Source organism: Nitrososphaera sp., assembly GCA_039938515.1.
Lineage (GTDB): Archaea > Thermoproteota > Nitrososphaeria > Nitrososphaerales > Nitrososphaeraceae > Nitrososphaera.
Map to the genome: position 1 here is coordinate 115,343 of JBDUUL010000024.1, position 115,343 is coordinate 230,685.

A 115,343-nucleotide genomic window follows, 5' to 3' on the forward strand; every position below is an offset into this window, starting at 1 on the left:
AACCATCGTCATAGGGCAGAAGGATTTTACCTCGCTTTCCAGTAATGTAGACGAATCAACTCTCGGTGCTGTACAGGGCGTTGCTTTTGATAAGGATGGCAACCTGTGGGTGGCCGACCAGAGTAACAACAGGGTCTTGGAGTTCAAGCAGCCGTTCTCAAATGGCATGGCGGCAAGCCTAGTTCTGGGCCATTCGGACTTTACGACGCAGGCACCAACCAGCAATCCGACTGCATCAAGCCTTTCAGCGCCGCAAGGCTTGACTTTTGATTCAAATGGCAACCTGTGGGTGGCCGACAGGGGATTCTTTAGGGTGCTGGAATTCAGGCCGCCATTTTCGACCGGGCAGGCAGCGAGCACAGTAATCGGCGCAGACAATTTTACATGGAGTACCGGCCAGCGGACTCAAACCTCCCTCGGCAGTCCCGTCGCCGTCACCTTTGATTCAAAGGGTGCGTTGTGGGTCACCGAGTCCACGGGAAGGGTGCTTGAATTCCTGCCTCCGTTTAACAACGGCGAGGCAGCCAGCATCGTAATCGGCAAGCGGGACTTTACCCAGACCTTCCAGAGCAGCCCGAACTTTACTTTCCTGCAGAATCCAAACAGTGCTGCTTTTGATTCTTCCGCAAACCTCTGGGTTGCGGCGACGGATTCGATCTACGGTTTCCAGCCTCCGTTTACCAACGGGCAGAATGCGAGCGTGTCGATTTCCTGCCCCGTCGCAAAGCTTCCGTCCGGCACCTGTGCAGCGCCTGTTAGTTCGTCTAGCCTGGTGTTTGACTCTCACGGCAACCTGTGGGCGGCGGGCCACTCTCAGGGCACCGGCGTAGACCTCACCCAGCCGTGCTGCGTGATTACGCTGCCGCCATACTCGGAGGGCAGGGTGCTTGAATACTCGTCGGTTTCTGTCCCGGAGTTTCCCGCGTCTTCAGTTGGAATCGTTGCCCTCGCTTCATTTGCCGGCGCCGCAATTGTGCTACGGCGGTTCTACGCAAGTAGTCCGTCAAAAGGACACGCATAGCAAGATATTTGCAAGGCTAACGCCTCCCACCCTGCTGTTTGAACTGAGGGGTCAAATGCATTGCACAAGCCATTTCCGGCTAAACCTTTGTCCACTTCTTGTGGTAAAAGTACAATATCATGATGACTGCAGGCACGATCGATTCGATGATGACGATTATCACGGTGGTGTACGGTCCCCAGAACGTCCATGGCCCGGATTGTACGCTCCCGGGAATCTCGATGTTCATGCCGTAGAATGAGCTCAGCACCGTCACAGGTATCGTAAGCGTAAACAGTATTGTCAGTATTCCGAGGATCTTGTTTGATTTCTCGGTTCCGGCGACATACACGGTGTCATTGTAGATTTCAACAGCCGCCTTTGAGGCGTCGAGTTCCTCGAGCACCTTGTCAATGTGGTCGCGGACGTCGGAATAATACGGCGCAAGTATTTCACCGTCAGAAAACCTCTTTGCGTCGGATGTCACGTCGACAATGACTCGCCGCAGCGGGATTACAAGCCGAGTCATCGTGGCAATCGTGACCCGCAGGGAAGTGATATTCTTGCGCGGGTCTGCTCTGCCATCAACGACCGCGTCTTCGACGCCGGCGAGCTCCCGTTCGAAATACTGCATGTTTGAGAGCAGCTTGTCGACCATGCCATCGATTATTCTGTGCAGCAGAAAGCCCGGCGACCTTCGCCCCATTTCGTGCAAGGTAGATTCATCACCTTTGCTGTATGACTGCCTCAATGTACCCAGCAGTTCCAGCGGTGAATTGTGAACTGTAACGAGGAAATCCTGTCCTATAAAGACGCATAGCTGGTCCACCTTGACTTGTTTACTGCTGTCATTCCCGTTTGGCCCGGCAAAAGGAAAGCGCAGTATGATAAAGGAGTGGTCGGGGTAGGAGTCAATCTTGGATACCTGGACGTTTGAGAAGCAGTCCTCGATATTTAACTGGTGGAAGGGGTATACTTGCGCAAGCTTCTCGAGTTCGTCTCGAGTGGGCTTTTCCATGTCAATCCACGTGAACCGGCCAAAATCAATGTTCGACATTGACACAGACAAGTGCTGTCCGGGTTGGCGCTGTGGCAAGTAATAACTGCTTCTGGCCCTTGACCTATTTCCTCCTGTTGAGCCTGTTGAGACCGCGCTATTCCGCGGTTAAACATTGGCGGGCAGGATTCGCATGGCCCCATCCCGCAGTCTTTGGAATTTGCTCTCGATTGCCCGGATCGTTGCAAGGGGTTAAATCAACAATTAGCGGAGATTGAAAGTATCCTTCACCTCCTTGCCTTTAGTAGCACAAAAGCCGCTATCGCGCCCATCAGCCCGCCAAATACCAAGAGCACCTGCATAGGAAATGACCCGTTTGGTTGCGGGGCCGCATCTTTCAGACTTACGTCAAAGACCTGGGCTCCCTGCAAGTCCTGCACCGAGGCATACCCCGCAATCTGGATCTGGGCATTTGGCTGAGGGGTGATCAGCCGCAAAGTAACCGGAATGTCGTTCACGGTTACATTGACTGTCGACTGCTGATCCCCGGGGCAGCCCTGCTTCAGGCTGCACTGCCCGAGCGAATAGACGGAGATCACCTTTGCAGAACCGGTGTTGACGTCTGAGGACAGGCCTGCGGCGCTTACCTGGCTCTTTGTGGGGTCGAACAGCGAGTCCCACTTGTTGAGGTCCATCCTCCCAATGTCGCCAAAGTCAAGCACTGGCGAGTACAGGAGCTGCCGGGCGCTTTCAGAAGAAGCGATCTTGGCAAGGGCCTGCGGATGCCTAAATCCCAGAGCCTGCGCCGGCGAGTTGATGTCTACTTTTGTCCCGTTCTGAAGCGTGACATAGACTGGCTCACTTATCTGCAGGCCCCTCCAGTCTGCATCCACTACAAAATGCGAACTGGGCATCGTCGAATTGCCGCCGATTATTACTTTTGAAAAACTGGGCACAAGGTCAACCTTCACAGCAACCTCTACCCGGTCTTCCGCACCCTTTACTGTCGCGGTGTACTGCAGGCTGAGGCCGTTGACCTGCATTCCGCTCGCAATCCTGTTCAGGTTTCTGTTCATGGCAGAAATGACTCCGCTGACCGCGCTAGGGTTTTCCGTCCCGTTCAGGTAAAAGGAGTAACGCTCGGTTGCGCCGGCAAATTCATTTGCAAGCGTGCTACCGGGCGGATAGTCTACCTCCAAGAACTTGTAGCCCGTAAACTTGCCTTGTCCCCTGTCAAACTCCGGTACAATTATTGCAGAGATCTGCGCAGCGTTTGCCTCAAGCGGCAGCTGGAGTACAATTATCGCCGCTGCCATGACAAACAAGAGTGCTCTGGTGCATACTGCACTGACAGTTCGTTTCACGCACTGGTTTTCAGAGTCAAAATATTATCGATTGCTCACCTTGAGGGCTTGCGTGAAAAGCGCCCTGCAAGAACACCCTTGAAGGGAGCAAGCCTTATCTTTATTCTTGATACACTATTCACTGGTGGGTGGTATGAGCTGATGCTCTCGTCGCTTGATCCCAACATTCTGAGCCCGTTCCAGCTGTTGGAGCCATCGATGTCCGACACGAGCAGCCTGCTCGTCAGCGCCGTCTCGATATTCCTAGCATGCATGATATCCTGGCGGTTTTTCAGATCTTACAGGTTTTCCGGGTTCGGCTACCTTCTTGGGCTGCCAGTTGGATTTGCCCTTCTGGCGCTATCATACGGTGCGCAGCACATGAGTCTGGTCATGCAGGCCAACCCGACCCTGCACCCGTCGTTCTATTGGGGCCAGATTGTGCTCCAGTCAGAGGGCTTTGCGCTGATAGCAGTCTCGTACCAGTTCAAGAACTTTGAGCCCGGACATCCGCCGCGTCAGAGATGGCGTCAGGATGGACCTCGCCCTCGTGCCCGGCTATCAGGAGTTTCCCTGTCGGTGCTGCCGGCGGCAATGATTGCGCTGCCGCTTGTGATCCCGATTTCTCTGTTTGCGGCAACCCCTTACTTTAATTACTCCAAGATTGCTGACGTGGGCTTTTGCATGACAATCTTCAACCTCGCGGTGATCGTCTATATATGTCGGAGCGCGCTGGTCTCGCTTGTCCGCGCGGGAAACCTCAAGCTCCTCTACATCCCCGCCGCGTATGCGCTGTTCTTTCTCGAGCAGTATTCGCTCACGGTTACCTACTTTGACAACAGCCTGATTGCGCTTGCAGGTTCAATGGCAGCCAGGATTCTCGCGTTGGCTGTGTTCGTCTACGCAACAGTCAGCATCGGGAAGTACAGAAGGAGGCAGGAGATTGAAGCAAGAGAAAAGGCATAAGCTCCAGTTATACCGCGACATTCTCTCGGCGGTAGAGGAAGACAGCATCGGAAGTGGGGCCGCGCTTCCGACGCACATACAACATCATTCCCGCCTATCGTATGACAAGATGACGAGACACTTTGACGAGCTGGAGGAAATAGGCATGATTCGGCGCGAGGCAAAAGGCCTCCTGACGATAACAGACAAGGGCAAGCAGTTTGTCCGGCAGTATGACGAGCTGGTGCTTCTGATAGAAAGCGCAGGCCTTTAACGAGGCACTTGTTTTTGCGATTCCCTGCCCCATGGAAAAGTGGGATTGGATAAATAAAAGAGCCTATTGCTATACAGTGATGTTCGGACGCAAGAAGAAGACGGGACCAGCATCCGAGGCAATTCCATCAGAAGAGGACAAATTTGAACTTGAAGCAAATAATGTCGATGTGGAAAAGCTCGTTTCTGAAATTGAAAAGTTCCTTGCAAAGTCCGACGACCCCTTTGACTTTAACACGTACAAAATACACAGGTTTCCCGAGAAAAAGTTAACACTATTCGAAATTGACTATGGTCCTAGGAGGCCAACGACAAAATTCCTCGTCGTACTGGAAGGGGACAACACTCACCTGCGAGTTCTGAACCGCCCGCCAGACAATTCCGTTGAATACTTGCTTGCAATACAATTTCTTTCCCCGCTCATGGCATCGATATTTTTGCCCAAGGCTTTAAACGCCAAGAAATTCTACGGTAAGCTCTGGCAAACAATTGAGAATGCCATCAGCTAGCTTTCTAAACGGGGACGAGCTGCGCTCACAATAATTTGGGAACCAATGACAAGCTGTCAAGAACCCCAGAGAGCTCTGACCTCACCAAAAATTGAACTCGCTTTGTGCACTATTATTAGAACATTCTGCCGATTCAATATATGAATTCGGCCTTCATATTCTGTCATGGCAACTGAACACGACCCGATACTGATGGCAAGACAGAAGGCCAAGAGGAGCATAATAGCAAACTCAATCGGACTGTGCGCTGGAGTCCTGATCACAATTTTGACATTGCTTTCACCGTCGCCTATATTTCTTGTAGCATGGGGCGCGATTATCTTTTGCCCGATTTCTGCAGTCAGGAGTTACTCGCGATATAGAAAGCTCGGTGGCCTGCTCCAATCTGGAACATCTACAGACTCGCGGCCCGCCTAACGAAAAGCCGCGGCGCTAGCTGGAATACTGGTCCTCACCGCCAAGAGATTCAAGGTATGCCGCATGGCATTCCTTGCACTGGCCCCCGACAAAACTTGAATCATCCTTTTCCTGTTTGCACGTATTGCATCTTTTCAAAGTAAATGGCTCGCATGCCTGTGGCAAATTAAGTATTTCGCAGCTAGCCTGCTCTGGCGGTGTTGCCATCCGAAGATGCGTCATGATCTGCTTCAAAGTGCGACGCGATGTGGCTGGCAAGGTCCGCAGCAAGCATCGGCTTTGTCAGAAAGCAGTGGCTCTTCAGGCTCGGCAGAGCCATCCGGGATTCCTGAGGGTGGATTTCAAATGCCGACAGAAAGCATACTTGCAGTTCCGGGTTTTTCTTCCAGAGCCTCCGCGCAAGCTCAAAGCCGCTCAGCTCCGGCATCCTTACGTCGAGCACCGCCACGTCGTATTTGCCGGGGTCGATCTCCAGCGCTTCCGCTGGCCGGTCAAAAGCCGTGACGCTGCAGCCGTGGTTTTCGAGGCCGCGCTTTAGCGTATAGATTATGTCCTTGTCATCGTCAACGAGCAGAACGTCGAATCCTGACGATAACCCGTGGGGTGGCAAGGTCAATTCACAGCTGCAAATGATGTATTTCAGCTTTAAGGCACTTTGTTAATTGACATCGGACAGAGAAGATTGTTTTCCGTCTACCAATAGTCCCCTGTTCGATGGTTGTACCAGTTTTTCGGCAAAAGTCAAATACGTTATTGCCCTTTTGTTAAATTGTATTGGCCAATGTTGGAATTCGGGCAGTAAGAAAGACGCGTCTTGCAAGCGTTATTCTCATTTCATCTCTGCTTGCAGTCTCGATTCTGCTTGCAGCTCCTGCAATTCCCAAGTCGTACGCGCATGCTTTCATCCTAAAAAGTACTCCGGCTGACGGTTCTTCGCTTTCGTCCCCGCCAAGCTCGGTTGACGTTTACTTTAGCGACCCCGTCGAGGTCAAGTACAGCCAGGTAAAGGTAATCGACTCGTCGGGCAAGCAGGTTGACAACGGCGATGTAAAGTACCTCAACAGCGACCAGACGATTCTCACCGTCGGCCTGCCTGCAGGCCTCAAAAACGGCGTATACACCGTTTCTACCAAGGTTCTTGATGCGACCGACGGCCACGTGACAGAGAACGCATTTGTCTTTGGAGTGGGACAGGCGCCCCCCGGCGCACACGGTCCAAGCTCGGCGCCATCTGCCCAGCTTCAGATCCCAGAGGCGGCCGCCCGGTTTCCCGCGCTCGTAGGGCAGGTGTTGGTTGTCGGAATCGCGTTTGCAGCCCTCTGGCTGTGGAGGCCCGTCTCGAAGATTGCCTGGCTGGGTACAGGCTTTTCCCAGACAAAGGCAAGGATTGATGCACGCGTAGCCAAGTTAATGCTCATTGGAGCAATAATCCTGATCGCGTCCGGCATCGGAATGATAGCTGTCCAGGCAAACTCTATCGGCGCAAGCATCCCCGACGCCATCCTTACCAAGTTTGGCAACGTCTGGATAACAAGGATGGTCCAGTCCGGCATACTCTTAGCCATCACCGTCGGCGTCTACAACAGATCTAGAAAAAGAGGCCTTGCAGTCGACGAAGGCACTCGCCCCCTTCTGCCGCGAACCGAACTTGCCGCGATGCTTGTAATCGGCATTGCCATCCTCGCGACGACGACTATGATAAGTCACGCCGCGTCGACAAGCCAGGCCCTGGCAATCGGCCTCGACTTTATCCACAACGTCGTGGCGTCCGTCTGGATTGGCGGGATAATCTATCTGGCGCTAATCGTCGTGCCGGCAATGAAAGAGCGTGCGCGGAGCGCCGACGGCAATGAGAGACAGGCTATCGCTTCGACCCTTTCCATCATTATCCCGCGCTTCTCAATTGTAGTAATGGCGCTTCTTGGGGGCATACTTATCACCGGGCCCCTGCTACTTTACACGCTTGAGCCGAGCCTTGACCTGACGCTTTCTTCGCTTTACGGCAAGGCGCTGATTGCAAAGCTGATACTCGCAGGCGGCATGGCAGCTGTTGGAGGGTACAACCAGAGAGTCATTCACAGGGAGGCCCTTGGAGAAACGATGGTCTCTGTGGGCGCGAACGGCCGGTCCTTTGAGGAGACTGGCAGTACTTCGCGCGGACGAGGAGGATCATCCGCGGGTGGACTGCCTGACCCCAAGGGCAGACATCCTCCGAAAAGAATCGGCAGGAGCCCCGATTTGGGCAAGACCCTTTCCAAGTTCGGACGTAGCACAATGATAGAGAGTGGCCTTGGAATCGGCCTTTTGATCGCAGTCGCGGTGCTTGTCAACACCGGGACCCCTCAGAGCGAGTTCCAGGGTGTTTTGCAGCAAAACCAGAATACAAACGCAACTGCAGCGCTCCCGCCCCAGCCGTTTGTCCAGACCCAGTTTGTCGAAAACCAGTCCCGGGTGGTGCTTGCCATATCTCCGTTTCTTCCGGGCAACAACAACTTTACGGTCTCTTTTCTTGACAAGGACAGAAATCCAATCGACATGAGCTCGGCCCAGCTCAGGTACACGCAGGTCGACAAAGGCATCGGGCCGATAACCGTAAATGCCCAGAGGGTTTCGACGGGCGTGTTTTCTGCAAAGGCGGCCTTTGGAATAGGCGGGCACTGGACAATGCGCGTCGAGGGAGTCCCTGCTGCCGCAAACGCGCTCAGCATTGTTGGATCTTATGACCTGTATGTCAAGCCCGATCCGAAATCACTGACGATAAACATTCAGGAGTACAGGATGCCGGACAACTCGAGCCTGCCGCTTTACCCTGTCTACGACGCCGGCAGAAATGCTATCTGGGTCGGCGATACGGCGCTTGGATCCGGTCAGCTCTGGAAGTTTGACGTTGCAACGGGCAACTTTACGTCGTTCAAGATTCCCGGAATAAATCTTGCAACCATATTGGCGATGGACTCGCAGAACAGGGTATGGTTCATTGACCCGCTCACCAGGTCGCTTGGGGTATACGACCCGGCAAACGACAAGAGCCAGCTTTACGCGGTAAACGATAACGGCACGCTGTCAGGACTTGCTGCAGATGACAGCCGCCACTCCGTCTGGGTGGTTGCGTCTACCACAAACCACATTCTCCAGTTTGATACCCAGTCTCAAAAATTCGTCAGGAGTGTGGGCCTTCCGGCTCCCGGGTCCAACCCATTTAGCATAATTTCGGACAAGTCGACGGGCCTCCTCTGGGTAGCAGACGAGGCTCTCGGCAAGATAGCCAGGATTGATCCGTCAAAGAACTATAACGTGACAGAGTTTGCTCCAAACGGTGGACCGCTGAGCGTTCCCACTGCAATGATTATGGACCCGGACACCGGAATCCTGTACATCTCTGAACACGAGGGTCACGCCGTCGACGCGTTCAATCCACTGCTTCACTCATTTACAAGATATCCGCTGGACCAGGATCCGCAGTCCCTGCCATTCGGGATGGCATTTGACAGCAACCACCTGCTATGGGTTGCCCAGCACACCCTCAACAAAATCCTGGTTCTAGATCCCCGCACGGGAGTGTTCAACGAGCAGGACATACCGCTCGGAGCGACACAGACCCAGTGGATTGTGGCAGACTCTGAGGGCAGGGTATGGCTCTCGGAGCAGAGGGCCGCTGCCTTTGGCATGGTGACGTCCACTGCCAACCCCGCGTACTCGCCAAGCACGGCTACCAACCAGACGGCGGCCGCTGGCCAGAACGGCATATTGCATCTGGGAATCGGGTACACGCAGCTTGCAGGCCCTGCCATGATAGCCGGGCTTGTCGCGGTCGCAGCGCTTTACGCGAAAAGCGTCATGACGCTTGGCCAAAGCGTCCGACAGGCGCGGGACATGGATCCGACTGCGGGATCGAAAAGCCGCATGGCATGAGCCTGCGGGTCAACCAAACCGATCGCAGTAGCTCGAAATTTTTCTCTGCCGCATAATTGCGGTTAGCTGCGCAGGAGTCGCCATGTTCAGGCAGCAGGTTCGCTCGAACAGCATTGCATCTGTAGGCTACGACCCGAGGTCAAAGACCCTCGAGGTTGAATTTGGCGACGGCAGGGGAGTCTTTAGATATTACAACGTCCCCCAGAACACCTTCTATGGCCTGATGGGCGCCTCGTCAAAGAGTCTCTACTTTGACTACCACATCCAGAGAAGGTATGCGTTCATGAAGTATTCTTGATTGTTGGTGTTCTAGCTTGCGATCATGACCGTGTGGGCGATATTGTTGATTGCAATTGCCGCGCTCTTGCCAGGAAGGCCCCATTGCCAGAACACCTTCCAATGAGAGTCGCCGTCCTTCACAGGGGCAATATTGGGGAAGCAATGCATCATGCCCCCTTCAAAGTACGCAGGGCACTCAAACGTGATGCCAGGATAGTAGGTTCCAGGATAGGGCGTCGCGAGGCCAACTTGAAAAAAGTTTGCATTGCTTGATGGGAAGTTCGTTGCAAGGTTGTTCACGGCGATTACCCCGACGTTAAACGCCGGATTTTCTATTTGAGGAGTGGAAAATACGCTGTATTCTTGCCAGCTGGTCGAGTTGTCAAAGCGGTAGTCCCAGTGGACTTTTTTTCCTCCGTCGGTCGACCAGTACATTGCGAGTGAGACCTTGGTGTGATTGCCAAGCTCAAATGCCGTCTCTGTCTCGTGCATTGTAGCCTGCCAAGGAAAGGCTGAACACGCGGCGTTCTGGTCGCGGGTCTCCCATGCACGTGCGACAAGATAGCGGACTCCGCCTGGGGCGACAACTATGTCTGCTCGGTAGCCATAATCTAGCCCGTCTTTGCAGCAGTTCGGAGACTGGGCTCCCATTCCCGCGACTAGCAGACCCTGTTGGTTTTTGTCCGCAGAACCCATGTCGATCGTCACTTCCAGGCGGCTAGTGTGAAAGTAGGAAGCAGTATTGTATGCGCCCAGGTAGTAAACCGGTGAGGGGGCGCCGGAGAGCAAATTCGCGTGCCCGTAGGTTTCATTGATTCCCCGCGGCAGCATGTCAACTGGCCCATAAACTCCGAAATGCCAGTTTGAGAGGGCAAACGCCATCAAAGTCGCGACGTACAGCCCGAGAAGCGCAAGCTCCCGGTTTGACAGCATGCGTGGACCTGATGATGTTGACGAGAACCTCTTCGCCAAGTTCCGGCCGATCACATGCCCTGCCAGCGAAAATGCTATTGCAACAGCGAGTCCGACCATAAGCTGAAGGAGGCTGAGGGATATGCTGTTTGCCTCGGTAATCGCAGCCCAGTTTCTGAATAGCAAGAAAAGAGTCGCCTGAACACAAAGTGATAGCGCCAGTAGTCTTTGCCGACTCGCATTGAAAAACAATGAAAGCGCAATTCCGGTTGGAATATACGCCGTAGCCATCGAGGCAGCAAACAGAAAGAGGGTAAATGGGATCTCTGAAGGTACATTTTGAAGCAGGGCCTGACTGAAGGTTGCGGTGAAAAAAGGCACCGTGGCAAAGAGCAGGAGCGAATACCTCGGCATAGTATCATACTCGTATTTTGTTCCAGGGTACAGGCTGCGGCGAATGCCGCCAACCGATATCCCTGAGCCCACTCCCGATGCTAGCAATGCGAATAGCCGGAGTTCTCCCAGCTTGTCAGGACCCGTATAGTAGCAGCCGCGCTCGTCGCACAGCTGGTACAAGAGCAGCACAAGGAGGCCGACGGCGGCAATACTTGCGGCTGCATATGATGGGAAATGCTTTCTCGGCGAGTTAAACCCTATTAACGCGCCAAGAGCCACTTCTGCAATCACAAAAAAGGGTAGGCGTGAGCCCGAGAGAACGAAAAATGTAGAGGAGTCGCCGTGCGCGTAGTAGTAAAAAGTCACGAGTTCAAACGTCCAAGGGGCTATGGCCACTAGGGCGACAAGGGCTATCGAAAGAACGTTCATTCAGTCGACCCTTGAAGGTTCGCCGTAATCAATACTATAACGGGAAGGGGCAGCGAGGTATAACAAACGTTCGGACTGAATAATAAGACGTCAATTGTCGGTTTCCAAGCCTCATGCCTGTTCGTTACTTGTACCAATTCGCTTAAATTGCTTGGACTGCATTTCATTAATGCCCTAAGGCCAATGCAATCAGACAGGAGACACTTTTCTCAGCCCCGCGATAACAAGCTTCAGGACGCGGCATACAAGAAATGGCTCCTGGGCATTATCGCCGCCGTAACTGTCTCCTCCTTCATAATACTTGCTTCCCCACACCTCTTTCATACGTCGACGATTTACCACTTTATCCTCCACCTCGCAAGCATCACCATCGCGGTCTTTATCAGCACTATATCGTTCGTTTCTTACAGAAATTCTGGCAGCCAGCGAGTGCTGCTCACTGCGCTAAGCTTTGTCGCACTTTCCGTTGTGGAGCTGTTGATGCTCCTAAACGCCGCAGAGGTGATTGGTGACGTTACCATCCCGGTCGTCGACATTGACGTTTCGCATGTTTTTCTATTCGGCATGCTGGCGCTGTTTGGCCTGGGAGTCCTGAAGGTGAACAAGTGATTGACTTTGGATTACAATAAGCAGGTCAGAGATGCGGCGCAGGAATTCGATGACACCAAGAGCGTGCTGCTTGGCATAATCGGCGAGAACCCGGGAATCTGGTACAGAGAAATTATGAGGATGACTGGGATGTCAAACGGAACGCTTGCGCATCACCTGCGAGTCCTGGAAGAGGCCGGCCGCATCAAGGTGCAGAGGCTTGACCATCTGGGCAAGACGAGGTATTTTTCGGTCGCAGTATCTGACGAGGAGACTGGGATTATCGGTTGCGCCAAAAACTCCACGGCAAAGGAGATGATGCTGCTCATGCTTGACAGCGAGTTCTGCACCTTCAACGAACTTGTAGAAGGCGTGGGAAAGTCGCCCTCGACTGTATCTTGGCATTTGAAAAGGCTTGTCGGCGCAAATGTTGTCCGCGTGCGAAATGGCGAGATCTCGCTTTACTCCCTTGCAGACCGCAGCAGGGTGCTCGACGTTCTTTCAAAGTACAAGGAAAGCCTTCTTGACGCAGCCGCCAACAACTATGCAGACCTTATTGACGAGTTATAGCTTGTCATCCTGCATTTACATCAATATCGCTAGCTGATCAGGCAGCAAGAACGACGCGCATCGGTCCGATGCAGTCTCAATAAAATGCTGTTTAGTTTCTCGATTCCTGTTTGGGGATGTGTAGGTACTACAACATACAATTGTATTAGTTCCGTCTTGCGGGAAAATGGACTCAGACAAGGCAATTGAGCGCAAAGCGCCTCCAAAGTACTGACCCGCGTGACAACGACCCGGTAAAGACGGCACTTGACAGGGCACTGACCCAGATGTTAAACCCGCAGGCAAAGGCCACCGTCCTTTTGCACTTTGAGATCAAGCACAAGATATCGATGGGAAGCAACACGCCGCTGACTAGAAACGAGGCAGAGGCCGCACTCCGCGACTTTTTCGGATCGGGCTATTCCATTTTGATGGATGCCTTTGAGAAGAATCTTGACGCGTTGATGCAGCAGTCGAAAAATAATTCTATGGCCTGAAGAGCCTCAGAACGCACAAGTAACTACGATGCAAGATTGATTACCCATTCGACGTTTGTACTACAAGAGATTTAAGCGGCCGAGACTCAATTTAATCATGCGAAAAAGCGCCGCAGCTTCGCTGATTCTTGCTGCAGCCGTATCATTTGGGCTGATTTTTTCGTCAAAGGCAGCCTATGCTCACAACTTTGGAGGAGACGAGAGTGCTGGCTATCTTGCCAAGGTCCAGGAGGTTCCGGTCGAGGCTCATGCCATACTGACAGATGCTAACAACAAGGACCTTCTCAGCTACCACCTTGACAAGATAGGCGAATACTGGACCGCCAACGATACCAAGGAAATGAACGAGCGCAATGCAAACCTTGCCAAGAACATTCCCGGGACCATCCAGGCAATAAAAGACGCGGCAAACAAGACAAATCCTGACATTGCAAATATCACGCAGCTTGTTAGCAAACTTGACAGCTACATGGCCGAGTCAGTACCCGTGAGGCTTGACCAGCCGCAGCTGCAAAACCTCACTGTAAACGCCATTGCAATCAAGGATGTACTAGGTGAAGTAATGGAAGGCTACGGTGATGCGACCAACGGTACAAGCAAAATAGTTGACCAGGCTCCATATCAAAATGCCAAGGGGCTTGCTACTGCTGCCCAGTCAATGTGGAACACCCTGAAGGCAAAGACACCTTCCAACGTATCTTCAACGACAATCTCAAACCTGGACAACGCGTTTTCAAACCTTACCCAGTCAATCGCCCAGAACGCCTCTGACGACACGATAGTTTCAATCGCAAACCACACAATAGCGTCAAACTTTGCAACAGCCTACAAGACCCAGGTCGTTCCAGAATTCCCAATGCCTCTCACCATAACTGCCGCATCACTGGCAGGCGTGATCGTATTCGCAAGGTACGTCCTTAGAGGCAGAGCTATAAACGGGGGCAAGGGCTGAGCAAAAGTCATGAATCCGCAAAGCGGGAATCTTAAATCCTCCTTCCTTTTCGTTGGCCTTGTCGCCCTGTTGGGCGCTGCGATATTATCGTCCAGTTTTTCATTCAGGCCAGCATCTGCACACGTCAGCAAGACTTTTGGCAACCTTACCGTTGAGCTTGGCTGGAACAACGAGCCTGCAATTGCCGGCCAATTGAACGCGGCGCAGCTGACGATATTTACTGGCAGTTCCAGCAAGCCCCAGCCTGTGCTAAATGCAGTGAGCAACCTTGATGCAACGCTGCAGTACGGCACGGTCACAAAGAAACTTGACTTTTTGCCGAGCGGCACAACTGACGGGCAGTACCTGGCCACGATACTTCCAACAAGGGAGGGCAGTTACTCGGTGCACTTCAAGGGAACGGTCAACAACCAGAACATTGACACGACGATAAACCTTGACGACGTAGCCAGCTCGTCAACGATAGAGTTTCCCCCTGTGTCGTCCGGCTCCACAGGCATATCCACCGGAAGCGGCAACGCGACAGGAGTGAGCTCCGCCGTTTTATCGCAGCTTGGCGGAATCATTTCTCAGCTGACAAATGACGTTGATGCGGCCAAAAAGAGTGCCGACCAGGCGGCTCAGAACTCGGCTGCCGCGCAGCAGAGCGTAAGCGATGCCAAGGCCGCGGCCGACCGCGCCTACATGGTCGGGATTACCGGCATAGGAGTCGGTGCTGCGGGAATCGTAATAGCTGTCATTGCGCTGAACAGACGTGAGTCAAAACTGATTCAGCGCTAAGTACTCCCCGCGCTCTTTCTTTTTTATCAGAATAATTGCACCCCGAGTCTTCGGAATATCGATCGCGTCCGGTGCATTCGCCGAATGAACCAAAACTGCTATTATCTTTAAAGTCTGACATTCTGTTTGTAGCCTGCAAGGGCTGCTTATTCATTTGGGCCCGAAAACCAGCCAAGGCGAGTAGGGCTCATTTACCTTACGCCAAGCGCAAGGTTTGCCATGACAAATATCAGCACAATCTGCGCGGCGCCTTGGGTGCCTGCCAGCTTGACGTTTCGCATTCCGAGGCGGATTATCTTGTCCCTGTTAGGTTCCTTCTTCCGAAGCTCCAGGAAAATTATCGCCTCGGTGGGTAGCAGGATCCCAAAGCCCTGCACCGTGAGGATGGAGACGAGGACGATCGCTGCAATTATCGCCCACGAGGGCGACGCGAACATGCCGAGATGGCCGGCCATCGTGACGCCGGACGTTATCGCCGCCGTGGCAAGCGCGGGCATCAGAAAGAGCATGACTGGGACCAGGCGCTTTAGCACCATTGTCCTTGCCACCGGGTCCAGCCCCTTCAGAACGCGGCTCATTACCAGACCCATGAACAGGTCGATGCCGGTCCAGGTTCCGCCGGTTAGCACATGCACATAGTTCAGTGCCAGCATGCTTCCAAGGCCCAGTGCGACTCCGAGCCCGACAAGCGGTACTCCCAGCGTCAGCGCCGCGTAAGGCGTGAATATCTTTTGCTGTCCGGCCTCGATCACTTGCCGTACTTTTCAGGCTCACTGACTATTAATGTTAAATCATCTAGCCGAACGTGAAGGTGTAGATCTGAAAGCCCGCGCCCGAAATGTCAAGCTCGACTGTATGGGTGCCGTAGCTGTCGTTTGTCACCACATTGTACAGCCGCTGCCTGTCAATTCCAAACGAGTTGTCAGCTGCGCTTACGTCGGAGCCCCTCGAGTGGCTGTCGACCGGCTTGCCGTCCTGCATCACCACGACCTTTCCGGTACCGCCGGCCACGATGTTGACGGCCTTGGCAGTGTAGGTGAGCACTATCTTGCCGGTGCCGTTTGCAAGCTGCATGTTGTCATTGTTGTTCTTCCACTGCCCCGCAAGGTACACGGAATTAGGAAGGATTTCTCCGGAGGCTGGAAGCGAGTATGTCACGGTCTGTCCTCCCTGAAAGCCCTGCGGGTTTCCAAGCGGTTCGCGGGCAAAGCCGTAGCCCAGGTATATTTCCGGCGTCGATACCTGTTCAAAGTTCACAGATGTAGCGTTTGGATTGCTGATGGACTTGTCTATCTGCACGTTAGAATCCATGAGCGCGGCTCTCTCGGTTAGAAGCGACTGGATCTGCTGCTCTGTCTCCGAGTAGCCGCCTTCGCCAATGTGGTCGGAGCGTATGTAGCCTTCTGTGTCTATTAGGTAGTGCCGCGGCCAATAGTTGTTGTTAAACGCATTCCACGTCGCGTGGTTGCTGTCAAGCACCACAGGATACTTTATTCCAAACTTGTCCACCGCTGCGTGGACATTGTTGTAGTCCTTTTCAAAGTCAAACTCGGGCGAATGGACACCTACAATGACAAGGCCGTCGTTGTGGTACTTGTCGTACCAGGCGTTAAGGTACGGTATCGTGCGGATGCAGTTTATGCAGCTGTAGGTCCAAAAATCGACAAGCACGACCTTGCCCCTCAAGCTTGACAGCGTGAGATTGTTCCCGCTGTTGATGTATCCGGTAATTCCTGCAAGCTCGGGCGCCTTCCGGAACTGTGACTTGTCGATAAGGACGAGCGGGCGCGTGGCAGTGGCGTTGCTTTTTGGGGCTGAGGAGTTTACGGGAACGGCGGGCGAATTTGCGGTCTGATTGCCGGCAGCCACCGGCTTTGAAGTGGAGTTTTGCACAATAACTGCCGGGACATAGTTGGTGCCTGATGCCCCGGCCGAGCTGCTCTTGTTAAGTGCAGGGCTGTTGAAGTAGATTGCAAACCCGGCAATTAGCGCAACCACGCCAATACCAACGGCCAGCGCGCTGAGGTTTTCGGTGTTCAACTAGCTTCCCCTCTCTAGGTTTATGACGTCGTTTGCAAGCGGAAAGTTGCCAAGAACGCTAAGCTCGTTTGTAAACACCAAGATTCCAAGTACGATGAGAATTCCGCCCATTATCGGGTTGAAGTATTTCAGGTGCTTTACCATTTTTCGGATAATGCCTGTCGCCTGCGAAAAGAACGCGCCTGTCACGAGGAAGGGTATCCCAAGTCCGAGCGAGTAGGCTAGGAGCGAGTTGTACGCGGCGCCCGGTGACGTAGCTGCCAGCGTAAGCGTGCTACCAAGTATTGGGCCTACGCACGGAGTCCAACCGGATGCAAAAGCTGCGCCAAACACAAATGACGTGAGATACGTGGTCTTGAACCGGGGAAGCGTAGTCATCCTGCGCTCAAAGTTGAGGATTCTGATCCTCGTTGAAAGTATGAGGTAGGCGCCAAACGCAATGATAACCACCCCGCCAATGGCCTGCAGGGTGCTCTGAAATCCAGTGCCGACGTTTGACAAAAAGCTATTGAGAATTACGCCCAAAACCGCAAACACGAGCGAGAAGCCCAGCACAAAGTACACGGTATTTAGGAAAATGTTGAGGCGGGTTGACCGCTTGATGGATATCGACGGCTTGCCGGTGGCAGTTTCGGTTCCTGCCCTCGACTTGTTTATGCCGCCTGAGGACCCCGTGTCGGTATTCTGGCCGTCGGACTGGACCTCGGATAACGTCGTGCCGGAAAGATAAGAGACAAACGCAGGGATTATCGGCAGTATGCACGGCGAGAAGAACGAGCCTGCGCCAGCAAGGGCAGACACCAGGATGCTTGTCTCTACCAAGTTAGAAAAGCTGGCCCTTTTTTGCTTTAATACTTTTTTCCAGATCTATGCCAGATTTCAGTTGCTGTAATGAGTGCTCGATTGCCTGTGTCTCAGTGTGCGGCGTGGATGGAGCTGCCGTCGGCCTCTTTTTGCATCGTTTCGGCACCCGTCCCCTTGGACAGCAACCCGGCATGCTTTGCGGCAAGTGCACCAAGGAACATGGCCACTAGCAGCATAACAATGACGCCGGACGGCGCCCAGTTAAGCGGATATGAGAGGATAATGCCCCCGACTGTGGCCGACAAGCCCAGCGAGATTGAAAGCAGCATCGTGTTTCTAAAACCCCGCCCGACCGTTATGCTGGTAATGTTTGGCAGGACAATGAGGGCCGATATCAGCAGTATGCCGACAAGCTTCATTGTGACAATAACTGTCACGGCTGCAAGTATTATGAAAAGATAGGTCAGCCTTTCCACCGGCACGCCGTTGACCTTTGCCTGCTCCTCGTCGAATGTAAAGTGTAGAAGCGGCTTTCGCAGCGCTACAAGGATTCCTATCACGATGCTGGACATTACAATGATTGTGGCGAGATCAGCGTAGCTGGTCAATAGGACGCTTCCAAACAAAAAGCTGTAAAGGTCGATTGTAAACCCGTGTGCGGCGCTGACCAGAATCACCCCGAGCCCGAGGCCGGACGCAAACATGAGGGCGATGGCAGAGTCGCCCGAAATCTTGGTGCTCTTGCGAAGCCGGGTCACTCCAATCGCAGAAACCACAGAGACTATCGTTGCTGTCCAAACAGGGTACACGTTTAGCACGTATCCTATAGCTATCCCTGTAAATGCCGTGTGGGACAGTGCGTCTCCGAACAGTGAATACCTTTTTAGGACCAGATACAGCCCAAGCATCGAGCAGCAGACTGCAGCTACCGCGCCGGTGACGATCGCCCTCTGCATGAACCCGTAGCCGAGAAAATCGAAAATCATTTTGGCTAATTTCCGTGGTGGTGCATGTGCATCTGCATCGCTGACTCGGAGTAGTTCTTCAATGCCTCGTCGTTTGAGAAGAATTCGTCCTTTCCTCCGTGGAAGAAGAGGTCCCTGTTCATGCATGCAACCTTGGTCGCATGGTCGGAAATGGCAGTCAGGTCGTGGGACGCCCAGATTATCGTGACTTTTTTTTCCTTGTTTATGTCGCGTATAACGCTGTAAAACTTGTTCTGCACCTCCATGTCAACCCCGGTGACAGGCTCGTCAAGAATCATCAGGACCGGCTCTTTTACCAGGGCCTTGGCAATGAAGGTGCGCTGCTGTTGGCCGCCGGAAAGCTCGTATATCCTCCGGGAGGCAAGCGATTCCAGTCCGACGATCTGCAGTGCCATGGCAACCTTGTCCCTGTCACTGCTGGTGCTGTCAAATATCCTGTTCCAGCTGCTGCCGGATTTTCGCAAGAGCGCTTCGCCCTTGCGCAATTTTTTTGCCGGCACGAGCCCCAGGGCCACGATGTCGGCGACGGTAGCCGGAAAGTTGGGCTCAAAGCTGACCCGCTGCGGCACATAACCGACCATCGGCAGCAGCGTCGAGTACTCTTTCCGGGCGTCATAGCCGAACAGCTTTATCTTTCCCGAATAGTTTTGCAGGCCCAGAATTGCCCTGAAAAGCGTGGTCTTGCCGGCGCCGTTGGGTCCGACTACCCCCAGAAGGTCCCCTTGCTGGACGCTGAAGCTGATGTTTCGGATGGCAAATGCCCCGTTCAGGCTTACTGATACGTTCTCGACATCAAGCGCGCTTGCTGTCATCTCGACGCCTTCCTTGGCCCATACTTGATTTGCTGCAAGTGACCGGGAATGGTTATTCCCCTCCTGCAAAATGACAACAGGGAATAATGATAATTGTGCAAGTAGGTGCTAGTAGAATTCTTACAAGGCGCGCTGGCAGCTGTGACAATCATAAATGAAGCCGCTCCTGCCGCCAAAATCTCTTTCTCACAGAATATAGGGGCTATTAATGATAAATACTTTTGTTAATAATGTATATGCCTGTCAATATAAGGAAGTTAATAACACCTGTTTCTCGCTTCAAGCGGGGGTTGTGCTCCGGCAGTCGTTATTAACTTTAAATAAAGTATTTAATAACAAATCTATGTGCCCATTGTAAGCGTCTCTCTGAACGAGGAGATAATCAAGGAGATGGACAGGCTGCAGCAGGAGCTTGGTTTCACCGGCAAGTCGGAACTCATGCGCGCAGGAATCAGGCAGCTTGCTGCCGAAGAAAAAGACAGGCAGGGTCTGTCCGGACACATCTATGCGCTTCTTCTCGCAGTGCACGATGAAAAATCCGACTACGAGGTCACGGAGATGGGCCACGATTATGACAAGCTGATAGGGACTCACATTCACAACAAGATTGACAGGAACCGGTGCCTTGAGATATTCCTGCTCGAAGGCCAGGCGCGTGAAATCACGGAAATGGTCAAAAAGTTTAGGGCAAACAAAAAGATGTACCAGGTCAAGCTGGTCGCGCTATAGCGTGACTTTGAGAAGCGCGCTGATGCCGGCAAGTTCCGCAAAGTGCACACCTATAAAGTAGGGCAGCAGCGGTTCCGAGTAAAGCGGCGCCATTGCAAAGTAGCCGTAGATGGCTATTGCGTTATGCAGCACAAGCATGCCAGCGAAGAACATCAGACCGAGCGTGTAGACGGCCCGGGTGTTCTTGTAAATCCTTCCATACAGCGTAAGGAGCACCGCAAGGACTGCCACGTTTACCAGGCTGACGGCGGTACTGATGTCCATCATCATCGACATTGGTGTTGTGCAGCTGGATTGCTATTACCTTGAACTTATTTACTTTTTTCCAGATCTGTTCCCGATTCGGGCATCGATTTTGCTCCGGACCTCCTGGAACGCCTCGATGTTTGCCTCAAGGTAATTCGAGATAAAGTACAGGACGCCGTATTTTTCGCCCTGGCGCGTAACCATGTTGTTCTTCTCAAGCACGTTAATGTGGTGCTGCACAGCCTTGTAGTCTACTCCCATCGCCTCCGCGAGCTGGTTCATGTTGTAAGGCCTTTCGGAGAGGAGGTCGATTATGCGCATCCGGTTTTCGCCCCCGCGCGAACCGGCAAACAAGAACCAGAGCAGTCGCTTGGCGCTGGGATCTGGCATGATAGAGTATGCAGGAGCTATATTTTTTGGTCAGGATTTAAACTTGGGGTATCGAATCACGGTAATTGCATAAAAAACAGATAAACCCAAGTCGCAAAAAAGCAGCGCATACCTTATATCCTCGCAGGGGGTCTTAATAACAAGCAAAAGTTTTGCGGCGGATCTGTCAAGTAGACACTTTTCACATCTTCCGGGGCTTTTGTATTGCAACAATAGAAAAACAGAACGTGAAGTAAATGGCAAAAACATTTGAAGAATTAGGATTGAGCGCAGACTTGACAAGAGCGCTCAAGGAAAATGGATACGAGGCGCCGTTCCCTATACAAGAGGCAGCGATACCCGTTGTTTTAGAGGGTAAAGATGTCGTAGGGCAGGCGCACACAGGAACGGGCAAGACGGCAGCATTTGGACTGCCAATTCTAGCCCGAGTAAAGCCGGGCGGGCCTATTCAGGCACTGGTTCTCACTCCTACAAGAGAACTCGCAGTGCAGGTAACCGCAGAGATTTCCCGGCTTGCGAGGTACACGGGAATAAAGTCAGTCTCCATATACGGGGGCCAGAGCATCAACCTGCAAAATGACAGGCTGAGACGCGGCGCGCAGATAATTGTCGCCACCCCTGGAAGGCTTATCGACCACATAAAGCAGGGCTCGATAATCCTGGACGATGTCAAGTTCGTGGTGCTTGACGAGGCTGACAGGATGCTGGATATGGGCTTCATTGACGACATCAAGTTCATTCTGTTCTATGTCAATGAGCACAGGCAGACGTGCCTCTTCTCTGCGACCATGCCTCCGGAAATACTGAGGCTGGCAGAGGAGTACATGAAAAAGGACATTGCGCACGTCAGGCTCAACGAGGAGGAGGTGGCGCTGGACACCATTGACCAGTCGTACCTTGTAGTCGACGAGCGGGAAAAGTACAAGCACCTTTGCGACTTTATCAAGCAAAACCAGGACCAGAAGGCACAGACCATTGTCTTTGCCGCGACAAAGCAGCGGGCAGACAGGCTTGCATACAAGCTGAGGCAGGACGGCTACCGGGCCACACCAATCCACGGGGACCTTTCACAGAAGCAGCGCGATACTGCGATGCACAAGTTCCGCAGTGCAAGGGAGGACATTCTCGTAGCGACAGACATTGCCGCAAGGGGCATTGACGTGCCGGCAGTAGGCCACGTGATAAACTACGATGTCCCAGACGACCCCAACGTGTATTTTCACCGCATCGGAAGGACTGCAAGGGCCGGAGCTGAAGGTAGGGCCATCTCGCTGGTTTCACAGGATAGGGTCGGAGACTTTGAGCGCATTCTAGCGCAGACAAAACTTCCCATCAGAAAGCTCAATGACGAGCTGGGTATCGCCATGCCGGTGCCAAGCTCACGCCCGCGAAGACCCTCATACGGAGGGTACAGGAGGGGTGGCGGCTACGGCGGAGGCGGTTATGGCGGGCGCTCAAGTTCGGGATATGGCGGCTCTCGCAGGAGTTACGGAGAGGGGAGCGGATCCAGCTCCCGAGGATACGGCGGGGGTGGCGGCCGACGCAGCTATGGCAGGAGAGGCGGAAGTGGCGGCTACGGCGGTAGGAGCCGGAGCAGCGACAGCTATCGGTCCAACTAGCCCATAGCATCAACTGCCGCTTTTTGTGGCGGCGGGCGTTCGTTTTTATAAAGCCCGCCAGCTTTTTCTGCTCAATGTCTTTTGGCGTCGACACGCTTGGCGGCCTTTCCGAAAAACTAAAGCTGCTGGTCGGCGATACCCAGGGGCTTTACGAGTCGTTTATCGACGCCACACAGCTTTTCAAGCAGGGCAAGATGGGCGAGCGAGAGTACTTTGCCAAGATAGGCGAGTTTCTCGTAGCCAGCTCTGCAATGAACTTTCTTGCAGTCAGAGTAATCCTGGAGCTCAAGGGCGCGCTTGACAAGGGCACCTCGATGAAAAGCCCAACGGGGGGCTCTGTGCAGGGCTCTCCGCAGCAATCCGGATTCGGGCTTGGAGGATTTGTAGGCGCAGGGGGCATGGCGGGGCCAAAAGCCGATGTGGTAATGCCGCAGCCCCAGAGCGAGCCGGTTTTCACGCCGGCCGACGTTGATTTGCGTGGCTCGGGCAGGGGTTCTGCAGCCCAGCCGGCAAAAAACTGCATAGCCTGCGGCGCCGCCATTCCACAGCGCGCCAAGTTCTGCAGCAAGTGCGGCCATTCGCAGTAGCAGTTCACCCTGACGGGCCGGTTTGACAAGAAATAATATCATCCTGCGCAACACGTAGCATTATGGTCAAGGTCTTCAACGGCAGGGCGGCGACGGAGGAATACATGTCCACGCATTCTCTGACTTTTTCCACGCCGGAAATGACGCTGCGCAAGTTCGCCCTCTGGCTCGGGGAGCAGGTAAGCCAGCAGGGCGGTACAAGAGAGCCGGTTCCAAGGCTCATGATGTACATCGAGGAGAAGGCTGACCGCAGCAACCCTGCCGACTTTTCACCCTTAGTCGACGACTCGTTCAGGCCCACCGGCGCGGTCACCGACATGTACAGGGGGCTTGATGCGCAATCAGGGAGCTCGGACAGCACGTCGCCTCCGAGGCTTGTGCCCCTTGACAGGGAGACTCTGGAGCCGGAGGTCAGGTACTGCATAAACTGCGGCAGCCAGCTAAAGCCGGGCGCCAAGTTTTGCGTAAAGTGTGGCAGCTCGCAAACTGACAGTCGCTAGGTGGCGCTATTTTTGCCCCCGGGCTGGCGCGCCCTTCCCTCGCGTTCCTTTTGCAGTATGTAACACTCGTTGCAGACTGATTCTGAAAAAATAAAATTAAGCGAATAGAATCGCACACGGCTGCAGACCTTGCACGCCCGCATGAAAACTGTACAGGCTGCAGCACCGATAAATACTGACTGCCGGCTACCGTAGGACAGGATGGCGGCAGCCGCGAGGATTGTCATAACCGGCACTCCGGGTGTCGGCAAGCACACCGCTGCACGGCTGGTGTCAAAGACCCTGGGTGCAGAGCTTGTCGACATTAACAAGATTGCGCTTTCAGAGGGTCTGATTGCCCATGGTTCGAGTGAGGGAAAGGGAATCGAGGTGGACAGGCCGAAGCTGTCAAGGCGGATTTCCCAGTTGCTCGCAGATAATCCCCGCGGCAAGATTGTCGTCGGCCACGTTGCGCCATACGTTGTCAAAAGATCGGATGCTGACGTTGTAGTGGTGCTGCGGAGGTCGCCTTACGACCTGCTTGAGACATTGCAAAAACGCGGTTATTCCGAGGAAAAGGCCCGGGAAAACGTAGCTAGCGAAATCCTCGGAGTGGTGCTGTTTGACTCGATCAAGTCTTTTGGCAGGCGAAGGGTCACCGAAATCGACACGACAGGAAGAACGCCCCGCCAGACTGCCGGAGAGATCGTTTCAGCGGCAGGCAATATTTCGAAACGGACAGGCAGAGGCAATGCGCAGGCTTCGGTCGACTGGCTGTCAGTAGTTGCTGAAAAAGGAGACGTCAGAAGATTTTTTGACCACAGCCCGCTGTGACCGGGTTATTGCATAGCCGGTCAATTTGCACCCGCCAGTGCAATAAAGCCTGCAAATGGAAATCAACGGATTGGCAACAAAAACAAGAAGTAGTGACGCAGCAGGCAATGGCCCGGCGCGGGAGGAAGACGGGTGATTCCCCTGTCAGGGATTGAGGACGTCCTTGTAAACGCGGTTGAGAAGGTCAGCAAGAGCGTAGTAAACATAGCGAGCGTCAGGATGCTTCACGACCAGATTTTCCGGGTATTCCCGGTCGAAGGCGTGGGCTCCGGCGTGGTAATTGACGAAAAGGGGTTCATCCTGACAAACAACCACGTGATTGACGACGCAGAAAGGCTCAAGGTCACGCTCCAGGACGGCAGGGTGCTCAGGGGAAGGGTCGTGGGCTCGGACGAGACCACAGACCTTGCAGTGATAAAGGTCGAGGCCGAACAGCCGCTTCCGCCAGCCCCGCTTGGAAACTCGGATGAGCTCAAGCCGGGACAGCTGGTGATCGCTATCGGCAACCCCTTCGGCCTCGCAGGGGGCCCGGCAGTAAGCGCGGGGATTGTCAGCTCCGTCAAGCGCAGCATCCAGACACGCGGAGGAGTGCTCGACCTGATACAGACAGACGCGGCAATTAACCCGGGCAACTCTGGCGGGCCGCTTGTCAACACCCGGGGCGAGATAGTGGCCATCAACACGGCGAACATGCCTTATGCACAGGGAATCGGCTTTGCAGTTCCTGTAAACACTGCGAAGGAAATCCTCGGCGAGCTGGTTGAAAAGGGCAAGGTCATAAGGCCGTGGATAGGGATAGCGTCGGTAAAGCTCAACCCCAAGCTGGCCAGATACTACGGCCTGCCGGCGACGGACGGGGCGCTTGTAGCAAGCGTCGAGCCTTACAGTCCCGCTGACGACGCAGGCGTGCGGAGGGGCGACATCATTGAGGAAATCGACGGCGCCAAGGTCTCTGATCCGTCCGAAATAGTTGGCATTGTGCGCAAGAAAAAGGTCGACGAGAGGCTGAAGCTGACGGTCAACCGGTACGGCAAGGTGCTCGAGCTGCCTGTCCAGGTGGACAGGCGCCCCTGATTTTTTTGGGGGAGGTGCCAAGTTCTTGGGTCTGACTGCAAAAGGCTTTTCAACTCGAACTGCGAATATCATGCCAGTGGTTGTAGCTTCTGATTTTTCCATCGACGACGTAGTCAAGGAGCTTGACAAGGAAAACGCCCGCATAATCATTTCAAAGGACATAAGAAAATACAGCAAGCCCGTAACGGTAATCGTCGGCCTGCAGGACAGGCCCGACATTAAGGAAATCACCAAGGACATGAAGACAAAGATCGGGACAGGCGGCACGTTCAAGGACGGCCAGATAATACTGCAGGGCGATCATCGCGAGGCCGCAAAGAGCCTGCTTTTGAAGAGAGGCTACGTTGAACAGGCCATCGAGGTAATGTAGGCTACGCCTCAACTTTTGACGGTAGCAATTCCATTACCTGCTCAGAGGAGTGCTACTTTACAACTTATATGCTCATAGTGGCACTATGGCTTTGATACTGGCAGGCTAAACACAAGTGGTAATAGAGCCCGAGGTTTCTAGCAGCGGCGATAAAGGGGATCGGCAGGATAACCCGGCCGACTCCAAGCAGTCCGACGGCCGCAAGCCCGAGGACGCCGTGGTCAGCGCGGGCAAGTCAACTCAACTGCTTCTAGAGCCAGTCGAGGACTCGGAGTCAAAAGGCACTGCCAGTGTGGCCGATTTTCACAACAACGACACCAGGGTGCTGTCGCTTCTCAACGAGTACGGCTCCAACTATTCATTCAAGGGCATTATGCGCAAGCTGGACATCCACCAGCAGAGCCTCTCGCGCGTCCTTCACAGGCTTGAGGAAATGGGCCTGGTTGAAAAGTCCGAAGGCGGTTACAGGCTGAGCCGGGGTGGCGAGTCGGTCGCCGCATCGCGCGCGTTTGCACGCAAGCAGCAGTCCGCGGGAGTCCGGGCCCCAGGTAGAGGGGACTATATCCAGCTGTTGCAATCCTTTATCCCAGTCTCCGGAGTCAAGGCGCTTGAAATCGCGCAGAGCCTCGCCGGCAGGTGGTTCAAGAACCTGCGCTGGGTCGGGATGGTTTCCGGACCGACGGGGTACACGCTGCAGTGGGCAAGCGAGGACGGGGCATTCCAGGTAAACCTGACAATAGTCTCCGACTATATCATTATAGAAACAAACGCCGGCACGGAGAGGGAAAAGGCAGGCGCGATGCTCGGCTCGTACGCCATCTACGAGCAGATTGTCCGGCTTTTGCAGAGCAGGGTTGGAGGGGAACCCCAGCTCGGATTCCGGGCAGCCGGTCCCTTCAAGGCAGTCGACCGGAACAACTAGCCGTGGCTCATTTCAAGGACGGCCCTGAACCGGACCTTGTTTGAAATCATGCTCTGGTATGCCTCTTCCGCGTCGTCAAGGGAATAGGTTTCCACCATGGGCTTGATGCCGGCATGCACGCTAAAGTTAAGCGCATCTTCCGAGTCCTTTGCGTCTCCTGCAGGCCACCCGACGATCGATCTCCTGCCGGAGATAAGAAAGATTGGCGAGACTTGTATCGGTTCCATCGAGGCGGCAGGGATCACCACCTTGCCGTTCTTGCCAAGGCCCCCAAGCACAGATGTAATAGCCTTGCTGTTTGGAGCAGTTGCGAAAATTATCTTGGCCCCGCCCATCCTGTTAAGTTCAGCGGCCGCGTCAACCCTGTCAGAATCGATATAGTCGTTCGCGCCCAGCTGCATCGCTAGGCTTTTCTTGTCCTGACCGCGGGAGACTGCCACCGTCCTAAAGCCCATCTTGCTTGCATACTGGACCGCCATGTGGCCGACTCCGCCAATGCCGTGGACTGCTACTATGTCCCCGGCCTTTGCGCCGCTGTGCCTCAGCGCGTTGTATGACGTGATGCCAGCGCACATGATAGGCGCCGCGAAAACCGGGTCGATTTCCTCCGGCGCCCGTGCGACTGCGTTTGAAGGGGCAATGACGTACTGGGCATAGCCGCCGTGCCCCGTGATGCCGGTAATCTTGGCGTTATCGCAGAGGAAAAAGTCGCCCTCCCTGCACGAATCGCAGACGGAGCAGTGGCCGCCGTGCCAGCCGACGCCTACGCGCTCGCCTGCCTTCCAAGCGATGACCCTGTTGCCGGTTCGCTCCACCGTGCCTATGATTTCGTGGCCCGGCGTGAGCGGCAAATTTAGGCCAGGCCAGTGGCCTTCCTTGACTGCGGCATCGCCATGACAAATGCCGCAGGCCAGAACTTTAACCAGAACCTCATGCTCTGCGGGTTCAGGAATAGGAACGTCGACTATCTCAAACCGGCTTCCCGGACTCGTGACGCGGGCGGCTTTCATGGTAGATGCAACCATCCGGCTGAGAAAAGACTTTGAGCTATAATTAGGCATCCCCTGCAGACTTGCCGGCGCAAGACCTCGTTCAAGAACCTGCATGCGTCAAAAACATTGTCATTATGAAATGAACTTGTGGCGGGATGTACTGAAATATAGGTCAGGCAGAGAACGGTCAGAGTCAAGGTAATTGCCAGCGCTCCCGGGTTATTCACTTCTCTACTCTCTGGGAGACATGCTGCGGCCGATTTTCGAGCCAATAGTGCACAACCCCTTTTTCGTGCAGTATGGCCTTCTCGGCCTGTTTCTAAACGGCCTGTTTTCGTCCGTCGTGCCCATCCCGACCGAGTTTACCACGACTGCGCTCCTTCTGGCCGGCGAGGACAGGCTGAATATTTTCATAGTCCTTGCGATAAGTTCCATTGCGGGCGGTTTTCTGGCCTACTTTTTGGGCCGTACCGGCAGCATGGCCTTTCGGGCCTTTCACGCAAAACCCAAGGCTTCTACCGAGGAAAGGTCGTATGCGTTTCTAAAGAAGTACGGCTGGGTTGCCATTTTCATCTCGCCCTGGATCCCTGTCTTTGGCGACGTCGTTCCCATTATTGCTGGCACAAAGAACTACGAGTTTGGGCGGTTTGCCGTTGCCATGTGCGTTGGCAAGGCAGTCAAGGTTCTGGCCATAGTTTATTTCAGTTCGCTCCTCGTCCCGCTCCTGTTCAGCCAAGTCTGAGCCTGTGACCGCGTACCGCGGTAACCGGTCAATTAATCCCCGCCACGTGTATGCTAGATCACATGACTACGATAGTAGGGATAAAAACCGGACAGGGCGTTGTCCTTGGCTCCGACAAGCGCGCAAGCAAGGGCTTTTTCATTGGATCCAAGATAACGCAGAAAATAGCCAAAATTGACGACACACTGGCAATCGCAATCGCTGGACAGCTATCCGATGCAGAATACCTGATCAAGGTGGCCAAGGCAGAGCGCAAGCTCACCGAGCTTCGGAGGGGCTTTCCGCTCACGGTCAAGGAATCCGGCCGGCTGATTGCGAACCTGGCGTACTCGGGACTCAAGAACTACCAGCCGTACTTTGTTGAGCTTCTTGTGGCGGGGGTGGACGAAACAGGCGGCCACATCTTTGCTGCGGACATGTCCGGAGCGGTAACAAGCGAGGACTTTGCGTCTTCCGGCTCCGGCTCGCCGATAGCATACGGGGTGCTTGAGAGCATCTACCGCAAGGAAATGACAAACGATGAGGCAAAGGAGATGGCAGTCAGGGCGGTCTCGGCTGCGATGGAGCGCGACCCGGGTTCGGGTAACGGGATAGACGTCCTTGTCATACCCAACCTTGTAACGGTCGCTGCGAGAGGCGGCTCCGCGGAGGTTGAGCGCAGGTAAATGTCAGAATCAGCAGGAGGCTCTTACGGGGCTAACAGGTACCCGTACTTTTACGGCCCGGAGGGCAGGCTTGTACTGGTAGATTCGGCGCTTGAAGCCGTGCGTAGGGGATCGACTACAATCGGCATCAAGACCCCTTCGTTTGCGCTGATAGCAAGCCACATCAAGCCGATACGACCGCTGGTTGAGCCCACGGAAAAGATATTCCAAATTGACAGCCATGCCGGCGCTACCGGATCAGGATACATCGGAGACATTCTGCAGCTGATAGACGAACTGAGGCTCGAAGCCCAGAAGCACAGGCTCAGCTTTGAGAGCCCTGCCGATATCGGCACCCTTGCAAAGCACCTTGGAACATTCCTGCACAACTATACCATCTACGCGGTAAGGCCCCAGGCGGCATCGGTGATAATCGCGGGATTTGACCAGCTGGGCGTGCACCTGTACCAGGTCGACCCGAGCGGGACCTACTTCAGGGGATCCGGGTTTGCAATCGGACAGTCAGCTGACACTGCGCTTGACGTGATCCAGCGGGAGTACAGCCAGGACATGTCAGTGGAAAAGGCGGTAGAACTGAGCAGCAAGGCGATAGGGCAGGCGCTTGGAGAAAAGCCGGTCATAGACATAGGAGTGGTCAGCGCAAAGGACGGCAGGTTTTCAAAGGTTCAGCAGCCCTTGGTAAAGTCATGAGGCTGCAGGCCCCTCCCCTATTCTTTCTTGGCTGAGGACACCTGAGTTGTTGCCTTGAGGGCAGGGCTCTTCCACTTGTTTGCCCACTGCGCAAGCTGCTTGATAATTACCTCGAGTTCGCGCGCCTGAACCGTCATGCTGTACTCGACCCTAGGCGGGACCTCCGGGTAAATCTTTTTTGTGACAAGGCCCTCCCGTTCGAGCTCAAGAAGCCTTTCTGAAAGAACGGTGCTGCTAATTCCCGGAAGCGACCTTTTCAGTTCGTTGAAACGGATCACCTGTCTCGTGCTCAGATTCTTTAGGATATGAAGCGACCACCTTCGGCCGAGGGCTTCCCACACGCCCACTATAGCGCAGCCGGCCGCAGCGTTCTTGTTCTCGCCGACAGAAGGTTCTGAAGTCATACCTGGTTGGTATTCCTTACTTGCTAATAAATTATCCTGCCCGGCGGACCTCCTTGGCCGCAATTTCAGGCCTTGGCAGCGGTGCGGCGGCCTTCCTGAAAGAGGACGAGACCAGGGTGACTGACACTGCAAGCGCGGCAATCGCGAGCATGAATGTCGCGGGATATCCAAACTGTGACGCTGTCTCACCGCCGGCGATAGACCCGCTGACAAGACCAAGTCCGGTTACTGCCTGGTTTATACCAAATATTTTTCCCGCCTTGCCCGAAGGCACCATCTGCATCAGCGAGGACGTTGTCGTGATGCTCCATATGCTAAACGCGACGTCCACAGAGACAAACGCGACGAGCGTGAGGTCAAAAATAAGGTTTGGGTTTCCGATTGCAAACAATGCCCCCACTATCGCGACCGCGGTTCCGGCCGTGCGCGGGATATAGGCGAGTTTTGCCATCTTTTGCTCGCCTCCCGCGGCCGCTACTATCCTGCTGTTAAACGGCAGAAACAGCACCTTTGAGACCGTGAGGACGGTATAGGCGAGAAACACCTGCGAGTCGGATATCCCGTTTGCTTTCAGGTACGGCGTATACGGGGTGTAAAACAGGTTGCCTGAAAGAAAAAAGAAGCCGACGCCGGCAAAGAAAAGAAGCTGCTTCTTGTTCACTGGATTTGAGAGAAAATCGTTATGCAAAGGCTTGTGGCGTCCTGCCGCGTCCTTGCCGGAGCTCCAGAAGGCCGAGGTAATCGAGCTCAACAGCGCGCTGCTAGTTAGAGCTGTGTTTCGAATGCTCCTGAGAGTGCTCTGCAGCATGCCGGCGCGGGCCTGCGCAGAGGATGCTGCCCTTTGCCTGAGCTCAGCCCTCTCCCTTTTGAAAACGGGATAGACGATTGCTGCCGCGCTTGCCGACATCAGGCTGCATGCCAGCGCATAAGAGTGCACGTCGTTTGAATAGGCCAGCCACAAAAAGCCGACCACCATCCCGATGACTATTCCGCCGTTGCTGATAAGAGACGTCCAGCTGAAAGTGTCGCTCCAGTCCTCCCTTCTCGACCTCTGCATTATCAGAAGGTTGGTGGCCGGCCCGCCGCCAGCAGTAAGAAAACCAAGCAGTGTCCACAGGGCAGTAACGGAGGAGATATCCGACACGAAATATGTGATTATTGAAATAGATAATGTGGAGAGTGCCGAAATCATGACTGCGGTGGCGCGCCATCCAAATGAGTCAATAAGCTTGCCCCAGACAAAAGAGCCAATCGTGTTTGCGATGCCGGTGAGAAAAGCCGCGAGAGCGACCTCGATTACCGAACCTCCCAGCTGGAGGAGGTAAAGAGGGACGTACAGTCCAAAGCCGTTGCCACAGGCATTGAGGGGGATGAGGTACCAGGCCCAGCCGTGCTGCCTGGGAGATTGCCGTATGAGAGAAAGAGGGGAGACCGCCAAGTAAGATTCTACTTGAGCAATGTTCTATAGACGCAACTATAAAACAATCATGAAATACAAATCTGACATACATCTACATATTCTGCAGCGGACGATTGGGATACTCGGTCTCCTCGTTTCTTCGAATTGGCTTCGTTAAAGCGTGCATGTCATTCTCAGCCTACAGATACTGCTCGAATCATAGCGCCTCACCAAAACACTTTAATTGGTTCTTTCAAAAAATCCCATGTCCGCGCCCGGGTAGTATAGAGATTTCTGGTGCCTTTACAATAACTACCAGGATCGTACATTCCGGTCCAGTATGGGGGACTGTCACTCCTCCGACCCGGGTTCGAATCCCGGCCCGGGCGCTTTCCATTTTCAGGTTGTAAATTTCAAATGATGTTCAACCTTTTTGCACACTCTAGATGGTAATACCGCCTACGCCCGCTGCCATTAGCCAAGATGGGGTCGTCCTCTTCAAACTGCTTGCCGCATTGTCTGCACGTACCATTCTGGTGAATCTTGATAAATCTCCGGATTGAAGTGCTGGCATTGCTTGAAGAAGGTATGATTCTCGTACTGCAGCCCATTGAAAATGTAATCGCAGAATTGATCTATTAAGCTTCGATTAACCTTGTTATCTGAGTGTAAATTTCTCTAGAGCGAGACTATGGAGAAAATCATTTTTCTACAGTATCGCTCGGCAGCAGATCCTGATACTGCCTGACCAGCGACTCACAATAGGACTAGAGAATCAAGAAAAATCAAATGAGGTGGAATAAATAGAACTCCTACCTCATTTGGTCGAGCACGTTTTCTCTGATCTTTTGTCGTGCCGCGCGACGCTGCACGCGAAGCGATGTCGCAAGAGCCGCCCCGCCCAGGATTACGCTTTCGAGTGCCAGGCTCGGTTCTGCTCCGAAAGCTCCCGCAGCGGTCACTGCTAGGGCGCCGGCCGACAGACCCCATGCAACCAGTTTTGTATTCATATCTTTACTGGTGTCGTCATGATATATAAACTAGGGCTAATCTCTGCAACTAGTGCTAACCCTGCTGGACATTTTGAAGATCTAGTGAACTGCAATCAAGAGTATGATTCCCAAAACAAGGCCATATACTGCATGGCCACCGATACTGGCCAGTGCAGGCCCTTTACCAAGTGGATGTTTCCAGGGGTGAAGACCCGTGATGGGCTTGTGAATTGGCGCAAGCGTAAGTGTCCACAAGAACAGACCGTAAAGCACTCCCAGAATCAAGATCGGAATCGAAAGTAATTGCGGAATAAAGGCGATAGAGATTAGCAAAGCCAGCCCTCCGAGGCCTCCGTTTGCAAAGTGAAGAAAAAAGATCCCGGCAAAGTGAAGCCTGTTTGGATCCAGCCTGAAAAACCTGTAGGCCAGTACCTGATTTTCATGCCATTCAAATACGCCTGCAATACCCCAGCGCTTCCAGAAGTAAATCTCAATAAGGGTCATTGCCGCGGTTGCGGCAAGGCCTGCCGAAACACCGGCAAGTATCACGAGCGCGTCTATCATCAGGATAAAAGGATCTCAAAGTATTATTATAGGTTAGTCACTATTATGTCTGGTTAGCACGAGTGCATATATACTGGTATAGCGAATGAAATGTCGCCTACATGGTTTACGTCAGGAGCAAGAGAGTGAAGGGGATAGATTATGCCTATCTGGTCAAAAGCGAATGGGACGCCGCCTCCAAGTCACCCAGGCAGCAGACTATCAAGTATCTTGGCCGTTCGGCCGACGTCGAGCTTGAGGATATTCCGCCGCAATATCGCGAGGATCCCAAAATTCTGTCTTTTCTCTCCGAGCACAGCCCGAAGGATCTCAAGAAAAAGAGGGCGCTGGTGGAAAGGCTTCGTGACAGGCTTTACGACTCTTTGGCATCAGGCAGCGTAGACGGTGCCTGCAGGCTTTACGATGAGTCAAAGGATGTTCTCTCACTGGAGGGCTTTTATGATAAAATTCTAAGGCCGGTCATGCACGACATCGGAGTCAAATGGGAGACAAAACAGATTGACGTTGCAACGGAACACGTCTGTACCAACACCGCGTACGGGCTAGTCGCAATCATTGAAGACAGAATCGCAAAGAAACAGAATCTTGAAAAGGTCCTGATGTGTTCGCCGGATGGAGAAATGCACGCCCTGGGCGCCTCGGTCATTAGTTCTGTTCTAAAAAGCAAGGGGTACAGGGTCTTCAACGCTGCTCCGTCAGCCCCCGCAGACCAGGTCGTCGGCTATATTGGAGATTTGGAGCCTGACCTTATCATGGTCTCTGTCACGCTGCCTGAAAACCTCAGGGCAGCCGAACGGCTAGTCCGCAGGATAGAATCAAAGTCCCGCGCAAAGATTGTCGTTGGAGGTTTGGCCCTTGCTTCTGGCAAGGGCAGTTTCGGCAGCGCGACTGTGCTGCGTCCGCAAGAAAATTCCCTCGAAGATGTCCTGCGGCTGGTCAGGTCTCTGACGCGGTAATGACCGAGGATAGGAATCCAATTTTTCACGCCATTAATTGCCCGCGCTCTTGATAGGCAGGCTGAACGCAAAGTATGCGCCGCCGTTAGCATTTTTTGCCCAAATCCTTCCGCCGTGCGCCTCGATTATCTTCTTTGAAATGTAGAGCCCGAGGCCGGTGCCGTTTTCCGACTTGCTCGCAAATTTTTCAAAAAGCCTGGGCTCTATTTCCGGATCAATGCCCGGGCCGGTATCCTGCACCGTAACGACGGCCTGGCCTCCTGACTTCTCGTGCTGGATAAAGACTTCGCCTCCATTTGAACGCGTAAACTTTACCGCGTTGTCGACCAGGTTGAATACGATCTGCATGATTCTATCCCTGTCCGCCTCCACGATTAACGGCCTGCCCCCGCTCTCGAAAAGAATCCGGGCATCCTGCCTGCGAGTTACGCTGTCCTTGATAACGCTTGATATAATCTCCGTTAGGTCGACCTGCGTCTTGTTCAGAGAAAGAGTCGAGCTCTCGATTCTTGAAACATCGAGTATGTCAGATGTCAGACGCTCAAGCCTTGCTGCGTTTCGAGCGATAAGCTCCACATCGGACCTGCTCACCCTGACCCCGTCATTGCTCGATGCTTCCTGGGCAAGAAGTTCCGCGAGCACCAGCAGGGGTTGGACCGGCGTTTTTAGCTCGTGAGCCGCGATGTTGATAAACTCTTTTTGCAGCCTGTCGTTTGCCTCCAGCTGCTCGTTGGTATTGCGGACTTCCTCCGAAAGCTCCGACTCCCGCCAGAGCGCTTCAAAGAACGAGGCGTATGACTTTACCATCGGTTCGGCGTCTGAGTAAATTGCCGTGCCCACAGCCTCCAGGAAATCGTCCACTGAATCGTTCTTCAGGTTGATAACAAGGCTCTGCTTCCTGTCGGTCAGCACAAGCGTGGTTTCAAATTCCGATGCCTGCTCGACCTGCTTTACCTGCAATTTAGTGTCGGTCCGCCCCGCTGCGGCGTCTTCGTTACCCCTGCTCCGCTTGTTTTGCGTCTTCAGGAAAGGCGACGCGTCGAACGGCGTCAGTATTCTTACAGACACAGCCCGCTCGTGAGCCGCTCTTTTCAGGATGTCAATCGCGCCCATCTTTTCCTCCCTCTTGTATGAGCGCTCTGTCGGCAGCATGAAGAGGATCTCGTGTTTTGCGTTTGCAATGAGCTCAAGGAGTGTCCTCCGGATTATGCTCGACCGGTTGATTATCTCGGTTCTTTTTGGCTTTATGGAGTCTCTGATTTCACTTATGCGGTCGGCGGCGTCGACGCCCTGTATCCACAGCTCTTCGAAAAGTGCGTTAAAGTGGGTGACATACTGCGCGTCGTTGCTTGCAAGGACGCTCGGGTTACCCTGACCAGGATCCAGCTTTGAAACCGTAATGCTGCAGTCCTTGTCTGTAACGCTAAAGTTGAGTGGGGTCGACTTTATGTGCCTGACCTCGACACCTAGTTTCACAAACTCGTCGACGACTTCAATGTCGCACTCTTCAATTGTGCCGATCCACCTGATTCCCGTGTGCATGCCGTTCTTTTGCTCGTCCAAAACAAGCCGAATGGAATCAAGTGCGATTCTTCGAAACATCCTCATGCCGTCAAAAGTGGAGCATATGTTGAGCCACTTTGACCTCTCCGTAACGTGGCGGGTTCTCGCCGCAATGTCAGAAGGGTCGGACAGCGTGAAAGTGGATGGAGCGGTGGTTCCCGACTCGATTTCAGCTATCCGCACTTTCGCCGGGACTGCTTTACTCCACAGCATCTCAAATAGCGACTGGTGCTGTTCCACTATGGTCGCCGCGTTGCTATAGATGACCTGGGTAGTGGGCACCGTCTGACTCACTTTCGCTGATGCAAGGTATTCTGTCTCGCTGACCGCAAAGTTGCCCCTGATTCCTTCCAGATGCCTAAGCTCTAATACCTTTGACAGCTCCTTGCAATGCCTGACGTTTTCCGTCGTTATCTCTGTAAGGCAGAGCCTCCTCACCCCGCGGCGCACAAGGTCTTTGAGAATTGCATTGTAATCGTCAACGAGGATTATCGAAGATACCCCTGCAGAGTCTATCATCAGCCTCGAGGTCTTGCTGACTCGGGAGAAAAAATGCGTAATCGCATCCAGGGCGTTTTGTTCTCCCTGAAGAACAAGTGTGTCTTCCCGCCCCTCAGCTAGCATTGCGCCGGTCAATTTAGGGTTAGAACTTGATGTAATATGACGTGTATTTAACATAAAAGGGGATAATCTTCTAGAAAATTAGTCTCCGCTTGTGGTTTTATGTGGCAAACTGCCAAACGATATATCGGCGAACGGGCAATTATGATACGGTGCATTGCTGATTGGCTGCGCGTTCAACTGACCTGCCTGGCAAGACTCTTGGCACGCCGAACCTCCACTCGCACAGTTACGACTCGGGCGTCCTAGAAAAATTGCTCTTCAGGGTCGCAAAGAGATGGGTCGCGGGCAATGCCCAGAACGACGCCATCGCAAGCGCCCGCCAGTCAAACTCAAGGGGGATGAACGCCATACTGAATTATCTAGGGGAGGACACGGTCAGTGAGCAGCTTGTCGAGCAGACCGTGCAGGAGTACCTCTCGCTTATCAGTGCGATTAGCAGCGAAAGCTTGCTTGGATGCGTTTCGGCAAAGCCGACGCAGCTAGGGCTTGCAATCGGCTATGACCTGTGCCTTCAAAATGCCGAGCGTCTGGCGCAAAAGGCATCGTCACTCGGGCAGTTCCTCTGGCTTGACATAGAGTCGGCAAACTATGTAGAGAACACCATCAAGATGTACTCCGCGCTTGCCGGCAAGAATCAGGGCAGGGTAGGACTGGCAGTTCAGGCCTACCTTCGCAGGAGCCAGGGCGACCTGGAATTCCTGCTCGAGCGCAATTCAGTTGTACGGCTGGTGAAGGGCGCTTATCAAGAACCGGCCAGCATGGCGTTTTCTTCAAGGTCCGACGTCGACCTGGCATATTCAAGGCTGATGGGCATGCTGTTTGAGAATGGAGGCAGGTTTGCAATTGCCACCCACGATTCAAAGCTGATTGAAGAAGCTATACAGCTTGCAGGCCGGCATGAGACCTCAAAAGATTCATTCGAATTTCAGATGCTCATGGGCATCCGTGATGACCTGAAACCCGGCCTTGTGGAGCGCGGTTTTCGGGTCTCGGAGTACATCCCGTACGGAAACCAGTGGCTGCCGTATTCAGTAAGACGGCTCCGGGAAAGAAAGCGCAACGTATTGCTGCTCGCAAGATCCCTTGTGTGATTGACAATTCGCATTACAGAAGAAAGGCTTAAATTTCGATATCGGATTACCGATATCGAATAACCGATATGTGGGGATTTGGATGGGAAGTTCGAAGGAGGAGGGGCCTGAGAATCATGGTTCTCTCGGCGCTCGAGAGGTCGCCGAAGAACGGTGCGGAAATAATGGACGAAATTGAAGCTGTCACTAGGGGCTGGTGGAGGCCTTCGCCGGGTTCCATCTATCCGCTGCTTGAGGCAATGACACAGGAAGGTCTCGTCACAAAGAACGCCGCCGGCAAGTACGAGCTTTCTCAGCGGGCAAAGGAGGAAATGGGCTGGTCATCCCATGGTGGAATGCACCAGGGCAGACCTCAGACTATTGAGGAAATGCTTGATGAAATAGGCGGGTATGCCTCATACTTTGAGGACCTGGACAGGTCTGACAAGGCAAGGCTGAACCAGCACAGGGCCAAGATAAAGTCAGTCGCCCAGAGGCTCTCTGCGCTCTCGGCAGAGGACAAATAATTTCAGCGTCAAGCCGCCACTGTCTGGCTCTGCTCCCGAAGGAACTGGGTCAGATAGTGGCCGCCGCCTGTGCCCCTGCCGGTGGTCCCGGAATCCTTCCAGCCGCCAAACGGCTGGCAGCCTACCATGGCTCCGGTGGTTGCGCTTGCCTCTCTGTTTACGTACACGACCCCTGCCTCGATGTAATCAAGGAATTTCTTGACTTCGCTGTCGCTCTGGCTAAAGATCCCGGCGGTCAGCCCATAGTCCGACTCGTTTGCTAGCTGGATTGCCTCGTCAAACTTGTCAAAGTCTGCCACGCAGAGTATCGGGACAAACAGCTCCTCCCTGAACAGCCGGTGTTTTTTTGGTAGCCCCGCAACAATGGTAGGCTCGACATAGTAGCCGTGCTTGAGGTCTCCCTCCTTTCTGACTGACCCCCCTGCTAGAACCTTGCCGTCCCTTGCCGCCAACTTTGAATACTTTTGGAAGTTTCGATAGGCGTTCTGGTTTACAAGCGGGCCGACGAACGTGTTCTGTTCCAGTGGATTTCCCACTGGCAACTTGCGCGTCCTTTCGACCAGTCTTGAGAGAAACTGCTCCTTCACCTTTTTCTGAACGTATACGCGCGAGCAGGCGCTGCATTTCTGGCCAGAGTATCCAAATGCCGCCTTGAGGACTCCGTTTACTGCCCTGTCAATGTCCGCGCTCTCGCAAACGATGGCAGGGTTTTTCCCCCCAAGCTCTGCTATGAGCGGCCTTGGGCGTGCTGAGCTGAATTCCCGGTCCATCGAGTACCCGACTTGACGGGATCCGGTAAACACGATGCCAGAGACGTCCTTGCTTGCGACAAGCTCCTTTCCAACCGTGGAGCCGGATCCGAAAACTACGTTTATGACGCCTGCAGGAAGTCCCGACTGGACCAGAATTTCGGCTATCTTGTGCGCAATAATGGGCGCGTCGCTGGAGGGCTTGATGACGGCGGTGTTTCCCGTAATGAGAGCGGCTGTCGCCATTCCCGTGAGGATGGCGGCCGGAAAGTTAAATGGCGCGATGACTCCCCACACGCCATACGGCTTTAGGACGCTCTTGCTCCTTTCATTCGGCTGGGCGCTCTTTGTAACCGACTCAAAACCGTTGTTCTGCTCAAGCTGGTCTGCATAATACCGCACAAAGTCAATCGCCTCGTCTACATCCCCGATTGCCTCGTAGCGGTTCTTGCCGTTCTCAAAAGAGACCCAGGCTGCAAGCTCAAACTTTTTGCCACTCATGCTGTCAGCCGCCGCCCTGAAGATCCGGACCCGCTCGCGGTAGTCAACAAGCCTCCATGTCAAGAACGCCTTCTTTGCCTTGGCGATTGCATCCCTTGCATGCCTGCGAGTGCCGCTCGGTATGTGTCCGAGCACGAGTCGGGTGTCGATTGGAGAAGTGTGAGCAGTTGATTGCGACGTGCCTACATGCTCGTCACCGATCAGCATCCTGTAGTTTTTTCCAAATTCAGAGCGGACCGCTTCTAGCGCTCGCTCGTAGCTGTCGTGAAATTCTCCTTCCGCCTTCTCCGTAGTAAACGTGCGCAGGGTATGCTCGTTTTCAAACATACGACCAAGCTAGTGCGTACGGCGCATTTAAGATTGCTTCTCGCGCCTACGAAAAGAATAAAGCCGTTCATACGCATAGTGTTACAAGGCGTGAGCGCCACAAGCAGTAACAAATCAAGGCTCGTGCTCTTTCTCATGGTGGTAATATCATTGGCCTTTCTGATTACGAGCTTTCTTGCTGCCGCGCTGACGAATGACTCGGCGCCTTCTGCAAGGGGCCTCCAGCCCCAGGGCAGCATCGCCCCACCAGACCAGAACGGCTATCCCGGCCCACAGGCACCACCTGGTTCTGGCCAGGCTTCCGACTCGGTCGCCAACTATAATGGCATCCACGGAGACTGCTTTGTTTTCCGGACCCCCGATGCAAAAATCTACGGCGAATGCTCAAAACCGTGATTTTCTTTTAAAGATGGCTGCTGCCGGCAATGCGGCAAACAGCGCCACCGTGGCAATCAGCCCCCCTGTAATGGGGAATTCCGGTATTTTTTGTGAGTTGTCCTGCTCGATGATCGCGTTTGAAAGGCCATGATCGTGTTCAAAGGCCACTGTGGAAAAAGTGGCATTCTGGGTGGTTGTGACGTTGCTTGCACTTAACCTGACACCGTCAAGGACGACAGCAAAGGGGCCTGCCATGATGTTCCTTGGTATGGAAAGCTCTGTCCTGCCTCCCGGGCCCTGCATGCCCTCAAAGTTTACGGCAAGTGACTTGGCCTGCGGGTCAAACGACGCACCCACGACGCGGGTGTTGGTTTTGAAAGCTACGGTTTCAGAAAAAGATGCGTTCGCAGCTACAAGAAAACTGCCTTTTCTTGTCACCGCGGCTGCAAGCGGAGGAGAATCTGAAGCCTGAGTAACGACCTTGCCTGAAAGTTGCGGTCCGGAGGGAGAGGACAGCGTAACTCGTACATTTGAAAATGACGCTCCGGCAGAATTGTCCGATGCTGTTAAAGTGCCCGTCAGGTTGGCAACGGCACTGCCGTAGCCGCGAGCAGAAACTATCACCTGGTCAAACAGCGACCGGGCAGAGGGATCTGTGATTGGCACCTTCAGAGAAAAAGTCCCGTTCCTGCCGGTCAGCGAGGCAAAACCGTCGGAGCCGGGAATTGAAGTGGCAAACGACGGCAGGACTTTGGCGCCGGCAATGGGCCGGCCTGACGAGTCTGTCACGGTCCCGGCTATCGAAACCGTATCGTAATAACTCATTCGCAAGAGAACGGAAGAGTCGCCCGCAGTCACGATGGTCGAGCTTGCCACAGGAATAGCGTCTCCATAATACGCGCTCAGCCTGTACCTTCCAGGAGCGATTCCGGAATTCATAAGGAACGCTCCGTCCGGCCCGGTAACTGCGATGCAGGTGCCGGCGCCAAGCTGGCTCAACATGCTGGACTGCAGGGTCCCCGCCCCGAGCGAGGCGGCCACAACGATTGCGCCTCCTATGCCCTTTCCGCTCGAATCGATTACCCTGCCACGGATTTCCTTGGAGTAGTCCAGCGCAAGGTCCACGTGGGATTGGTCGATGGAGGGCAGGGTGATCGGGATGCTCTCAGGTGCATAGTACCTGCTTGCGGGTGCAGGAACGGCGATGACGTACGAGCCGGGCGCAAGCCCATTGTCAAATTTGTAGTGGCCCAGCGAGTCGGTAACAGTCGCAGAAGCAAGCGCTCCGGAAGAGCTGTTGAATGCAAAAATCCCGATTCCGGGCAGTGGCACAGAGTCTCCCTTACTTCTTACAGTGCCCGAAATTGCCTGCGAGTCGTCAAGCTGGATGTTGAGAGTCGTCAGCTTGCCCTGCGCGAGATTCACTGTCCGCTGATATGGCACGTAGCCATGACCGGTGGAATTGGCAGCCTGGGAATAATTGCCAAGGGGATTGTACGCTGACTGCGAGCCGGTCTGATTCAAGGCGCCAATCGCCTCGCCTCCAAGCGACGCGTATGTCGCCGCGCCAGACTGGAAAAGCGCTTGGGCGAGTCTTGGCAGATTGTTGTCCGGCCTAAATGCGTGAATGACGTATTGGCCAGTTCTCAGGCCGGTATCCAGGACAAACACGCCATCGTCAGTGGTGACGTCATAGTTTGCAGAATCCGGCTCGGCGCCAGCAGACACTATGATGCCCCTGAGCGGATTTCCTGACGAATCCGTAACCCTGCCCGAGAGAACGGCCGAAGGCTGTACCACCATTGTAAGATTGGCATCCTGTTGCAGGCCGCTCCCTACGTTGACAATGCTTCCAGTGCCGGCGATTCCTGTTGCGGCCTCGACGTACCCGGGGGCAGAAACTGCTACGTCGTAAGTCCCTATGTCGGCCGGCGCTGGGATGGCAAAGGTGCCGTTGCCTGTGGTTGACGCGCGAGGGACGCTGCTTGAAAGAAGAGCCTCTGCCAGGCTGATTGACCGGCCGACCTCAGCCGGTGCGCCAGCCTGCTGCAGCATAGATTTGAGTGCCACGTTGTCCTGCTTAATGAGAACTACTAGCGCGTTTTTCACAGGGATGCTTTTGCTCTGCGCAAACGCCGGTGCAGGGATCAAATACATAGACGCGCTGCCAGTGAGGGCCAGGATGGCAATGGCTAACGCTGTCAGGACAGCCGCTGCGCGCCGCATAGTAAACCAGTCCTGTCAAGTGCTAATATGCTTGGCAGAAGCCTGTTTCAGGAGCTTCTAGCAGAACAATCTACGCATGTCATCTCTTTCTTGAACAGCCCTTTTCTCTTTGAGCAATTAGCAGAGCAAACTTTTCTGTTGCACTGCGAGCAGACACCGCCATGTGCGTAGCATGCCCCCGCCTTGCAGATCTCGCAGCGGAGGCTGTGACCTGCGCAGAAAATAGAGTTGCAGGTGTCGCACCGGAGGCGATGGTCGCTGCATGCAGGTTCCAGGCATTGTTTGCAGTATGCAAGGTGGCTATGGCACATCAGGTTCCCGCAGGCGCAAGCGGAGCCGTCCTCCAGTGCAACGGAGCAGGCGGAGCACCGGCCCCATGTTCCCAGTCCCGTGTAAGAGCTCCACACCACGTCGCCATGATGTTCCTTTGAGCCGTTAACCAAAATGCGCGCCCTGTAGATTGTCTCGACCAGCCATCCTGAAATTCTCGTCTCTGCTTCGTCCTGGATTTTCGGCAGTGCGTCGTGGAATCGCCGCTCCTCTTCTCTCTCAATTTCTGCAATCTGCTCCTCCATCGCCTTCTTGTCCACGCTTAACTGCTCGATTTTGCGCAGGGTCGCCTGGATTTGCCGCTTTTTTGAATTGATCCTGTTTTCAAGCGCGATAAGCGATGCCTTTGTCCCTGTCTTCTTTTTTTCCTTGTACAGCCTTTCCAGATCCCTGACGGCCTCCCGGTCGGCACTTGATGCGTCGGTGTACTTTGAAATCCTTGCTTGATATGCCGCGATTTTTGATTTAGGAGCACTGGACCGACTTGCAATGTTGTCCTTTCTCTTTTCTTCGACGATTATGTCAAACTGGGCCCGAAGCTCCCTCTTGATTTCTTCAGCGGCTTTTGTGACTTCTGCCTGCCACCGGGCTGCATCTGACGCGAACTGGTCGGGCACGGTCCTTCTCGGGGCCACAGAGTAATCGTCCTGTGCAGGCAAGGGGACAAGGTTTTCTCCAAGCACGCACAGCTCGGCCGACTTTTCCAGGGACTGCCTGCAGTACTTCATTTCAAAGACGGAAACGTCTATTGCAAAAATCGGGTGGTAGGCCTGCTCCGCCTCCGAGCTTAGAACCTTTACGGATTTTATGTTATTGCCCAGTTTGATAAAACTTGCAATCCGCTCAGGCTGGAATTTTTTTGCAAGCTGCAAGAACGCAAGATCGTCGTCCTCCGGATGCGCCTCGGTATAGGCCTCTTGCTCCTGTTTTGCGGCTCTGCGCTTTGCTAGGTGCATCATGTCAGATTGCGGGTCCGAGTCGTCGGTCTGCCATTCGTCGTTTGAGCCGGCTTCTCGCGGCTCGCTTTCGGCCTCAAGGTCAAGGTCATGTACTTGGCTTTCAGGTGCAGTGCCGGCCTCCTCCTCATTGCGCTGGGCGTTCTGCTCGAACCTGTGCCTGGCGACCAGCTCCGAGATTTCAGAATTCTCCAGCGGCCCTCTGTGATAGGTGAGCGGCCAGCGGGCGCGAACTACGCCCCTAAAGCGCGGGTCAAAGATGTTGCAGAAAAATTCCCCCGCCTTTAGGCGCGATATCTCCTTGGTGGCAAACGAGTCAAGTTCCAGCCCGACGCTTACCCTCTGGATGTCGCGCTGGGCGCCAAGCCTGCCGATAAACCTCACGTTGGCGTTTGATATAACCTTGTAATCCAGGTCGACGGCGTTCTGGCTTGCAAGCACAAGTCCAAGACCAAACGCCCGGGCCTGCTTTATCAGAAGCAGCAGAAGCTTCTTCGACGGTGGCTCCCTTACTGGCGGGCAGTATCCTGCTATCTCGTCAAAGTAGAGAAGGTAGCGCAGGGTCTGTGCACTTCCCTGCTTTATCAGCCACTGGAAAAGCTGCTGCAAAATAATCTCGACAAAAAGTTGCTTTTCCTGCTCCGACTGGATGTTCCGCAGGTCGAGCACGTTGACAGACGGGGGCCCGCCGAAAAGAGAGGAAAAATCCAGGCGGCTGGCTGCCGACCAGGACCTCAGCTTCGGGTCAGACACCAGCAGATTAATCTGGGTCGCAAGATTGTGGCGCTCCCTGTCGGAGAGGACGTCTGATACGTGCATGGAGCCGATCGACTGGATCGGCGGGTTCTCAATAGACCGGATAAGCTCCTGAATAGTGAGGTTCTGCCCGGCCTTCCAAAAGTGCTCAAGCAGGGCCGATACAAACGTTATCTCTTTTCTGCTGTCCTCTCCAAAGCCGGCAAGCCTCAGCAGGTTAAAAGAAGTAAGGTCCAGGAGGTCGGCTGCTGCAGAAAAGTCAGACCCGAGCAGCTGGCCAAAGTTGGCCGGCGCGGCCAGGTCGGGCGAAATGCCGACAGGCAGGCCTGCAGACGACTTGGGAGTAAAAATCCTCACTGCAACTTTTGCAAATTCGGACGCGGACCTCGGAGCGACGCCGAATTCATTTGCCCGGTCGGAATAAGTCTTTTGAAGCTGCATCGCGTACTGTCGCCTGTCAGACCCCTGCGCGTCAGCTTCCCTGCCGCACCACCTTGAAAAGTCAAAGTCTTCCGACTGAAATGCAAGGTTGCCGATGTCGCCCTTTGGATCGATTGCAAAGGTCGGAATTCCGAGAAGCGCTGCCTCTTCCACGATTACCTTTGCGAGGACGGTCTTGCCGGAGCCCGTTGCGCCCAGTATTATGGCGTGTTTTGTGAGGCTCGCGACATCAAGTTCAAACCTTCTTGACTCGTACAGACCTATGTGAAGCGACCGGCCGGGCTTGGCCGCTGGTTCAGCGTCTGTCCGGCTATTATCAATACTATTTGATTTCATGGCAGTTCTGCGATTTCGACCGGATGGTCAGCATTGATTGCTGCCGGAGGGGCGTTAAAAGTACTATGCAGGTCTGTTTCAAATGGCCTTGTAATTTTTATGATGTATTATTCTCCCAGTGTTCGTCACAATTCTTTCATGCAATAGGTCGGGCTAGCGGTCATGGCCTTGTGCTCAGTGTATTGTTCGAACTTTTCAAACAGCCAGCTGCATGAGTTGTATGCATACCTTTGTCTATTTTGCACAATCACGTCACTTGTGGGAAAGCTCATGATACCCGAATTAACGGCATGCCACCTGTTTCCCGGCAAGAATCGCGGCGTTGGCAAGCTTGATGCGATATTAAGGAAAAATGATGCTCATGTACGGCGATGTAAAAATACGCGAATGTTTTCCCGCTTTGCAGCCGCTAAACAAACCCGGATGGCCCAAGCGAGTCACGAGGTATTTTTGAAGGCTGGTCCGCTAGCCGGGCGAACTGGTATTGAGTACGCTGTATCTGACTATGATTTCTCCTGTTTTGCGGCTTCTCTGGACCTGTTCGAGTGCAAGGCTGAGACCCTGGGCGACGGTTGCCGCGCCGTCGCCCTCGACAAGCGTTGTTGCAAGCCTGCCGCCAACGACCTTGGGCGCGATAGTTACGACAAGCTCGTCCGCAAGCCCGAGGCGCAAAAGCGACCAGTTGAGCTCGCCTCCGCCTTCCACCAGTGCGCGCTCGACCCCGAACTGCGTATCTAGAGCATTGAACAGGTACCTGAGATCGACTCCGCGAGGAACGGCAGCGGACTGGGGTGTCCCTTCGGGCGTTACGAGCACTTGCGCGCCTGCGGCCCTTATCTTTTCCAAGCTGCGCTTAGGGGCCAGACTGGTCACTGCCACGACAGTGCTGACGTTGCGAGAGGTCTGGAGGATCTTGGATTCTGCGGGGATTCTTCCCCGGCTGTCCACTATGACCCTGAGCGGGTTTTTGCCCTTTACATAGCGGACGGTGAGCAGCGGATCGTCAGCCAGAACCGTTGAGATCCCGACGATTATGGCGTCTGAGCTGGCGCGTAGCCTGTGCACCCTCTTGAGGTCTTGGGCCGATGAAATCTTTGAGTCGCCGGATGCGGTCGCGATTTTGCCGTCAAGCGTCATTGCCGCGCTTAAAGTTAGCCTCATGATTTCCAGACCTTGATATGCATACTCAGCCCTCCGCCTCGACCATGACGTGAAAAATAGTGGATCATTTGTTAGACGGGACCAGCCCCACAAATTCGCCCGATGCCATGACGCCCTTGATGCAGTCGGGACCTGCTCTCTGCACTATCGCCGCATATGGGTCATGCATCGGCGAAATGTCGATATGGTTGACGTCGATAAAAAGCAGGTCGGCAGACATTCCCGGCGCGATGCACCCGGTGTTGACGCCTAAAACTTTACCCCCGTTTACGGTGGCCATCTTGAGAACCTGGCGCGGCTCGAGCATCCCTGTGCGCGCCTTTCCAGAGTCCAGCGCCCTGCACGCCTTCCAGACATAGTCCATTTCCCGGAACATGTCCGGCGAGTTTAACATCACATTATCCGTACCGAGCGCAACAGTACATCCAAGCTCAAGCATCAGGCTGACAGGCGGAAAGCCCACTCCCAGAACACCGTTTGCCCGGGGGCATACAACGACTCCTATCCCGCGCGCGGCGATTGATGCCAATTCCTGTTCCGTGGCCTTTGTGAGGTGCACTAGTATATCCGGCTCCAGCGCGCGGAGGATGCGCTCCACCTCGGTCTTTCCCGTCAGTGCCTTAGACGTGTTTACAGCCTCTGTAGACTCGGCGGCGTGTATTGCAACCAGCGGCTTTTCCCGCATACCCTGTGTTGATTTTGCCCGCCTGCCCACTGCTTGGTGGACTAGGCTTTGGTATCGCGACAGGGTGGAATCTGAATGCTCGTTAGCGCCACTGAGACCAAGCCCGTCCGCATCGTCCAGCAGGTCAGTAATTTCGTTGTCGATTCTGCCTGCCTCCGGCGCACCTTGGCTCCCTTTGATGCCTGCAGTGGAGGCCGGCTGCAATTCTGACGCGGAGTCATCGTTCCTTGCGTCTGACTGTCTTTCCTGCGGCTGGACTTGGTCGTAGCCGTGCTGTGATCTTCCCAGAACAACAGCCCTGATGGGCAGACCCTTCAGCGCTTCCTTCAAAAGCATTACTCCCCGGCGGCCGCCTTCCCTAAAGTCTGCAAAGTTTACGATGCCGTTTTTCAGCATCGAGATTGCGGAGAACCGCATGAAGGCCTTGATCTGCTCCGGAGGAGTCTTTTCTAGGATGTTTTTCTTTATTCCGAAAACCGGATTGACGCGCTCGTCAAGGCCAAGCGAGGCCCCGATGTCTTTTCCTATAGAGTCGCCTATATGCGTGTGGGCGTTGACAAAAGCAGGGATTATCAAAAGCCCGCTGCCGTCAAGCAATGCGCAGTCCCTGCCCTCCGGCAGACTGTCCTGACCGTCCTTGGACGTCCGCGATACAGAGGCGATTAGCTTGCCGCAAATCTCCAGCCGGCCGCGCGTCACGTGTTCAAGCTCTGGGCCGGCTAGCATCTGGGCGTTGTATATTATCGTGCGCGCAGGCTTCGAGTTGTGCCGTCCCTGCCTGGAAGAGGTTTTGTTTCTTGTTATTATGGACACCGTATCTCATAGATTGGCGTTATCTTGCCCTGGTCGCGGAGATCCCGGATTGTATCAAGCGCCTTGGTTGCCGCTTCGGCTGCCTTTCTGCCGGTCTGCCCGATGCCTATGCCGCAGTTGAACTTTACGCCCACTTCTGAACTTGACTTGCTAATTATCGACTCTGCCTCTGCCGCGCTTACCCCGTTTGAAATTATCATAAAGTTGTCGCCCCCTAGGAAAAACGTCAGCGCCTTGAGCTTCAGAAAGTCCTCTGAAAAGCGGCTGTAGGTGCGCATAACAAGTGCAGTCACTTCATAGGGAGAAAGCCGGGCTCCAACCTTTGTCGAGCTGTCGACATCGATGTGCATGATCTGCACATGATCTGCGGGATTGCCCTGTGAAGGCAACACCGAGCCAAAGAGGTTCAGGGTGCCGTCTAGGAGCTTCGCGGTTTTTCGCGCCTCGTACGCCCTGAGGCTGGCTTCGAGGGGCGTGGAACCCGTGCCGACAGTCATTGACATCTCAAGCTTTGGAAACAGCCTCGCAAGTTCTTGTAGTATTGCTGCATGATCCGACGCTCCTACGCCGTTTGTGACTGCAAAGTATTCGTCAAAGCGGTTAAAGAACGCAAGTGCGCCCCTGTCGGAGAACAGGCGCTGCACCTCGTAATAGACCTGCGCCTGGAGCATCTGAATCACCGCTTCTCTGTCGCTCCCAAGGGTCAGGGTCCAGGGACCATAACCTTCGACCCTGATGATGCTAAGCTGTATCAATGAGAGTGATGCCCGCCTGTATCATGAGTGGTTTGCAGTCCTATGGTAACCAATGATGATCCCCGCTCGTTGCGGGTTTTTTCTAGTTTTCCAAGCCTATCTACCATTTCGACGGCCGCGCTTACAGCCCGGACCGGGACGGACTCGGCCCGTTCCTTTGCCTGCTCCACCGTCATGCCCGGCCCGCTAATTCCAAGGGCTACTGGCTTTCCGTATTTCAGAGAGAGATCGGCGAGCAATCGGGAGGCGTTCTCTGCAACAATATCATCGTGCCGGGTTTCGCCCTTTATGACCGCTCCAAGCGTTACTACCGCCTGAACCTCATTTTTTTTCAAGAGCGCCTCGACGGCAATGGGCATTTCAAATGACCCGGGTACGTAAAAGACGTAGAGTAACGTCGCGCCGAGCCGGGCGGCCTGTTCTTTTGCCCTGTCAAGCATCCTGTAGGTGATGTCGCTGTTAAATTCCGAAACGACGATTGCCAGGCGGGCCTTTTTCTTGGTCTTTGCTTCCATCTCTACAATCTCTGGATGCTTTGCTTGAGCTTATTGTACCCTAGCATTTGCCTTGAGTTCTTCCGATTCTACCAGCGGTATCGAGTGTTTTTTTGCAAAGTCGCCGGCCTTGTCGATTCCGAGCGAGCCGTGAGTCTCAGAGTCCATCATTTCACATATGGCCACGCATGGAGTGAGCCCGGCAAGCTGCATGAGATAGACGCACAGCTCCGTATGGCCCATCCGTTCATGCAGCAGGCCTTTTGAAGCGATCAGGATTGGGACATGCCCCGGCGCCCGGAAATTTCGGGCAAAATCCTCCTTGCCTGTCGATTCAATGTTTTTGCAAACCATGGCCATCTGCGAGATTGTAAGTGCCCTGTCGCGATCAGTAATCCCGGTAAAGGTGTCTCTGTGGTTTACCGGTATAGAGAACGACGGCTTGTCGCCGTAGGCAGCCTTGCCCTGTGTTATCCGGCTATAGACGGGATTTAGCTTTCCCATGCCCTCGATAATGTCATGCAGGTAAACTAGCCCGAGTCTTGTCGCTATGTCATGGCTTATCGCCAGGCAGAGGAGCCCTCCCGCCTGTGTTCGCATCAGCCCAACGTGCTCCGGCTTTATTCGCTCGGCAGAGATTACCATATCGACCTCGTTCTCCCGCCCCTTGTCATCGTGAACTAGGACAAAACTCCCGTTCCGCAATGCGTTGATGGCCTCGGTAAGCGCCAATGCTGCTGGGAATCTCGCTCAGCTTATTAAAATATTACTACAAAATTGGTTGTTACCAATAAAATGGTTGTGTTGCTTTGAGTGGGTGTTCGATTTGGTTGTTGCAAATTGGTTGGTGACACCTAGCTGCTAAGAAATCCTATGATTCTATGCCGTTCAGGAATGAAACCTAAAGCAAACAAGGCTCCACCAGTTACAGCGAAAACTACCGCTGGACCGAACGCGCCGCTAGATGTAAAATTGGCGGAATTGTTTGCATCAAAAATGAGTATCTGCAATAAGGCTGAGACTCCTAACATGAGGACTATTCCTCCAAGTATGATAAAGAAAATATGTCCCGCGGTGTCCAAGCCCACGGTTGGATCTTCCGCAATCTACTATTTAGTGCGTTTCTCATCAACCGCCTTTTGAAGCAATTCCTTGCATCCATTCACTGGAATACCTGCCGCCTGTGCCAGGTGTCTTTCCGCGTAACGCCGCATGTGGCTTAACAAAGTCGTATTGAAGCCGATTGCCTTCCGCAATCGGAGTACTGACAGTTTTCCACCCGCGCTGAACTTTGACGCGTTCCCTCAGAGTGCCGTTCATCCGCTCGACCCGGCTGTTGGTGTGCTGCTTCTTCCTGTCTGGTCTGATGGAAAATTAGAACCCAGAATCTGCGAGACGTACTTGCCCAGGACATCGATTTCAATATTCACGGGATCCCCCTTCTTCTTCGTGCCGAGGGCTGTAACATCAAGGGTATGAGGAATAAGCGAGACGGAGAACCTGCGCCGGTCTTTGTCAAGGCCGGTTATCGTGAGGCTAACCCCGTCAACCGTGATTGAGCCTTTCATTATCAGTGGCCTGAATAGCTCGTCGCTGGCAAGCTCTATCCAGACCGTCGTTTCAGCCTTTGAGCGGACTATTTCGGCGATTCTTCCCATGCCGTCGACATGACCAAGGACGAAGTGACCTTCCAGGCGATCGCCTATCTTCAGTGAGCGCTCGATGTTTACGCTGTCGCCGACGTGCAAAGATCCAAGGAAGGTCCGCCGCGTAGTCTCTGCGACCAGCTGAAACTCTGCCGCGGTACCCGAACCGAGTACTCTGGTAACAGTGAGGCATGACCCGCTGACACTGACGCTGTCGCCGGCCCGAAGACCTCTTGCGAGCCTCTTTCCAAGGCTTAGCACAATAGAGATGTCGGCGCCGCGATTTGAATTGGAAATTGATTTTACCTTGGCGACGCCCTGGACAATGCCTGTAAACAACTGACAATCGTGCGGAACGCATGTCGAATATTTATTTGCAGTCAGCTGCCAGTCACTCCGGGGCAAGATACTGGAATGTGCAATACGGCAGTCTTTTACGGCAAGGAGCTTGCCAGGTACGGCTTTGGAGAGTCGCATCCCTTTGGAAACGACAGGCTGGACGCGTTCTGGACTGTTTTTAGAAAAGAGTGCCTCCAAAATGCCGGCAGCGCAAATGGAAGCGGCAGACATTTTGCGGACAGCATCAGGATCGAGCAGCCTGCCCTCGCCACAGATGACAAGGACAGTCCGCTTTGCGGGTTTCATGGCAGAAACTACATCGAGTTTGTGAGAAAGTCGTCCGTTGCCGGAACAGGGTACCTTGACCGTGGAGACACTCCGGCCTTCACGGGGGTTTATGAAGCCGGCCTGTACGTCGTGGGCACAACCCTTTCAGCGCTTGACATGGTCATGACGGGGCGCGATTCGATGGGGAACAAGATTGAACACGCAATGAATCCCATCGGAGGGCTGCATCATGCCCGGAGGGACGCGGCCGGAGGGTTTTGTGTCTTTAACGACATCGGTGTGGCCATAATCGCGGCGCGAAAAAAATATGGCGTGAAAAAGATAGCATACGTTGACATCGACGCCCACCACGGCGACGGCGTATTTTACGAATTCGAGGATGACCCGCTCGTCATTTTTGCTGACATTCACGAGGACGGGAGGTACCTCTACCCCGGGACAGGATTTCCGGGTGAGATAGGCAGAGGCGCCGCCGAGGGAACCAAGCTCAACATCCCTCTCGAACCGGGCGCCGGAGATGAGGAATTTTCTGCCGCATTTGCAGCAGTAGAGCAGTTTGTCGATGCCGCAGAGCCAGAACTGATAATACTTCAATCCGGCGCCGACGGCCTGGATGGTGATCCGATAACACACTTGAAGTACTCGAGCAAGTCGCACAGGCTAGCGGCTGATTCTCTTCACAGGCTTGCGCACAGGCACTGCGCTGGCAGGATTATTGCACTTGGCGGCGGGGGATACAACAGGGCGAACATCGGCTACGCTTGGACAGAGGTCGTCAAATCGCTCGCCGGCCCACCGGTTTGACACCCACCTCACAATAGATAATACTAAATTAGGACGCAGGGCTATGCTGGAAGCGAGAGAATGCAGACACAAAACAGCAACATGAGCGCAAGAGAGTCGTACGACGATGTGCTGAGGCTCATGAGAGAGCATCACTCCTGGTTTGATTCGTCCATCCCGCTTATTGCCAGTGAAAACATCCCGAGCCCCGCGGTCCGAGAGGCCCTGATGTGCGATTTTGGAAATCGATACGCAGAAGGCTGGCCCGGCGAGCGCGTCTATGCGGGCTGTACTTACATCGACCAGGTGGAACTTGTCTGCAATGACCTGGCAAGGAGGGTATTTAATTCGGAGTTTGCGGACTGCCGCGCGACTTCCGGAGTAGTTGCCAACCTTGCAATCTATGCCGCGTTTTCAAATCCTGGCGACTACATGATGGCCGCATCCATTCCGTCGGGCGGACACATTTCGCACGGCAAGAAGGAGCACTCGGGCACCGCAGGGCTTGTGCATGGGCTAAACATCGAGCACTACCCGTTCTCCCGCGAAGAGATGACGATCGATGTCGATGCGACAAAGAAAAAGATAACGGAAATGAAGAGCGAGGGCAGGGCGCCCAGAATCGGGATGTTTGGCGGCAGCCTGTTTCTTTTTCCCCATCCGGTTAGTGAGCTGGCTGGTTTTATGCACGACCACGGCATGTACGTAAATTATGACGGCGCGCACGTGGCCGGCCTTATCGCCGGAGGCGAGTTCCAGGACCCGCTACGCGAGGGAGCCGATTCAATAACTATGAGTTCCCACAAGACCTTGTGGGGTCCCCAGGGCGGCATCATAGTATCATATGAAAAGCATGCAGAAGCCATCAAGAAGGCAATTTTCCCCGGAAACACGAGCAGCCACCACCTGCACCATGTCGCAGGCAAGGCAATAGCATTGGCCGAATCCCTCGAGTTTGGCAAGGCGTACGCCAGGCAGGTAATTAGCAACGCAAAGGCCCTTGCCGAAGCCCTGGCATCTCATGGCTTTGAGGTGCTTGGCGAGAAGCGCGGTTACACCCAGTCGCACCAGATTGCAGTGGACGTGACAAAGTTCGGCGACGGTGGGACCATTGAAAAGGAGCTGGAGGCGGCAGGCATAATCCTAAACAGGCAACTGCTTCCCGGCGACATAAAGGCGGGCAGGCACTACATGCATCCAGGCGGCGTCCGCATAGGCGTGCCGGAGACAACCAGGCTTGGTATGAGGGAAAGCGAGATGAAAGAAATTGCCGGTTTTATCAAGCGGGTTGTCGTCGACAAGTCCGATCCGCGCAAGGTTGCTGCCGACGTTGCCGGCTTTAGAAAGCAGTTTACCAAAGTCCAGTATGCGTTTGATAACGCGGTTGGCGCGTACGAATACATCAGCCTCACCGGCAGGTCGCCGGCAGGCGCGCGCTAGTCTGGCGCACCATACAGACTACCATCGGCCGACTTTTATAGCTCCTGAATTCTCCGCTTGCCATGAGCAAAGACGACACCGGCAAAAGCCTTGCCATTCCTGTCGCCGTAGGACTGGCCGTTGGAATTTTGGTTATTGCCGTTGTTTCAATTGTATACAGCATGCCCGCCCCAGGAAATCGTTCAGCAGGCGGCAGTATGCACAATGTGCTTGACAGGTACCAGACCCCGTCAGAAGCAAATGCTGGCTACCCTCTTTACATTTACCTGTTCAAAGTCGACAGCTCACTTCAGAACGAGACGCTCCTTGGAAAATTGCCTGCGCTTTACGGCAAGGTTCAAAACATGACCGGCATTTCCCGCCCTAGCCAGCAGGCCATGCTCTATACCGCGACCAAAGGAGGAATATATGATCCATCCGGCTCGCTTGTAAGGCAGCTTGGGCCGGCCAAGATAATCGTCAGCAACGACATTACAATGCCCGACGGGACCAGAGTAACAGAGAGTGCGATTGCGAACAATGCGACCTTCTACATACTTCCGATAGCCCCGCTGCTGCTGATAGAGGAAGACAGCGGCCAGCTATATGCGTACCACGTCGTCTACTACCCGAACCCAAAGCACATAGGAGGTGACCGGACGGTGACGACCATCGAGTTCGCTGTCGCCGGCTCCGACTATGAAAAATTCGATTCACAGTACGGCAAGATAAAGTCAATGGTCGAGTCGCTAAAGTAGCGGTTCGTGCTACTCTTTCTTTGCAAAGCCGAAATAGCAGGAGTAGCAGTATGCCTTGCCGTAGATCACGCCTGCGTTGCCGCATTTTTCGCAGACCTTCTCATGATCAATGGTCGAATCCAGCGACTTGGCCTTTTGCAGGCATTTGCCGCAGATCGGCGCGTCTAGATTGTAGCTTGAGAGGAAGCCGTCTCCACACTGTGTGCACTTGAGGCTGTACATCTTGCCCTTTGGCTTCCATCGCCTAAAGAGTCCCACGTTGATCCCTTCGGCAGATCGGAATAATCAACCTATCGACCAAAAGCCCCGGAATGCCCCAAAGGGGCAATTCATCCGCGCGATAAGCGATTTCATGCACTGCAGGTGTTCTAGGCTTTTGAGTTTATCATATGCTCCGCACCTCGCCGAAGCTCGTCGGCAAACTGCTGCTTGTCATAGTTCATTGAGTGAAGGACGTTGCTCCAGAAACCTGTCGAGGCAACCAGCACTGACAATTCTGCCAGCTCCTCATCCGACGCGCCGTACATCTTGGCTGCCTCGCGGTGGTACAGCTCGCAGTAGGGGCACTTCATTGCGGCTGCTGCTGACAGCATCATCATTTCACGGTATTTTGCAGGAATCACGGATTCGCCAAGCTGGTACTTTTTGAATACGGGCCACATCTGATCCAGTGCGTCGGCAGGAAGATTTTTGAAAAAACCCGGAACAAAGCCAAAGTACTCCTCGATCTCAGAGTTGGTTTTCTGACTCATAATTCAGAGGATGCCGGGAATTATAAAAGGCTTGTCAGGTGCAGTCAGACCCAACCCGGCCGTCAAAATCACGCAGAATGCCGAGCAAAAACTGTCGTATGTTTCCCGAAGCTATCCATGAAGCATAAATACCCAGCAGTCAATACATGCGGTTACGAACATCTCTTCCCAGTCTCGACCGGATTTTCAAAAGACAGAAGTACTATATGGAGCGGAAAACGCGGTTGGCCGGGGAGTCGAATTTATGAAATCCACTACGGAAAGGATGGACATTTACTTTGATCGGAGGGCCCCTTCCATAGTGACAGAACTTGCGGACTACAGGAACGGGTACATCGATATTCGAAGGAGGGGAGGCCAGATAAGATGCATCACCGACATCACCCGGGAGAACCTCCAGTACGCAAAAAAGCTCGAAGGCCTGGTCACGGAGCTGCGGCATTTTTCTGGACTGATGGGCGGCGTGGCGGTCAACGAAAAGGAGTACATGGCGACTACCGTCCTGCAGGAGGCCAAGCCGCTTACCCAGGTAATCTACAGCAACGTGGTTGAAATGGTAGAGCAGGGGCAGTTTATCTTTGACACCCTCTGGAACAGCTCGATGCCGGCATTCCAGAGGATCAAGGAACTTGAAGACGGCGTAAGGCCGGAGGTGATCGAGACTATCAGGGACCAATCAAAGCTGCTCAGGCTTGCCAGGGAGCTTCTCAAATCAGCCAGAAATGAGATTCTGATAATACTGTCAAGCACCGGGGCATTTCAACGCCAGAAAGAGTCAGGTTTGGTAGGACTTATCGAGGACGTTGCGGCATCAGAGAGCGTAGCGGTAAGAGTTCTCGCGCCCGGCGGCAAGGACATAGAGCAAGCCGCGGAAATCTGGGCTCAGTGCAAGACGACAAGCGGCAGCCGTATGCGCGGGCGGATAGAGTTGCGAAACATCAACACGGCGTTGCAAACCAGGATTTCACTGCTTGTTGTCGATAAAGCTCAGTCCCTCACCGCAGAGTTCAATGACGCAAGCCACCATGCCGCCTCGCCCATAGGGATGGGCACCTATTCAAACAGCAAGGCTACGGTCAGCTCTTATTCTACCATTTTTGAGGCACTGTGGAACCAGGCGGAGCTTTACGAGAAACTTCAGGTCCACAGCAGGATGCAAAAAGAGTTTGTCGACATTGCGGCGCATGAATTGAGGACTCCGATTCAGCCGATACTGGGCATGGCCGAGGTACTCAGGCAGAGGCTCGAAAACACCCCTGACGGCGATCCGGAGAGAAAGATGATCGACATCATTATCAGAAATGCCAACCGCCTCCAGCAGCTCCAGGAGGACATTCTCGACGTTACAAAAATCGAGAGCAATACGCTGGTCCTGGACAGGGAGGAGTTTGCGCTAAACGAGGCTGTATCGCAGGTCGTATCGGATATCAAGAACTGCACCCCCGAGAGGGTCTCATTGCGCTATTCACCGAACGCGAGCCCGCGCGTTCTGGCAGACAAAGGCAGGCTGATGCAGGTTATCTCCAACATCGTCCATAACGCGGTCAAGTTTACCCGGAGGGGCCGGGTCCAGGTGACTGTGAAGCTTGATTCCGGCCGCGCGGTTGTCAGGGTCAGGGACAACGGCCCGGGCATTTCCGACGAAATAATGCCGAGGCTCTTTACAAAGTTCGCGACCACGTCACAGCATGGTGGCACCGGGCTTGGGCTCTACATAGCAAAGAGGATCGTGGAGGCGCACGACGGCAAGATATGGGCAGAAAATAACTCTGGCTCACGCGGCGCAACGTTTGGTTTTAGCATTCCGGCGCTAAAGGCAGGCAAAGGTTAGCGAATCGGAGCGCGATGGCTCACGCGGCTTTTCTACATTCGAGCTTTTCCAAAGTCCCAGGCTGAAAAGTACTTGGGCGTCAGCTCTATTATCACCTCGTTGCCTGTTCTCCCGTTTTCAAGCAGCATTTTTGCGAGCGGGTGGTCGAGGGTTCCAAGATACTTTAGGTTAAGCTTTTCAAGCATTGCGACGTTGCTCTTTATGTCCTCGGAAATCCGCGCAGACGCCAGGCCCTTGACTCCCTTTGGCGGGAAGGCCTCGTCGTCGATTGAAAAGTAGATTTTGTCGGGGTTGTTTCTTATGTTCCTGACCTTGAGCGTGCCTTTTTGCGTTCCAGAGTACATTTTGCCGCTAGAGCCATCATAATAGAACCAGACTGGCTGAATGGAAGGATTCCCATTGTCGTCTATCGTGCCAAGCTGCAGATTCAGCTTGCTTTTGAGGAACTCTTCAACCTCGGCGCTGGTGACCTGTGCAGGCATCCCGGGTAGTGCTTGGATTACTCTCATCGCCAGTTCATAGCTCGTCCTGTTGATTTAAGTGTTAGAACATCAGGCGCAGTTCGGAAGGATAGTGCAGATTGGAAAAAAGATAAGCAACCGGCCTTAGGCCAAGGCTCGGTGGTTGCCCTGAAGGTCGTGCGCGCTTGCCCAGCCGGAGCCAAAGCGCTTTGACTTTATCTTTGCGAGCCCTGACTCAAAGTCCTTCAGCGATATCTTCAGCTTTGATCCTTTGTTCTTGACGTGATCTTTAATCGCGTTCATGGCTGCCGCGTTTACGGTTGCGCCAATGTCAGCGCCCGTCATGCCTTCTGTTAGGTCGGCCAGCACGTCAATGCTGACGCCCTGATCAAGTGGCTTCTTTTTCGTGTGTATCTTCAGTATCTGCTTGCGCCCCTCCTTGTCTGGAACCGGAACCTGCAGTAACCTGTCGAACCTTCCCGGGCGCATCAGTGCCTCGTCGATAATGTCCGGCCGGTTTGTAGCCCCAATGACAACTACGCCTTTGAGATCCTCGAGGCCGTCCATCTCTGTCAGCATCTGGCTCACCACGCGTTCAGTGACATGCGAGTCGGCGTCGCCTCCGCTCCTCCTTGGCGCAATGGCATCCAGCTCGTCAAAGAATATCACGCACGGAGCGGCCTGCCTTGCCTTTCTGAAAATCTCCCTGACGCCCTTTTCTGATTCGCCTACCCACTTGCTCAAGAGTTCTGGCCCCTTGATCGAGATAAAGTTGGCCTCTGAGTTTGTTGCGACTGCCTTGGCGATCATAGTCTTGCCCGTGCCCGGCGGCCCGTAGAGCAGGATGCCTTTTGGCGGCTTGATGTCGGCCTCCGCGAACAGGTCGGCGTGCTTTAGCGGCCACTCGATAGCCTCCACTAGCTCATCCTTGATCTGCTGCAGACCACCGATGTCCTCCCACTTGACGTTTGGCCTCTGCACGAGAACTTCGCGCATTGCAGATGGCTGGACGTCGCGAAGTGCGCCGTCAAAGTCCTCCCCTGTTACCTTGATCTTGTTCAGGATTTCGGCGGGGATTTTCGGGTCATCGAGATTTATCTCAGGCAAGATCCTGCGAAGCGACCGCATGGCCGCCTCTTTGCTCAGTGCCTCAAGGTCTGCCCCGACAAAGCCGTGCGTAACTTGGGCAATCGCGCTCAGGTCGACGTTTTCAGTAAGCGGCATGCCCCTTGTGTGTATCTGCAGGATTTCCAGCCGTCCCTGCTGATCGGGAATGCCAATTTCGATTTCCCTGTCGAACCTGCCGGGCCTTCTGAGCGCCGGGTCTATTGCGTTTGGCCTGTTGGTCGCGCCGATTACTACCAGCTTGCCACGCGCCTTGATGCCGTCCATCAAAGTCAAAAGCTGCGAAACTATTCTCTTTTCTACGTCGCCGGACACCTCCTCCCTTTTTGGGGCGATTGAGTCGATTTCGTCGATGAATATTATCGAGGGCGCGTTTTCCTCTGCCTCCTTGAAAACTTCTCTCAGTTTTTCTTCGCTTTCGCCGTAGAACTTGCTCATGATTTCCGGCCCGCTTATCGAGTAAAAGTTTGCCTGCGTCTCGCTGGCAACGGCCTTGGCAAGCAAGGTCTTGCCGGTTCCAGGCGGCCCGAACAGCAGGACCCCCTTTGGCGCCTCTATCCCTATCCTCTCAAATATCTCAGGATGCCTGAGCGGGAGCTCGATCATCTCGCGGACCTTCTGCACCTCGTTTCTGAGGCCGCCAATGTCCTCGTACGATATGCGCGGCACCCCCCTTGCCTTTTCCTTGGGCACAGCGCCAATGATGAACTCTGTACCTGTGCCGACAAGAGCGGCAGTGTCCGGCGACGTGCCGGTCACGACAAATCCAATCCGCCTGCCCATAATGTTTAGGCTAAACGCATCACCCTTGGTAAGTACCCGGCCTTCAAGCAAGTCCGGCAGGTGCTCCTCAAGTCCAACTATGTTGAGCTCTTCAGCAGGGGCAATGATTACCTGCTCGGCTTGGCTGACCGTCACCTTGCGGATCGTTACGCTGTCGTCAATTCCGACCCCTATGTTGTTCCTCGTGTATCCATCTATCCTGATCACGTTCCTTCCGTAATCTTCCGGCTGGCCTGACCACAAAAGCACGAATGTCTTTTTCTTTCCGCTAAGTTCCACTACGTCGCCCGTAGACAGGTCAAGCTCGTCCATTACCTTTGGGTCCACCAGAGCCATGCCTCTTCCGACAAGCCGTGAGGTTGTCTCGGCAACCTTGAGGCTCTTGCTTCCATCGTTTGGATTCTTTTTCAACTTGTTTCTACCATCCTTTTTCGCCCGTCAGGCATTTTGCAAACATCATACAAAAAAGGTAGGGAATGTCCGTCTGCAGCAGGCAGCCGTGCAGCTTTGCGTGTCAAGAGCTTGCCTGTCACTATTCCACCTTTACCTCGGTCGTCTTGGGCCGCGGCGCTGCCTTTAGCCTTATTCTCAGCTCCAGTATCCCGTTTGTATAGGTGGCTTTTGCAGACTTGTCGTCAAGCTCGAGCTCGAAGGGGATTTCCGTGTGGTACTTTTTCTCGCCCTTCTCGGCATGGATTGTTACGCTGCCCTCTGATACTGACACCTTGATGTCCTGCTTTGAAACCCCCGGAAGCTCTGCGGTGATTGTCAGCAGGTTTTCGTCACGGTTTACCGACGAGTCGACAAGCGGTTCCCTTGTCCGGCTTGGAGCTACGAGTCCTTTTGCACTCGGCTTTACGTTTCCAAATTCTCGAAAGTGGGGCTTGCCGTCCGCGCCCACAGTGAGCTGGTATCCGTAAAAGTAAGGTATGCTCTCTGCGAGTTCTTCGGGGCGAATTCCATGCGCCGTCCTGAACATTCGACCAAGCATTTCTTCCGCTTCAGCGAATTCCTTTTCCATCTCTTCAAACACGTCTCTATCTCTCCACATGTAATATCTCCGTATCAGATGTAATGGCTATTACACTATATAACGTTTATGTCATTATCAAGGTTATTATTACGAGAGGTCACTACAGATGGTAGTGTTTAACCAAGCACTGAGCGTACCGGAAGCGATAAGAGGCATACTAGCAGGGAACCATGTGTATCTTCAGGCGCTTCAGCTTGGCATCGCAAATTACACCGCGCTGGCCCAGAGGATAAAGCCGCAGGTTGAAGCCGCCATGGGCGCGAAGGTAAATACAAACACAATAGTTGTTGCGATAAAGAGGTTTGCCGACTCGCTTCCAAAGCAGGAATCCGAGGCAGACGAACCCTCGAAAGGCGGCTCAAAGGCAAAACTCTCGCTGGTGGGCGGAATCCTCGATGTTGATTTGCAAAGTGGAAGGGACGACGCTTTGTCAGGCTTACTGGACAAGATTTTCGGAGATCACTCGGGGAGCTACAACCTGTTTCAGAGCGACGAGCATTCGACGCTTCTTGTCGAGGATGCCGAGGGGGTAAGGGACATCATGTCCGGCGTGCTTGACCGCTTTGAGGGGACTCTGAGCGAGGGCCTTTCCAAGATTTCCATTGCAATAGGCCACGACGGGCAGGACCCCTACCATGTTCTTTCGATTGTTTCGGGTCTGCTATACAACAACATGATACCTATCAGGAGTGCGTTTTATGCAGGCAACGAGATAGTCCTGGTTATCAACGACGACGATGCCGCCAAGGCTTATGATCTTATCAGGACCAAGATAGGCTAGTAACCGGCAACCTGTGCCGGGAGATTCTCGTTTAGCATAAGAGCAAGGAGCGTCGCTCTCACCTGCTTGCCGTACGAAGCCTGCCTAAAGTACACGGCATTTTTCGTACCGTCGACCGATTGTGAAATCTCGTCCACGCGTGGAAGCGGGTGCATTATGGACACGTCAGGTCTGGCTTTTGCAAGCGTGCCGAGGTCTATCGTGTAGGTGCCGCGCACCTTCTCGTATTCCTGAAGGTCAGGAAAACGCTCGCGCTGGATGCGTGTGACGTATATGACATCAGCATCGGGCAGCACGCCGTCAAGTTCGTCGTGCTCTTTGATCTTTAGCCGGTTCTGGATGTCATAGATTGACTCCTTTCTTATCTTGAGCGAGGGCGGGGACACAAGGTGCACGTCCACATTATAGTTTGCAAGAGCATAGAGCAAAGAGTAGACCGTCCTGCCGTACTTTAGGTCGCCCACGACGGCTATAGTCAGCCCGTCAATGGTGTGTTTTTCCTTCATTATGGTATAAAGATCCAGCAGCGCCTGGGTCGGGTGCTCCTCGCTCCCGCTGCCCGCGTTGATAATCGGATTTTCTGAAAGCTCCGCGGCAAATCTGCTTGATCCATCCAGCGGATGCCTCAAGACGATCACGTCGGAATACAGGTCAATGACACGAATCGTGTCAGCCAGACTTTCCCCTTTTTCTACCGATGAGGACTTTAGGTCCGCAATCCCGATGGAGCTTCCGCCAAGCGACGCCATGGCCGCCTCAAAACTCATCCTGGTGCGCGTGCTTGGTTCGTAAAAGATGTAGCCAAGCGTCCTGCCCTTGCCAAGCTCGCTTTTCTCGACCGGCCGCAGCTTGCTGAGGCTCTCGGTTGCCGAAAAGATAAACTCAAGATCTGTCTTTGTAAAGTCCTTTACGGAGACGATGTCCCGCTCGTAGAAGGGATTTGGCATCAGCTGTTTACCACCTCCCCTTCTTTTTGTCGTCTATAAAGGAATAATCCCTTTCATTGGCCGCGAAAAAGCGCCCGAAATCTTGGCCAAATCAGGTTTGAAAAAACACGGATGAGCCGCCAGTGATTATCTACTAGAATCCAAGAAGGCTAATAACTTCTAGAAATTACTTTAGGAATGACAGTAATAGTAGAGTGCTCTGTCTTCAAACTTCACAGAGTTTTTTGAAGTTCATTTACTGTGATTTGAGAAGTATATAGCTCGAGCCCGCGACGGTAGTCACAAGAAGTTCATTTTCATAATCTACAATAGCATGGCGTTTACTTTGCACGGGCGATGCATTCGAACAAATACTTCATCATAGCATCAGCGCTTGCAGCAGTGCTATTAGCGGCTGGCTCTCTGCCTGCTATATTCACTCAGGCGTCGGCTGCCGACAGCTCTGCCAAGACGGCGACAAAGATACGGCACCTCGTGGTCATTTTCCAGGAAAACGTATCCTATGACCATTATTTTGCAACATATCCCAAAGCTGCCAACCCGACTTCCGAGCCCGCATTTCATGCAAGACCCGATACTCCTTCCGATAACGGCCTTTCATCAGCCTTACTCTATTCGAATCCAAACCTGGTGAATCCATTCCGGCTTGACAGATCGCAAGCAGTCACCTGCGACATGGATCATGATTACAAACCCGAGCAACTGGCCTACCATGGCGGGCTCCTTGACAGGTTTGTGCAGGAAACCGGAACTAATGGAACTGGCTGCAATCCTGATGGGAGCACGGTAATGGGCTATTACGATGGCAACACCGTAACGGCACTCTGGAATTATGCGCAGCGGTTCGCGATGAGCGACAATTCTTTCGAGACGACATTTGGTCCCTCAACACCTGGTGCACTCAATCTTATCTCCGGTCAGACGCACGGCGCGACCCCGACAAACATCACGGATACAGTCGTCAATGGAACCGTGATAGGCGATCCGGACGGCACATACGATGACTGCTCCGGCACCACAAAAGTCGCCATGAACGGCACGAACGTCGGAGACCTGCTCAGCGCCAAAGGCGTGACATGGGGCTGGTTCCAGGGAGGCTTCAAGCCGTCCAGCGTCGTGAATGGCACAGCAGTCTGCAAGAGCTCGCACGTAAACATTGCAAACGCCACTGTAACAGATTACAGCGCGCACCACGAGCCCTTCCAGTACTTCAAGTCAACCACCAATCCTCATCACCTGCCACCAACTTCCGTCGGAATGATTGGAAAGACCGACCAGGCAAACCACCAGTATGACCTCAGCGACTTTTGGTCTGCAGTCCAGAACGGCACCATGCCAGCCGTAAGCTTCCTAAAAGCTGCAAAATACCAGGACGGCCATGCAGGCTATTCGGACCCGCTCGATGAGCAGCACTTTCTTGTCGACACTATTAACAAGCTTCAGCAATCTCATTATTGGGAAAGCACTGCAGTCATTATCCTATACGACGACTCTGACGGATGGTACGACCATGTCATGCCTCCAATAGTCAACCAGTCCAGCGACCCAGCTAATGATGCGCTAGCAGGCAGTGATCTGTGTGGACATGCGCAGCCCGGCGCCTATCAGGACCGCTGCGGCTACGGGCCTAGACAACCATTCCTTGTGATTTCACCATACGCCAAAGAGAACTTTATCGACCACAGCATTACCGACCAGAGTTCAGTCTTGAAGTTCATTGAGGAGAACTGGAACCTCGGGACCATTGGAAACCAGTCCTTTGACGTCAAGGCCGGTTCCATTGCAAACATGTTTGACTTTTCAGATCCAGACATGCACAAGTTGATCCTAGATCCTGCTTCTGGCAACCCGTCCGGCAAGAAAATCTAGAGGGCCGGGCCTCCCCCTTTTTTCTTTCTAAAATTCAAAGAACCGCAGCATAAGAACGATTTCCAGAAATCGTACAATAAGTTCATATCAGCAGTTTCATGATTTTGCAGCAGGTTGGCGATCTATCGCTTCACGGTCTACAAGAGTCCCAATCTGGGAATTTTCGTAAAGGCAAACGACAGCTACGTGCTCGTGCCGCATGGGTTTGCAGAAACAAAGACCGGCAAGCTATCCGAGTATTTGCAGGTTCAAGAGATTACCGCGTCAGTCGGCGGCACCCGGCTCCTGGGGCCCATGACCGTGATAAACAACAACGGCATTCTCCTTCCTCCCATTGCTTCCGACCAGGAGCTTGAATCTCTGAAAAAGTCAAGCAAGCTGAACGTCGAGAGGCTCGAAACAAAGTACACGGCAATAGGAAACCTTATAGCTGCTAACGACAACGGCGCTCTCGTATCTCCCCTGCTGAAAGGCGAGGTAGACAGGCAAATCCGCGACGTGCTTGGAATCGCGCCGACTACCATGTCCGTGGGAGGGTTTGTCCAGACCGGCTCGATGGTCGTGGCGACAAACGGCGGCGCCGGCGTCCATCCAAAGGCGACAGAGGATGAAGTAAAGGCGATTTCAGAAGTGCTCCAGGTTCCTGCCGAGCCTGTGACGATAAACGACGGCGTGCCGTTTCTTTCTTCCGGCGTGGTGGCAAACACCAAGGCGGTGGTCGTAGGCAGCCTAACAACAGGGCCGGAACTGATAATGCTGAGCAGGATATTCAAGGCCTGAGACATGGTACGCCCGCGCGCCAGTTCTAGAAAGGCTGGCAGCATGATAATAGAACTGGTGTGCGTTGGAGATGAACTTCTTTCAGGAATCACCCTCAACACCAATGCTCACTGGCTCTCGTGCGAAATAGCGAGTTTGGGAGCGTCAGTAAGCAGGGTAACTACCATAGGCGACAGCATACAGCTAATCGGTCGCGTGCTGTCAGAATCGCTTGCCAGAAAGCCAGACATGATAATAGTTACTGGAGGGCTCGGAGCCACCTATGACGACCTAACGCTTGAGGGGCTTGCAGCCGCTCTGGGAGTAAAGACGCAGCTTGACCGGAGCGCGGTCAAAATGTTAAAAAGGAGCTATTCAAGGCGGGGACTGCATTACACTCTGGACCCGGTGCGGCTCAAGATGGCAACAATTCCAGCAGGGTCTACGCCAGTTCAAAATCCGGTCGGAAGCGCCCCGGCAGTAAGCGTGAAGTCAGGCCGCACACAGATTTACTGCCTTCAGGGGGTCCCAGGCGAGATGGAGGCGATCTTTACAAAATGCATTTCGCCGGTTATCAAAAAGCACGTCGGGCCTTTTGTTGTGCGCGAGGAGAACTATGAAGTAGAGGGGGTAAGCGAGGCCATGCTTTCCCCGGCTCTGACGAGAATCGTGAGTTCTGTGCCCAGGAGGGAACTGTACCTGAAAACCCATCCCCACGGATACGCCGGGACCACTCCGAGGTTGCGCATCCAGATTGTCTGCCGCGGCACCGACGCGAGGGCAATAGCAAAACGGCTTGGAGATATCTCGTCCATGCTCCTTGCGCAGGTGGCTGAGCTTGGCGGGCGAGTAATTGTGCTAAACCAATAGCGCGCTGCGGGAGCTCAGGTTACCGGAGTGAGCCAGAGGGGGCTGTATTTTTCATCGTTTCCGTGAACGACCCGCTCAAAAGCAGCCTTGAGCTGCTTCGTAACTGGGCCGGCCTTGCCGTCGCCTACGCGCCTGTGGTCAATTTCACCTACTGGCTTGAGCTCCGCGGCCGTTCCTGACAGGAACACTTCATCGGAGGTGTAAAGCTCGTCGCGTGAAATGTCGCGCTCTTGGCATTTGATTCCCTTTTCGCGGGCGATCGTGAGAAGGCTGTCGCGGGTAATGCCTGCAAGCGCGCCGGAACTCGTCGGAGGAGTCGATAGCTCGCCGTCTCTGACAATAAAGATGTTTTCAGCGCTTGCCTCAACTACCATGCCTGCAGAGTTGAGCATTATGGCCTCGTCAAAACCGGCCTTGAGAGCCTCGACTCGTGCCAGGGCAGAATTTGCATAATTGGCGGTTGCCTTGGCGTGCATCGGGAGCGCCTTGCCGTCTATTCGCACCCAGGAGGAGGTCATGAGCCGGGCGCCCATCCCGTCCGGCTTTAGGTACTCGTCCCATTTCCATACCGCAATGGCAACCGAGACCTTGTTTGGCATCGGGTTTACCCCCATCTTGCCGTAGCCGTAGAATGCTATTGGGCGGATGTAGCACTCTTCCATCCTGTTTGCCTTCACCGTTTCAATGATGGCGCTGCATAGTTTGTCCCTGCCGTAGCCTCCCATGTCCATGAAGTAGATTTTTCCGCTGTTTATCAGCCGCTGGACGTGATCGACGAGGCGGAAGATGGCGCTTGAGCCCTGTGAAGTCTTGTAGCAGCGGATGCCTTCAAACACCCCAGTCCCGTAGTGCAGCGCATGTGTAAGGACGTGGACCTTGGCCTCGTTAAAGTCGACCATCGCGCCATTGAACCAGATCTTGCCTTCAGAGTCTGGCAGTGGAGACACGGACGAGCCTGAACGGCTGCTCTTTTCGTCAGATATTATTGTCATTACTTGGATATCATCCTCGTGCGGATTTTCTTGCGAGTCGAATGTATGGCCTTGACCGCCTCTGCAACGCTGGAGCCTTTGTCCTCGACGACAATCAGGATTCTAGAGTTCTCCTCCTGCGCGTCAATATTTAATATGTTGATGTCATGCTCGCTTACCGTGCTGCTTGCAGTTGCGGCAATCTTCGGAACCCTCCACATCTGGTCGCCAATGAGCGTCACTACGCCTCTGCCGTACACCATCTCGGCCTTATGATGGTACGCCCTGATGTGCCTTTCATACTTTCTGACATAGTCGGCGTCGAGAAAGAGGATGCGCGTTATTTCCGTGTCGTCTATCTTGTAGGGCGACAGCTTTACAAAATCATGATACTGCCTGTCGCGTTCAAGCGCCGCCAGAAGGTAAGAGGCGGAAATGCTCTCAATCCGCACCAGCGCGCAGTTCTTTTTTCCGGTGACAATCCTTATGGGATTCTCAGACGGGTTTGAGGGGGGCGAGCGCATGATGGTGGTCACGGCTTCTGAGGGCTTTGCCATGTCGGTGATGACGATGGGAATGTCAAGCTCCAAGTCGTCAATCTCCTTGATGGCAATCGGGTCTAGAATCTTCATCCCGAACATTCCGGCAATCTTGGCCTCGTTGTAAGAGAGGAAGGGCACGAAATCAAGATCTTCCTTTACTATCCTTGGGTCGGCGCTCAAGACAGCGCTGTCTTTTTCAAAGTCAAGTTTTACCTGATAATTGCCGTTGTCGTGGAGCAGGATGGCGATATCGGCTGCCGTTCGGTCGGTGCCTCCCCTCTCATAGGTTGTCTCAAGGCCGTCAACCGTCTTGCCAATAAAGCCTCCCATCGAGACAACGTCATGGCGATCAACAAGGTCGAGCAGGTGATCGATGTTTTGCTTTGACTCGGCGAACATAAAGTTGGCAGCCTCAAAGTTCTCGTCGGTTATTACGGGCCAGCTCTCGATTGAAACGTGCGCGGATTTTATTCCCTGGCTCTGCATGACATAGTCCATCAGGTACGACATCGTAACCTCTCCGCTGTATGCTAGCGTCCTTGACCTGATAACGTCCACAAACCGCCTGTTCTCCGCCGCCTGCTTTAGTGAAATTATAACTTGGCGGTAGAACCTGTCAAGATGGTTCAGGAACTCCTTGTGTAGCGGGCTGCCTGCAAGGTACTGCTCGGCGATCTTTTCGTAAACCTCGCGCAGCGGTTCGATCTCAAGCGGAGGCGTCGAGGTGGAATAGTTCTTTCCGAGTCTTATCGCGACGTCAGTCATCGAGACGACCTTGCCGTCGCTTTCGGCAAGGGGGGCAGAAAACACGGCGACTACCTTGGATTCCTTCTGCATTTGCTTTATCCGCTCAATAACCTTGGGAATCAGGGTACCGTTGGCGCCAAGCGCGCTCCCACCAAATTTGGCGACTGTTACAGCTGTCAATGACTGCGTCTCCCTCAGCAAAGTCGCAGCCGACCTTATATTAAACATAGGTCATAAAGCATGCCGGGCAGAGGTAACCGGCAGGCCTGCCTTCCCTTTGCATAGCCTTCAGCCGTCGGGGCCTTCCTGGAATCGTCTGACCGGCAGCATGCGCACTGACGATATGCTCATATCATCCTAGAGCGAACAATGGTCAGTGTCCGATACAAGCCAGCTACTTGTCAGGCGGATAAGGGACGGGACTGTCATTGACCACATCGAGGCCGGCAAGGCGCTTGTTGTTCTGCGGGCCCTGAGCATTACCGGGCGGGAGGGCAATGTCATAACCGTTGCAATGCATGTTCCAAGCAGCAAGCATGGTACCAAGGACATTATCAAGGTTGAAAACAGGTTTCTTGAAACAAGCGAGACTAACAAGCTGGCGCTTGTCGCGCCCAGGGCGACTATCAACATCATCCGCGACTACAAGCTTGTAGAGAAGCGCAAGATTCAACTTCCAGATTCGATTGTCGGCATCTTCAAGTGCCCAAACCTAAAGTGCATAACAAATAGCGGCGAGGACATCAGGACCATAATAGACATCATTGACAAGCAAAAAGTTGTCTTGAAGTGCAGGTATTGCGCGCGTGCGCTTTCCATCGACGAGCTAGTTTTCTGAGGCCAGACCCGGACGTCGGATCCCTGGCAGGCTGCCAGACTTGGGCCTTTCTGCCCTGTTGAGCGCTTTCCACCCGACGTTGGGCCGCTACCCCGAGGAGCGGTCAATGGCAAAGTGGAAGCCTATCAAGGGGCTAAATAGGCATGCGCTTAGCGCAGCAAGCCTGTATTCGTGCAAATATGCAAGGTAAAGGGTTACCCCAACACCCGTCATGATTTCAATCCACGTGCAGGTGCAGAGCATCAGCGCGATGGACTTGACTGACATGTACCACAATAGCGGCGCTTCAACTATTTCATTTTTTTTCCAGATCGCTTGCCGGTATGCCGCTTTCATCCCGGACATTGGCAAGCCGCTTTGAGACCTTGAACGCAAAGCCGAGCCCCGAGAATAGCGCAACCATGCCCCCGATCGCAGTGTACATGATTTCCGCCTTCACCACGTAGTTTAGTATGAGGATTGCAGTTATCGCCGGGACTGAGAGTACGACTGCGACTATCGCGCTAAGCGCAAAGACTCTTGTCGTCGTCATCCGCCTCTTGTTCTTGTCTTCGCTGTTTGAGCCCGGCAACGGACATGATGCACGCCGTTTCGATATAAAATTGTGGTGTCCCCACCCGGAGAGTCATTCTCGCCCGGACTGGTACTGCTCGTAGGTATAGCTCCGCCTGCTGCCAAAGGGCCTGAAGGGCCGGCCGTTTCCGTGATAGAATTTGGAGAAGAACTCGACGTAAATAAGCCTGGCTCCCTGAATTCCCGGTTCAAATACGCCGAGAATGATGTTAAAGATGTGGCCGATGAAAAATATCAGGACGCCGAGGATCACGTAAGGGATGCTGTGGTGGAGCGTCTTTACAAAGATATAGTCAATGACGTCGGCAAGAATAACTGAGGCAAGAAGAATTCCAACAATTCTTGTGTACGAAAGGATGTGGCTGATAATCGAGGGAAGCTCCATTATGGCCCTCACGCCCTCGCCGTAGAACATCAGCCCGATGCCTCCAAGAATCAGGGCAAAGTAGCCGACTCCTTCGATGTGCCGCACTGGATTTACATGCTGGTGGTGCAGTAACGCGAGTCCAAGCAGCACTATCCCCCAGCCGAAAACCAGCCAGCCCAGCTTGCCAACTACGTGCTTTTTCTCGCCTTCCCGAAGGCTGTTCAATATGCCAAGGATTAGGCCAAATGACACCATCCCGAGGCCGACGTACCCGCTAAAGAGCAAGAGTTTTCGCAACCCGTATGTCCCGATGGGATCCAAGAACGCGCCATCAGGGGGCAGGTGCGTGCCAAAGTGGTCGTTCAAATAATTAAAGAGGTACTGGTTCAGGTGAAACCCAAAGTAGAGGTTGAAGCAGAAACCAAGGATTATGGCTATTATTGCGCCCGGCGTCATCGCCCTTGCAAGCTTGACCATCTGGACCGGTTTTAGGATTGTCAGGGCGAACTTGCGGAGCGGAGTGGGCATTATGTTGATATCGCGCTTGCCGCCATCCACCCTGCGTATCACCCAGCGCGAGACGAGCAGTATTACCGTCGCATAGCCTACGTCTCCGAGCATCAGTCCGTAAAAGACTGGAAATATGAGCCCGAAAAGCACTGTTGGGTCAAACTCGTCGCCGGAAGGCAGCGAATAGAACCGCACGAACGACTCGAACACCTTGAAGCGCCTGGGGTTTGCCATCAGAGTCGGCGGGTGCTCTTCCGTCTTGAGTTCGTAAACCACCGTCGTGTTTGCGGTGTGCTTTTGAAACGAATTTCTTAGCGGTCCGACACTGGATCTTGGGACCCAGCCTTCCACCGCAAAAGCATCCGTGGTGGATCCCGAGTTCTCGATTACCTCAAGTTTCTTGTTCTCTATCTCGAGCTGCTCCTCGACGCTGACAAGTTCAGCCATGTGGGATTTTGAAAGTGCCGCAAGTTCAGAATCAATGTGGGCCAGCTGGGACTTGAGCTCGCTGAGCGTTTTGCTCTGCTCCCTCACGATTTCAGAGGGCTTGCCGCTGAGTTTTGGAACGGGCTCGATGTGGACCCCGTGCGTCTGGACGGCCGTGGCAAGCGCGTGTGAAGGGTAGCGAGGCGACACTACGATAATTACGCGGACTGCGCTCTTGCCGTTGGCGTCCTTGTCCTTTCGCTGCCGTTCTGCAGGCGCGGGGTTTGCGTACAGGACTACGTCCTCCCCGTTGGGCCCGACCAGCGCATGCCGGAACGATTCAAACTTTTCGAAAGGGACCCTTCCAAAGAAAGAGCGCGCGGACCCTAGATTCAAAATTCCAAGGTCCTCCGGAAAGAATGAAAATTCGTCAAGAAGTCGGATGTTGTTTTCAAGCTCGCTCAGGCGGGTCAGGAGGTTTTCGCGCTGGCGCTCAAGCGACGATACTGCACCGTCGATGTCGATTGAGTGGGCCTTGTCCAGAACCTCTTCTATGTTGCTAAACCTTACTCGGCTAGAAACCGGGACGGCAGGAAGCACGCTTGTCATGCCTCTGATTCGCAGCAGCTGGTCCGAGACCTGCCTGTGAAGCTCGCTTCCCTTGTCCGTCCGCAAGACCGCGCCTGCATCCTTTGACAGGGGCTCAAGCTGGGCGATGTGCATGTCGTGGAGTATCGAAATTACTACCTGCCGGTATTTTTTCAGGCCCACTATGGCTATCCTGACCATGGGCACAGGCTTGAGCGGCGATGACCGAACCAACTTTTCTCTCTTGACAGTCTCGGCCATGCGCGCTTACAGCCCCGAAAGCAGGATTTCGATAATCTTGTCAGTCGACGACTTTGTGTCAAGGTGGCTGGAAATCGACTTCGCTTTTTCGTTTGCGTCGCGAATGATTTCGCCGGCCTTCTCCTCAGCCTTTTTTTTGGCTGCTTCAACCGCGACAAGCACCATTTGCTCGCCGGCGGCATTTGCGGCTTCTATTGACCGGGCCAGATCTTCGTCCAGTTTTTTCATCTCGTTCTCGACAGTGTGGCGATGTGCTGCAACCTCTGCATCGGCCTTTTCTTCAAGCTCCTTGATGCGCTTTAGCGACTGTATGTAGCCGTCCTGCTGACCTGCAGACATTCGGTCTAGCTACCCACTCCGAAAAAATGCTTGCCAAAGTACAGCATAGCTATCGCCGTGGCGATAATGTTTCCCATCCTGAAATATCGAGTGATCAAGTAGAATTTTTTCTGCTGCGGGTTTGCAAACCTTCGGCCGCCTTCAGCTGGCACTGAGAGTTTCCTCCTCAATGTCACCATGCGCCGCCTCTTCCAGCTCCAATTCTTCCCGTTCGCCCATCTTTCTCTTGACCGTCTTGAGCATGATGAAAGTGTCGCGTTCCATCTCGTCAAGACGGAAGGTGATGAACTTGACTGCGGCCTGGAGCCTTGGGATAAACACGTTTTCAATGGCGTTTGACTTTCTCTTTGTCTTTTCAATTTCGTGGAGCAGCTTTCTCAGGGCGGTCTCTTTCTCGGCTACGTCAAGCACTATCCTGTGAATTTGCTGATACGCCTTGATGGCTTCGTTTATTGATGCAGGGAGCTCGAGCAGGTATTCTGAATAGACCTCCTCCATCTTGCCGCCGGCCAGTTTGGGGATCCGCACGCCCATGACGCTCTTGGAAGTGACTTGAAGCGCGCTCATTTGGGGTATCTTCATTGACTCATTTTCAAGCCGCATAGAGCCTGCAAGTATCTCGGCCATCCTGATGCTTTCATACCCCTTTACAAGTTCCGCCTGCAAGCTGCTGCGAAGCGCGGCGGCTGTTTTGCTGGTGTTGAAGAACTCCAGAATCAGCGCCTGGCGCTTGAGCTTTAGGAGTTTCAATCCTTTCTTTGCTATTGCTATCCTGCGTTTTGTGCGGATGTATTCCAGCCGCGTCGGCCTGATGTTTGCGCTTGCCGGCATTGCCTATGCCTCCACCTTTGACTGCTCCCGGTTCTTGCCGTATTTTGCAATGAATTCAGGCTTGATTCTTTTCATTTCAGATTCCGAAAGTTCGCTTAATAGCTCCCAGCCGATCTCAAGCGTCTGCTCGATTGATCTGTTTTCATCGACGCCCTGGTTTACGAATTTGCGCTCAAAATTGTTGGCTATTTTCAGGTACTTTCTGTCTGTCTCACTGAGCGCCTCTTCGCCGACTATTGCTGCAAGTGCCCTTGCGTCCTTTCCCTGGGCGTATGTGGCATAGAGCTGGTCGGCAAGGCTCCTGTGGTCCTCCCTTGTCCTGCCCTTGCCGATGCCCTGGTTCATGAGCCTTGAGAGGCTCGTAAGCACGTCAACAGGCGGCTGTATCCCGAGCCTGTGCAGGTCGCGGCTCATGACAATCTGGCCCTCGGTGATGTACCCTGTCAGGTCGGGTATTGGATGGGTGATATCGTCAGCAGGCATTGCAAGAATAGGGATCTGGGTCACGGAACCTTTTCTCCCCTTTATCTTGCCAGCCCTCTCGTAGATAGAGGCAAGGTCGGTGTACATGTAACCGGGATAGCCTCGTCTGCCGGGCACTTCTTCGCGCGCTGCAGCGATTTCCCTTAGTGCCTCGCAATAATTTGTCATGTCGGTTATTATCACGAGCACGTGCATTTCCCGCTCATATGCAAGAAACTCGGCAGTGGTCAGAGCAAGTCTCGGCGTGAGGATGCGCTCCATGGACGGGTCAGATGACAGGTTGAGGAACAGCACGCTTCTTCCAAGCGCACCGCTTTCTTCAAACTGCTTGATGAAAAAGTTGGATTCCTCGCTCGTGATCCCGATGGCGGCAAAGACGACAGAGAAGCTCTCGGAAGAAGCCAGCACCCTTGCCTGCCTTGCTATCTGGGAGGCAAGGAGGTTGTGCGGGAGACCGGCGCCGGAAAATATCGGGAGTTTCTGCCCGCGGACAAGGGTGTTCATGCCGTCAATGTTTGACATTCCTGTCTGGATAAATTCCGAAGGCTCCTCACGCGAGTAGGGGTTGATGCCGGAGCCTACCAGGTCGAATTTTTGCTTTGAGACGATCCGGGGCCCGTTGTCTCTTGGCTTGCCGAGGCCGTCAAAAGTCCTTCCAAGCATCTCGTCTGAAACGGAAAGCGTGGCCGTCTCGCCGAGGAATTTTGTAGTGGTGCCCGTCACGCCTATCCCATAAGTTGGCCCAAAGACCTGGACGATTGCAAGACCCTGGCGGGTGTCGAGCACCTGCCCCTGCCTCCTGTCGCCGTTTGCAAGCTTGATTTCGACCATCTCGCCGTAAGCAGCGTCGGTGACTCCTTCGACAAACACGAGCGGACCGGCGACCTTTGAAAGCGTCTTGAAGGCGACCTTGGACATTTCTAGCGAGTCGCCTCCACGAGCAGTGAGCCGAACTGCTGCTTCATGCTGGACCGGATCTCCCCGACGAGCTGCTCTACCTTCTCCTCCTTAGTCCACTTGATACTTGAAATTGCTTTGCGCACCTCAAGCGAGCCTACCTTTGAGGAAGAAACGCCGCTCTTGATTGCATCGCCTTCCATCCTGCCAAATTCAAGTATGGCAGAAAGCATGAGGTACTGCTTCTTGATCGAAGCATATGTATCTACTTCGTCGTATGCGCTCTGCTGCAAATAGTCCTCCCTGAGGGAGCGAGCTGTGTCAAGGACGCCTTTTTCCGGTTCCGGCAGCGCATCGTATCCTATCAGCTGCACGATCTCCTGAAGCTCCGATTCCCTCTGCAATATTTCCAATGCCTCCTTGCGAAGGGCCGACCAGTCTGCAGATACGTTGGTCCTGTACCATTCATTCATGTCGTCTGCGTACAGCGAGTAGCTCGTAAGCCAGTTGATGGACGGAAAGTGCCTGCGAGATGCGAGACTCGCATCAAGCGCCCAGAATACCCTTGTCACCCTGAGCGTGTTTTGCGAGACCGGCTCTGAAAAGTCGCCGCCGGGCGGCGAAACTGCTCCGACAAGCGTCAGCGAGCCAACGCGTTCTTCGGGCGACACAACAATAGCCTTGCCTCCTCGCTCGTAAAACTCTGCTAGCCTCCTTCCCAGGTACGCGGGATAGCCCTCCTCTCCAGGCATTTCTTCAAGCCTGCCGGAAATTTCCCTCAGCGCCTCGGCCCAGCGCGATGTGCTGTCTGCCATGAGGGCCACGTCATAGCCCATGTCGCGGTAGTATTCGCCCATCGTGATGCCGGTGTAAATGCTCGCCTCGCGGGCTGCGACAGGCATGTTTGAAGTATTTGCAACAAGAATAGTCCGCTCCATCAGGGGCCTCTTTGACTTTGGGTCCTCAAGCTCCGGAAAGGTAGTAAGGATTTCGGTCATTTCGTTGCCCCGCTCGCCGCAGCCGACATAGACAATCACGTTGCTGTCAGCCCATTTGGCAAGCTGCTGCTGGGTCACGGTCTTGCCGCTTCCAAAGGGCCCGGGGATGGCGGCAGTCCCCCCCTTTGCCAGCGGAAAGAACGTGTCAAGCACGCGCTGGCCGGTAAGCAGAGGAGACTCTGGCGGCAGCTTTTTCATAACGGGCCGCGGCATCCTTACCATCCACCAGTGCGATAGCGATATGTCCACCTGCGGCGACGGAATTCCGGACTGTGTCTTCACAGAGGCGACGTTTTCGTTGACGGTATAGCTCCCCTCTGTGACCTCGGTCAGTTGACCCTCGACACCAAATGGGACCATTATCTTGTGGATAATGAGGGGCGTCTCTTCGACCTCGCCGATTATTTCTCCGGGGCGAACGCTCTCGCCTCTCTTTTTTGTCGGGACAAACTTCCACTTTTTCTGCTGGTCAAGCGCGGGGATTATGCTGCCTCTTCCTATAAAGTCGCCACTCTTTTGCCGGAGCACGTCAAGCGGGCGCTGGATTCCGTCGTATATTGACTTCAAGAGGCCCGGTCCTAGCTGGAGCGACAGCGGCCTTTTTGTGTTGATTACCTTTTCGCCGGGGCGGAGCCCTGTGGTGTCTTCGTAAACCTGTATCGTAGTCTTGTTACCTTCAAGCCGTATTACCTCGCCCAGGAGTCCCAGCTCTCCTATCCTGACTACGTCGTACATTTGCGTTCCCTCAAGGCCGGTGGCAACTACCACCGGGCCCGAAATTCTTGAAACCGTTCCAGATGATGCGGACATACTATGACGGCATCTCCCAAACCATGGAGTTTTTGATAAAGCTGATGGGTATCAATTCCAAATCACCTAGCTCATCTTGATGTTTATCCCGAGGACCCGCTTTGCCAGAGAGGCGATTGACTCTTCCTCGACGTTTCCCTTTAGAGACGGCATGAACAGCACGAGAGGCTCAAGGGACGAATCGACCTTGGCCTTAAGAACGGAAGGCAGCGCCTCGCGGACCGAGTGGCTGGCAATTATCAGGGCGTACTTGTGGGAGGCAAGCAGCGACTCCATTGTCTTGTAGGCCTGCTCCTTTGAAGAAACGATAAAGGTCTCGTCGATTCCGAGAAGCCTGTAGCCTATCACGAGTTCGCGCTCGCCTATAACGGCGATCTTGCCGGGCTGGTCGGTCTTTGCTGTTGAAGACATCAGGACGCCGGCCCTCCCTGCCTGTCTGCTTTTTCAAAAAGAAGCATAGAAGAAATCCTCTCCGGGGGCAGCTCGTACCGCTTGCCATAAGCAATTCTCTTTATGTTATCCCATTCGTGCTCCGAGGTAATGATAAAGTAAAAGATGGAGCCAATCGACAATGCCACGTTTTTCAGGCGCTTTACGTAATGCAGTGTAATCATTTTGTCAAACGCAAGTTCAAGGTCAATCAGGCTGCGAGTTTTTGAAAAACCGGTCATCACGCTGCCCAGCGGAATTCTCGCCTCGATCCGCGACGCGGACTCGGAAATGTTTTTTGAGTTGAAAATCTCTAGCAGTTCGGCACTGGTTATATTGCCTCCTTCGACAAGATGCTTGCCTACAAGTTCCTTGTCCATATTGGATTCTTGGGCCTTTAGCACCGTCATGACATTCTGCTTGTCAATTTCCGTTCTGGCCATCTCCCTCACCACTCCCTCGTCGCCCTGGAAAAACCTGAGCGATTCTAGCAAGTTCCTGTAGTAGTACGAGCGGAGCGCTGCCGTCATTGGAGCGAGGTCTTTTGTCTTTTGATACTCGTCAAGGTATTGGAGCATTACAGTGCCGTAGCTGTACTTTACAAGATGGTTTACCACGGCTTCCACGGTCGTCTGGCCAAGGATCAGCTTCATCTCATCGTGCGAGATATTGCCTGCAGTAATGCCCGCGGGAAAGTTTCTGCTCGAGACAAGAAAGGGTTCTGTCTCCGTCACTGTCCTGCCCAGGCTCTTTGACGACAGGATAAGCTCAATGTTGCGAATGTCCCACTTTAGCAAGTAGGCCTTTACGGCGGCCTTTCCGTTAAACGGCGTCGCCTCCAGGGCTATCCTGTTCGTGTCGACAAGGTGTCTGTTAAGCGCGACTTCCAGCAACTCTGGCGGCTGGTAGACAGCAGACGCCCGCTCGATTTCAGGTCCATACCATGTCTGCTCAAGCGCCTTTGTCATTTCATTGATATCCTTTGCCTTGAGAAGATTTTGCATGATGAAATCCTCTGACAAAAAGCTGACGGATAGGGCCTGAAGGCGGCCAAAGGAAGACGCGTACTGCGATGCGGGCAAGCTTACGTTATCATCCTCTCCAAGAGTAGGCTCTTTATCTCGTCCTCGTGTGTTCGCAAGAGCTCCTCAAACGTCATGTCGATTTCTCTTGCGCCTTTCTTGTCCTCTACGATAACGCCGCCGATGGTCTTTATCGCGGAGCCTAGTGAAACTCCGCGCTGATCTTTTGCAAATACGGCCTTGTCTGCTTCTCTGCAGTGGACGACGACTTCGCCCCCGAGTTTTGTCTTGGCGTACTCTACCATCCTAGAGAGGACACTCTTGTAGTCGGGTTTTTGGGTATAGGCAGCCAGGCTTTGCCGGATCGAACCAAGCGATGTTTCAAGGTTTGAGTTTATTGCATCAAAAAGCACCTTTTTTGCTTCAAGCCGCGACTCCTCCACTATCCTTGCGGACTCTTTTTCCGACCTGACCTTGGCGTCAGTTGCATACTGTGCCTGAAGCCGGGAGACGGTTGAGTCGCGCCGGGCTTCATTACTGGCCTTCTTTTCGGCTAGCGAGGCGTCAAGGTTTTTTATCTCTTGGCGCGTTCTTTCCTGTATTTCTTGGACGAATGAGTCGAGACTCATTATCTATGACATCACTCTTCCAAGTTCACTTCCTTGGACTCTACAGGATGCCAAGTAGCAGGATTATTCCCAGCACAAAGCCAATGATCCAGAGGGTTTCAGGAATTACAAAGAAGAACAAAACCTGGCCGAACTTTTCCGGTTTTTCAGCGATTATGCCCATACCGGCAGCTCCAATACCCTGCTGAGCGTTGCCGGTTCCGATTAGACCGCCAGCTATTGCAATCGCAGCGGCTATGGCAAGCAAAGGCTTGGTCAGGGCCGAGCTAGATGAGCTAGTTGGCGTCTGTGCAAATGCATGCGAGAATGTCAGAGAAAATACGGCGACGCCCAGGGCGAAAACAAGTGCTGTAGCTGACAATTTGGTTCGCAACTGTCTCTGCATGATCAGATAGGGTCACAATATGATGGCATATTAATAAGAATTACCTTATAGAATGTTTCCTAAAATTGCAGTTTGTTGCGAATTCTCAATGCAGCGTAAGAATTGATTGCGACACAGTTCCATTCTTGCAATTTTATTAATTCATGATTTTTGCAGCAATCTCAAGAAATCGTTCGCATTGAGAAAAGAGATCGCAGCTCACTTGGACGTCATGCTAGCGCTCAACTCTGCACGCCCTCAGACAAGTGCTCGTCCAGGGAGAGGTGCCTGTCAAGCCCGGCGGGCGGCAGGTGTTTGTCCGCCCGGATATACTCTTCTGAAACCCCGACCTTGTTTCCGGTCTTTCTGACAAATCCTTCGCGCTCTAGAATGTCAAGCGCTGCCTTGATGGGCTGCCTGTTCTCCACTATCTTTGCAGGAAGAACGCTGTTAAGTTCCGCCTTGTGAAACGGCTTTTCTCTAGGCAGTTTATCCAGAACCTGAAAGAGCGTAGAAGAGCGATCTTCGAGACTGCCAAGAGCAATCCTCCCCGGCCGGCCTGAACCCCTTGTCACCAGCGCAAGATATCTGGAGTTTGACTTGTTGAAGTAATAGTGGTATTTCCCCTTCAGGCCCTTGATCATTTTCGATGCCTCCCTGGACTCGAGCAGCTCGTAGCCCTCGGGAACATAATTTTGCAGCACAGCCGCATCGTCGATGGCCTCGCTTTTCAGGCCAGAAGAAATCACTATTTCGACGACGCCGTCAACAACTGAGAGTTTCAAGTTTTTCGGCATGTCGTCAAAACTGGTTATTGGTGTGCGGTTGCCCTCCTGGTAAATCCTGTATTGCCTGACGTTAGAAATCTCGACGTCACCGTTCTGGATGGCCATCCTGTGCTGCCCGACGCCAACGACAATAGACACTAAGAAAAATAGCAACCCAGTATGCTATTAATGCTTCGCTTTAGCGTGCGTAAGCTTTATAGCTTACCTTAAGCTACGCAGAGCTATGATAAGCGTTCGGGTAAAAACCCAGACTCTCGAAGTTGCCATCTCTTCGCCTAATGACACGCTCGCGGACATCATCAAGGCAGCTGTAACCGTGGCCGAGTCGCATCCAATTCAAAACAGCCTGCAGACTCCCATATTCCTCAAGTCTGTCGAGCAACCAAAAGAACAGCAGAAACAGCTGATGGTGTTCGAACCAGAAAACTCTGCCCCTGAGAAGGCTGAAATGTCCGAGCCAAAGCGCAAGAAACTGGCAAGTGGAAAAGGCGAGCGAGCCATTGCTTACAACAAGACAAAGGAACTGATAGACAAGGACTTTTTCAGCACAGGGAGACAGATAGGCGAGATCCAGCAGTCCCTCTCGCAGAAGGGTTACGGAGTCAGCAGCAGAAAGCTCGCCGATGCGTTACTCATGCTTGTCAGAGATGAGGTGCTGGTCAGAGAGGGAGAACGGGGGAGCTACACCTACAGGAAACCATGAGCGCCCTTTGCAGTCCTAAATATTAAAATTGACGATGACTCGTCGCTACAAAGAGCGGTAGCAAATGGACTACGGTGTGTTTTATTGAGTAAAGTCAGTATGCCTGTCAAGATTTTTGGAACTGTACTATCTCACGGCGTCAAGGGAAGGGCGCTCACGCAAGAAGCTTTCAGAACACTGGCAGAATCGCGAGACACTGACGAACTTGTCACGAGGATGAAAAACACGGTATACCTTGACGCGCTTACTAAGATGACAAAGCCATATAGCGCCGAAAAGATCGAAGGCGCTCTCCGGGAGTACCTGGTCAACAGCCACTACAAGATGGTCAGTGTGACTGGCGGATCCGGCGTTTTGCGCGCTTACTTTGTGCGGTACATCACTTGGAACCTAAAGCTGGTGCTGAAGGGAAAGGCACTCGGCAGGGTGTCGGAGGAAGTCGTCCCGGGCATCAACCTGAGGGCAGAGGAGCTTCTGGGAAGGCGAGACATCATTGTAAAGGCCATGGTGGCCAAGACCCTTGACGAGGCCGCGGCTGCTCTTGCAGGGAGTGAATTTGGAGAGGACGCCTCAAAAGCCGTTGCACCGTACAAGGACAAGGGCGACCTGAGGGTTTTTGATGTCTTTATCGATCATGTGTTTTACCGCGGACTGGGCCGCGCGCTCGCACTAGAGTCCCAGTCGCCGGGTGTAAAGAACATCGTCGCAATAGATCTTGATTCGTACAACATACTGGCCGTGCTTAGAGGCAAGTACTGGAACCTTGCCGCAAACGAAATAGAGGGACTCATCGTTTCGACTACATCCACGATGCCACGCGAGTCGCTTCAGAAAATGGTTAACGCGGAAAATATTCACGAGGCAATGTCGGAACTCTCGGCAACCATTTACAAGGAGATTGTTCCGCAGGGCGGCTCGGGTGCCGACGACATTTCTTCTATCGTGACTCTCGAGTCGGGATTTGAGACGCTCCAGCTGAGGCGCATAGGCAGCGCTTTCAGGGCGACCTTTAGCGTTGGGACGATGGTCGCAGCACTGAAGCTGATGACGCTTGAGGTGAGGAACCTTTCCGCGATTGCTTCGGGCGTCGAGCAGAAGGTGCCCGTTGAGAAGATTCTGGCAAACATCATCAGGATGCCATCTTCATAAAAGACGCCAGCCATCAGGCCCATTCTTGTGGTCGCCAGTCGTAAAGTGCAGCGCGCCCTGCCTGCTTCATTGAGCTGCGCGCCAGCTCATTTTTGTCCTTGATTGCCAGGCTGCTTTGGTCCTACTTGGCCTTTTTTGCGGCACTCTCTGCGGCCATCGGTCGTTTCTCGGTCCTCCGCTCCTCGGCTGTCAGATGCGGGTCCTTCCAGATGATGTTGGTATAGAGCATCTTGGGTAAAATCTTCTTAAACTCCACTCCCTCGCCAGAATACCATTTCGGGAACCATTCGTAGAGGTGGAGCCTGATAGTCTGGATGTAGACAATGAGCCCCTCAATCATCATGATGCCGATGTTTCCACCGATTAGAATGGCAAGGTTGTGGGTGTTCTCGTACGACTTGTTGACGGTGACAAGAAGCGCGACGTGCACAAGAAGCATGATGCCAAGTCGGGTATAGCTGATAATGTTGGAGAGAACCTCTATGATCCTTACAAGAATCACTTCGATTATGAGGCCCATGAGCCCGCCTCCCTCGCCATGCCCGTGAGCCTCGGCAATGTCTTCTTCCTTCTTGCCGCCGTAAATCATCACGGCTACAGTGGCAATGATAATTGGCGGTGCGGCCTTGGCGACGACCTCGACGGTGACCCACTTGCCAAATGCGTAGGTAAGCCACGGAATGGTTTCGGTATGGTGCTTGCCTCCGATTCCAAACATCCCGATAATGTCATAGCCGGAGCCGATGGCTGCCAGTATCAGTGCAAGCACTGCGCCGAACTGGATTATCGAAGGTATGTCGTGGGTATATGCCCTGAGCTTGTCATTTTCCTTGAGGCTCCTCGCAAGCCGGAGAAAGTATGCCATAAGCAGGTGGACTATTCCAATTGCCACTGATACCTTTAGAATCTTGATTACTTCTGGAAACGTCAGGTCAGATACGTTGAGGATTCCCACGATACTTCCCAGCGGGCCTACCAGCGGGCCTATAACCTGAAGCTCCGAAATGTGGAATCCAAAAAAATCACCAGTTGCAAGCCCGGCGATACTGGCAGCCGCGCCTGACGCGGCGATAAGGGTTCCCCAGGTTCGGATTGAGCCGTTGCCCCTGACCCTAAGGAGCATCCCGAGCCCGAACAGCAGAAGTCCGTGCCCGAGGTCTGCAAACATGAGGCCGTAAAACAGCGGCCACACAAACGCAATGATAGGCGTCGGGTCCACCTCATCGTATCGGGGAGTGCCCTGGGTCTGCGTTACCACCTCAAACGTCCGCGTGTACTTTTTGTTGGTAAGAAGGGTGGGCAATGTCTTCGACGGGTCGGCGAACCTGTCGAACTTGACGTCCTCGATGACCGACACATAGTCCTTTGTAAGGTCCTTGAACCGTTTTTCCATCGTGTCCGGAATGTAGCCCTGAATTACCGCAAAGTTCTCCGTTCCTCCGGGCTTTCGCGTGACTTCAAGCACGTCCTTTGCAGCCCTCGCGGCCTCGTGCAGCGAGAGGAGCTTTGGCAAAAGCTCGACGTTTAATTTTGAAATTGATTTTGAAAGTACCAGAGAGCGCGCCTCGAGTTCCTTTACCTTTGCGTGCGCCTGATTGTATGCGGTTTTCGGGTTCTGCGACATGCTCGACGGTATCTGCAGGGGCTGGGTGTCGAAGCTGCGTAACACCTTGATAATCCGCTCGGAATCATCCCTAGAGCCCACTGCGACAAGGGCGGACTTGGTGTCGTTAAGCCGGGTGACGACCAGCTGTATTCCCTCAAGGCTGCGCCGGATTTCGGCCTCATCTTTTGAGTCGATTACAAAGATTTCGGCGTAAAAGTGCTTTAGTTTTCGGAGCGAGCCCAAGTCGATGTTGAGACTTGCAGCCATGCCAAGCGCCGCCTCCACGTTCTTGTTCTCCTCGAGCTGCTTTGTGACGCTGCTCCGCTCGGAGAGCAATTCCTTTGGCTTGGCCAAAAGGCTGGCCGCGTTGTCCTCAAGTTTGGCTATAAAGTCCTGGATATCTGAAATCTCGTAGCTGGTCTTGCCCGTCGGCGCGCCCTTGAACATTGTTGCCATGACGCCGGTTTCAAGCGGAATGGAGAGGGCACGTATTACCTCATCAATATCCTGATAAAGCCTCTGGGCTTTGAGCAGGAGGTCGTCGAAATAGGGATTTGGGTGGTCAGAAGTTGTCTGGAGCGGATGAAACCATTCCAGCTCTGCTATCTTGCTCACGGCCTCCTGAGCCTCGACCCGGGGCAGAATTATTGCTGCCTTTTTCAGTCTGGCAAGTACCATATTGTTATTGCAAATTTTGCAAGGTAAAACGCTTTAAAATGTTTCCCTTTCTCAGCACCAGATGCTGACGTGTTCGGGGCGGCACCTGCAGGGCTTCGACAAAGGGCGGCAGAAAACGGCGTCATGTCGAATGAGCGAATTGACGTAAAAGAGAGAAAAGGAGAGGTATCAGTCCTACTGGCCTAGGATGATAAACATCATGACGATACCGTAGATAGCTATGGACTCTACCATACCTACGAAAATGAATACCTTTGACTGCATCTTTGGGTTGTCGCTGATAGCCGCAAGGCCTGCTGCTCCTACGAAGCCAAGGCCGACGCCTGCTCCGCCTGCCGCAAGGCCGAAGGCAAGACCCGCGCCAAGATATTTCGAGCCGGCCGCAGACGCGTTGGCGCCCGCGTTAGCACCCTGCGCAAAAGCCGACTCGCCAGAAGCCAAACCTGAATAACCAACTAGGGCAATAACTATAGCTGCCGCCGCTGAAAAAATTAACCGCTTAGAGTTCTTTTTCATTTGAGGGCACAGCGAATAATGCCATATTTAATTATAACGAGGTGCGAATTTTGTAAATAATTGTCAGGCCTTTGAGAGGGCCTTGGTCTTGCTTGAGGAAATGCCGTCCTTGATTTCCTGCACCATAGAGTCGCGTTCACTCTTGAGTGCAGCCTTTGCTTTCTCAAAGTAGGCGGAAATCTCGTCAGCAGCTGTATTTTGCTTGCTCACTTGGTGGACACCTTCTCCTGAATCAGGGGTGCTGCCTGTTTTTTCTGCTGCTCGGTATGCTGCATCTGCTCTGCGGTCTTTCTCTTGTCAAGTACCACTTTAACCTTCTTGAGTCGCACGAATTCTTCGCGCTCGCGTTCCTCAAGCGTGGCCTTGATAAAAATCATGGACTCCTGATACTGTGGAATTATCACGTATTCCAGCGCGTTGATAAGTTTCTGCGTGCGTTCAAGTTCCTTTGCCAGGCTGAAAATTGCATTCTCGTACTCGGCGGCCTTGCAAACGGCAGGGAGCATGGTCTTGATAAGCCTCGCCGCCTTGTCTACGGTGGCATTTGTCTCGGTAAACCCGTAGGACAGCTGGCTGCCTTCCTTGGTCTTTACCTGCAGGGTGGGGATCTTGACATCAACTATCCTGCGCACGTTGACGTCTACTTCCATAACGCTTGGCGTAGAGTTTGCAGTGGCCTCAAGCGTGCTTGTTCCAAGGCTCATGTACGAGTTGTAGACTGCGGTATATATCTCGCCCAGTGGGTTCCAAATGTCCTCTCTTGCCTTGTTGGCCTCTTCTATCATCTCGTCTATTTTTTTGAGGAGCACTTCTCGCTTGTCGTCGAGGATCTTGTGCACCATCCTTGCCACTTGCATCGAGCGCCTTATCTTGATAAGCTCGATTTTGGTTGCAGTTGCTCTTCTTCCAAAGGACATTCTTGCTAACCCTTCTTGTCTGACTTGTAGTACTGCTTGACGTGCTTTTCCTTTATCTTGGTAAGCTCTCCCTCCGGAAGGCTGGAGAGAACCTCCCACGCCCTTCCAAGGGTCTCGTCTAGCGGCCTGTTTTCGTCGGGTGCCTGCTTCAGGAAGTGAGTTTCAAACATGTCGCCCGCGTCAAGGTATTTCAGGTCTACGCCGGTAAGCCCGGCCCTGCCGACGATTTCGGCCAGAGCCCTCACCTCCTGCGCTCTTGAATAGGCGTCATATAGCTGGTTGCCGACCTCCATGTGATCCGACCTTGTCTTGCCTTCGCCTACGCCGTCCTTCATGAGACGTGACAGTGACATGAGCACGTTTACCGGCGGGTAGATGCCCTTTCTAAAGAGGTCTCTTCCAAGGACTATCTGGCCTTCCGTGATGTAACCGGTCAGGTCAGGTATTGGGTGCGTAATATCGTCTGCAGGCATCGAAAGAATTGGAACCTGAGTTACACTTCCGTTCTTGCCCTTCACCCTGCCTGCGCGCTCGTAATTGTTTGCAAGGTCCGTGTACAGGTATCCAGGGTATCCCTTCCTGCCCGGCACCTCTTCACGGGCTGCGCTAATCTCTCGGAGTGCCTCTGCATAGTTTGTCATATCAGTCAAAATAGCAAGAACGTGCATTCCAAGTTCAAAGGCGAGGTATTCAGCAACAGTAAGCGCAACCCGTGGGGTGATAATTCTCTCAATCGCTGGGTCGTCGGCAAGGTTCAGGAACAGCACCGAGCGCCTGAGCGCGCCGGATTCCTCGAGGCTGCGCTTAAAGTATTGCGCTTCTGAGTACTGGACACCAATCGCGGCAAACACCACCGCAAAGTCCTCCTTTGTTCCGACCACCGCGGCCTGGCGCGCGATTTGCGCGGCAAGAATGTTGTGCGGCATGCCAGAGCCTGAGAATATCGGAAGCTTTTGTCCCCTGACAAGCGTAAGCATGCCGTCAATTACGGAAACGCCGGTCTGGATAAACGACGTCGGGTACTCGCGCCTCTCGGGGTTCATCGGCTCGCCGTTGACATCCAGGAACTTGTCTGCAATGGGCTCAGGCAGTCCGTCGTTTGGTCTGCCTAGGCCATCAAACACTCTCCCCAAGAGTTCCTGCGAAACTGGCATCTCCATCGTCCTGCCAAGGAACTTGGCCTTGGTGCCGGTTATGGTGAGCCCAGTTGTGCCCTCGAACACCTGAACCACTGCCTTTCCGAATCCGACCTCCAGGACCCTCCCGAGCCTGCGTTCTCCGTCTGCAGTCTGGATCTCTACGAGCTCGTCAAACGAGGCCTTGGTTATCCCGTCAATAATCATGAGTGGGCCCTTGATCTCTGCTACCTTGGTGTACTCTACGCCTGCGCTTGTGGAGGTCATTTCAGGCAGAGACCTTCACCTCCTGGACTTGTCCGGTGCCCAGCTTGCGGAACTGTTCATCAAGTGACTTATCAAGATCACCCAGCTTTGCAAGCTGGTCTTCTGGGATCTCGAACTTGGCCTTTAGAAGTGACGTTATGATTGGCATCGCCCGGATGTCTGCAAGGGGCGTTCCAGCCCGCAGCGCCTTGAGCGCGTCCCTGTGGAACTTGACCATAAGCTTGACGAGTTTTATCTGCTTCTCTGGACTGCAGTACGTGTCGACTTTGTCAAATGAGTTCTGCTGGAGTATGCCGATCTTTATCATCCTGGCGACTTCAAGAACCAGCTTTTCCTCGTCTGGCAGCGCCTCTGGTCCAAGCAGCCTTACGATCTCCTTCAGGGTGTCTTCTCTCTGAAGTGTGTGGTAGGACTCTGCCCTCAAATCGTACCATTCGCCGCTTACGTTCTCTTTCCACCACTTGGCGACATCCTCAAGGTAGCCCGAGTAGGACTGCATCCAGTTGATAGACGGGTAGTGACGCGAGTATGCTAGCCTGGTGTCAAGCGCCCAGAAGGTCTTGATAAATCGGATGGTGTGTGTAGTCACGGGTTCCGTAAAGTCAGCGCCTGATGGCGAGACTGCGCCCACTAGTGTCACGGAGCCGGCCCTGTTTGGTGAACCTAGAGCCCTTACCCTGCCTGCCCGTTCATAGAATTCTGCCAGACGCGAGGCAAGATATGACGGGTATCCCTCCTCTGCGGGCATCTCTTCGAGCCTGCCCGACATTTCGCGCAGAGCCTCGGCCCAGCGGCTCGTCGAATCTGCCACAAGAACCACGTCGTAGCCCATGTCGCGGTAGTACTCAGCCATGGTAACACCGGTGTAGATTGATGCTTCCCTGGCAGCCACTGGCATATTGCTGGTGTTTGCAACAAGAACAGTCCGTTCCATGAGCGGCCTGTTCGAGCGCGGATCTATGAGGTGTGGGAACTCGACTAGCACTTCGGTCATTTCGTTGCCGCGCTCGCCGCAACCTATGTAGACCACCACCTTGGAATCAGCCCACTTCGCGATCTGATGGAGCGTCACGGTCTTGCCTGTCCCAAATCCGCCGGGGATTGCACCCGTTCCCCCTTTGGCAATCGGGAAATAGGTGTCTATTACGCGCTGGCCGGTGATAAGCGGAACCGTCGGGTCGTAGCGTTCTGCATAAGGCCTTGGCCTTCGCACGGGCCACTTGTGGTACATTGCAAGGGGCGTCTTTAAGCCTGCCTTTTCTGTGGTAGCGACAATGTGGTTGATGTCATAATCGCCTTCCGATGCGATGTCGATCAACTTGCCTCCCTTGTGAGTAGGCGGCACGAGTATGCTGTGAATTACAAGCGGCGATTCTTCGACCGTGCCCAGCACGGCGCCCGCTGCTACCTCATCGCCGTTTTTGAGGGCAGGCTTGAACCGGTATTTCTTTTTCATATCAACCGGCGTTGTAACTACGCCACGCCCAATGAACGCGCCAGACTTTTCGGCAATTTCGTCAAGTGGACGCTGGATGCCGTCATAGATTTTGCCGATGATTCCGGGCCCTAGGAGCACAGACAGCGGCTGACCTGTCCCGACCACCTGCTCGCCCGGCTTGAGACCTGATGTTGACTCGTAAACCTGAATGAATGCAACGTCCCCTGTAAGACGAATGACCTCGCCAATCAGTTTCGAGTCGCCGACCTCAACGGTCTCGTACATTTTGGCACTGGACATGCCGTCCGCTTTAACCGCCGGACCGCTGACCCAGACAATGCGACCTTTTGCAACCATTTTCTCTACTCTCCTCTGAGCATCTGGGCTATATTTTTCCTTATTAAAGGTTTGAGCAGCTCTATTCGTGAATCAAGCGTGTTATCAAAACTCATCGAGCCGTCTGCGGACTTTGTCCTCGTGCCGCCAAGTACGTCAATATACTGATCCGACACTCGCGCCTTGAGCTTTGGGTTCTTCTTTTGCAGGTCCGCAACTATTTTCTTTATCAAATCAGAGTCGTTCTTGTTGCATTCGACAATAATTTCATTATAGCCTACAGCAGCTGCCGAGTCCTCTATCCCCTTTGAAACAAGCGCACGGTACCCGTCGCTCTTGTTAGAACCAGCCAGCTGGGAGCGGGCCTTTTCAAAAGCCTCGTTAACGCCGTTTTCAATCACCAGCAGCTCTTTGTTTCTGGTCGCAAGCCTGCTTGAACCGACGATCTGCCGCTTCAGGTTCTCTGCCTGTTTTTTTGAGGCCTCGATAATGCGCGCACGTTCAGATTCGAGCTTGCCGCGGGAAGCTTCGAGATTCGAAATTGAATCACGGTAAGCAGAATCGATAGTTGATACAAGTTCGGATTCCTTTTGAGACAAAACTTTGGTAATTGCTCGCTCAAGAGCAGAGCTTGTACTCATTAATCGGAACTCCTTTGACGAACAAGATTTTAACCTTTGGTTGTCTGTACACGCTTTCTACCATTGTTCTGCTTTGGACCCGAAGGGATGTTTTTTGCCCCGTTGCCCGCACCCAGTGCCGCAAGACGGGCATCAAGCCTGCCTGCAAGAACCGACAGGCGCTTGAAGTGCCCTCCGTGCCAGTATACCTTGCCGCATGAGGAACACTGATAGAATTTGTCGTGCCTTGCAAGCAGGGGAACAGGGACCAGACCTTCTACCTGGGAAGGGTTTCTGTTCTCAAGAAGCCCGTTGCACGTCGAGCAGCGCGAGCCGGCTGAATTGCCTGGATCACCGTCGAGCGCGATTGATTTTACTCCGGCCTTGGCAAGAATATGAAGCAGATCTTCAAATTCGTTTTTGCAGTCCACAAGCACGCCGGGCCTGTTGCTTGCAACGATTCGCTTGAACAGCTCCCTGTCCGCAGTAAGGATTGTCCGGGCTTCGGCCTCACCGACCCGCATTACCTCGTCGTCATGTGTATGCGCAAGATAGGCGGTGTCAAAGCCAAAGGCGCGAAGTTTTCTCGCAACGCTTCCTAGCATAGCGTCCGCAAGAAACCTAGGCGGAGCCTGTTGAGACTGCTTATGAGCTGTCTTCAGAGGCAGATTCGCCCCTGCATACCTCACAGATAAAGCGCCCTTCGTCGTACTGCAATAAATCAGACCACTCGCTGCACTCGTCGCAATAGCCAGAGACTTTGGTCGAGGCCCGGGCCATGCCAAGCTCGCCCCTGATAATTGCGGCCTTTTCAGACACCACGTCGACAAGCTCGGGCGTAACCGCAATGACATCGGATGAAGAAATTATTCCGACGAGCCGGTTCTTGTAAACTACGCCGAGGCGCTTGATGTTGTGTTTCCGCAAAAGCCTCGCAGCCTCGGTAATGCTTTCCTCGCCCTCTATGGTGTGCAGTTCCTGCATTACATCCTTCGCCAGTATCTTGCTTGGGTTGTCACCCTTTGCCACACCGAGCGTAACGATGTCCCAGTCCGTAACTACGCCCGCCGGCTTGCCGTCGGCTCCCATGATCACAATGCTACCAATCTTCTCTTCTTTCATTTTGGCCGAGATGTCCTTGATGCTGTCCTTTGGCTCTGCGGTAACTACAGGGCTGTTCATGATGTCCCTGACAAGAACTCGCGTGGTCATGTTCGCGTCGGCGTGTTCTCTGGCGGGCTTCTTTACCACAGACAGGTACTCATTTTAATTGCCTTAATTACTTTTTGTGGAATCAGGCTGGCTGACTTGGTCCTCCATATCCTTGGGCGTCAGTCCTTGCCCCCTAGCAGCAAATGAGATTCTTGACTGGCCCGTCGGGAGAGTACGGACAAAGTCGTCCAGGCTAATTTGCTTGATTATGTCCGCCAGGTCCTCTGGCGCGCTTGCTTCCCCGGCAGCGTCCGCGCCTAATTTTTTTTCGTGCGACGCCAGAGCTACTAGTTCCGCCTTGGCCTTTTTGGCCGCGCTCATTGGATCCATGCCGCCCTGCTGAAGGACTGCATAGTAAATCGAGCGCGCCTTTACCGCGGACTGGGGCCCGCAGACAAGCGCGTACCTGTCTGCCGTAGCGACAATTCCGATCGCAAGCCTGATCTCCACGCCTTTCAGGTAGTTGCGCTTGCCTTCGATTACAAACGACCCCTTGGGAAGAAACTGACCGGTCGGGGCGCCCTTTTTTATCTGATCCGGCGAGACCCAGTAGGCGTCAGCACTTGTGAGCCCGTCTTTCCAGGCGCGGCTAAAGCCCACCGTGGCCTGAGCGACTTCATTTAGGCTGGCACTTATCTGCTCCGCGGCGGCCTGTCCGGCTGCGTTCTTGACTATGAAAAACGGAGACCCATGAACCTCAGCGTGGAAAACGATGTCGTCCTCGGTCAGGTGCTTTCTAACCAGCGCCGAGTTTGATGAAGCGTCGCGGCCTCCTATTGCAAGGTAGCCCTCTGTCGTCACAAACCATCGATAGCGCTCGTACCATTCTTTGCTTGACTGCTTCTGGACAATTACCTTCTTGTGAATCGCCGAAGTCTTGCTGCGGAGCTTGGCAATTTGCTCTGAAATCTTGGCGCGGGCCTCGTCTATCGAGGCGCTCCCCCTCTCGAGTTCCTTGGCCCGTGCAAAAAGAAGCGACGCGGTCTTGGCAAGGTTCTGCTGCAGCGGGACTTGCTGGTCGGATATTTCGATGTATTCTACTCCCTTCTCGCTTACCGTTCTTGCCAAGTGAGCACTGAGAACTTGCTGGAAATTGCCGTCATCGGATTCAGAATTACCCTGCATATAGGAAAGAGTCATCAGCTCGCCGGCTAGCTTCCTGATTTGCTCCGCCTTTGCGTTCACCGCATCCTTTGCCTTGTTCTGCTCGTCAAGGTCGTGCTCTAGTACCGCGATCTGCTTGTCAAGCTCGACCGTCTTGCTGCTTCGGCCAAGATCGAGTATTTCAGTGCTAAGCACACTATCGACCGCTTCCATAAAAGTATCCACGCGCGTGAATGGCAGCTTGGCGGCGGCCTGCGTGATTATTGGGAGTGCGTCAACCGGCTTGCTGGAACCGCCGCTCTCCTGCATTATTACGATTGGCTCGTGGTTCCGTCCGGTGCTTATGTCCGTTACAAGGTCTGTGACCACTTCGTATATGCGTGCGATTTCGTCTGCGGTGAGGTCTTCGACTTTCTTTGTATGGTCAAGGCCGGCCCGAAAAGCCGCCTCTTCGACGAACTTTTTGGGCATAGAGGTGCTGCGTCCGATCCAGCGAAGAATGTCCAGGTTTTTGGCTTCTTTTTTGAGCGACTTTAGCTGTTCAAGGGTGAGCTGAAAAACGTCAGTGCCCTTTGACGGGGGAAGAGCGTACCGGAGGCCTACCGCGAGCGTTCTGTGACGGACCTCGATTGAATTGAGTATCGACAGGATTTGCAGGTTTTCATCGCAAACGAGCAAGTTCCCGTCTCCGAAAAATTCCACTATTATTTTTCTGGCGCGACCGTCCAGCTGCCTGAAGGTAAGTATGACGATTCTTTCGCTGCCGGCCTGCTCAATGGATTCCAGTTTTGCCCGCTCTATCTCGCCGCGGAGCGAACTTTCAAGAGACGAGCTTGTTTCCTCTATCTGCTTGAACTTCAGTTTGGTAGTCCAAATTCCCCTGACCGAGAGGACCAATATGATGTCCTCCTGAGTCGGATGGTGAAGCCTGAGCAGAATCGAACTTCTGGTTATACTGTTGATTGCGCTTACATAGTATCCGGTGTTTGCGGCCTTTGATGCAATCTGGCTCACTATGTAGCGAACTTCAACCCCTGATAGCTCCACGATATTCAATGCCAAGTACTTTGCCGTAAATATTAAGTAAAAAGCACGGTATTTCTCGGCGGCTGAGCAGAACGCATTATTTTTCCAACGTGCCGCAAGGATTTTTACAGGCTACAATTTTAGAACATCAATTGCAGAAGCTGGACAGGGTCTACTATATGCGATCAGCAATAGGCGTGATCGCAGGTTTGGTAGCGGGCCTTGTTATCATGCCAGGTTTTGATCAGGTCACAGCAGTCGCCATCGCGGTCGTGATCGGGATCGTGTTTTACATCATTTCCCTCGTAGTCGCACGCGCTACTGCAAAGGACCTGCCAAAGGAAATGAACAAGAAAGTCGCAACTGACGGCCTGATACCGTACATGTTCATGCTCATTGTGTTCATGATAGTCATGTATACCGCCCTTCATCAGGGAAGCATTACACCTCTGAAGTAGCCCGCAGCCCGGCGACAGAAATTATTAGGGCGAGATTCCCACTGCCTGATGTGTGGGACTTTCGGACGCCGGGGATTTCTGACGAGTTGTTTGAGCGGACGGAACAGGTTCCGATAACAAAAGAGGACGTCAGGGCGATTGTAATTAGCAAGCTGCGGCTCAAGGAGGGATTTTCCGCGATTGATGTCGGCTGCGGGAGTGGCAGCATAACGGTCGAGCTGTCCATGCAAACTGCGCCAAACGGAATAGTCCATGCTATCGACTTTGACCAAAACGCCGTGGAGCTTACAAAGCGCAATATTGAAAAATTTGGCGTTAGGGCAAACGTGTTCCTTGGCAAGGCACAGGACTTGCTGCCCACGCTGCCATCCGTCGAGGCCGTTGTCGTCGGTGGCACGTGGGGAGACACACGTCAGGTAATAGCCCTTGCTGCAAGCCGGCTAAAGCCAGGCGGCCGAATCGTAATCGATACTATCCTCATTGAAACCGTGTATCACGCGCTTGCAGCCATAAGCGAACTTGGTCTCGAAGACATCGACATAACCCAGGTGACGATTTCAAAAGCGAGAAAGGTCGCGACAGGCACAATGATGCTTGCCCGAAACCCCGTAACAATTATCGCCGCAACGAAGAGGTAAGAGTGAGCAACCGGATCTCTTATCTTGTCTTTGAGAGCCGGGCCATTGCAAAGTCAAGGTAGCTCTTGTCAATATCAAACCCGACAAATGAACAGGAGATTGAATCCGCGGCTACGGCCGTAGAGCCGATGCCGCAGAACGGATCGGCTACAAGACGCGCCTGTCCGTGAAGCCGTATGCACATCTCGGGAAGTCTTACCGGAAACGTAGCAGGGTGTGGGCGGCTTGCTCTATCCTGTATGGTTTCATAGGGAATAAACCACGTATTTCCCCTGTCGCGCCTGTCTGCCAGCGCTTTCTTCCATCGGCCGATATTGCTCTTGTCCTGGTATGGTACTCCTGTTGCAAGCTTGTCCAGTTTTCTCGTCCCGTTCTTGGTGAAGTGAAAAATGTACTCATGGCAATCGTTAAGAAAGCGCGCACTTGAAACCGGCTTGAAATGGCCGACTGCGATGTCGCCGGAGATGTTTGGGTAGTTACCGGCATCGGTTTTGGAAATTGCGATTGACTTTATCCAGTGGATCACGTTCTGCAGAGAAAAGTGTCGCCTGAGCCGGCTCGCAACGTCAAGTGCAATCCACTGGTCTGACGGCCTGTTTCCTACGTTAAGAAACAAGGACCCGTCGTCGGCAAGGACGCGCTTTATTGCCACCCCGGCCTGCTCTATCCAGTCAAGGTAGGCCTCGCGCGGGAGGCTGTCCCTGTAAGCGCTGTAGGCTACTCCTATGTTGTAGGGAGGAGAAGTGACAACAACATCGACGGAGCGCTGCTGCAATACCTGTTCAAGTCCTGAAACGCAATCCATGTTGTAAAGTGAAATGGAGTGACTGCCTCTATCCAGGACCGCGTAGGGTTTTATCGCGCACACCAATTGTCTGAGCATTCGCATGGCACGATTTATCCCTACCGGAATATTCTGTATAATTCTCCTGAAACAAAGGCATTTGCCGTTTAAGAGATTCATTGTGCATTGAATTGCACGTAGACATTGGCGGATCTATTAGCGGACGGGGAGAAAGGTCTGAAATCGTCCTGTCTCCATCAGTGCAGAAGATGCGGCATAATTTATGATTGCCATCAGTCGGTGTGCGGCATGCCTTTTGACAGCGGGCGCTGCTCTGCATGCGCATACTTGCCTGCTAGCCTCATGAGCGGACAGGCTGCCTAGCGTCCAGCAATTACGTGCGCTTGATCGTCGGGTGCTGAACGTCGTTCTGCAGTATTGGAAGATGGGTGAGATTATCGCTGCACAGCGGGCATCTGGCAATGCTGTCGCTCTTTGTTGAGGAGGCTGACCAGAAGCAGTAGTCGCAAATAAGAAACTCGCGCACTGTTGCTGGAGTATCAGAGGAAAATTCATCCGACGGGCCGCAGGCCTCAATCTCTTCTAGTAAGCTCGGCATCCTGAGCAATGTTGAGCCTAAAATATTAAGGATCTGTGGTGAGTTGTTACGCTTCATAGTATGCGCAGAATGGTATAGAACTCGCAGGTTCCTGAACTGCAGGAATCAGATCATGTGTTCAGCATGGCGAGAGAATAGCAGTTGAGTGTAAGATCCATAATAATGTCATATAGCAAGACACCCCAGACCTTTTATGCGCTCGCTATAACAAAGCCGACATGAGCAATGTAGCCGCGGTACGGCCGCATATCCAGAATGGATTTAATTTACTGGGAGCAAGAGCACAAAGAGATTCCGCGCCGCCAAAATGTGCAGGCTGTGGCATGCTAGAAAATGTCGCCCCGTCGGTCATCGCTGAAAGAGCTCCGTACTTTTGCATCCGATGCTGCAACTACTTGGACACTAACGGCGCGATTTCAGCATAGCGACTAGACGCTTGACACCCTAGCCCTCTGGCCTTCAATCCACAAGTAAAGCGGAAGCGAGATCTTTCCTAGGTGGTCAAACCTTGCTTTCTCTGGATGACCATATTTTTCAAACCATGCGGGAAGCACAAAATCGGAGACCTTGACCCCATCAATTTCGTAAATGTACTTTGAATCGCGGGAACATGGTTCGCAAACTTCCTGCTGGTAGAGGTCGTAGCCTGTCCTGGAGGGTATCATTGCGTACAAGTTGCCGCCGGGGTTGGCAAGCATTTCCAGAATCTCCTGGCTCGCCATGACAGTCCACTCCAGCCCGTCTGCAGCAATGCTCTCAAGGAACAATCGTGCCTCCGGCACTGAGTCACGGTTGATTACATGATACGCAGGGTTATCCGTCTCGCTCTTGTCTGATGAAATAGTTATCCACCAGGTCCCGCTCTCCAGTTGCTTGCCTTCCGACCAGATTTCAAGCTGGGCAGTCCTGCCCCATGCAGGGGCAAAATGCTCGTTTACCTGTCGCTCAATTGCCGCACGCGCCTTTTCAACTGCATCATACTCGAGGGTGCTGTAATTGACAATGCAGATCTTTACCAACCCGGTGGATTTCTCCGCTCAATGAATTAAACATAGTGGATATGGCACTAGTTTCATAACACAATGTAGTATTAGAAATCTTTCAAAATTAGGAATGTTGATGGCGCTTGGCGATTCTGCATCAACGACCTAGTCCAGCCCTTGCCGTCAAAGTCGGTGTTTTCTTTCGATGCAGGTTTGTTTCCGTCGCCGCCAAGCGCCAGCGTCAAGCGTCAGTAGTCGGCGATTTCATCTGCTTATAATTAGAGATTCTTGCATAAAAGGTTTGTGGGGTTATACTTTGCCATGAAAATGACGCCTTCCGTACAGTATATTGCATATTACAGACGCGTTATTGTAATTCCTATCAGCGCTCTGGCTAGATTTATTTTCTAGCAGATTTGCTTGTGCCAAGGCTGTTCGGACTAGGTTTATGAGAAGCCGGAGCAGTTCAGCTTGTATGCCAAAATTGCTCGTTCAGAACATCATTTCCCGTCGCTTGGCCTCTGGAGGCTGCAGCAGGCTTCTTTTGGGTGACGGAATAACCACGCAGGACTTTTCCGTCGCCAGGATACCAGGGCTGATTGAAGGAATGTCAGTTGGCGCGAAGGAAATAAAGCGCGAGCTCCCTGCGATGGGTGCTGCCATTAGCGTGGCAAAGAACCTTGACGAATACGATTACCGCATTTGCCTACAGGTTCAGTCAATGGCTGACTCGCCCGCAAAGCTGGAACTGCAAAAACACAGGATAGCCGCGGTCGCATCCTTTTCAAAGTTAGTCGAACTCGTAATTACCCGCGATCAGGAGGCTCTGGTCAAATGGTCTAGTCTTGCCGGGAGACTGCTCGAGTCGGCCTCTGAGACGATGCTAAAGGTCACGACCAACCCGAAAATGAACATCGTTCCGGGCAGAATCAGAGAGGCTATGGAGTTCTTTGGAGTTCCCGAGGAGGAGGTTGAAACCTCACTCATGGCCTTTTACGGCATGTCCAGGTGAGGCTTTTGTACCGTCGCGCGATCTATCGCAAGCAGGCATTTTCGAAATAGCGAGACCAGCAGCATAACATCCTTGGTGTTGGGAGAAGCCCTGACAATGATCCGGCGCGCGGCATGGTCCAGCAGTCTCTTCTTGTGATCATCGTAGCCGCTTGCATCTGCGGCCTTGCCCACATAGCTCAATAGTAGGTCCAGGTCCTTTTTTGTTGCAGGGTCTATCCTTTTTTTGGTCGGCGGGGTTGCGTCGCTGACCGTGTCATGCTTGGAGATTTCGTACAAGAGAATCGCAAGGGCATGGGCTATGTTCATTGTTCGGTATCGGGTGCCAGTTTCAATTGAAGTGACGATGTCGCACAGAGCCAGCTCCGCGTTGTTGAGGCCCGACGCTTCCCTTCCAAGCAACAGACAGACCCTCCTCTTTGATTGCACGAGGTTGCTGACCATTAAGGCGCATTGCTCCGGACTTGTCCTTGCACGCAGCACGTTGAGCCTGCTTGTGGCATAGATGGCCGTTGTCCCAAGCAACAAGTCACATCTTTTTTTCAGCTGGCCCACCGAGTTAAGGCGCTCCGCGTTTGAGAGTATCTGCTTTCCATGTGTAGAGTACTTTACTGCCTCATCGCTGTCAAACGAGGGATTCACCAGGTACAGCCTGCGCAGCCCAAAGTTCTTCATGAGCCGTGCCACGTGTCCGACGTTGACAGGATACTGGGGTTCTACCAGCGCAATTGAAAGAGGCACTCCTAGACTTCTCGGGCGGAACCTTGTACTTCGAGATATAATACTGTGCCCGGGCTGTAAAGGGCCGTCCTCTTCACTCCTTGGTTTATATCAAGAAGCCGACCGAGTTCGCAGCAGCTGGAATTGGCAAGAACTGGGCTTGGGCCTCTAGATATTGTGCGCTGGACCTTCAGGCGCGGAGGCAGTGACATTGTGAAACTCTACGATGCCCTTGCGCCCCTGATGCAGCTGGCTACCGGAGGCGATATGCTCAACTTTGGTCTATGGCAAAAGGGCTCGACTTTTTCTCCCCGTGAGGCTCAGGACAGCCTTTGCCTCATGATAGGTGAGCTCGCAGAGATGGGCTCAACTCCCGGAGTGGTGGTTGACCTAGGAAGCGGCCTGTGCGCGCCGGCGCTCAAATGGAAATCACACTATCCCCACCAAGAGATTTGCTGCGTCAACATTAATTTCAGTCAGCTTGCCTATGCAAGGAGGCTACACTCGGCGCTGCCTTCCGGCGGTCAGGGGGTCGTTTCCTCTTTTTCAGATACTGCGCTCTCAATGGTCAATTCAAACGCCTCTGAGCTGCCATTCGCAGACTCGTCAATAAGCAGGCTAATTGCGCTCGAGTCGGCGCAGCACTTTAGGCCGTTTGCGCAGTTTGTCAGAGAATCCGAGAGGGTGCTTGCCCCCGGAGGGCTTTTGGTGATTGCAATCCCGATACGGTCTAGAAAATGCAATTTCCTGCGGCTTGGCATGCTGTCCCTGACATGGTCCTCAGAACACTACACCGGCGAGTTTGTTAGAACAGCAATTCAGGGCGGCAGCCTTCAGATAGAGTCCTACACGAGCATCGGGCGGAGCGTATACCAGCCACTGGCTGAATACTATGTGCGGAACAGGAATACGCTGAGAGGGAGGATTTTACAGCGATATCTTCCCGTTGTCGAGTGGCTCCTGTATCGGTCTATTTTGAAGATGAATGCGCTTTCAAGGGAGGGAATGATAGACTATGTGCTGATAAAAGCTCGCAAGCGCTCTCTGTAGCAGCCTCGTTGACACTTGCTGCATATTTTCTATATAGATACGCGCAGGGAAGTTTATTGCCCCCGTTTCAAGAAGTAGGCGCGTGCCAGTAAATTCTTCTATGATCTTTTCATATGTGTCGCTAGCTGCGGTTGCTATTACAATCTCGCTTGTAATGGTCTCGGGTCATCAGCTGGTCGGCGCGACGGATACGGATGCCAGCAGCAGAATGGTTAACCTGACAATTTCAAGCACAAGTATTAACAGGACGCAGGTAATGCTTCCACCTCAAATTGTCGCCTATACTCAGATTCACATAAGCAACACGCTGAGTGTTGCAGTTCCGGGTCCCTTTGAGCAATTGGTGCATGTAGACAGCTCCAAGTTATTTCCAAACGAGGCACCCAACCTGCAGAACATCGAGTTCTTTGACGTACACGGAAACGTGATTCCAAGCTGGATGGAGTCAGGAAATAGCTATGCCTCAAAGGACACCGTCTACTGGCTAAAGCTTGCAAACGGAATAGCTCCAAGCTCGACCGTAGCAGTATACATGGGGTTTGCGCCGACAAACGTCAACTTGCTCAACAACCTCACGACTGGCGAGGCGCCGCAACTGTCGCAGGTGTACGGTCAGTACGACAACGGGAAGAACATCTTTAGGTACTATCAGCGATTCGGAGGGCTTGGATCACTGCCGTCCGGCTGGAGCGCAATCGACTCCACGGGGAATGTTTCAAGCTCATCCGCTTGCCAGCCTGCATTCAGCCCCGACCACGCCTCGATTAGCTCCAACTCCAGTCTTTCCTGCGGCATATACGCGGACTCGGATGTACTGCGCACAAGCGACTACCCGCTTGTAGTTGACATGTTTGGGTCATTGTATTCAATCGGGCAGGGAAATTATTCCCAGATGGGATACTACACTGACGCCCCCGCGATTTCAAGCGAGCTTGCAGGCCGGGGTGCGACTGCTTCTTATGCGCTCAAGGTCCCGGGATATATTCCGGGTTCCGGCTCGCCGACTGGCATCCGCCTGGTGAATAACGGACCAGAGTACCAGACAGACTATGTTGATTCGAATTCGAACAAGGTATATTCCATCTACGTTTCAAACTTTCACTCAGCCACGCTGATGACTGGCTATATTTCCCAGTACACATCTGACAAGCTTGGTCAGGGCAGCTTTGCCGAACTTGCGATCACCACCCACGGCTCGGGGTCGCAGCAGTTCCCGGCCAGGATTTACTGGCTCGATTCCCGAGCCTATCCTCCACAGGGCGCTATGCCGATGGTGTCTCTGGGCGCAACTTACTACAAGAGCACCACTGCACTACAGTGCGTTCCTTCAAAAATAATCCTGGGCTCCTCTGTCAGGTGCACGGCCACAGTTTCAGGTTATTCGCCCAACCAGGCAAACCCTCTTTCAACCCAAGTGTATCCAAACGGGACGATAACATGGTCCGGCGACGAGCAGCGCGCCTTCTCGCCCTCGTTTGTGTGCAAGCTTGCAAACGGAACCTGCTCGGTGGTTTTCGCTCCGACCAATGTTCTAGCAACCTCTGTAGTAGCAGCCTACAGTGGTGACGTGTTCAACGACAGGGGTAGCACAGTCTATTCGCTTGGAATTGACAGGGCTCATACCGTCATGTCGGCATTCTGCCTCCCATCGCCGGTGCCTGCAAACTCGACTACAACGTGCAATGCCGTTATCCGCGGCATTGCACCTAGCGGGCCGGTTATCTTCACCACGTCCAGCCCCACAGGATCGTTTACTCCGTTAGGCGGGCAATGCGTGATATCAGTCTGGGGCTGCTCGATTGGATACAGCGACACGACAGGCGGGCCTGCAAACATCACTGCATCCTACACGGGCGATGTGAGCAACATGCCGGCTTCAGCAGGAACTACGCTTACCATAACCGGCTCGACCAACGTCCCAGAGTTTCCATTCAGCACCCTGTCACTTGTAGCTGCAATCTCCTCGATGGTGGCGATCCTAGCCGTCGTGAGGGCAAGGCGTCCTGAAGAGAATTAGCTTGAAAAAGGCTAGAACTGATGCGACTCGAACATCATGGGGTTCGTCTCGGTTGCAAGATGGTCCGCTTCGGCGTGAGTCCTTGCCGCCTTTGAAATTAGCTTTGCAACATAGCCGTCAATCCCGAGAGTTGCAGCCAGCTCGGAAGGCGAGATTTTTGCCAGCGCATGCAAGGTAAATCCGTGTCTGATTAGGGCGTCCTTGATGCCGTTTGCCAGATCCAGTGTATGTATACTTGCACGCATGTCAAGTATCGCTTTACAGGACTTGCATTAAAGCAGATGTGCGGATATTTCGAGAGGTTTGTACCAGAAGTTAAGACGCGGAATGGTCTTTTGCAGGCTGCGGATTATTTTGATTATATAATTATCGTCTATATTGTTCGCATAGAAGATTATTGACCCACACTTGAACATTTAAGAACACCTTTAGGGCAGTTTTCAACAAACAACGTGAGAACGCTGCATTGATGGGACAGCTTGCCAAGAACATCTTGGGTGGGACTACGATAATCGAAGAAGATGTTCGGTCTGTCAGCAGCATATTTTCTAAACAAATCGCAAGCCTGGCGCTTTCAAGCGGAAAAAAGGTGGCATACCTGACGACTGGTTTGAAGCAGGACATTGTCGACTCGGCCAAGGTCTTCAGGTTTGAGCTTGATGGATGCGTCGAGGAGCTGCGCACAGAAATGTTCAGCCTATCATCACACCAGAACCTGAGGGAGGCAGACCTGATAATCATTGACTCGTTCTCTGTGTACATCTTTAGCAAGACCGAGGCAGAAATAGTGGAGCTTATCACAGAAATCTGCAGGGCCTCAAAGGAGGGCAAGAGCTTTGTGCTCACATATGAGGCGAGGATGCTCCCGAGCACCATCGACGCCTACATCAAGTCGGTGGTTGACACGATTATTACCATCAAGGCTGACTTTGTCGGCAGCAAGATAAACAGGCTGATTTTTGTGCAAAAGATCCGTGGGGGCAAGCCGTATGACAAGCTGGTCAAGTTCACCGTCGAGAACGACGGCATCCAGATTGACACGAGAGAACTTATCGGCTAGCCCTTGAGGTTGTCGAGCACGTGCTCCAGCTCAGGGTCGCTGGTCAGTTTTTCCATAAAACCCTTTACTATCTGCCGGGTTGTCCGCTGTGCGGCGCCTTCGCCCCTGTGCTGGACATTTACTACGTACTCGTAGACAAAAGGGCTGATGTAAATTGAGCAGACGTCGGCGACCCAGGAGAGCAGGCTTGTGGTTGTCTGGTCTTCAAGTATAGCCTGTCTCTTTTCCTCAAACATCCTGCCGATTATCCTTACGTTGTAGAGGTGTAGCTTTTTGCCTGTGTTCTTGTCTATTCCTGTGAAAAGGATCGACTCCCGCTCGTCGTAAACAAGACCGAAGGAGGCGCTTGAGGGGATCTTGACGTGCCGTGACTTTTGAGAATACGCAAACACTTCGTCCATGAGGGCCTTGAGGAGTGCGTAGAACCTCTTCGTGCCCTCCTCCTTTTCCTGAGCGCTTGGCCTTTTGCCTAGGAGCCCGACCACGGTCTATGACAAGGGGCAGATGGTGAAATGCCGATAAAAACATGGCGCCCGCGGCGGAGGCGCTGGCCTTGAGAGCATGGATACAAAACTGTAATATATGCGACTTTGGGTGAAAAAGGAGTTAGAAGTTTTCCGAACCAATCGTGGCAGTAGTCCATTTCAATGATTTTACCAGACTATTTGAGAAAGTTGACTATTGGTTCTAAGTATCGTCCTCAAACTATCTCAACAATGACAGCAATCATGTCACTCCACCAGGAATCCGCAACATCACGTGGCAACTTTACGACCGGTCAGAGCTGGGGAGCATTGAGGAAGGCTTGGAAGGGTTACAGGATCGCCAAGGTTAACGGCGACAATGGTAAGATGAAGGAATATGCCCTCAAGATCCGCAAGCTTCAAGGCGAACTGGGAATAAGCGTTGCATCATTTCCGCACCTAGGCCTAAACTAAGTGCGGAAAGCCCACCTTTTTCAACTATAAAACGACGCCTGTGCGCCGCCAAGCTGCTGTTTGAGCTTGTTCTCTATTTGCCCCTTTGGCAATGCACCTATCATTACATCTACTGCCTTGCCATTCTTGAAGATAATCATTGTCGGGATGCTCTGAACGCCAAAGCTACCTGAGACAAGCGGGTTCTCGTCGACGTTTAGTTTTCCAAATACGACCCTTCCTTCATATTCGTGCGCTAGCTGCTCGATTATGGGTCCGACCATCCTGCAAGGGCCGCACCAGGGCGCCCAGAAATCCACAAGCAATACAGGGTATTTTGCCAGCTCGGTTGCAAAGTTATGGTCCGTGAGCACGACCGGGCCGGTCGGCGCAGATGCCCTAGCAGCTGCTTGGCGCTGAAGTTCTGCCAGCTTCCTGCGGTTTATTGCTTCTATTTCCGCGTCTACGTCTCCTGAAACGGGCGGTTCCATAAGGCGAGGAACTATCGTCAGCATGTTCTATAATCGTTTTGAGGTATCGTGCGAAGCATTAAAAAGTCCCAGACCGACCAGCCTATGTGTTAGTATGGCGAACAACGCCGCTGGCATCGCATTGACGGCCTTTATTGTTGCTGTTGCGGTAAGTTTCGGCTATTACCAGTTCCTGTATCTTCCTGAGGCAAACGCAAAGCCTGTTCTCCCAAGAGCCATAACAGATCCGACTGATACCACCAAGGTCACGATTGTCCCCGGCGCATCCGTCCAGTCAAACACACGCAATTTCGAACCCAAGGACGCCAGGGGCGCTATTGGCCTAGCAAACAGGGTGACCTGGACAAACACCGACAACGTTCCTCATACAGTCACGTCAGACGACCACTACAAGGATGCATACAGTGGCTCGTTTAACAGCCTTGACCAGCAGGACAACGTCCCGGGCGGATACCTTTTGCCTGGCAAGTCGTTTACCTTCGTCTTTACCAAGGTAGGTACCTACTCTTACCACTGTGAGCCCCATCCGTGGATGCAGGCAAAGGTCGATATCATAGAGAACTTTGCATAGGCTGGAAGGAAATTTTTTTATTATCTTTGCACGAGCGAGAACTGACGGGCTTGGAAGAGAACGACGAAGTTGAGATAGTAGAAGGGCCTGAGGAAGAGCGTGAAACAATTGCCGTCGAGGCAAAGGACGAGGAAGAGGCAGAGGCCTTGAAGTCCGAGCTTCGGACCGTCAGGGAGGAGCTAAAGAAATCAAAAGAGCTGGCCGACTCGAACCTCAGCAAGGTGAAGTACCTCATGGCCGATTTTGACAACTATAGGAAGCAGATGGACAGGCACCTTGCCTCAAAAGTCGAGTCTAACAAGGCAGAACTCCTCCTAAAGTTCGTCAACATACGGGATGATTACATCAGGGCGCTTGGCGTGGCAAAGCAAAAGAAGGTTGACTTGGTGGTTGTTGAGGGGCTGGAGGGAATACTGAAGAACATTGACTCGCTCCTGGCGTCTGAGGGCGTCGTCGAGATAGAGGCCGCAGGCACGCCTTTTGACCCGAACGTCCACGACGCCATTGCTTTTTCCCATAGGGCAGACGTACCGGAAAACACTGTCACCTCCGAAATCAGGAAGGGGTACATGCACAAGGACAAGGTGCTGCGCCCAAGCATGGTCGAAATTTCACGCAGGCCTTCCCACTAGGTATGGACGAAAGCCAGCAGGACGACAGCCGTTTTGTGGAAATAGTGTTGCCTCGTTCAGCTATTATGCAACAACCCGAAAGATAATTAAAAATAACCATATTGCGACTAGAAGGACGGACTTTAAAACTAGGAGCACAAGAAAATGGGCAAAATAATAGGTATAGACCTTGGAACTAGCAACTCTGCGGCCGCTTCCATGATTGGGGGCAAGCCGTCAATTATCCAGGCCGCCGAAGGGACCTCAGTGGGGGGCAAGGCGTTCCCATCCGTTGTGGCATTTACCAAAGACGGTCAGCTTATCGTCGGCGAGCCTGCACGGCGCCAGATGATTTCAAACCCCGAAGGAACCGTAATTGCGGCAAAGCGCAAGATGGGGACGGACTTTAAGTTCAAGGTGTACGGCAAAGAGTACACCCCCCAGCAAATCTCTTCCTTTATACTCCAAAAGATAAAGCGCGACGCCGAGGCATTCCTTGGCGAGACCGTTGACAGGGCGGTTATCACCGTCCCCGCGTACTTTAACGACAACCAGAGGCAGGCGACAAAGGACGCAGGCGACATCGCGGGGTTAAAGGTCATTAGAATAATCAACGAGCCGACTGCCGCATCGCTTGCTTATGGGCTTGACAAGGCAAACAAGGACCTGAAGATAATGGTTTTCGACCTTGGCGGCGGGACGCTTGACGTTACCATCATGGAAATGGGCGGGGGCGTGTTTCAAGTAAAGAGCACTTCCGGCGACACCCAGCTTGGAGGAACAGATATGGACAACGCCCTGGTAGAGTTTGTCGTCCAAGAGTTCCGGAAGCAGTCGGGCATCGACGTCAGAACCGACAAGGCCGCAATGATGAGAATCCGCGAGGCCGCCGAAAAGGCCAAGATAGAGCTTTCAAACGTCGTCACTACTGAAATCAACCTGCCGTTTCTTGCATACGACCAGAGCGCGGGTCCCAAGAACCTTGTGCTTCCGCTGACGCGTGCAAAGCTAGAAGAGCTTTTGAGGCCGATAATTGAGCGCTGCAGGCAGCCCATGATGCAGGCCCTGCAGGACGCCAAGCTCACTGCCGCAGAAGTTGACAAGATAATCCTAATCGGCGGCCCGACGAGGATGCCCATGGTAAGGCAGTTTGTCGCCTCGGTCACAAACAAGGAGCCGGAGCGCGGCATTGACCCGATGGAGGCTGTGGCGATGGGCGCGGCTATTCAGGGCGCGATTATCTCGGGAGACGTTTCAACTGACATACTCCTCGTGGACGTAACGCCGCTGACGCTTGGGGTGGAGGTTCTTGGCGGGCTAAAGGAGCCGCTCATAGAACGCAACACCACGATTCCCACAAAGAAGAGTAAGGTCTTTACAACTGCCGCAGATTACCAGACGGCCGTCACGATTCATGTCGTGCAGGGCGAGCGTCCAATGGCGTCCGACTGTGTGTCACTTGGTATGTTCAACCTCTCGGGCATTCCCCCGGCGCCAAGAGGCGTTCCTCAGATCGAGGTGACTTTTGACATCGACGCCAATGGGATACTCAACGTGGCGGCAAAGGACCTTGCAACCCAGAAGGAAGCCAAGATAACTATCACCGCGAACAACAAGCTTTCAAAGGATGAAATCGACAAGCTAAAGCGCGAGTCCGAGCAGTTTGCAGATGCGGACAGAAAGAAGAAGGAGGACGCAGAGCTCAAGAACGAGGCGGACAACCTTGTCTATGCGGCCGAAAAACTGGTCAAGCAGGATCTCAAGGACAAGGTCAAGCCGGAGCAGGCTGAGAGGATAAACAAGCTGTCACAGGAGATAAAAGACGCCCTTGCGGCAAACAACTCAGAGACTGTCAGGGCGAAGATTCAGGAGCTCAAGACAGCGCTAGGTGAAGTTAGCGCCGAGGCTTACAGGAATGCGGGAGCAGATCAGAGTCAGCAGCCAGGTTATGGCCAGACTGGACCGGAAGCAGGCCAGTCCTCAGCAAGCTACAGCGAGCCTGGCGCGGCAAGCGCCGGGCCAAACCCGTCGCCATAGCAGTCAGATGAGGCGAGCAGTGGCCGGGTCGCCTATACAGATATACTTCAGGCTTCCCCTTCTGATCGCTCGGGCTGCTAGGTGGAACATAAATGAGCAACAATAAACGCGACTATTACGAGGTTCTCGGCCTTCAAAAGAGCGCAAGCAAGGACGACATAAAGAACGCCTATCGCAAGCTCGCGCTGCAGTTCCATCCCGACAGGAACAAGGCTTCCGGGGCGGAAGAAAAATTCAAAGAGATTTCAGAGGCGTACGCCGTCTTGTCGGACGACGAGAAGCGCAAGCGCTATGACACGTACGGCCAGGTGGGAAGCGAGGAAGTGTTCCGCGGCTCCGAGTCCAACTTTGACGAGGTGTTCCGCGATATGGGCTTTGGCGGGTTTCGCGATATTTTCGATCAAATGTTTCGGGGGGGTGGGGGTTTTGGAGAAAACCTTTTTGGATTTGGAGGGGGCCAGCAGCGCAAGGGCAGGGACATTGTACTTGATGTAGACATGTCGCTGGAAGACGTGCTCCGGGGCCGCAAGCACGAGGCAGAGGTCCCGCGCCTTGAGAAATGCGGGACATGTGCAGGGTCTGGAGCGGCGCCCGGCTCAAAACCCCGGAAATGCAGCGTCTGTGACGGGCAGGGGCAGACGAGGAGGGTTTACAGCCAGAACCGCTACTCGACGTTTGTGACGCTTGAGCCCTGCAGGACATGCAGGGGCCAAGGGCAGATAATTGACCGGCCATGCGAGGCATGCCGCGGATCCGGCAGGGCACGCAAGCTTCGCAAGATAAAGCTCGATATCCCGGCGGGAGTCGAGGACGGCATGGCGCTTCAGGTTCGCGGCGAGGGCGAGGTTTCAGAATCCGGGATTCCCGGCGACCTTGTGGTCAGGATTCACGTCAAGCCAAACCCGGTGTTTGAGAGAATAGAGGACGGCCACCTGCTCTACAACCTTGAAGTGAAATTTACGGACGTTGCGCTTGGAAGCGAGCTCAAGGTTCCCACACTTGACGGCCACGGCGAAAAGGTAAAGCTATCACCAGGCACTCAGCCAAATACCATAGTCAGGCTCAAGGGCAAGGGGCTGCCGAGGTACGGCAGCTTTGGCAGGGGCGACCAGCTTGTTCGCGTCAATGTTAAGGTTCCAACAAAACTCAGCGACAGGCAAAAGTCGCTCCTAAAGGAGCTTGACAGGGAGCTCGAAGTTTAAATATAATCTCGGCTGATAAACCATATGTCCTCACCGTTCGACGAGTTTTTCGGAAGAAGAAGGAGACGCGACTCCTGGTTTCCAGACATTGACGAGATGATGAGAGAGTTTGACCGCAACTTCCAGAACATGTTCAAGAACTTCGAGCAGCAGATCCCAAAGAATCTCGTCAAGGAGCGCAAGCTGGACGACGGGTCGGTAGTTAGGGAGACTGGCCCCATAGTGTGGGGATACTCGGTGAAGATAGGACCAGACGGCAAGCCTGTTGTCCGCAAATTCGGCAACATTGACGCTTTTCCAAACATGCTTGGCGGAGGAGTCGCTGTAAAGGAGGAACGCGAGCCTCTCATTGACGTGATAAAGGGAAATGACGACCTGAGGGTGGTCGCAGAAGTGCCGGGGGTAAGCAAGGACGACCTCCGCGTCAGCGCGACGGAGAGCAACGTCACAATCGAGTCGGTTACCGGCGAGCCGCGCTATCACAAGCGCGTCGAACTGCCGGAGCAGGTGGACCCAAAGACTGCCAAGTCCAGCTACCGTAACGGGATACTCGAAGTATCGTTCAAGCTGAAATCAACCGGTTCCGGCGGAATTCCGATAAACATAGAGTGAGTGCCCGTCCAAGCAAGAATATATTATTATTCCAGTCGACCGGATAGCAGCTGAATTCCTGCGGGGGTTGCCAAGCCCGGTCAACGGCGTGAGATCAGATTATTCTGACACGATGCTCAGACGTCAACGGACTGGGTCACCTCATCCCTTAGGGGTTCGTGGGTTCAAATCCCACCCCCCGCACTGTTTCACGGATTCCTATTTGCTGGTTCTCTTGATAAAATACTTAACCACAACGAGAATACCCAATACCACTACCGCGACAATAATCGCAAAGTTTAGCGGGAAATTGAAAATGTAGACGGAGTCTAACATTCTGGCATTGTTCGTTTCACTAAACGAATCCATATCGGGATGTATGGCAATTACTTGACCCGGCTGAGAGACGGGGGGTTCGGAGGCATATGTTACCGCGAAAGCCGTACCGGTCGTGGGATTGGCAGCCAGCCCTTTATAGTCATGCGCAAGCTTTTGAATTATCACTCTGCCCTCAACAGCTAAGCGTTGGCCGTCAACGACGGTTAAAGTAAAGGCACTTACGTCTCTGCTGTAGTCAATTACTAACACCCGGTTTGAGTTTAGATCAATTGCAATGTGATTTGGGAGATTATTTACAGGAATTTTCGATTGGATAATAAGTTTCGATGCATCCATAACTAGAATAGCGCCCACTTGACGCAGGTCATTCACATCCTTAGTCGCGTTGTATAAGAAATCAGAAACAAAAATTGTTCGTGTATCAGGGTTGAGTGCAAGCCCATTGGCCGTGCTATCTAGAACCACACTATTCACAAGTGAGCCATTTATGGCACTTATGGAAATCAGTGAAATCGGACCTCTGCCTGTTCCATCGCTAGGCTCTTTATCCGAGTGAACGAGAAGATATAGCAAGCCTGAATTTGGATCCGATTCGAGATCGATAGGGTCTTTGAAGCCCCCTTCGCCATAGTTTATCTGGCTAATTTGATTACTTGTTCTACCATCAAGAACCGTTATAGTGCTACTGTGAGATGGAATTTGATAGTACTCATCCGCAATAAGATAGACCCTGCTGTGATACTGGTCAATAGCACCAATTTTGAGACCGGGGAAAGTATGCGTGATATTTCCTGTTGCTAAGTCAATAATTTTCGTGTCGACGGGCCTTTGATTCGAAGGTGTTTTGATGCTCTCATATTCAGTGCTGACGTAGAGCCTATTGTTTGTATAGTCAACGGCAAGCGCAAAAGGACAGTATGCACCAAGCTCAATCGATGATTTGAGTGAGAGGGGAGAAGTCTTGTTGCCATCGTCGTGCATTTCAAGTATTTTGTTTGGATAGTAACATTGAGCCACGTAAACGTTGCTAGTTTTGGGGTTTACAGCTACTGCATTGATTATGTCTGAAAGCGGGTATGGGATTGAATACTCGCTGGATTTTTGAATGGTTGCAGACAAACATGTAATTGTAATTAGAAGAATCAGAAAAAGATTAAACAATTTGAATCGAGACTGTCGATGAAAGATGTCGCAATGATCAGGTGAGCTCGAGTGCAATCCATACCTGCAATTAAATCTCAATTCAAACGGTCCAGAAGTACGCCTACGTATAAGTTCAATCATATTCAGTTCAGGTCCAACAAGATAGTAGAGTTGTTTGAGCTGGAAGCCTGAGCAGCCGCATTGAATGAGCAGGGAGCTTTAGCTGAAGTACTGAATTGCAGTTGCGAAGCTGAGAACAAGGCAACTACTGAAAGAAGCAAAACGAACCTGTAATATCGCTTCCCAGACAATTAGCTGCTCAGTTGGCTTTGTCTTAATAATTCTCGCTGGGGCACTTTTTACCACTTTAGGTCAGATGCTGATCTATTTTTCTATGATCTGTTTGTGAAATAATTACTAGTAAAAACGAGTTGAAATCCCACCCCCGCACTGTTTTACTATCAAGTCTTTTTGACAACCCTCTTCTAACTATGAGCATAGGATGGCCGTCAAAGGCAAGCAGCTGAAGCAGAGTACAAGGCATTGGAGAGCTGAACTATCATGTAAAATGCTGCTCAGGCATAATTGCCCTTGATTGAGGATTTGGCGCCGCAGGCTTCACAGATTAGAAAACCAAGCTTTTTGTTCTTTTCAGTACGAGTATCTGGACTCCCACAGACAGGGCATTGGACATAATCTTTGACGTATCGGTCAAGCAAGGCTTGGAACGAAGAGGGAGTTTTGCGTCCAATAAAGATAACCCTGTCACCCACAATATACCCTGCAGATGCCAATTCCTTGTTAAGGTAAAAGAGTATCTTCTCCGGGTCTCTTCGAAGCGCTTTTGGAAACTCCATAAAGTTTCGGAAAATTGTCTTCTGACCAACCCAAATTATCTGAGCGACTGGGACCTCGAGCCTAGCGGTAGCTTTTTTCGTCGTGCCGCCTAGTTTGTCCTGAAGGCGCTTGAGTAATGTCTCATAATCAGCAAAACTTTGAACAGGAGTGCTACTCTTATCGCTCACGCTGGAATTGACCCAGACTGTCTAATGTACGTTTCTCATTTCGAACCCCAGGTTTGCAGCGCCAAGACATGCTAATGAGGCAGCCTTTGCTTTTCGCCAGATTCTTCAGGACCATCGAGGATGGCTTAGCATATACAAACAGTCTTACCCAGCAACCAGCGAGTTGGCAACCGTGCAACCAGATAGTTCATTAGTCTCGATACTTCTAGACCGTCGTGAAGCCAACAAGCGTAAGAAGTGCATCGACAAGCACCAAGAAGAATGCCGGCTATTGTATATCCTGTCACGCCCCTGCGACCAAAGAAGCGCTTTTCAGTGAGGTTGGGGCAAGCATCATCCAGAGATATTGTGACAAATGCCTACCAAACGCCGAGCGCTAGGTCTCAGTCACTTTGTGCTTTGGTTTCAAATTAGTTGCCACGCCAGAGCGCCGGGTGGACTGGCGTATAGACAGTCGGCAGCAGGCATTGTTGACTTGAGGTCGTCGGTAAAACTCTAGCGGCAGCCAGATCTCGATAGGCCAGTACCAGCTCTTAACGTCAGGACACAGAGAAAAAGGCAAAGAATCGCAGCCGTGTTTGCGCCGCATTTTGTGGGTTGAACAGTTTCTGCAACAGCAAATTGCTTTGTCAGACAGACTACATGGATGTAATTTCAGTGTCATGAAGCAATTAGTCGGTAATCAGCTGATTCTGCATCACAGTCGAGATCAAACCTAGGTACCATCCTTTAATAGCCATCTTGCATAGGTAAGTCATGACCAGAGCTTTTGTCTTTTTGAATTCTAACAGCTGCTCGAAAAAGGATTCGCGTGCTAACTAATGCCCATGCTAATGCTGAAGTGCAAAACTTGCGGCGAGGTTTTCCCCGGAACCTATGTTGATGAAAACAAAAACAAGACTCAAAGCATTATTGGCGGTTCAGTACATGTGTGTTCTCGGGGCCACAATAACCAGTATGCGGCAGATGACTTTATGGATTGGTCATAAAATGGTCATTCCTGTCCAAACGAAAAGCCCGTACCTTTGGTGCGTCGTGCTCTCGCTCGTTTAGATAGATACCAAAACGCCTTAAGGGATGGATGTCCATCAAGAGAGTGAATCATTTTCAAATACCTTGGTTGCCTCAGACACCCGACGAACAACGTCAGCAGGACTCAAAATTCATATCACAATGGAACGAAGAAGAAGAATACTGAACCCATTTTGCTCGCAGTGCCATAACGGGCTAACGAGCAACCACTAGGGGAAAAGAACAGTCGGCACCGGCGGTATTTTTGACCATGAAAGCAGTTTATTTCAAGTACCACATTGGCTGCCCGAGTGGCGCAAGTTTTTCCCTCCCACTTTCCTTGGTTTATATTGCTTGCCAGAACACTGAATGATAACTAATGTCATACGGAACATACGGAGGCGGCAGCCGCTACGGCGGTGGCGGCTTCGGTCCAAAACCGGTTGAAGCAGGAAAAGAATACGATGTGCAGATTACTGAGACGAGCCGAAAAGGTGACGGAATTGCCAGAGTGCAGGGCTTTGTGATCTTTGTGAAGGATGGAAAGATGGGTCAGAATACAAAAATCAAGGTCATTAATGTCGGTGAAAGGTTTGCTACTGCGGAAACGGTAACAACACCTCCAGCAGCACCAGCCACTCAACAATAAACCAGTACGGAACAAGAAACACTGCAACTGTGGCAACTACAACAAATGCAAGTACCACTTTATCCATTTTTGGCAAATTTCTCTTGGCTCAAGTCCTAGTCATAGAAGCTTAAAGTATCTTGAATCATTTCTGAGCGCACTGAATTAGCTTTCACTGAGCTGAACCGATGAAAAGCACTTGTACTACATACTCATTAGTGAAGTGTGGCAAAGCCATCTCAAGTTAGGGCAATCACAAAGAACTCCAAAAGATATTCTGATCCATGTTTAGAATGTGGCCGTCAAGCAACAATGGAAGCCTTGTACCACGAAGACGGCGTAATCGTTGCACGCAGATTGTGTGATAGGTGTCTTTCAAAGGCTCGCAAATGAACATCAGGGGATAGATGTAGCTGCTGTAACAATTTGTGCTAGAATAACCGGATCTCGCAGACTCGCGTCCTGCGGCGTCATGATATAGACTTACTTTGCTTCGAAGAGAATCGTATCTGAAAGTTTGGTTCCAGCGCTCGACTGATGAATGTATCCGTGGTAGCCATTTTCGGATGTTGCTATTCCCTTTTTCCTGTCTGTTTGCAACGACCCTGGCTTGATTTAATAGCGGGCAAAACGTATTGTGTTTGTTCTTGTTTGTGCGCTGAAAATAATGATCAACTATTGACGACTAGTCAACGCGCCTTGATCGAGGCGCAACTAAAGAAATACGATATCCCACTTCATATTCTCCAGAAGGTTGCCCAGGAAAATAATTGTCCCGTTGAAATCCAGGACAACAACGGCAAATCAACCAAAAGGCCTAATTTGGATCGCATTCTCCCGATGATGGATAGCAAGTCGTTGCTTGTCCTTCAGCAGATATTTCTTGACTGTCAAGATTCTTATTCTCACTTTAGATTCGCGGTCTACCTTTCGTCAATGTATAATGCTATTCGATACAAGTATGTATTCAACGATAAGTCGCGTCGACAGGCTGACGGTGAATCTTCATTTGATCTTTCCATTTATAATCGCGAAACCGGCTTGTTGGTTGCAGTTGCAGCCCAAAATAATGATCCCAAATTTAGTACTGCAAATAACGACTCGATTCAGCAATTTCTAGGGGCTGTTGCAAAATTGAGTGTAGACGTGCCCAGCCTTCGGACTGCGTACTATTCTTCATCGTATGGCTATACCGGTGATCCCCACTCGTTACATGAGATATGGGAAGAGATCAGAAAGCAGCAAGTCGGGGAGGCTAGTGACAGACCAATCGAGATCAAATTTTTCGAGTACAAGGACAAGGTTTACTTTGAGATAAAGTCACCAGCTAAGAAGAACCGCGCCAGCGTTAAAACAGATCAGAAGACAATTTAGGCATAAGGGCGAACCAGCGACTTCCGGATTAGTTCTTTAGAATGCGGACACGCAGCAGTAGCCCGGGCCTTAGACCGCGTGACTTACTATTTTTGCACTGCAATAGTGCGGTTAAGAAAGTCTCTGCAGCAAATGTCGGAGCAGAAATTCAGCATTGTTCCAGTTGCGCGAGAATATTGTATCCCTTCATTGAACTCTTGGTACTCTTTGTTGCATGATTTGCAGTTTCTATACATGATTATTGCTCGCCTTAATTTCGCCTTGCCCGCTTAAAGTTGTTTGGCGATGAGGTCGATCTAGGCCAGTACATAGGCCAAGCCTACGAAAGCTAAGCGACATCGCATTGCGGTCATTTAAGTAAACAAGACAAACACGAAGTACTTTGATTTGTTAGACCTAGTCGAGGCGCCTAGTATGCTTTATCAGCGGTTAGGAGGTTTACTGTGACGGAACTCAGGCGCTGGGCCTGAAGCTGAAACCCGGCTTCTTCATAAAAAGCGGTCTTATGCTAGGATATAGTAGCATAAATAGCTGCCGCAGGACCAAGAAGATGCTAAACTTTCAAAGGAACAGGACATATTACTGGCATTTCGGATTCCGCATAGTTAAATAGCTGTAATTCATATAATAGGTGTTGAGAAAATTTAACAAAACAAATTTTGGCAGATGTGAATGCTCCTGCCACGGAAGGCCGAACACCGATTACTGCGGTTATTGTTCATCGTCTCACGTAAGGTACGCGCGCAAGTAACTGTTTTTTCAAAGGTTGTCTGACTTGAGTCAAGTCGATACTGAGCAAGAACAGCAATTCCGTATGTTGTATGTCGCAGAGCTGAAGAAAAAGCGCGATAACGAGTTTAGCGATGAGAGAAGAAGGGTAAACTACCAAGCCGCAAAAACACCTGGCAGGCGAGGAGAAGTGATAATGCAGGATGAAATCAGCAAAGAGACAATCCGGCGATATTATCTGGTGGCAGGATCGTCCGCAAATCCGAACAAAGGTCACCAAGTCTTGCAAAGCTAGACAGAGCAACTTTCTCATTTCTAGTCCGCTGAAAAGACAGCAGCGTGCGGCCTTGGCCGCAATTGAAAGTTTAGCTGTCTTATTTCCTATCTCTGGCCGTAGAGTCAACTGCGTCCATTATTACTTGAGTCGCTCGAACTTCAAAATTTGCAACGCAGTACTTTTCATTCCTTAATTTCGAATCAAGCCTGCCTTCGCCTATCAGACTAGATATTCTGTTTACGGCAGCCAAGTAGTTCATTGACGTTTTCCAAGTGAGAACGATTTCGCAGTCTTCGCATATCCCGCGTTTTGCATTAGATCCAAAGATTTCGCCACATACTAGGCATTTACTGTACACGATTGACTTTCCCGTGCGCGGCGCGCCAACGCCAAAGTGAGCGGTATTGAAGCAGGCAATGCAGATGTTTTTGTTGCAAGTTGAACATGTATGGTAACTTTCGCCCTTGCCGCATGACTCACAAGGTTGAGGCAAACCGCTACAGATCCTTTCCTAACTTTCCAGAACAGGTATTACAGTATTTTTCAACACTTGTGACACCGTCTCCTACGTCAAAGTATGCGTCAATGGTCGCCAGTTTCTCGCATGTCGTACAGTACTTTTGTTTCTTGCCAGAAAAGTGGCTCTCGATGCCTTCTAGCCGCAGCAGGATTTTTGACAGAGGAGAATCACTTTAACCGTCCAAAGCTGAACAAATCCAAGCCTATCTCGAGTTGGCTGCTAGACAGAGGGTCAAGAAAGTGGGCAATCATCAGTCGCAGTATGTCAGCAGCACATAAGAACCTACTCGGCCATCCCAACCATTCTAGCGGGTATTTCCCCGCTCACGGGAACTTGAACCTTGAATTTTAATCTAAAACAAATAGTCAGGCTTGCGAGATAGTTTTGGAGTTAAATGCCAGTAACAAAGCACTTGGCCTTGAAGGTGTGACGATATGAAAAAACACGGGATTTCTCTTATAAATCAGTCAAGGAGAAATCCAGCTCCGTTTGACAGGCTTAATCGAGAGCTTAGCTTTGCGCCGGCTCCTCTTTCGAGTCTGTACTTGCTGCCTGGGTCTGCCCAGAAGAACTTGACGATACTTCCGCTGTCGCAAACCTTTCGCCAACGTTTGTGATCTTTACCTTGACCTTTTGTCCCATCCTTCCTCCCGCTACAAATATGACAAATCCCTGCACTCTTGCGATGCCGTCGCCTTTTCTGCTCGTTTCCGTAACCTGTACTTCGTATTCCTTTCCAACTTCTACGGGCTTTGGACCGCCAAAGCCGCGGCTGCCTCCATAACCTCTGTTGCCGGAGCTGTTGTAGCCGCCTCTTCCTCCATATGATGACATTGTAATCGCCATTCTCTTGCATCAAGAGGTGCTATAAACCCGCGCCTCTCAACTTGCACCAGGAGACAAAGGAGTTCCTTTCCACAGGGCATCGCCCGCAATCCAATTACACGCAAAAGATGACGAATTTGATGCTTTGAATTTTCAGCATAATGCCCCCTGAAGTCTTATCGAGAGCATTCATTCAGGAATCACAGGCACAGAACCTTAATGCGCCCTGCCGACTTGGTCAGTCGCAAGGCTTCAGCTGAAGCTTGATGCCCGCCTGGCTAATTGGGTAGAAATTGATTCTTGGCTTCAAGTCACGAATTTTTCACGGACCGGATGGTTGCCTCACGAAAACACCGGCCATGCTAGGGTTAATTCTTCTGG

At 52.9% G+C, this 115,343-nt stretch carries 121 protein-coding genes and 2 tRNA genes (1 of these 123 cut by a window edge); 55 read left to right on the plus strand and 68 right to left on the minus strand.

The window, feature by feature from the left end; translation table 11 throughout:
* Positions 1-1,021, plus strand: partial view of an NHL repeat-containing protein gene (locus tag ABI361_13210; protein ID MEO9321619.1) — the 3' portion only. Its footprint begins 305 nt before the window's first position; 1,021 of the gene's 1,326 nt are visible here — the last part of the coding sequence; the start codon falls outside the window, past its left edge; the stop codon is at positions 1,019-1,021.
* Between the two features lie 79 nt (positions 1,022-1,100).
* Here ABI361_13210 and ABI361_13215 read toward each other — a convergent pair whose 3' ends face one another.
* Entirely contained in the window at positions 1,101-2,057 is a 957-nt protein-coding gene (locus tag ABI361_13215) for a magnesium transporter CorA family protein (protein ID MEO9321620.1), read from the minus strand.
* A gap of 227 nt (positions 2,058-2,284) precedes the next feature.
* The gene (locus ABI361_13220) at positions 2,285-3,361 is read right to left on the minus strand and encodes a hypothetical protein (GenBank protein MEO9321621.1); all 1,077 of its coding nucleotides are present in this window, start codon (positions 3,359-3,361) and stop codon (positions 2,285-2,287) included.
* Between the two features lie 48 nt (positions 3,362-3,409).
* On the opposite strand from ABI361_13220, the gene ABI361_13225 reads away from it, so the two are divergent.
* The 4 genes from ABI361_13225 (at position 3,410) to ABI361_13240 (ending at position 5,484) form a co-directional block, all read left to right on the plus strand.
* Complete coding sequence (locus tag ABI361_13225; GenBank protein MEO9321622.1) at positions 3,410-4,306, plus strand: hypothetical protein; 897 nt, start codon at positions 3,410-3,412, stop codon at positions 4,304-4,306.
* Entirely contained in the window at positions 4,284-4,559 is a 276-nt protein-coding gene (locus tag ABI361_13230; protein MEO9321623.1) for a winged helix-turn-helix domain-containing protein, read from the plus strand. The genes ABI361_13225 and ABI361_13230 overlap by 23 nt, the downstream gene beginning before the upstream one ends.
* A 79-nt stretch (positions 4,560-4,638) precedes the next feature.
* Positions 4,639-5,067 (plus strand): hypothetical protein, encoded by a 429-nt coding sequence (locus ABI361_13235; GenBank protein MEO9321624.1) that lies wholly within the window; start codon positions 4,639-4,641, stop codon positions 5,065-5,067.
* 165 nt (positions 5,068-5,232) lie between these two features.
* A complete protein-coding gene (locus ABI361_13240) occupies positions 5,233-5,484 on the plus strand; it encodes a hypothetical protein (protein ID MEO9321625.1) in 252 nt (83 codons plus the stop codon).
* A gap of 15 nt (positions 5,485-5,499) precedes the next feature.
* On the opposite strand, the gene ABI361_13245 is transcribed toward ABI361_13240, so the two are convergent.
* Positions 5,500-5,622, minus strand: a complete 123-nt coding sequence (locus ABI361_13245; GenBank protein ID MEO9321626.1) for a hypothetical protein — start codon at positions 5,620-5,622, stop codon at positions 5,500-5,502.
* A gap of 43 nt (positions 5,623-5,665) precedes the next feature.
* The gene (locus ABI361_13250) at positions 5,666-6,100 is read right to left on the minus strand and encodes a response regulator (GenBank protein ID MEO9321627.1); all 435 of its coding nucleotides are present in this window, start codon (positions 6,098-6,100) and stop codon (positions 5,666-5,668) included.
* A 158-nt stretch (positions 6,101-6,258) separates the two neighbouring features.
* On the opposite strand from ABI361_13250, the gene ABI361_13255 reads away from it, so the two are divergent.
* Both ABI361_13255 and ABI361_13260 read left to right on the plus strand, forming a co-directional pair.
* The gene (locus ABI361_13255) at positions 6,259-9,396 is read left to right on the plus strand and encodes a copper resistance protein CopC (protein ID MEO9321628.1); all 3,138 of its coding nucleotides are present in this window, start codon (positions 6,259-6,261) and stop codon (positions 9,394-9,396) included.
* An 82-nt stretch (positions 9,397-9,478) separates the two neighbouring features.
* A complete protein-coding gene (locus ABI361_13260; protein ID MEO9321629.1) occupies positions 9,479-9,694 on the plus strand; it encodes a KTSC domain-containing protein in 216 nt (71 codons plus the stop codon).
* An 11-nt stretch (positions 9,695-9,705) separates the two neighbouring features.
* Here the strand turns inward: ABI361_13260 and ABI361_13265 are convergent, their stop codons facing one another.
* A complete protein-coding gene (locus ABI361_13265; protein MEO9321630.1) occupies positions 9,706-11,412 on the minus strand; it encodes a hypothetical protein in 1,707 nt (568 codons plus the stop codon).
* Positions 11,413-11,595: 183 nt separating this feature from the next.
* Between ABI361_13265 and ABI361_13270 the strand changes: the two genes are divergently transcribed.
* The 5 genes from ABI361_13270 (at position 11,596) to ABI361_13290 (ending at position 14,778) form a co-directional block, all read left to right on the plus strand.
* Positions 11,596-12,021 (plus strand): hypothetical protein, encoded by a 426-nt coding sequence (locus ABI361_13270; protein ID MEO9321631.1) that lies wholly within the window; start codon positions 11,596-11,598, stop codon positions 12,019-12,021.
* Positions 12,022-12,027: 6 nt separating this feature from the next.
* Positions 12,028-12,570, plus strand: coding sequence for an ArsR family transcriptional regulator (locus ABI361_13275; protein ID MEO9321632.1), 543 nt, complete (start codon positions 12,028-12,030; stop codon positions 12,568-12,570).
* Positions 12,571-12,755: 185 nt separating this feature from the next.
* A complete protein-coding gene (locus ABI361_13280) occupies positions 12,756-13,046 on the plus strand; it encodes a hypothetical protein (GenBank protein ID MEO9321633.1) in 291 nt (96 codons plus the stop codon).
* A gap of 97 nt (positions 13,047-13,143) precedes the next feature.
* Positions 13,144-13,998, plus strand: a complete 855-nt coding sequence (locus tag ABI361_13285) for a hypothetical protein (GenBank protein MEO9321634.1) — start codon at positions 13,144-13,146, stop codon at positions 13,996-13,998.
* A gap of 9 nt (positions 13,999-14,007) precedes the next feature.
* Entirely contained in the window at positions 14,008-14,778 is a 771-nt protein-coding gene (locus ABI361_13290; protein MEO9321635.1) for a hypothetical protein, read from the plus strand.
* A 191-nt stretch (positions 14,779-14,969) separates the two neighbouring features.
* Here the strand turns inward: ABI361_13290 and ABI361_13295 are convergent, their stop codons facing one another.
* The 5 genes from ABI361_13295 to ABI361_13315 all read right to left on the minus strand — a co-directional run bounded on the left by ABI361_13295 (position 14,970) and on the right by ABI361_13315 (position 19,489).
* Positions 14,970-15,530, minus strand: coding sequence for a hypothetical protein (locus ABI361_13295; protein MEO9321636.1), 561 nt, complete (start codon positions 15,528-15,530; stop codon positions 14,970-14,972).
* 43 nt (positions 15,531-15,573) lie between these two features.
* A complete protein-coding gene (locus ABI361_13300; GenBank protein MEO9321637.1) occupies positions 15,574-16,818 on the minus strand; it encodes a thioredoxin family protein in 1,245 nt (414 codons plus the stop codon).
* Positions 16,819-17,640 carry a cytochrome c biogenesis protein CcdA gene (locus tag ABI361_13305; GenBank protein ID MEO9321638.1) on the minus strand — a complete coding sequence of 274 codons (822 nt, stop codon included), beginning with the start codon at positions 17,638-17,640 and terminating at the stop codon, positions 16,819-16,821.
* Between the two features lie 92 nt (positions 17,641-17,732).
* Positions 17,733-18,608, minus strand: coding sequence for a metal ABC transporter permease (locus tag ABI361_13310; GenBank protein ID MEO9321639.1), 876 nt, complete (start codon positions 18,606-18,608; stop codon positions 17,733-17,735).
* A gap of 5 nt (positions 18,609-18,613) precedes the next feature.
* Positions 18,614-19,489 carry a metal ABC transporter ATP-binding protein gene (locus tag ABI361_13315; GenBank protein ID MEO9321640.1) on the minus strand — a complete coding sequence of 292 codons (876 nt, stop codon included), beginning with the start codon at positions 19,487-19,489 and terminating at the stop codon, positions 18,614-18,616.
* A 276-nt stretch (positions 19,490-19,765) separates the two neighbouring features.
* Here ABI361_13315 and ABI361_13320 point away from each other — a divergent pair, with 276 nt between their 5' ends.
* A complete protein-coding gene (locus tag ABI361_13320) occupies positions 19,766-20,149 on the plus strand; it encodes a CopG family ribbon-helix-helix protein (GenBank protein MEO9321641.1) in 384 nt (127 codons plus the stop codon).
* On the opposite strand, the gene ABI361_13325 is transcribed toward ABI361_13320, so the two are convergent.
* Both ABI361_13325 and ABI361_13330 read right to left on the minus strand, forming a co-directional pair.
* Positions 20,144-20,425 carry a hypothetical protein gene (locus ABI361_13325; GenBank protein MEO9321642.1) on the minus strand — a complete coding sequence of 94 codons (282 nt, stop codon included), beginning with the start codon at positions 20,423-20,425 and terminating at the stop codon, positions 20,144-20,146. The two genes, ABI361_13320 and ABI361_13325, sit on opposite strands and share 6 nt — an antisense overlap.
* A 39-nt stretch (positions 20,426-20,464) precedes the next feature.
* Complete coding sequence (locus ABI361_13330; protein MEO9321643.1) at positions 20,465-20,788, minus strand: winged helix-turn-helix domain-containing protein; 324 nt, start codon at positions 20,786-20,788, stop codon at positions 20,465-20,467.
* A 260-nt stretch (positions 20,789-21,048) separates the two neighbouring features.
* Between ABI361_13330 and ABI361_13335 the strand changes: the two genes are divergently transcribed.
* The 7 genes from ABI361_13335 to ABI361_13365 all read left to right on the plus strand — a co-directional run bounded on the left by ABI361_13335 (position 21,049) and on the right by ABI361_13365 (position 26,670).
* Entirely contained in the window at positions 21,049-22,404 is a 1,356-nt protein-coding gene (locus ABI361_13335; protein MEO9321644.1) for a DEAD/DEAH box helicase, read from the plus strand.
* Positions 22,405-22,478: 74 nt separating this feature from the next.
* Positions 22,479-22,991, plus strand: a complete 513-nt coding sequence (locus tag ABI361_13340; GenBank protein ID MEO9321645.1) for a zinc ribbon domain-containing protein — start codon at positions 22,479-22,481, stop codon at positions 22,989-22,991.
* 62 nt (positions 22,992-23,053) lie between these two features.
* Positions 23,054-23,491, plus strand: a complete 438-nt coding sequence (locus tag ABI361_13345) for a zinc ribbon domain-containing protein (GenBank protein ID MEO9321646.1) — start codon at positions 23,054-23,056, stop codon at positions 23,489-23,491.
* Between the two features lie 201 nt (positions 23,492-23,692).
* Positions 23,693-24,304, plus strand: a complete 612-nt coding sequence (locus ABI361_13350) for an adenylate kinase family protein (GenBank protein ID MEO9321647.1) — start codon at positions 23,693-23,695, stop codon at positions 24,302-24,304.
* Between the two features lie 132 nt (positions 24,305-24,436).
* On the plus strand, positions 24,437-25,378 hold the full coding sequence (locus ABI361_13355; protein MEO9321648.1) for a trypsin-like peptidase domain-containing protein: 942 nt from the start codon (positions 24,437-24,439) through the stop codon (positions 25,376-25,378).
* A gap of 25 nt (positions 25,379-25,403) precedes the next feature.
* A complete protein-coding gene (locus ABI361_13360; protein MEO9321649.1) occupies positions 25,404-25,748 on the plus strand; it encodes a stress response translation initiation inhibitor YciH in 345 nt (114 codons plus the stop codon).
* 115 nt (positions 25,749-25,863) lie between these two features.
* Positions 25,864-26,670, plus strand: a complete 807-nt coding sequence (locus tag ABI361_13365; GenBank protein ID MEO9321650.1) for an ArsR family transcriptional regulator — start codon at positions 25,864-25,866, stop codon at positions 26,668-26,670.
* On the opposite strand, the gene ABI361_13370 is transcribed toward ABI361_13365, so the two are convergent.
* Positions 26,667-27,695 carry an alcohol dehydrogenase gene (locus ABI361_13370; protein ID MEO9321651.1) on the minus strand — a complete coding sequence of 343 codons (1,029 nt, stop codon included), beginning with the start codon at positions 27,693-27,695 and terminating at the stop codon, positions 26,667-26,669. The two genes, ABI361_13365 and ABI361_13370, sit on opposite strands and share 4 nt — an antisense overlap.
* A gap of 169 nt (positions 27,696-27,864) precedes the next feature.
* Between ABI361_13370 and ABI361_13375 the strand changes: the two genes are divergently transcribed.
* The 3 genes from ABI361_13375 to ABI361_13385 all read left to right on the plus strand — a co-directional run bounded on the left by ABI361_13375 (position 27,865) and on the right by ABI361_13385 (position 29,759).
* Positions 27,865-28,404, plus strand: a complete 540-nt coding sequence (locus ABI361_13375; protein ID MEO9321652.1) for a VTT domain-containing protein — start codon at positions 27,865-27,867, stop codon at positions 28,402-28,404.
* Between the two features lie 62 nt (positions 28,405-28,466).
* Positions 28,467-29,069 (plus strand): proteasome subunit beta, encoded by a 603-nt coding sequence (locus ABI361_13380; protein ID MEO9321653.1) that lies wholly within the window; start codon positions 28,467-28,469, stop codon positions 29,067-29,069.
* Entirely contained in the window at positions 29,070-29,759 is a 690-nt protein-coding gene (locus ABI361_13385) for a proteasome subunit alpha (GenBank protein MEO9321654.1), read from the plus strand.
* Positions 29,760-29,776: 17 nt separating this feature from the next.
* On the opposite strand, the gene ABI361_13390 is transcribed toward ABI361_13385, so the two are convergent.
* Positions 29,777-30,163: a helix-turn-helix domain-containing protein gene (locus ABI361_13390; protein MEO9321655.1), complete on the minus strand. Its 387-nt coding sequence runs from the start codon at positions 30,161-30,163 to the stop codon at positions 29,777-29,779.
* 31 nt (positions 30,164-30,194) lie between these two features.
* On the minus strand, positions 30,195-31,601 hold the full coding sequence (locus tag ABI361_13395; protein ID MEO9321656.1) for an MFS transporter: 1,407 nt from the start codon (positions 31,599-31,601) through the stop codon (positions 30,195-30,197).
* A gap of 234 nt (positions 31,602-31,835) precedes the next feature.
* On the opposite strand from ABI361_13395, the gene ABI361_13400 reads away from it, so the two are divergent.
* Positions 31,836-31,951, plus strand: a tRNA-Asp gene (locus ABI361_13400).
* Between the two features lie 423 nt (positions 31,952-32,374).
* Here ABI361_13400 and ABI361_13405 read toward each other — a convergent pair.
* The gene (locus ABI361_13405; GenBank protein MEO9321657.1) at positions 32,375-32,572 is read right to left on the minus strand and encodes a hypothetical protein; all 198 of its coding nucleotides are present in this window, start codon (positions 32,570-32,572) and stop codon (positions 32,375-32,377) included.
* A gap of 81 nt (positions 32,573-32,653) precedes the next feature.
* A complete protein-coding gene (locus ABI361_13410; protein ID MEO9321658.1) occupies positions 32,654-33,118 on the minus strand; it encodes a hypothetical protein in 465 nt (154 codons plus the stop codon).
* Between the two features lie 101 nt (positions 33,119-33,219).
* Between ABI361_13410 and ABI361_13415 the strand changes: the two genes are divergently transcribed.
* Positions 33,220-34,074 carry a cobalamin-dependent protein gene (locus tag ABI361_13415; GenBank protein MEO9321659.1) on the plus strand — a complete coding sequence of 285 codons (855 nt, stop codon included), beginning with the start codon at positions 33,220-33,222 and terminating at the stop codon, positions 34,072-34,074.
* Positions 34,075-34,107: 33 nt separating this feature from the next.
* Here the strand turns inward: ABI361_13415 and ABI361_13420 are convergent, their stop codons facing one another.
* Positions 34,108-36,273 (minus strand): ATP-binding protein, encoded by a 2,166-nt coding sequence (locus ABI361_13420; GenBank protein MEO9321660.1) that lies wholly within the window; start codon positions 36,271-36,273, stop codon positions 34,108-34,110.
* Between the two features lie 149 nt (positions 36,274-36,422).
* Between ABI361_13420 and ABI361_13425 the strand changes: the two genes are divergently transcribed.
* Both ABI361_13425 and ABI361_13430 read left to right on the plus strand, forming a co-directional pair.
* Positions 36,423-37,352 (plus strand): proline dehydrogenase family protein, encoded by a 930-nt coding sequence (locus ABI361_13425; GenBank protein MEO9321661.1) that lies wholly within the window; start codon positions 36,423-36,425, stop codon positions 37,350-37,352.
* Between the two features lie 68 nt (positions 37,353-37,420).
* Complete coding sequence (locus tag ABI361_13430; GenBank protein MEO9321662.1) at positions 37,421-37,858, plus strand: PadR family transcriptional regulator; 438 nt, start codon at positions 37,421-37,423, stop codon at positions 37,856-37,858.
* A gap of 8 nt (positions 37,859-37,866) precedes the next feature.
* Here the strand turns inward: ABI361_13430 and ABI361_13435 are convergent, their stop codons facing one another.
* A complete protein-coding gene (locus tag ABI361_13435) occupies positions 37,867-39,435 on the minus strand; it encodes an aldehyde dehydrogenase family protein (protein MEO9321663.1) in 1,569 nt (522 codons plus the stop codon).
* Positions 39,436-39,525: 90 nt separating this feature from the next.
* Here ABI361_13435 and ABI361_13440 point away from each other — a divergent pair, with 90 nt between their 5' ends.
* Positions 39,526-39,831 carry a hypothetical protein gene (locus ABI361_13440; protein MEO9321664.1) on the plus strand — a complete coding sequence of 102 codons (306 nt, stop codon included), beginning with the start codon at positions 39,526-39,528 and terminating at the stop codon, positions 39,829-39,831.
* Here the strand turns inward: ABI361_13440 and ABI361_13445 are convergent.
* The 8 genes from ABI361_13445 to ABI361_13480 form a co-directional block, all read right to left on the minus strand.
* Positions 39,820-42,039, minus strand: coding sequence for a carboxypeptidase-like regulatory domain-containing protein (locus tag ABI361_13445; protein MEO9321665.1), 2,220 nt, complete (start codon positions 42,037-42,039; stop codon positions 39,820-39,822). The two genes, ABI361_13440 and ABI361_13445, sit on opposite strands and share 12 nt — an antisense overlap.
* A 47-nt stretch (positions 42,040-42,086) precedes the next feature.
* Entirely contained in the window at positions 42,087-44,858 is a 2,772-nt protein-coding gene (locus ABI361_13450; protein ID MEO9321666.1) for an ATP-binding protein, read from the minus strand.
* A gap of 465 nt (positions 44,859-45,323) precedes the next feature.
* The gene (locus ABI361_13455; protein ID MEO9321667.1) at positions 45,324-46,019 is read right to left on the minus strand and encodes a dihydrofolate reductase family protein; all 696 of its coding nucleotides are present in this window, start codon (positions 46,017-46,019) and stop codon (positions 45,324-45,326) included.
* A gap of 64 nt (positions 46,020-46,083) precedes the next feature.
* A complete protein-coding gene (locus ABI361_13460; protein MEO9321668.1) occupies positions 46,084-47,517 on the minus strand; it encodes an amidohydrolase family protein in 1,434 nt (477 codons plus the stop codon).
* A complete protein-coding gene (locus tag ABI361_13465; GenBank protein MEO9321669.1) occupies positions 47,508-48,272 on the minus strand; it encodes a GTP cyclohydrolase IIa in 765 nt (254 codons plus the stop codon). The genes ABI361_13460 and ABI361_13465 overlap by 10 nt, the downstream gene beginning before the upstream one ends.
* Complete coding sequence (gene ribH, locus ABI361_13470) at positions 48,269-48,787, minus strand: 6,7-dimethyl-8-ribityllumazine synthase (GenBank protein MEO9321670.1); 519 nt, start codon at positions 48,785-48,787, stop codon at positions 48,269-48,271. Before ribH ends, ABI361_13465 begins: the two co-directional genes overlap by 4 nt.
* 30 nt (positions 48,788-48,817) lie before the next feature.
* Complete coding sequence (gene ribB / locus ABI361_13475) at positions 48,818-49,498, minus strand: 3,4-dihydroxy-2-butanone-4-phosphate synthase (protein ID MEO9321671.1); 681 nt, start codon at positions 49,496-49,498, stop codon at positions 48,818-48,820.
* Positions 49,499-50,082: 584 nt separating this feature from the next.
* Positions 50,083-50,751 (minus strand): riboflavin synthase, encoded by a 669-nt coding sequence (locus tag ABI361_13480; GenBank protein MEO9321672.1) that lies wholly within the window; start codon positions 50,749-50,751, stop codon positions 50,083-50,085.
* A 75-nt stretch (positions 50,752-50,826) separates the two neighbouring features.
* Here ABI361_13480 and ABI361_13485 point away from each other — a divergent pair, with 75 nt between their 5' ends.
* The 3 genes from ABI361_13485 to ABI361_13495 all read left to right on the plus strand — a co-directional run bounded on the left by ABI361_13485 (position 50,827) and on the right by ABI361_13495 (position 53,999).
* Positions 50,827-51,843, plus strand: a complete 1,017-nt coding sequence (locus ABI361_13485) for an acetoin utilization protein AcuC (GenBank protein ID MEO9321673.1) — start codon at positions 50,827-50,829, stop codon at positions 51,841-51,843.
* A gap of 60 nt (positions 51,844-51,903) precedes the next feature.
* Positions 51,904-53,262, plus strand: a complete 1,359-nt coding sequence (locus ABI361_13490) for a serine hydroxymethyltransferase (protein ID MEO9321674.1) — start codon at positions 51,904-51,906, stop codon at positions 53,260-53,262.
* Between the two features lie 62 nt (positions 53,263-53,324).
* Positions 53,325-53,999, plus strand: a complete 675-nt coding sequence (locus ABI361_13495; protein MEO9321675.1) for a hypothetical protein — start codon at positions 53,325-53,327, stop codon at positions 53,997-53,999.
* Positions 54,000-54,008: 9 nt separating this feature from the next.
* Here ABI361_13495 and ABI361_13500 read toward each other — a convergent pair whose 3' ends face one another.
* Positions 54,009-54,257 (minus strand): hypothetical protein, encoded by a 249-nt coding sequence (locus tag ABI361_13500; protein ID MEO9321676.1) that lies wholly within the window; start codon positions 54,255-54,257, stop codon positions 54,009-54,011.
* A gap of 110 nt (positions 54,258-54,367) precedes the next feature.
* Positions 54,368-54,751 (minus strand): carboxymuconolactone decarboxylase family protein, encoded by a 384-nt coding sequence (locus tag ABI361_13505; protein MEO9321677.1) that lies wholly within the window; start codon positions 54,749-54,751, stop codon positions 54,368-54,370.
* A 244-nt stretch (positions 54,752-54,995) separates the two neighbouring features.
* On the opposite strand from ABI361_13505, the gene ABI361_13510 reads away from it, so the two are divergent.
* Entirely contained in the window at positions 54,996-56,582 is a 1,587-nt protein-coding gene (locus ABI361_13510) for an ATP-binding protein (protein MEO9321678.1), read from the plus strand.
* Positions 56,583-56,614: 32 nt separating this feature from the next.
* Here the strand turns inward: ABI361_13510 and ABI361_13515 are convergent, their stop codons facing one another.
* The 3 genes from ABI361_13515 to hsp20 (ABI361_13525) form a co-directional block, all read right to left on the minus strand.
* Positions 56,615-57,091, minus strand: coding sequence for a pyridoxamine 5'-phosphate oxidase family protein (locus tag ABI361_13515; protein MEO9321679.1), 477 nt, complete (start codon positions 57,089-57,091; stop codon positions 56,615-56,617).
* Positions 57,092-57,187: 96 nt separating this feature from the next.
* Positions 57,188-59,362: a CDC48 family AAA ATPase gene (locus ABI361_13520; protein ID MEO9321680.1), complete on the minus strand. Its 2,175-nt coding sequence runs from the start codon at positions 59,360-59,362 to the stop codon at positions 57,188-57,190.
* Positions 59,363-59,483: 121 nt separating this feature from the next.
* On the minus strand, positions 59,484-60,002 hold the full coding sequence (gene hsp20, locus ABI361_13525) for an archaeal heat shock protein Hsp20 (protein MEO9321681.1): 519 nt from the start codon (positions 60,000-60,002) through the stop codon (positions 59,484-59,486).
* 88 nt (positions 60,003-60,090) lie between these two features.
* Here hsp20 (ABI361_13525) and ABI361_13530 point away from each other — a divergent pair, with 88 nt between their 5' ends.
* Complete coding sequence (locus tag ABI361_13530; GenBank protein ID MEO9321682.1) at positions 60,091-60,765, plus strand: hypothetical protein; 675 nt, start codon at positions 60,091-60,093, stop codon at positions 60,763-60,765.
* Here ABI361_13530 and pyrB read toward each other — a convergent pair.
* A complete protein-coding gene (gene pyrB / locus ABI361_13535; GenBank protein ID MEO9321683.1) occupies positions 60,762-61,712 on the minus strand; it encodes an aspartate carbamoyltransferase in 951 nt (316 codons plus the stop codon). The genes ABI361_13530 and pyrB overlap by 4 nt on opposite strands.
* A 336-nt stretch (positions 61,713-62,048) precedes the next feature.
* Between pyrB and ABI361_13540 the strand changes: the two genes are divergently transcribed.
* The 3 genes from ABI361_13540 to ABI361_13550 all read left to right on the plus strand — a co-directional run bounded on the left by ABI361_13540 (position 62,049) and on the right by ABI361_13550 (position 65,210).
* On the plus strand, positions 62,049-63,581 hold the full coding sequence (locus ABI361_13540) for an alkaline phosphatase family protein (GenBank protein ID MEO9321684.1): 1,533 nt from the start codon (positions 62,049-62,051) through the stop codon (positions 63,579-63,581).
* A gap of 114 nt (positions 63,582-63,695) precedes the next feature.
* The gene (locus tag ABI361_13545; protein ID MEO9321685.1) at positions 63,696-64,361 is read left to right on the plus strand and encodes a translation initiation factor IF-6; all 666 of its coding nucleotides are present in this window, start codon (positions 63,696-63,698) and stop codon (positions 64,359-64,361) included.
* A 42-nt stretch (positions 64,362-64,403) separates the two neighbouring features.
* Positions 64,404-65,210: a molybdopterin-binding protein gene (locus tag ABI361_13550; GenBank protein ID MEO9321686.1), complete on the plus strand. Its 807-nt coding sequence runs from the start codon at positions 64,404-64,406 to the stop codon at positions 65,208-65,210.
* Between the two features lie 14 nt (positions 65,211-65,224).
* Here the strand turns inward: ABI361_13550 and ABI361_13555 are convergent, their stop codons facing one another.
* Together ABI361_13555 and ABI361_13560 are read right to left on the minus strand one after the other, a co-directional pair.
* Positions 65,225-66,202: a branched-chain amino acid transaminase gene (locus ABI361_13555; GenBank protein MEO9321687.1), complete on the minus strand. Its 978-nt coding sequence runs from the start codon at positions 66,200-66,202 to the stop codon at positions 65,225-65,227.
* The gene (locus tag ABI361_13560; GenBank protein ID MEO9321688.1) at positions 66,202-67,650 is read right to left on the minus strand and encodes an aspartate kinase; all 1,449 of its coding nucleotides are present in this window, start codon (positions 67,648-67,650) and stop codon (positions 66,202-66,204) included. Before ABI361_13560 ends, ABI361_13555 begins: the two co-directional genes overlap by 1 nt.
* Before the next feature lie 196 nt (positions 67,651-67,846).
* Here ABI361_13560 and pyrI point away from each other — a divergent pair, with 196 nt between their 5' ends.
* Entirely contained in the window at positions 67,847-68,308 is a 462-nt protein-coding gene (pyrI, locus tag ABI361_13565; GenBank protein ID MEO9321689.1) for an aspartate carbamoyltransferase regulatory subunit, read from the plus strand.
* Between the two features lie 87 nt (positions 68,309-68,395).
* On the opposite strand, the gene ABI361_13570 is transcribed toward pyrI, so the two are convergent.
* The 13 genes from ABI361_13570 to ABI361_13630 form a co-directional block, all read right to left on the minus strand.
* Entirely contained in the window at positions 68,396-68,575 is a 180-nt protein-coding gene (locus ABI361_13570; protein ID MEO9321690.1) for a hypothetical protein, read from the minus strand.
* A 28-nt stretch (positions 68,576-68,603) separates the two neighbouring features.
* Positions 68,604-68,879, minus strand: coding sequence for a hypothetical protein (locus ABI361_13575; GenBank protein ID MEO9321691.1), 276 nt, complete (start codon positions 68,877-68,879; stop codon positions 68,604-68,606).
* 54 nt (positions 68,880-68,933) lie between these two features.
* Complete coding sequence (locus ABI361_13580) at positions 68,934-71,033, minus strand: V-type ATP synthase subunit I (protein MEO9321692.1); 2,100 nt, start codon at positions 71,031-71,033, stop codon at positions 68,934-68,936.
* 6 nt (positions 71,034-71,039) lie between these two features.
* Positions 71,040-71,372, minus strand: coding sequence for a hypothetical protein (locus tag ABI361_13585; protein ID MEO9321693.1), 333 nt, complete (start codon positions 71,370-71,372; stop codon positions 71,040-71,042).
* Positions 71,373-71,377: 5 nt separating this feature from the next.
* Positions 71,378-71,524: a hypothetical protein gene (locus ABI361_13590; protein ID MEO9321694.1), complete on the minus strand. Its 147-nt coding sequence runs from the start codon at positions 71,522-71,524 to the stop codon at positions 71,378-71,380.
* A complete protein-coding gene (locus ABI361_13595; GenBank protein MEO9321695.1) occupies positions 71,514-72,203 on the minus strand; it encodes a V-type ATP synthase subunit D in 690 nt (229 codons plus the stop codon). Before ABI361_13595 ends, ABI361_13590 begins: the two co-directional genes overlap by 11 nt.
* A 3-nt stretch (positions 72,204-72,206) precedes the next feature.
* Positions 72,207-73,604, minus strand: coding sequence for a V-type ATP synthase subunit B (locus ABI361_13600; protein MEO9321696.1), 1,398 nt, complete (start codon positions 73,602-73,604; stop codon positions 72,207-72,209).
* Between the two features lie 2 nt (positions 73,605-73,606).
* Positions 73,607-75,391: a V-type ATP synthase subunit A gene (locus ABI361_13605; protein MEO9321697.1), complete on the minus strand. Its 1,785-nt coding sequence runs from the start codon at positions 75,389-75,391 to the stop codon at positions 73,607-73,609.
* A gap of 66 nt (positions 75,392-75,457) precedes the next feature.
* Positions 75,458-75,802, minus strand: a complete 345-nt coding sequence (locus ABI361_13610; GenBank protein ID MEO9321698.1) for a V-type ATP synthase subunit F — start codon at positions 75,800-75,802, stop codon at positions 75,458-75,460.
* The gene (locus tag ABI361_13615) at positions 75,802-76,902 is read right to left on the minus strand and encodes a V-type ATPase subunit (GenBank protein ID MEO9321699.1); all 1,101 of its coding nucleotides are present in this window, start codon (positions 76,900-76,902) and stop codon (positions 75,802-75,804) included. The genes ABI361_13610 and ABI361_13615 overlap by 1 nt, the downstream gene beginning before the upstream one ends.
* Positions 76,903-76,904: 2 nt before the next feature.
* Positions 76,905-77,471, minus strand: a complete 567-nt coding sequence (locus ABI361_13620; protein ID MEO9321700.1) for a V-type ATP synthase subunit E — start codon at positions 77,469-77,471, stop codon at positions 76,905-76,907.
* Positions 77,472-77,511: 40 nt separating this feature from the next.
* Entirely contained in the window at positions 77,512-77,832 is a 321-nt protein-coding gene (locus ABI361_13625) for a F0F1 ATP synthase subunit C (protein MEO9321701.1), read from the minus strand.
* 245 nt (positions 77,833-78,077) lie between these two features.
* Positions 78,078-78,761 (minus strand): hypothetical protein, encoded by a 684-nt coding sequence (locus ABI361_13630; protein ID MEO9321702.1) that lies wholly within the window; start codon positions 78,759-78,761, stop codon positions 78,078-78,080.
* An 85-nt stretch (positions 78,762-78,846) separates the two neighbouring features.
* Between ABI361_13630 and ABI361_13635 the strand changes: the two genes are divergently transcribed.
* Both ABI361_13635 and ABI361_13640 read left to right on the plus strand, forming a co-directional pair.
* The gene (locus tag ABI361_13635) at positions 78,847-79,326 is read left to right on the plus strand and encodes a hypothetical protein (protein MEO9321703.1); all 480 of its coding nucleotides are present in this window, start codon (positions 78,847-78,849) and stop codon (positions 79,324-79,326) included.
* Between the two features lie 99 nt (positions 79,327-79,425).
* Positions 79,426-80,475 (plus strand): V-type ATPase subunit, encoded by a 1,050-nt coding sequence (locus ABI361_13640; GenBank protein ID MEO9321704.1) that lies wholly within the window; start codon positions 79,426-79,428, stop codon positions 80,473-80,475.
* 121 nt (positions 80,476-80,596) lie between these two features.
* Here ABI361_13640 and ABI361_13645 read toward each other — a convergent pair whose 3' ends face one another.
* The 10 genes from ABI361_13645 to rqcH all read right to left on the minus strand — a co-directional run bounded on the left by ABI361_13645 (position 80,597) and on the right by rqcH (position 91,352).
* On the minus strand, positions 80,597-82,759 hold the full coding sequence (locus tag ABI361_13645) for a V-type ATPase 116kDa subunit family protein (GenBank protein ID MEO9321705.1): 2,163 nt from the start codon (positions 82,757-82,759) through the stop codon (positions 80,597-80,599).
* A gap of 174 nt (positions 82,760-82,933) precedes the next feature.
* On the minus strand, positions 82,934-83,275 hold the full coding sequence (locus tag ABI361_13650) for an ATP synthase subunit C (GenBank protein MEO9321706.1): 342 nt from the start codon (positions 83,273-83,275) through the stop codon (positions 82,934-82,936).
* Between the two features lie 63 nt (positions 83,276-83,338).
* Positions 83,339-83,485, minus strand: a complete 147-nt coding sequence (locus ABI361_13655; GenBank protein ID MEO9321707.1) for a hypothetical protein — start codon at positions 83,483-83,485, stop codon at positions 83,339-83,341.
* Positions 83,482-84,192, minus strand: a complete 711-nt coding sequence (locus tag ABI361_13660; protein ID MEO9321708.1) for a V-type ATP synthase subunit D — start codon at positions 84,190-84,192, stop codon at positions 83,482-83,484. Before ABI361_13660 ends, ABI361_13655 begins: the two co-directional genes overlap by 4 nt.
* Before the next feature lie 5 nt (positions 84,193-84,197).
* A complete protein-coding gene (locus ABI361_13665) occupies positions 84,198-85,595 on the minus strand; it encodes a V-type ATP synthase subunit B (GenBank protein MEO9321709.1) in 1,398 nt (465 codons plus the stop codon).
* Between the two features lies 1 nt (position 85,596).
* Positions 85,597-87,390, minus strand: coding sequence for a V-type ATP synthase subunit A (locus ABI361_13670; protein MEO9321710.1), 1,794 nt, complete (start codon positions 87,388-87,390; stop codon positions 85,597-85,599).
* Positions 87,391-87,395: 5 nt separating this feature from the next.
* Entirely contained in the window at positions 87,396-88,010 is a 615-nt protein-coding gene (locus ABI361_13675; protein ID MEO9321711.1) for a V-type ATP synthase subunit E family protein, read from the minus strand.
* 29 nt (positions 88,011-88,039) lie between these two features.
* Positions 88,040-88,678: a Mut7-C RNAse domain-containing protein gene (locus tag ABI361_13680; GenBank protein MEO9321712.1), complete on the minus strand. Its 639-nt coding sequence runs from the start codon at positions 88,676-88,678 to the stop codon at positions 88,040-88,042.
* Positions 88,635-89,240, minus strand: a complete 606-nt coding sequence (locus ABI361_13685) for a CBS domain-containing protein (GenBank protein MEO9321713.1) — start codon at positions 89,238-89,240, stop codon at positions 88,635-88,637. Before ABI361_13685 ends, ABI361_13680 begins: the two co-directional genes overlap by 44 nt.
* Before the next feature lie 24 nt (positions 89,241-89,264).
* Positions 89,265-91,352 carry a ribosome rescue protein RqcH gene (rqcH, locus tag ABI361_13690; protein ID MEO9321714.1) on the minus strand — a complete coding sequence of 696 codons (2,088 nt, stop codon included), beginning with the start codon at positions 91,350-91,352 and terminating at the stop codon, positions 89,265-89,267.
* Between the two features lie 131 nt (positions 91,353-91,483).
* Between rqcH and ABI361_13695 the strand changes: the two genes are divergently transcribed.
* Together ABI361_13695 and cbiT are read left to right on the plus strand one after the other, a co-directional pair.
* Positions 91,484-91,789, plus strand: coding sequence for a hypothetical protein (locus ABI361_13695; GenBank protein MEO9321715.1), 306 nt, complete (start codon positions 91,484-91,486; stop codon positions 91,787-91,789).
* Positions 91,790-91,839: 50 nt separating this feature from the next.
* A complete protein-coding gene (gene cbiT / locus ABI361_13700; protein MEO9321716.1) occupies positions 91,840-92,427 on the plus strand; it encodes a precorrin-6Y C5,15-methyltransferase (decarboxylating) subunit CbiT in 588 nt (195 codons plus the stop codon).
* Between the two features lie 19 nt (positions 92,428-92,446).
* Here the strand turns inward: cbiT and ABI361_13705 are convergent, their stop codons facing one another.
* From ABI361_13705 to ABI361_13715, 3 genes are all read right to left on the minus strand, one after another.
* Positions 92,447-93,232 carry a site-specific DNA-methyltransferase gene (locus tag ABI361_13705; protein MEO9321717.1) on the minus strand — a complete coding sequence of 262 codons (786 nt, stop codon included), beginning with the start codon at positions 93,230-93,232 and terminating at the stop codon, positions 92,447-92,449.
* Between the two features lie 373 nt (positions 93,233-93,605).
* Positions 93,606-93,830, minus strand: coding sequence for a hypothetical protein (locus tag ABI361_13710; GenBank protein ID MEO9321718.1), 225 nt, complete (start codon positions 93,828-93,830; stop codon positions 93,606-93,608).
* A 428-nt stretch (positions 93,831-94,258) separates the two neighbouring features.
* Positions 94,259-94,849, minus strand: coding sequence for a hypothetical protein (locus ABI361_13715; GenBank protein ID MEO9321719.1), 591 nt, complete (start codon positions 94,847-94,849; stop codon positions 94,259-94,261).
* 439 nt (positions 94,850-95,288) lie between these two features.
* Between ABI361_13715 and ABI361_13720 the strand changes: the two genes are divergently transcribed.
* On the plus strand, positions 95,289-95,825 hold the full coding sequence (locus tag ABI361_13720; protein MEO9321720.1) for a hypothetical protein: 537 nt from the start codon (positions 95,289-95,291) through the stop codon (positions 95,823-95,825).
* Here the strand turns inward: ABI361_13720 and ABI361_13725 are convergent.
* Positions 95,807-96,565: a TrmH family RNA methyltransferase gene (locus tag ABI361_13725; GenBank protein ID MEO9321721.1), complete on the minus strand. Its 759-nt coding sequence runs from the start codon at positions 96,563-96,565 to the stop codon at positions 95,807-95,809. The two genes, ABI361_13720 and ABI361_13725, sit on opposite strands and share 19 nt — an antisense overlap.
* 123 nt (positions 96,566-96,688) lie before the next feature.
* Here ABI361_13725 and ABI361_13730 point away from each other — a divergent pair, with 123 nt between their 5' ends.
* Complete coding sequence (locus ABI361_13730; GenBank protein ID MEO9321722.1) at positions 96,689-97,594, plus strand: class I SAM-dependent methyltransferase; 906 nt, start codon at positions 96,689-96,691, stop codon at positions 97,592-97,594.
* An 82-nt stretch (positions 97,595-97,676) separates the two neighbouring features.
* Positions 97,677-99,611: a hypothetical protein gene (locus ABI361_13735; GenBank protein ID MEO9321723.1), complete on the plus strand. Its 1,935-nt coding sequence runs from the start codon at positions 97,677-97,679 to the stop codon at positions 99,609-99,611.
* Between the two features lie 11 nt (positions 99,612-99,622).
* Here the strand turns inward: ABI361_13735 and ABI361_13740 are convergent, their stop codons facing one another.
* Positions 99,623-99,856 (minus strand): hypothetical protein, encoded by a 234-nt coding sequence (locus tag ABI361_13740; GenBank protein MEO9321724.1) that lies wholly within the window; start codon positions 99,854-99,856, stop codon positions 99,623-99,625.
* A gap of 224 nt (positions 99,857-100,080) precedes the next feature.
* On the opposite strand from ABI361_13740, the gene ABI361_13745 reads away from it, so the two are divergent.
* On the plus strand, positions 100,081-100,671 hold the full coding sequence (locus tag ABI361_13745) for an ATPase domain-containing protein (protein ID MEO9321725.1): 591 nt from the start codon (positions 100,081-100,083) through the stop codon (positions 100,669-100,671).
* Here the strand turns inward: ABI361_13745 and ABI361_13750 are convergent.
* Positions 100,668-101,156, minus strand: a complete 489-nt coding sequence (locus ABI361_13750) for a hypothetical protein (protein ID MEO9321726.1) — start codon at positions 101,154-101,156, stop codon at positions 100,668-100,670. The two genes, ABI361_13745 and ABI361_13750, sit on opposite strands and share 4 nt — an antisense overlap.
* 231 nt (positions 101,157-101,387) lie before the next feature.
* On the opposite strand from ABI361_13750, the gene ABI361_13755 reads away from it, so the two are divergent.
* Positions 101,388-101,609 (plus strand): hypothetical protein, encoded by a 222-nt coding sequence (locus ABI361_13755; GenBank protein ID MEO9321727.1) that lies wholly within the window; start codon positions 101,388-101,390, stop codon positions 101,607-101,609.
* A 20-nt stretch (positions 101,610-101,629) separates the two neighbouring features.
* Here the strand turns inward: ABI361_13755 and trxA are convergent, their stop codons facing one another.
* Positions 101,630-102,103: a thioredoxin gene (trxA, locus tag ABI361_13760; GenBank protein ID MEO9321728.1), complete on the minus strand. Its 474-nt coding sequence runs from the start codon at positions 102,101-102,103 to the stop codon at positions 101,630-101,632.
* Positions 102,104-102,173: 70 nt separating this feature from the next.
* On the opposite strand from trxA, the gene ABI361_13765 reads away from it, so the two are divergent.
* From ABI361_13765 to ABI361_13790, 6 genes are all read left to right on the plus strand, one after another.
* A complete protein-coding gene (locus ABI361_13765) occupies positions 102,174-102,650 on the plus strand; it encodes a plastocyanin/azurin family copper-binding protein (protein ID MEO9321729.1) in 477 nt (158 codons plus the stop codon).
* Between the two features lie 50 nt (positions 102,651-102,700).
* Positions 102,701-103,282 carry a nucleotide exchange factor GrpE gene (locus ABI361_13770; GenBank protein ID MEO9321730.1) on the plus strand — a complete coding sequence of 194 codons (582 nt, stop codon included), beginning with the start codon at positions 102,701-102,703 and terminating at the stop codon, positions 103,280-103,282.
* A 144-nt stretch (positions 103,283-103,426) separates the two neighbouring features.
* Positions 103,427-105,298 (plus strand): molecular chaperone DnaK, encoded by a 1,872-nt coding sequence (gene dnaK, locus ABI361_13775; protein ID MEO9321731.1) that lies wholly within the window; start codon positions 103,427-103,429, stop codon positions 105,296-105,298.
* A 92-nt stretch (positions 105,299-105,390) separates the two neighbouring features.
* Complete coding sequence (gene dnaJ / locus ABI361_13780) at positions 105,391-106,500, plus strand: molecular chaperone DnaJ (protein ID MEO9321732.1); 1,110 nt, start codon at positions 105,391-105,393, stop codon at positions 106,498-106,500.
* A gap of 24 nt (positions 106,501-106,524) precedes the next feature.
* The gene (hsp20, locus tag ABI361_13785) at positions 106,525-107,112 is read left to right on the plus strand and encodes an archaeal heat shock protein Hsp20 (protein ID MEO9321733.1); all 588 of its coding nucleotides are present in this window, start codon (positions 106,525-106,527) and stop codon (positions 107,110-107,112) included.
* A gap of 60 nt (positions 107,113-107,172) precedes the next feature.
* Positions 107,173-107,295, plus strand: a tRNA-Leu gene (locus ABI361_13790).
* A 15-nt stretch (positions 107,296-107,310) separates the two neighbouring features.
* Here the strand turns inward: ABI361_13790 and ABI361_13795 are convergent.
* Both ABI361_13795 and ABI361_13800 read right to left on the minus strand, forming a co-directional pair.
* A complete protein-coding gene (locus ABI361_13795; protein MEO9321734.1) occupies positions 107,311-108,549 on the minus strand; it encodes a hypothetical protein in 1,239 nt (412 codons plus the stop codon).
* A gap of 599 nt (positions 108,550-109,148) precedes the next feature.
* Positions 109,149-109,598, minus strand: coding sequence for a translation initiation factor IF-2 subunit beta (locus ABI361_13800; protein MEO9321735.1), 450 nt, complete (start codon positions 109,596-109,598; stop codon positions 109,149-109,151).
* Between the two features lie 1,390 nt (positions 109,599-110,988).
* On the opposite strand from ABI361_13800, the gene ABI361_13805 reads away from it, so the two are divergent.
* The 3 genes from ABI361_13805 to ABI361_13815 all read left to right on the plus strand — a co-directional run bounded on the left by ABI361_13805 (position 110,989) and on the right by ABI361_13815 (position 113,635).
* Positions 110,989-111,258, plus strand: coding sequence for a TRAM domain-containing protein (locus ABI361_13805; GenBank protein MEO9321736.1), 270 nt, complete (start codon positions 110,989-110,991; stop codon positions 111,256-111,258).
* A 630-nt stretch (positions 111,259-111,888) separates the two neighbouring features.
* Entirely contained in the window at positions 111,889-112,611 is a 723-nt protein-coding gene (locus tag ABI361_13810) for a hypothetical protein (protein MEO9321737.1), read from the plus strand.
* A 775-nt stretch (positions 112,612-113,386) separates the two neighbouring features.
* Entirely contained in the window at positions 113,387-113,635 is a 249-nt protein-coding gene (locus ABI361_13815) for a hypothetical protein (GenBank protein MEO9321738.1), read from the plus strand.
* Positions 113,636-114,647: 1,012 nt separating this feature from the next.
* On the opposite strand, the gene ABI361_13820 is transcribed toward ABI361_13815, so the two are convergent.
* A complete protein-coding gene (locus ABI361_13820; GenBank protein MEO9321739.1) occupies positions 114,648-114,971 on the minus strand; it encodes a TRAM domain-containing protein in 324 nt (107 codons plus the stop codon).
* Positions 114,972-115,343: the final 372 nt, after the last annotated feature.

Bases quoted from the DNA above. Each gene is read 5' to 3' on its own strand.
- ABI361_13215 (MEO9321620.1), bottom strand. From the start codon at position 2,057: ATGTCGAACATTGATTTTGGCCGGTTCACGTGGATTGACATGGAAAAG.
- ABI361_13235 (MEO9321624.1), top strand. From the start codon at position 4,639: ATGTTCGGACGCAAGAAGAAGACGGGACCAGCATCCGAGGCAATTCCA.
- ABI361_13240 (MEO9321625.1), top strand. From the start codon at position 5,233: ATGGCAACTGAACACGACCCGATACTGATGGCAAGACAGAAGGCCAAG.
- ABI361_13260 (MEO9321629.1), top strand. From the start codon at position 9,479: ATGTTCAGGCAGCAGGTTCGCTCGAACAGCATTGCATCTGTAGGCTAC.
- ABI361_13265 (MEO9321630.1), bottom strand. From the start codon at position 11,412: ATGAACGTTCTTTCGATAGCCCTTGTCGCCCTAGTGGCCATAGCCCCT.
- ABI361_13270 (MEO9321631.1), top strand. From the start codon at position 11,596: ATGCAATCAGACAGGAGACACTTTTCTCAGCCCCGCGATAACAAGCTT.
- ABI361_13285 (MEO9321634.1), top strand. From the start codon at position 13,144: ATGCGAAAAAGCGCCGCAGCTTCGCTGATTCTTGCTGCAGCCGTATCA.
- ABI361_13290 (MEO9321635.1), top strand. From the start codon at position 14,008: ATGAATCCGCAAAGCGGGAATCTTAAATCCTCCTTCCTTTTCGTTGGC.
- ABI361_13310 (MEO9321639.1), bottom strand. From the start codon at position 18,608: ATGATTTTCGATTTTCTCGGCTACGGGTTCATGCAGAGGGCGATCGTC.
- ABI361_13325 (MEO9321642.1), bottom strand. From the start codon at position 20,425: ATGTCGATGATGATGGACATCAGTACCGCCGTCAGCCTGGTAAACGTG.
- ABI361_13340 (MEO9321645.1), top strand. From the start codon at position 22,479: ATGTCTTTTGGCGTCGACACGCTTGGCGGCCTTTCCGAAAAACTAAAG.
- ABI361_13345 (MEO9321646.1), top strand. From the start codon at position 23,054: ATGGTCAAGGTCTTCAACGGCAGGGCGGCGACGGAGGAATACATGTCC.
- ABI361_13350 (MEO9321647.1), top strand. From the start codon at position 23,693: ATGGCGGCAGCCGCGAGGATTGTCATAACCGGCACTCCGGGTGTCGGC.
- ABI361_13370 (MEO9321651.1), bottom strand. From the start codon at position 27,695: ATGGTTGCATCTACCATGAAAGCCGCCCGCGTCACGAGTCCGGGAAGC.
- ABI361_13380 (MEO9321653.1), top strand. From the start codon at position 28,467: ATGACTACGATAGTAGGGATAAAAACCGGACAGGGCGTTGTCCTTGGC.
- ABI361_13385 (MEO9321654.1), top strand. From the start codon at position 29,070: ATGTCAGAATCAGCAGGAGGCTCTTACGGGGCTAACAGGTACCCGTAC.
- ABI361_13390 (MEO9321655.1), bottom strand. From the start codon at position 30,163: ATGACTTCAGAACCTTCTGTCGGCGAGAACAAGAACGCTGCGGCCGGC.
- ABI361_13405 (MEO9321657.1), bottom strand. From the start codon at position 32,572: ATGAATACAAAACTGGTTGCATGGGGTCTGTCGGCCGGCGCCCTAGCA.
- ABI361_13410 (MEO9321658.1), bottom strand. From the start codon at position 33,118: ATGATAGACGCGCTCGTGATACTTGCCGGTGTTTCGGCAGGCCTTGCC.
- ABI361_13415 (MEO9321659.1), top strand. From the start codon at position 33,220: ATGGTTTACGTCAGGAGCAAGAGAGTGAAGGGGATAGATTATGCCTAT.
- ABI361_13430 (MEO9321662.1), top strand. From the start codon at position 37,421: ATGTGGGGATTTGGATGGGAAGTTCGAAGGAGGAGGGGCCTGAGAATC.
- ABI361_13435 (MEO9321663.1), bottom strand. From the start codon at position 39,435: ATGTTTGAAAACGAGCATACCCTGCGCACGTTTACTACGGAGAAGGCG.
- ABI361_13445 (MEO9321665.1), bottom strand. From the start codon at position 42,039: ATGCGGCGCGCAGCGGCTGTCCTGACAGCGTTAGCCATTGCCATCCTG.
- ABI361_13450 (MEO9321666.1), bottom strand. From the start codon at position 44,858: ATGAAATCAAATAGTATTGATAATAGCCGGACAGACGCTGAACCAGCG.
- ABI361_13455 (MEO9321667.1), bottom strand. From the start codon at position 46,019: ATGAGGCTAACTTTAAGCGCGGCAATGACGCTTGACGGCAAAATCGCG.
- ribH (MEO9321670.1), bottom strand. From the start codon at position 48,787: ATGGAAGCAAAGACCAAGAAAAAGGCCCGCCTGGCAATCGTCGTTTCG.
- ABI361_13485 (MEO9321673.1), top strand. From the start codon at position 50,827: ATGTGCAATACGGCAGTCTTTTACGGCAAGGAGCTTGCCAGGTACGGC.
- ABI361_13490 (MEO9321674.1), top strand. From the start codon at position 51,904: ATGCAGACACAAAACAGCAACATGAGCGCAAGAGAGTCGTACGACGAT.
- ABI361_13495 (MEO9321675.1), top strand. From the start codon at position 53,325: ATGAGCAAAGACGACACCGGCAAAAGCCTTGCCATTCCTGTCGCCGTA.
- ABI361_13505 (MEO9321677.1), bottom strand. From the start codon at position 54,751: ATGAGTCAGAAAACCAACTCTGAGATCGAGGAGTACTTTGGCTTTGTT.
- ABI361_13510 (MEO9321678.1), top strand. From the start codon at position 54,996: ATGAAATCCACTACGGAAAGGATGGACATTTACTTTGATCGGAGGGCC.
- ABI361_13515 (MEO9321679.1), bottom strand. From the start codon at position 57,091: ATGAGAGTAATCCAAGCACTACCCGGGATGCCTGCACAGGTCACCAGC.
- hsp20 (MEO9321681.1), bottom strand. From the start codon at position 60,002: ATGTGGAGAGATAGAGACGTGTTTGAAGAGATGGAAAAGGAATTCGCT.
- ABI361_13530 (MEO9321682.1), top strand. From the start codon at position 60,091: ATGGTAGTGTTTAACCAAGCACTGAGCGTACCGGAAGCGATAAGAGGC.
- pyrB (MEO9321683.1), bottom strand. From the start codon at position 61,712: ATGCCAAATCCCTTCTACGAGCGGGACATCGTCTCCGTAAAGGACTTT.
- ABI361_13540 (MEO9321684.1), top strand. From the start codon at position 62,049: ATGCATTCGAACAAATACTTCATCATAGCATCAGCGCTTGCAGCAGTG.
- ABI361_13550 (MEO9321686.1), top strand. From the start codon at position 64,404: ATGATAATAGAACTGGTGTGCGTTGGAGATGAACTTCTTTCAGGAATC.
- ABI361_13555 (MEO9321687.1), bottom strand. From the start codon at position 66,202: ATGACAATAATATCTGACGAAAAGAGCAGCCGTTCAGGCTCGTCCGTG.
- ABI361_13570 (MEO9321690.1), bottom strand. From the start codon at position 68,575: ATGTCAGTCAAGTCCATCGCGCTGATGCTCTGCACCTGCACGTGGATT.
- ABI361_13580 (MEO9321692.1), bottom strand. From the start codon at position 71,033: ATGGCCGAGACTGTCAAGAGAGAAAAGTTGGTTCGGTCATCGCCGCTC.
- ABI361_13585 (MEO9321693.1), bottom strand. From the start codon at position 71,372: ATGTCTGCAGGTCAGCAGGACGGCTACATACAGTCGCTAAAGCGCATC.
- ABI361_13595 (MEO9321695.1), bottom strand. From the start codon at position 72,203: ATGCCGGCAAGCGCAAACATCAGGCCGACGCGGCTGGAATACATCCGC.
- ABI361_13600 (MEO9321696.1), bottom strand. From the start codon at position 73,604: ATGTCCAAGGTCGCCTTCAAGACGCTTTCAAAGGTCGCCGGTCCGCTC.
- ABI361_13605 (MEO9321697.1), bottom strand. From the start codon at position 75,391: ATGTCCGCATCATCTGGAACGGTTTCAAGAATTTCGGGCCCGGTGGTA.
- ABI361_13610 (MEO9321698.1), bottom strand. From the start codon at position 75,802: ATGTCTTCAACAGCAAAGACCGACCAGCCCGGCAAGATCGCCGTTATA.
- ABI361_13620 (MEO9321700.1), bottom strand. From the start codon at position 77,471: ATGAGTCTCGACTCATTCGTCCAAGAAATACAGGAAAGAACGCGCCAA.
- ABI361_13635 (MEO9321703.1), top strand. From the start codon at position 78,847: ATGATAAGCGTTCGGGTAAAAACCCAGACTCTCGAAGTTGCCATCTCT.
- ABI361_13640 (MEO9321704.1), top strand. From the start codon at position 79,426: ATGCCTGTCAAGATTTTTGGAACTGTACTATCTCACGGCGTCAAGGGA.
- ABI361_13645 (MEO9321705.1), bottom strand. From the start codon at position 82,759: ATGGTACTTGCCAGACTGAAAAAGGCAGCAATAATTCTGCCCCGGGTC.
- ABI361_13650 (MEO9321706.1), bottom strand. From the start codon at position 83,275: ATGAAAAAGAACTCTAAGCGGTTAATTTTTTCAGCGGCGGCAGCTATA.
- ABI361_13660 (MEO9321708.1), bottom strand. From the start codon at position 84,192: ATGTCCTTTGGAAGAAGAGCAACTGCAACCAAAATCGAGCTTATCAAG.
- ABI361_13665 (MEO9321709.1), bottom strand. From the start codon at position 85,595: ATGACCTCCACAAGCGCAGGCGTAGAGTACACCAAGGTAGCAGAGATC.
- ABI361_13670 (MEO9321710.1), bottom strand. From the start codon at position 87,390: ATGGTTGCAAAAGGTCGCATTGTCTGGGTCAGCGGTCCGGCGGTTAAA.
- ABI361_13675 (MEO9321711.1), bottom strand. From the start codon at position 88,010: ATGAGTACAAGCTCTGCTCTTGAGCGAGCAATTACCAAAGTTTTGTCT.
- ABI361_13705 (MEO9321717.1), bottom strand. From the start codon at position 93,232: ATGGATTGCGTTTCAGGACTTGAACAGGTATTGCAGCAGCGCTCCGTC.
- ABI361_13710 (MEO9321718.1), bottom strand. From the start codon at position 93,830: ATGCCGAGCTTACTAGAAGAGATTGAGGCCTGCGGCCCGTCGGATGAA.
- ABI361_13720 (MEO9321720.1), top strand. From the start codon at position 95,289: ATGCCAAAATTGCTCGTTCAGAACATCATTTCCCGTCGCTTGGCCTCT.
- ABI361_13740 (MEO9321724.1), bottom strand. From the start codon at position 99,856: ATGCGTGCAAGTATACATACACTGGATCTGGCAAACGGCATCAAGGAC.
- ABI361_13745 (MEO9321725.1), top strand. From the start codon at position 100,081: ATGGGACAGCTTGCCAAGAACATCTTGGGTGGGACTACGATAATCGAA.
- ABI361_13755 (MEO9321727.1), top strand. From the start codon at position 101,388: ATGACAGCAATCATGTCACTCCACCAGGAATCCGCAACATCACGTGGC.
- trxA (MEO9321728.1), bottom strand. From the start codon at position 102,103: ATGCTGACGATAGTTCCTCGCCTTATGGAACCGCCCGTTTCAGGAGAC.
- ABI361_13765 (MEO9321729.1), top strand. From the start codon at position 102,174: ATGGCGAACAACGCCGCTGGCATCGCATTGACGGCCTTTATTGTTGCT.
- dnaK (MEO9321731.1), top strand. From the start codon at position 103,427: ATGGGCAAAATAATAGGTATAGACCTTGGAACTAGCAACTCTGCGGCC.
- dnaJ (MEO9321732.1), top strand. From the start codon at position 105,391: ATGAGCAACAATAAACGCGACTATTACGAGGTTCTCGGCCTTCAAAAG.
- hsp20 (MEO9321733.1), top strand. From the start codon at position 106,525: ATGTCCTCACCGTTCGACGAGTTTTTCGGAAGAAGAAGGAGACGCGAC.
- ABI361_13805 (MEO9321736.1), top strand. From the start codon at position 110,989: ATGTCATACGGAACATACGGAGGCGGCAGCCGCTACGGCGGTGGCGGC.
- ABI361_13820 (MEO9321739.1), bottom strand. From the start codon at position 114,971: ATGTCATCATATGGAGGAAGAGGCGGCTACAACAGCTCCGGCAACAGA.